Source organism: Priestia sp. FSL W8-0524 (assembly GCF_038005965.1).
Taxonomy (GTDB): Bacteria; Bacillota; Bacilli; order Bacillales; family Bacillaceae_H; genus Priestia; species Priestia zanthoxyli.
The window spans coordinates 2,076,169-2,191,511 of record NZ_JBBOUG010000001.1; the positions used below are offsets into that span (position 1 = coordinate 2,076,169).

The 115,343-nt window shown below is 37.4% G+C and carries 121 protein-coding genes, 1 tRNA gene, 1 riboswitch and 2 other annotated features (2 of these 125 only partly in view); of the genes, 74 read left to right on the plus strand and 48 right to left on the minus strand.

From position 1 onward, the window contains the following. From NST66_RS10405 to NST66_RS10510, 22 genes are all read left to right on the plus strand, one after another. A protein-coding gene (locus tag NST66_RS10405; RefSeq protein WP_274863891.1) for a 3-oxoacid CoA-transferase subunit B crosses the window boundary here: on the plus strand, positions 1 to 83 show its end. Its footprint begins 580 nt before the window's first position; only the last 83 of its 663 coding nucleotides appear in the window; its start codon lies beyond the left edge, outside the window; it ends in the stop codon at positions 81 to 83. Beyond that, positions 83 to 1,264, plus strand: a complete 1,182-nt coding sequence (locus NST66_RS10410) for a thiolase family protein (protein WP_049164550.1) — start codon at positions 83 to 85, stop codon at positions 1,262 to 1,264. Before NST66_RS10405 ends, NST66_RS10410 begins: the two co-directional genes overlap by 1 nt. After that, on the plus strand, positions 1,252 to 2,637 hold the full coding sequence (locus tag NST66_RS10415; protein ID WP_033578986.1) for an aminotransferase family protein: 1,386 nt from the start codon (positions 1,252 to 1,254) through the stop codon (positions 2,635 to 2,637). Before NST66_RS10410 ends, NST66_RS10415 begins: the two co-directional genes overlap by 13 nt. Further along, positions 2,621 to 3,916: an aminotransferase class III-fold pyridoxal phosphate-dependent enzyme gene (locus NST66_RS10420; protein ID WP_034266166.1), complete on the plus strand. Its 1,296-nt coding sequence runs from the start codon at positions 2,621 to 2,623 to the stop codon at positions 3,914 to 3,916. The genes NST66_RS10415 and NST66_RS10420 overlap by 17 nt, the downstream gene beginning before the upstream one ends. 28 nt (positions 3,917 to 3,944) lie before the next feature. Then, positions 3,945 to 5,402, plus strand: coding sequence for an aldehyde dehydrogenase family protein (locus tag NST66_RS10425; RefSeq protein ID WP_154991337.1), 1,458 nt, complete (start codon positions 3,945 to 3,947; stop codon positions 5,400 to 5,402). 29 nt (positions 5,403 to 5,431) lie between these two features. Beyond that, positions 5,432 to 6,952 carry a M81 family metallopeptidase gene (locus NST66_RS10430; protein ID WP_099331002.1) on the plus strand — a complete coding sequence of 507 codons (1,521 nt, stop codon included), beginning with the start codon at positions 5,432 to 5,434 and terminating at the stop codon, positions 6,950 to 6,952. Beyond that, the gene (locus NST66_RS10435; RefSeq protein WP_049164561.1) at positions 6,940 to 7,419 is read left to right on the plus strand and encodes a GNAT family N-acetyltransferase; all 480 of its coding nucleotides are present in this window, start codon (positions 6,940 to 6,942) and stop codon (positions 7,417 to 7,419) included. Before NST66_RS10430 ends, NST66_RS10435 begins: the two co-directional genes overlap by 13 nt. Positions 7,420 to 7,461: 42 nt before the next feature. Continuing rightward, complete coding sequence (gene ablA / locus NST66_RS10440) at positions 7,462 to 8,871, plus strand: lysine 2,3-aminomutase (protein WP_028408513.1); 1,410 nt, start codon at positions 7,462 to 7,464, stop codon at positions 8,869 to 8,871. A gap of 2 nt (positions 8,872 to 8,873) precedes the next feature. Continuing rightward, positions 8,874 to 9,152, plus strand: coding sequence for a YokU family protein (locus NST66_RS10445; RefSeq protein WP_049164565.1), 279 nt, complete (start codon positions 8,874 to 8,876; stop codon positions 9,150 to 9,152). Positions 9,153 to 9,253: 101 nt separating this feature from the next. Further along, positions 9,254 to 10,735: an amino acid permease gene (locus tag NST66_RS10450; protein WP_165636056.1), complete on the plus strand. Its 1,482-nt coding sequence runs from the start codon at positions 9,254 to 9,256 to the stop codon at positions 10,733 to 10,735. A gap of 239 nt (positions 10,736 to 10,974) precedes the next feature. Further along, positions 10,975 to 11,721 carry an MBL fold metallo-hydrolase gene (locus tag NST66_RS10455; RefSeq protein WP_034266182.1) on the plus strand — a complete coding sequence of 249 codons (747 nt, stop codon included), beginning with the start codon at positions 10,975 to 10,977 and terminating at the stop codon, positions 11,719 to 11,721. A 30-nt stretch (positions 11,722 to 11,751) separates the two neighbouring features. Then, positions 11,752 to 12,009, plus strand: a complete 258-nt coding sequence (locus tag NST66_RS10460) for a SunI/YnzG family protein (protein ID WP_033578994.1) — start codon at positions 11,752 to 11,754, stop codon at positions 12,007 to 12,009. Positions 12,010 to 12,048: 39 nt separating this feature from the next. After that, a complete protein-coding gene (locus NST66_RS10465) occupies positions 12,049 to 12,510 on the plus strand; it encodes a GNAT family N-acetyltransferase (RefSeq protein ID WP_049164576.1) in 462 nt (153 codons plus the stop codon). A gap of 190 nt (positions 12,511 to 12,700) precedes the next feature. After that, positions 12,701 to 13,873: an iron-containing alcohol dehydrogenase gene (locus NST66_RS10470; protein WP_049164578.1), complete on the plus strand. Its 1,173-nt coding sequence runs from the start codon at positions 12,701 to 12,703 to the stop codon at positions 13,871 to 13,873. A 178-nt stretch (positions 13,874 to 14,051) separates the two neighbouring features. Then, entirely contained in the window at positions 14,052 to 15,257 is a 1,206-nt protein-coding gene (locus tag NST66_RS10475) for an MFS transporter (RefSeq protein WP_049164582.1), read from the plus strand. 247 nt (positions 15,258 to 15,504) lie between these two features. Then, positions 15,505 to 16,248 (plus strand): helix-turn-helix domain-containing protein, encoded by a 744-nt coding sequence (locus NST66_RS10480; protein ID WP_157876215.1) that lies wholly within the window; start codon positions 15,505 to 15,507, stop codon positions 16,246 to 16,248. A 129-nt stretch (positions 16,249 to 16,377) separates the two neighbouring features. Next, positions 16,378 to 16,962, plus strand: a complete 585-nt coding sequence (locus NST66_RS10485; protein WP_340843303.1) for an NAD(P)H-dependent oxidoreductase — start codon at positions 16,378 to 16,380, stop codon at positions 16,960 to 16,962. 312 nt (positions 16,963 to 17,274) lie between these two features. Beyond that, positions 17,275 to 18,537 (plus strand): ATP-grasp domain-containing protein, encoded by a 1,263-nt coding sequence (locus NST66_RS10490; protein ID WP_340843304.1) that lies wholly within the window; start codon positions 17,275 to 17,277, stop codon positions 18,535 to 18,537. A 15-nt stretch (positions 18,538 to 18,552) separates the two neighbouring features. Then, a complete protein-coding gene (locus NST66_RS10495) occupies positions 18,553 to 19,113 on the plus strand; it encodes a hypothetical protein (RefSeq protein WP_034266196.1) in 561 nt (186 codons plus the stop codon). Positions 19,114 to 19,145: 32 nt separating this feature from the next. Further along, entirely contained in the window at positions 19,146 to 20,084 is a 939-nt protein-coding gene (locus tag NST66_RS10500; RefSeq protein WP_034266198.1) for an EamA family transporter, read from the plus strand. Between the two features lie 28 nt (positions 20,085 to 20,112). Continuing rightward, positions 20,113 to 21,348, plus strand: coding sequence for a DUF6421 family protein (locus NST66_RS10505; protein ID WP_165636063.1), 1,236 nt, complete (start codon positions 20,113 to 20,115; stop codon positions 21,346 to 21,348). A gap of 15 nt (positions 21,349 to 21,363) precedes the next feature. Beyond that, positions 21,364 to 22,665, plus strand: coding sequence for a valine--pyruvate transaminase (locus NST66_RS10510; RefSeq protein WP_340843305.1), 1,302 nt, complete (start codon positions 21,364 to 21,366; stop codon positions 22,663 to 22,665). A gap of 162 nt (positions 22,666 to 22,827) precedes the next feature. Here the strand turns inward: NST66_RS10510 and NST66_RS10515 are convergent, their stop codons facing one another. Together NST66_RS10515 and rpsN are read right to left on the minus strand one after the other, a co-directional pair. After that, entirely contained in the window at positions 22,828 to 23,220 is a 393-nt protein-coding gene (locus tag NST66_RS10515; RefSeq protein ID WP_176344054.1) for a (2Fe-2S) ferredoxin domain-containing protein, read from the minus strand. A 91-nt stretch (positions 23,221 to 23,311) separates the two neighbouring features. After that, positions 23,312 to 23,581 carry a 30S ribosomal protein S14 gene (rpsN, locus tag NST66_RS10520; protein ID WP_034266209.1) on the minus strand — a complete coding sequence of 90 codons (270 nt, stop codon included), beginning with the start codon at positions 23,579 to 23,581 and terminating at the stop codon, positions 23,312 to 23,314. Positions 23,582 to 23,847: 266 nt separating this feature from the next. Between rpsN and NST66_RS10525 the strand changes: the two genes are divergently transcribed. The 4 genes from NST66_RS10525 to thrS all read left to right on the plus strand — a co-directional run bounded on the left by NST66_RS10525 (position 23,848) and on the right by thrS (position 28,721). Next, on the plus strand, positions 23,848 to 24,306 hold the full coding sequence (locus tag NST66_RS10525) for a cell wall hydrolase (RefSeq protein WP_049164594.1): 459 nt from the start codon (positions 23,848 to 23,850) through the stop codon (positions 24,304 to 24,306). 142 nt (positions 24,307 to 24,448) lie between these two features. Next, positions 24,449 to 24,649, plus strand: coding sequence for a hypothetical protein (locus NST66_RS10530; RefSeq protein ID WP_034266212.1), 201 nt, complete (start codon positions 24,449 to 24,451; stop codon positions 24,647 to 24,649). 164 nt (positions 24,650 to 24,813) lie between these two features. Beyond that, complete coding sequence (locus tag NST66_RS10535) at positions 24,814 to 26,556, plus strand: sulfatase-like hydrolase/transferase (protein WP_340843306.1); 1,743 nt, start codon at positions 24,814 to 24,816, stop codon at positions 26,554 to 26,556. 399 nt (positions 26,557 to 26,955) lie between these two features. Next, positions 26,956 to 27,182, plus strand: a binding site (T-box leader). Between the two features lie 39 nt (positions 27,183 to 27,221). After that, positions 27,222 to 27,450, plus strand: a binding site (T-box leader). 53 nt (positions 27,451 to 27,503) lie between these two features. Continuing rightward, a complete protein-coding gene (gene thrS, locus NST66_RS10540; RefSeq protein WP_049164600.1) occupies positions 27,504 to 28,721 on the plus strand; it encodes a threonine--tRNA ligase in 1,218 nt (405 codons plus the stop codon). A 171-nt stretch (positions 28,722 to 28,892) separates the two neighbouring features. Here the strand turns inward: thrS and NST66_RS10545 are convergent, their stop codons facing one another. After that, positions 28,893 to 29,096: a hypothetical protein gene (locus tag NST66_RS10545; RefSeq protein ID WP_235918749.1), complete on the minus strand. Its 204-nt coding sequence runs from the start codon at positions 29,094 to 29,096 to the stop codon at positions 28,893 to 28,895. Between the two features lie 389 nt (positions 29,097 to 29,485). Between NST66_RS10545 and NST66_RS10550 the strand changes: the two genes are divergently transcribed. Continuing rightward, on the plus strand, positions 29,486 to 30,886 hold the full coding sequence (locus tag NST66_RS10550; protein ID WP_154988771.1) for an amino acid permease: 1,401 nt from the start codon (positions 29,486 to 29,488) through the stop codon (positions 30,884 to 30,886). 67 nt (positions 30,887 to 30,953) lie between these two features. Here the strand turns inward: NST66_RS10550 and NST66_RS10555 are convergent, their stop codons facing one another. Further along, on the minus strand, positions 30,954 to 32,162 hold the full coding sequence (locus tag NST66_RS10555) for an MFS transporter (protein WP_049164609.1): 1,209 nt from the start codon (positions 32,160 to 32,162) through the stop codon (positions 30,954 to 30,956). Positions 32,163 to 32,409: 247 nt separating this feature from the next. Here NST66_RS10555 and NST66_RS10560 point away from each other — a divergent pair, with 247 nt between their 5' ends. The 8 genes from NST66_RS10560 (at position 32,410) to NST66_RS10595 (ending at position 40,076) form a co-directional block, all read left to right on the plus strand. Further along, complete coding sequence (locus tag NST66_RS10560; protein WP_033579007.1) at positions 32,410 to 32,871, plus strand: MarR family winged helix-turn-helix transcriptional regulator; 462 nt, start codon at positions 32,410 to 32,412, stop codon at positions 32,869 to 32,871. Next, the gene (locus tag NST66_RS10565) at positions 32,868 to 35,534 is read left to right on the plus strand and encodes an MMPL family transporter (protein WP_328171984.1); all 2,667 of its coding nucleotides are present in this window, start codon (positions 32,868 to 32,870) and stop codon (positions 35,532 to 35,534) included. The genes NST66_RS10560 and NST66_RS10565 overlap by 4 nt, the downstream gene beginning before the upstream one ends. 236 nt (positions 35,535 to 35,770) lie before the next feature. Continuing rightward, entirely contained in the window at positions 35,771 to 35,935 is a 165-nt protein-coding gene (locus NST66_RS10570) for a hypothetical protein (RefSeq protein ID WP_186807034.1), read from the plus strand. 200 nt (positions 35,936 to 36,135) lie between these two features. Next, positions 36,136 to 37,155 carry an STAS domain-containing protein gene (locus tag NST66_RS10575; RefSeq protein WP_034266230.1) on the plus strand — a complete coding sequence of 340 codons (1,020 nt, stop codon included), beginning with the start codon at positions 36,136 to 36,138 and terminating at the stop codon, positions 37,153 to 37,155. 188 nt (positions 37,156 to 37,343) lie between these two features. Then, positions 37,344 to 37,772, plus strand: a complete 429-nt coding sequence (locus NST66_RS10580; RefSeq protein ID WP_028413312.1) for an SRPBCC family protein — start codon at positions 37,344 to 37,346, stop codon at positions 37,770 to 37,772. Further along, positions 37,773 to 38,108: an ArsR/SmtB family transcription factor gene (locus NST66_RS10585; protein ID WP_034266233.1), complete on the plus strand. Its 336-nt coding sequence runs from the start codon at positions 37,773 to 37,775 to the stop codon at positions 38,106 to 38,108. Positions 38,109 to 38,292: 184 nt separating this feature from the next. Beyond that, the gene (locus tag NST66_RS10590) at positions 38,293 to 39,081 is read left to right on the plus strand and encodes an MBL fold metallo-hydrolase (RefSeq protein ID WP_340843307.1); all 789 of its coding nucleotides are present in this window, start codon (positions 38,293 to 38,295) and stop codon (positions 39,079 to 39,081) included. Between the two features lie 125 nt (positions 39,082 to 39,206). Beyond that, positions 39,207 to 40,076, plus strand: a complete 870-nt coding sequence (locus NST66_RS10595; protein WP_340843308.1) for a GNAT family N-acetyltransferase — start codon at positions 39,207 to 39,209, stop codon at positions 40,074 to 40,076. 165 nt (positions 40,077 to 40,241) lie between these two features. On the opposite strand, the gene NST66_RS10600 is transcribed toward NST66_RS10595, so the two are convergent. After that, a complete protein-coding gene (locus NST66_RS10600) occupies positions 40,242 to 41,045 on the minus strand; it encodes an alpha/beta fold hydrolase (protein WP_230683506.1) in 804 nt (267 codons plus the stop codon). A 334-nt stretch (positions 41,046 to 41,379) separates the two neighbouring features. Here NST66_RS10600 and trhO point away from each other — a divergent pair, with 334 nt between their 5' ends. The 6 genes from trhO (at position 41,380) to NST66_RS10630 (ending at position 47,147) form a co-directional block, all read left to right on the plus strand. After that, positions 41,380 to 42,348, plus strand: a complete 969-nt coding sequence (trhO, locus tag NST66_RS10605) for an oxygen-dependent tRNA uridine(34) hydroxylase TrhO (RefSeq protein WP_155008111.1) — start codon at positions 41,380 to 41,382, stop codon at positions 42,346 to 42,348. A 202-nt stretch (positions 42,349 to 42,550) separates the two neighbouring features. Beyond that, complete coding sequence (locus NST66_RS10610; protein ID WP_033579014.1) at positions 42,551 to 43,408, plus strand: SMP-30/gluconolactonase/LRE family protein; 858 nt, start codon at positions 42,551 to 42,553, stop codon at positions 43,406 to 43,408. 221 nt (positions 43,409 to 43,629) lie between these two features. Continuing rightward, positions 43,630 to 43,992, plus strand: a complete 363-nt coding sequence (locus NST66_RS10615) for a group I truncated hemoglobin (RefSeq protein ID WP_025751868.1) — start codon at positions 43,630 to 43,632, stop codon at positions 43,990 to 43,992. 142 nt (positions 43,993 to 44,134) lie between these two features. Then, complete coding sequence (hpaB, locus tag NST66_RS10620) at positions 44,135 to 45,571, plus strand: 4-hydroxyphenylacetate 3-monooxygenase, oxygenase component (RefSeq protein WP_155008110.1); 1,437 nt, start codon at positions 44,135 to 44,137, stop codon at positions 45,569 to 45,571. 148 nt (positions 45,572 to 45,719) lie between these two features. Next, positions 45,720 to 46,526, plus strand: a complete 807-nt coding sequence (locus NST66_RS10625; protein WP_155008109.1) for a DUF817 domain-containing protein — start codon at positions 45,720 to 45,722, stop codon at positions 46,524 to 46,526. A 60-nt stretch (positions 46,527 to 46,586) separates the two neighbouring features. Beyond that, entirely contained in the window at positions 46,587 to 47,147 is a 561-nt protein-coding gene (locus tag NST66_RS10630; protein WP_154988757.1) for a tubby C-terminal domain-like protein, read from the plus strand. Positions 47,148 to 47,177: 30 nt separating this feature from the next. Here NST66_RS10630 and htpG read toward each other — a convergent pair whose 3' ends face one another. After that, complete coding sequence (htpG, locus tag NST66_RS10635; protein WP_155008108.1) at positions 47,178 to 49,055, minus strand: molecular chaperone HtpG; 1,878 nt, start codon at positions 49,053 to 49,055, stop codon at positions 47,178 to 47,180. Positions 49,056 to 49,265: 210 nt separating this feature from the next. Then, positions 49,266 to 49,344, plus strand: a riboswitch (ZMP/ZTP riboswitch). A 168-nt stretch (positions 49,345 to 49,512) separates the two neighbouring features. Between htpG and NST66_RS10640 the strand changes: the two genes are divergently transcribed. From NST66_RS10640 to NST66_RS10655, 4 genes are all read left to right on the plus strand, one after another. Further along, entirely contained in the window at positions 49,513 to 50,712 is a 1,200-nt protein-coding gene (locus NST66_RS10640; RefSeq protein WP_013057119.1) for a phosphoglycerate dehydrogenase, read from the plus strand. A 124-nt stretch (positions 50,713 to 50,836) separates the two neighbouring features. Then, positions 50,837 to 51,298 carry a hypothetical protein gene (locus NST66_RS10645; protein WP_311264524.1) on the plus strand — a complete coding sequence of 154 codons (462 nt, stop codon included), beginning with the start codon at positions 50,837 to 50,839 and terminating at the stop codon, positions 51,296 to 51,298. A gap of 256 nt (positions 51,299 to 51,554) precedes the next feature. Next, a complete protein-coding gene (locus NST66_RS10650; protein ID WP_014460037.1) occupies positions 51,555 to 52,097 on the plus strand; it encodes a DUF6143 family protein in 543 nt (180 codons plus the stop codon). Positions 52,098 to 52,612: 515 nt separating this feature from the next. Further along, on the plus strand, positions 52,613 to 52,762 hold the full coding sequence (locus NST66_RS10655; protein ID WP_014460035.1) for a hypothetical protein: 150 nt from the start codon (positions 52,613 to 52,615) through the stop codon (positions 52,760 to 52,762). Between the two features lie 109 nt (positions 52,763 to 52,871). Here NST66_RS10655 and NST66_RS10660 read toward each other — a convergent pair. Together NST66_RS10660 and NST66_RS10665 are read right to left on the minus strand one after the other, a co-directional pair. Continuing rightward, a tRNA-Ala gene (locus NST66_RS10660) sits at positions 52,872 to 52,943 on the minus strand. Positions 52,944 to 53,049: 106 nt separating this feature from the next. Further along, positions 53,050 to 53,598 carry an HD domain-containing protein gene (locus tag NST66_RS10665; protein WP_098626497.1) on the minus strand — a complete coding sequence of 183 codons (549 nt, stop codon included), beginning with the start codon at positions 53,596 to 53,598 and terminating at the stop codon, positions 53,050 to 53,052. A gap of 239 nt (positions 53,599 to 53,837) precedes the next feature. On the opposite strand from NST66_RS10665, the gene NST66_RS10670 reads away from it, so the two are divergent. Together NST66_RS10670 and NST66_RS10675 are read left to right on the plus strand one after the other, a co-directional pair. Next, on the plus strand, positions 53,838 to 55,139 hold the full coding sequence (locus tag NST66_RS10670) for a GH25 family lysozyme (RefSeq protein WP_155008106.1): 1,302 nt from the start codon (positions 53,838 to 53,840) through the stop codon (positions 55,137 to 55,139). Positions 55,140 to 55,320: 181 nt separating this feature from the next. Further along, positions 55,321 to 55,551 carry a hypothetical protein gene (locus NST66_RS10675; protein ID WP_016764194.1) on the plus strand — a complete coding sequence of 77 codons (231 nt, stop codon included), beginning with the start codon at positions 55,321 to 55,323 and terminating at the stop codon, positions 55,549 to 55,551. A 141-nt stretch (positions 55,552 to 55,692) separates the two neighbouring features. Here NST66_RS10675 and NST66_RS10680 read toward each other — a convergent pair whose 3' ends face one another. Then, positions 55,693 to 56,589, minus strand: coding sequence for a DMT family transporter (locus NST66_RS10680; RefSeq protein WP_063247974.1), 897 nt, complete (start codon positions 56,587 to 56,589; stop codon positions 55,693 to 55,695). Positions 56,590 to 56,725: 136 nt separating this feature from the next. Between NST66_RS10680 and pdxR the strand changes: the two genes are divergently transcribed. From pdxR to NST66_RS10705, 5 genes are all read left to right on the plus strand, one after another. Continuing rightward, on the plus strand, positions 56,726 to 58,159 hold the full coding sequence (pdxR, locus tag NST66_RS10685) for a MocR-like pyridoxine biosynthesis transcription factor PdxR (RefSeq protein ID WP_047750930.1): 1,434 nt from the start codon (positions 56,726 to 56,728) through the stop codon (positions 58,157 to 58,159). Between the two features lie 513 nt (positions 58,160 to 58,672). After that, the gene (locus NST66_RS10690; RefSeq protein ID WP_034266280.1) at positions 58,673 to 59,305 is read left to right on the plus strand and encodes a hypothetical protein; all 633 of its coding nucleotides are present in this window, start codon (positions 58,673 to 58,675) and stop codon (positions 59,303 to 59,305) included. Between the two features lie 137 nt (positions 59,306 to 59,442). Next, positions 59,443 to 60,288: a DUF2971 domain-containing protein gene (locus tag NST66_RS10695; RefSeq protein ID WP_154988750.1), complete on the plus strand. Its 846-nt coding sequence runs from the start codon at positions 59,443 to 59,445 to the stop codon at positions 60,286 to 60,288. Positions 60,289 to 60,433: 145 nt separating this feature from the next. Next, positions 60,434 to 61,633, plus strand: a complete 1,200-nt coding sequence (locus NST66_RS10700) for a phospholipase D-like domain-containing protein (protein ID WP_028413294.1) — start codon at positions 60,434 to 60,436, stop codon at positions 61,631 to 61,633. Positions 61,634 to 61,991: 358 nt separating this feature from the next. After that, on the plus strand, positions 61,992 to 63,926 hold the full coding sequence (locus NST66_RS10705; protein ID WP_154988748.1) for an alkyl/aryl-sulfatase: 1,935 nt from the start codon (positions 61,992 to 61,994) through the stop codon (positions 63,924 to 63,926). Positions 63,927 to 63,935: 9 nt separating this feature from the next. Here NST66_RS10705 and NST66_RS10710 read toward each other — a convergent pair whose 3' ends face one another. Continuing rightward, a complete protein-coding gene (locus tag NST66_RS10710) occupies positions 63,936 to 64,091 on the minus strand; it encodes a hypothetical protein (RefSeq protein ID WP_162871471.1) in 156 nt (51 codons plus the stop codon). 201 nt (positions 64,092 to 64,292) lie between these two features. Between NST66_RS10710 and NST66_RS10715 the strand changes: the two genes are divergently transcribed. Continuing rightward, positions 64,293 to 65,585 (plus strand): Glu/Leu/Phe/Val family dehydrogenase, encoded by a 1,293-nt coding sequence (locus NST66_RS10715; RefSeq protein ID WP_154988746.1) that lies wholly within the window; start codon positions 64,293 to 64,295, stop codon positions 65,583 to 65,585. Between the two features lie 237 nt (positions 65,586 to 65,822). Continuing rightward, a complete protein-coding gene (locus NST66_RS10720) occupies positions 65,823 to 66,383 on the plus strand; it encodes a nitroreductase family protein (protein WP_328141787.1) in 561 nt (186 codons plus the stop codon). 299 nt (positions 66,384 to 66,682) lie between these two features. On the opposite strand, the gene NST66_RS10725 is transcribed toward NST66_RS10720, so the two are convergent. The 3 genes from NST66_RS10725 to NST66_RS10735 form a co-directional block, all read right to left on the minus strand. Next, positions 66,683 to 67,168 (minus strand): hypothetical protein, encoded by a 486-nt coding sequence (locus NST66_RS10725; protein WP_063247971.1) that lies wholly within the window; start codon positions 67,166 to 67,168, stop codon positions 66,683 to 66,685. Between the two features lie 21 nt (positions 67,169 to 67,189). After that, the gene (locus NST66_RS10730; protein WP_328141788.1) at positions 67,190 to 67,603 is read right to left on the minus strand and encodes a thiol-disulfide oxidoreductase DCC family protein; all 414 of its coding nucleotides are present in this window, start codon (positions 67,601 to 67,603) and stop codon (positions 67,190 to 67,192) included. A 236-nt stretch (positions 67,604 to 67,839) separates the two neighbouring features. After that, complete coding sequence (locus NST66_RS10735; protein WP_340843309.1) at positions 67,840 to 68,340, minus strand: hypothetical protein; 501 nt, start codon at positions 68,338 to 68,340, stop codon at positions 67,840 to 67,842. Between the two features lie 123 nt (positions 68,341 to 68,463). On the opposite strand from NST66_RS10735, the gene NST66_RS10740 reads away from it, so the two are divergent. The 13 genes from NST66_RS10740 (at position 68,464) to NST66_RS10800 (ending at position 76,314) form a co-directional block, all read left to right on the plus strand. After that, positions 68,464 to 69,282, plus strand: coding sequence for a hypothetical protein (locus NST66_RS10740; protein ID WP_154972927.1), 819 nt, complete (start codon positions 68,464 to 68,466; stop codon positions 69,280 to 69,282). Positions 69,283 to 69,492: 210 nt separating this feature from the next. Continuing rightward, complete coding sequence (locus tag NST66_RS10745) at positions 69,493 to 69,906, plus strand: hypothetical protein (protein ID WP_033579036.1); 414 nt, start codon at positions 69,493 to 69,495, stop codon at positions 69,904 to 69,906. 345 nt (positions 69,907 to 70,251) lie between these two features. Next, complete coding sequence (locus NST66_RS10750) at positions 70,252 to 70,461, plus strand: hypothetical protein (RefSeq protein ID WP_251440335.1); 210 nt, start codon at positions 70,252 to 70,254, stop codon at positions 70,459 to 70,461. A gap of 95 nt (positions 70,462 to 70,556) precedes the next feature. Continuing rightward, positions 70,557 to 70,886 carry a hypothetical protein gene (locus tag NST66_RS10755; RefSeq protein ID WP_033579039.1) on the plus strand — a complete coding sequence of 110 codons (330 nt, stop codon included), beginning with the start codon at positions 70,557 to 70,559 and terminating at the stop codon, positions 70,884 to 70,886. A gap of 128 nt (positions 70,887 to 71,014) precedes the next feature. Further along, the gene (locus tag NST66_RS10760; RefSeq protein ID WP_153252675.1) at positions 71,015 to 71,830 is read left to right on the plus strand and encodes a protein-glutamine gamma-glutamyltransferase; all 816 of its coding nucleotides are present in this window, start codon (positions 71,015 to 71,017) and stop codon (positions 71,828 to 71,830) included. A 431-nt stretch (positions 71,831 to 72,261) separates the two neighbouring features. Beyond that, a complete protein-coding gene (locus NST66_RS10765; RefSeq protein WP_033579041.1) occupies positions 72,262 to 72,735 on the plus strand; it encodes a DinB family protein in 474 nt (157 codons plus the stop codon). A gap of 133 nt (positions 72,736 to 72,868) precedes the next feature. Further along, on the plus strand, positions 72,869 to 73,084 hold the full coding sequence (locus NST66_RS10770) for a DUF378 domain-containing protein (protein WP_013057146.1): 216 nt from the start codon (positions 72,869 to 72,871) through the stop codon (positions 73,082 to 73,084). A gap of 133 nt (positions 73,085 to 73,217) precedes the next feature. After that, positions 73,218 to 73,403: a hypothetical protein gene (locus NST66_RS10775; protein WP_340843310.1), complete on the plus strand. Its 186-nt coding sequence runs from the start codon at positions 73,218 to 73,220 to the stop codon at positions 73,401 to 73,403. A gap of 15 nt (positions 73,404 to 73,418) precedes the next feature. Continuing rightward, positions 73,419 to 73,697 (plus strand): hypothetical protein, encoded by a 279-nt coding sequence (locus tag NST66_RS10780; protein WP_221817427.1) that lies wholly within the window; start codon positions 73,419 to 73,421, stop codon positions 73,695 to 73,697. A gap of 100 nt (positions 73,698 to 73,797) precedes the next feature. After that, on the plus strand, positions 73,798 to 74,601 hold the full coding sequence (locus tag NST66_RS10785; RefSeq protein WP_340843311.1) for a cobalamin-binding protein: 804 nt from the start codon (positions 73,798 to 73,800) through the stop codon (positions 74,599 to 74,601). Between the two features lie 18 nt (positions 74,602 to 74,619). Then, positions 74,620 to 75,045 carry a 3-hydroxyacyl-ACP dehydratase FabZ gene (fabZ, locus tag NST66_RS10790; protein WP_033579045.1) on the plus strand — a complete coding sequence of 142 codons (426 nt, stop codon included), beginning with the start codon at positions 74,620 to 74,622 and terminating at the stop codon, positions 75,043 to 75,045. A gap of 196 nt (positions 75,046 to 75,241) precedes the next feature. After that, positions 75,242 to 75,517 (plus strand): hypothetical protein, encoded by a 276-nt coding sequence (locus NST66_RS10795; RefSeq protein ID WP_014459988.1) that lies wholly within the window; start codon positions 75,242 to 75,244, stop codon positions 75,515 to 75,517. 176 nt (positions 75,518 to 75,693) lie between these two features. Further along, a complete protein-coding gene (locus tag NST66_RS10800; protein ID WP_033579046.1) occupies positions 75,694 to 76,314 on the plus strand; it encodes an NUDIX hydrolase in 621 nt (206 codons plus the stop codon). 34 nt (positions 76,315 to 76,348) lie between these two features. Here NST66_RS10800 and NST66_RS10805 read toward each other — a convergent pair whose 3' ends face one another. Next, a complete protein-coding gene (locus NST66_RS10805; RefSeq protein WP_028413280.1) occupies positions 76,349 to 76,993 on the minus strand; it encodes an SDR family oxidoreductase in 645 nt (214 codons plus the stop codon). A 411-nt stretch (positions 76,994 to 77,404) separates the two neighbouring features. Between NST66_RS10805 and NST66_RS10810 the strand changes: the two genes are divergently transcribed. After that, positions 77,405 to 78,916, plus strand: coding sequence for a class I adenylate-forming enzyme family protein (locus NST66_RS10810; protein WP_048020810.1), 1,512 nt, complete (start codon positions 77,405 to 77,407; stop codon positions 78,914 to 78,916). A gap of 34 nt (positions 78,917 to 78,950) precedes the next feature. On the opposite strand, the gene NST66_RS10815 is transcribed toward NST66_RS10810, so the two are convergent. After that, positions 78,951 to 79,409, minus strand: a complete 459-nt coding sequence (locus tag NST66_RS10815; RefSeq protein WP_013057155.1) for a MarR family winged helix-turn-helix transcriptional regulator — start codon at positions 79,407 to 79,409, stop codon at positions 78,951 to 78,953. A gap of 400 nt (positions 79,410 to 79,809) precedes the next feature. Here NST66_RS10815 and NST66_RS10820 point away from each other — a divergent pair, with 400 nt between their 5' ends. Next, entirely contained in the window at positions 79,810 to 80,772 is a 963-nt protein-coding gene (locus NST66_RS10820) for a VanW family protein (RefSeq protein WP_033579048.1), read from the plus strand. A gap of 43 nt (positions 80,773 to 80,815) precedes the next feature. Here the strand turns inward: NST66_RS10820 and mbcS are convergent, their stop codons facing one another. The 6 genes from mbcS to NST66_RS10850 form a co-directional block, all read right to left on the minus strand. Beyond that, positions 80,816 to 82,396 carry an acyl-CoA synthetase MbcS gene (mbcS, locus tag NST66_RS10825; RefSeq protein WP_034327751.1) on the minus strand — a complete coding sequence of 527 codons (1,581 nt, stop codon included), beginning with the start codon at positions 82,394 to 82,396 and terminating at the stop codon, positions 80,816 to 80,818. A gap of 156 nt (positions 82,397 to 82,552) precedes the next feature. Next, positions 82,553 to 83,251, minus strand: a complete 699-nt coding sequence (locus tag NST66_RS10830) for a hypothetical protein (RefSeq protein ID WP_014459981.1) — start codon at positions 83,249 to 83,251, stop codon at positions 82,553 to 82,555. A 1,671-nt stretch (positions 83,252 to 84,922) separates the two neighbouring features. Beyond that, positions 84,923 to 85,666: a hypothetical protein gene (locus NST66_RS10835; protein ID WP_034266315.1), complete on the minus strand. Its 744-nt coding sequence runs from the start codon at positions 85,664 to 85,666 to the stop codon at positions 84,923 to 84,925. 172 nt (positions 85,667 to 85,838) lie between these two features. Then, on the minus strand, positions 85,839 to 86,333 hold the full coding sequence (locus tag NST66_RS10840; RefSeq protein ID WP_340843312.1) for a cupin domain-containing protein: 495 nt from the start codon (positions 86,331 to 86,333) through the stop codon (positions 85,839 to 85,841). 67 nt (positions 86,334 to 86,400) lie between these two features. Continuing rightward, positions 86,401 to 87,408, minus strand: coding sequence for a hypothetical protein (locus tag NST66_RS10845; protein WP_328180144.1), 1,008 nt, complete (start codon positions 87,406 to 87,408; stop codon positions 86,401 to 86,403). 214 nt (positions 87,409 to 87,622) lie between these two features. Further along, on the minus strand, positions 87,623 to 89,026 hold the full coding sequence (locus NST66_RS10850; protein WP_049164657.1) for a glutamate decarboxylase: 1,404 nt from the start codon (positions 89,024 to 89,026) through the stop codon (positions 87,623 to 87,625). 224 nt (positions 89,027 to 89,250) lie between these two features. On the opposite strand from NST66_RS10850, the gene NST66_RS10855 reads away from it, so the two are divergent. After that, on the plus strand, positions 89,251 to 89,772 hold the full coding sequence (locus NST66_RS10855; protein ID WP_034266323.1) for a hypothetical protein: 522 nt from the start codon (positions 89,251 to 89,253) through the stop codon (positions 89,770 to 89,772). Between the two features lie 58 nt (positions 89,773 to 89,830). Here NST66_RS10855 and NST66_RS10860 read toward each other — a convergent pair whose 3' ends face one another. The 11 genes from NST66_RS10860 to NST66_RS10910 form a co-directional block, all read right to left on the minus strand. Beyond that, positions 89,831 to 90,142 carry a hypothetical protein gene (locus NST66_RS10860; protein WP_047750914.1) on the minus strand — a complete coding sequence of 104 codons (312 nt, stop codon included), beginning with the start codon at positions 90,140 to 90,142 and terminating at the stop codon, positions 89,831 to 89,833. A gap of 111 nt (positions 90,143 to 90,253) precedes the next feature. Further along, a complete protein-coding gene (locus NST66_RS10865) occupies positions 90,254 to 92,215 on the minus strand; it encodes a translation factor GTPase family protein (RefSeq protein ID WP_328153491.1) in 1,962 nt (653 codons plus the stop codon). Positions 92,216 to 92,331: 116 nt separating this feature from the next. Beyond that, the gene (locus NST66_RS10870) at positions 92,332 to 92,523 is read right to left on the minus strand and encodes a hypothetical protein (RefSeq protein WP_033579057.1); all 192 of its coding nucleotides are present in this window, start codon (positions 92,521 to 92,523) and stop codon (positions 92,332 to 92,334) included. A 295-nt stretch (positions 92,524 to 92,818) separates the two neighbouring features. Next, positions 92,819 to 93,613, minus strand: a complete 795-nt coding sequence (locus NST66_RS10875; protein ID WP_328153490.1) for a formate/nitrite transporter family protein — start codon at positions 93,611 to 93,613, stop codon at positions 92,819 to 92,821. A 191-nt stretch (positions 93,614 to 93,804) separates the two neighbouring features. Beyond that, complete coding sequence (locus NST66_RS10880; RefSeq protein ID WP_034266345.1) at positions 93,805 to 94,149, minus strand: DUF2294 domain-containing protein; 345 nt, start codon at positions 94,147 to 94,149, stop codon at positions 93,805 to 93,807. A 396-nt stretch (positions 94,150 to 94,545) separates the two neighbouring features. Next, on the minus strand, positions 94,546 to 94,737 hold the full coding sequence (locus NST66_RS10885) for a hypothetical protein (RefSeq protein ID WP_033579060.1): 192 nt from the start codon (positions 94,735 to 94,737) through the stop codon (positions 94,546 to 94,548). 118 nt (positions 94,738 to 94,855) lie between these two features. Then, entirely contained in the window at positions 94,856 to 95,047 is a 192-nt protein-coding gene (locus NST66_RS10890) for a hypothetical protein (protein ID WP_028413263.1), read from the minus strand. 101 nt (positions 95,048 to 95,148) lie between these two features. Beyond that, positions 95,149 to 95,712 carry an MFS transporter gene (locus tag NST66_RS10895; protein WP_033579062.1) on the minus strand — a complete coding sequence of 188 codons (564 nt, stop codon included), beginning with the start codon at positions 95,710 to 95,712 and terminating at the stop codon, positions 95,149 to 95,151. After that, positions 95,709 to 97,145 carry an FAD-binding oxidoreductase gene (locus NST66_RS10900; protein WP_340843313.1) on the minus strand — a complete coding sequence of 479 codons (1,437 nt, stop codon included), beginning with the start codon at positions 97,143 to 97,145 and terminating at the stop codon, positions 95,709 to 95,711. The genes NST66_RS10895 and NST66_RS10900 overlap by 4 nt, the downstream gene beginning before the upstream one ends. A gap of 197 nt (positions 97,146 to 97,342) precedes the next feature. Continuing rightward, positions 97,343 to 97,480, minus strand: a complete 138-nt coding sequence (locus NST66_RS10905; protein WP_014459963.1) for a hypothetical protein — start codon at positions 97,478 to 97,480, stop codon at positions 97,343 to 97,345. A 79-nt stretch (positions 97,481 to 97,559) separates the two neighbouring features. Continuing rightward, positions 97,560 to 99,542: a methyl-accepting chemotaxis protein gene (locus tag NST66_RS10910; protein WP_340843314.1), complete on the minus strand. Its 1,983-nt coding sequence runs from the start codon at positions 99,540 to 99,542 to the stop codon at positions 97,560 to 97,562. 149 nt (positions 99,543 to 99,691) lie between these two features. Between NST66_RS10910 and NST66_RS10915 the strand changes: the two genes are divergently transcribed. Next, positions 99,692 to 99,916, plus strand: a complete 225-nt coding sequence (locus NST66_RS10915; protein WP_014459961.1) for a hypothetical protein — start codon at positions 99,692 to 99,694, stop codon at positions 99,914 to 99,916. A 35-nt stretch (positions 99,917 to 99,951) separates the two neighbouring features. Here NST66_RS10915 and NST66_RS10920 read toward each other — a convergent pair whose 3' ends face one another. Then, positions 99,952 to 100,452, minus strand: a complete 501-nt coding sequence (locus NST66_RS10920; protein WP_340843315.1) for a metallophosphoesterase family protein — start codon at positions 100,450 to 100,452, stop codon at positions 99,952 to 99,954. 156 nt (positions 100,453 to 100,608) lie between these two features. Between NST66_RS10920 and NST66_RS10925 the strand changes: the two genes are divergently transcribed. Both NST66_RS10925 and NST66_RS10930 read left to right on the plus strand, forming a co-directional pair. Continuing rightward, positions 100,609 to 100,908, plus strand: a complete 300-nt coding sequence (locus NST66_RS10925; RefSeq protein ID WP_049164677.1) for a hypothetical protein — start codon at positions 100,609 to 100,611, stop codon at positions 100,906 to 100,908. A 147-nt stretch (positions 100,909 to 101,055) separates the two neighbouring features. Then, a complete protein-coding gene (locus NST66_RS10930; RefSeq protein WP_033579066.1) occupies positions 101,056 to 102,165 on the plus strand; it encodes a metallophosphoesterase in 1,110 nt (369 codons plus the stop codon). A 20-nt stretch (positions 102,166 to 102,185) separates the two neighbouring features. On the opposite strand, the gene mug is transcribed toward NST66_RS10930, so the two are convergent. From mug to pxpA, 11 genes are all read right to left on the minus strand, one after another. Continuing rightward, positions 102,186 to 102,698 carry a G/U mismatch-specific DNA glycosylase gene (gene mug, locus NST66_RS10935; protein ID WP_049164679.1) on the minus strand — a complete coding sequence of 171 codons (513 nt, stop codon included), beginning with the start codon at positions 102,696 to 102,698 and terminating at the stop codon, positions 102,186 to 102,188. A 68-nt stretch (positions 102,699 to 102,766) separates the two neighbouring features. Further along, entirely contained in the window at positions 102,767 to 104,104 is a 1,338-nt protein-coding gene (locus tag NST66_RS10940; protein WP_049164682.1) for a coiled-coil domain-containing protein, read from the minus strand. 586 nt (positions 104,105 to 104,690) lie between these two features. Beyond that, on the minus strand, positions 104,691 to 105,500 hold the full coding sequence (locus tag NST66_RS10945; protein ID WP_340843316.1) for a uroporphyrinogen-III synthase: 810 nt from the start codon (positions 105,498 to 105,500) through the stop codon (positions 104,691 to 104,693). Between the two features lie 27 nt (positions 105,501 to 105,527). Beyond that, entirely contained in the window at positions 105,528 to 106,292 is a 765-nt protein-coding gene (locus tag NST66_RS10950) for an IclR family transcriptional regulator (protein ID WP_033579070.1), read from the minus strand. A 131-nt stretch (positions 106,293 to 106,423) separates the two neighbouring features. After that, positions 106,424 to 107,788 (minus strand): acetyl-CoA carboxylase biotin carboxylase subunit, encoded by a 1,365-nt coding sequence (accC, locus tag NST66_RS10955; protein ID WP_049164688.1) that lies wholly within the window; start codon positions 107,786 to 107,788, stop codon positions 106,424 to 106,426. A gap of 28 nt (positions 107,789 to 107,816) precedes the next feature. Continuing rightward, a complete protein-coding gene (gene accB / locus NST66_RS10960; protein ID WP_034266373.1) occupies positions 107,817 to 108,278 on the minus strand; it encodes an acetyl-CoA carboxylase biotin carboxyl carrier protein in 462 nt (153 codons plus the stop codon). 22 nt (positions 108,279 to 108,300) lie between these two features. Then, entirely contained in the window at positions 108,301 to 109,296 is a 996-nt protein-coding gene (locus NST66_RS10965) for a 5-oxoprolinase subunit C family protein (protein WP_034266376.1), read from the minus strand. Continuing rightward, positions 109,293 to 110,048: a 5-oxoprolinase subunit PxpB gene (pxpB, locus tag NST66_RS10970; protein ID WP_033579074.1), complete on the minus strand. Its 756-nt coding sequence runs from the start codon at positions 110,046 to 110,048 to the stop codon at positions 109,293 to 109,295. Before pxpB ends, NST66_RS10965 begins: the two co-directional genes overlap by 4 nt. Positions 110,049 to 110,065: 17 nt before the next feature. Then, the gene (locus NST66_RS10975; protein ID WP_049164694.1) at positions 110,066 to 110,857 is read right to left on the minus strand and encodes a putative hydro-lyase; all 792 of its coding nucleotides are present in this window, start codon (positions 110,855 to 110,857) and stop codon (positions 110,066 to 110,068) included. A 52-nt stretch (positions 110,858 to 110,909) separates the two neighbouring features. After that, positions 110,910 to 112,073, minus strand: coding sequence for an NRAMP family divalent metal transporter (locus tag NST66_RS10980; RefSeq protein ID WP_165573460.1), 1,164 nt, complete (start codon positions 112,071 to 112,073; stop codon positions 110,910 to 110,912). A 99-nt stretch (positions 112,074 to 112,172) separates the two neighbouring features. After that, complete coding sequence (pxpA, locus tag NST66_RS10985) at positions 112,173 to 112,934, minus strand: 5-oxoprolinase subunit PxpA (protein ID WP_028413248.1); 762 nt, start codon at positions 112,932 to 112,934, stop codon at positions 112,173 to 112,175. A gap of 426 nt (positions 112,935 to 113,360) precedes the next feature. Between pxpA and NST66_RS10990 the strand changes: the two genes are divergently transcribed. After that, positions 113,361 to 113,669, plus strand: coding sequence for an alpha-amylase family glycosyl hydrolase (locus tag NST66_RS10990; RefSeq protein WP_445326387.1), 309 nt, complete (start codon positions 113,361 to 113,363; stop codon positions 113,667 to 113,669). 135 nt (positions 113,670 to 113,804) lie between these two features. On the opposite strand, the gene NST66_RS10995 is transcribed toward NST66_RS10990, so the two are convergent. The 4 genes in view from NST66_RS10995 to NST66_RS11010 are tightly spaced (at most 12 nt apart) and all read right to left on the minus strand, a layout consistent with a single transcriptional unit that may run on beyond the window. Then, on the minus strand, positions 113,805 to 114,158 hold the full coding sequence (locus NST66_RS10995) for a hypothetical protein (RefSeq protein ID WP_340843317.1): 354 nt from the start codon (positions 114,156 to 114,158) through the stop codon (positions 113,805 to 113,807). A 12-nt stretch (positions 114,159 to 114,170) separates the two neighbouring features. Further along, positions 114,171 to 114,596: a hypothetical protein gene (locus NST66_RS11000; protein WP_275037477.1), complete on the minus strand. Its 426-nt coding sequence runs from the start codon at positions 114,594 to 114,596 to the stop codon at positions 114,171 to 114,173. Between the two features lie 12 nt (positions 114,597 to 114,608). After that, complete coding sequence (locus NST66_RS11005) at positions 114,609 to 115,199, minus strand: replication-relaxation family protein (protein ID WP_340843318.1); 591 nt, start codon at positions 115,197 to 115,199, stop codon at positions 114,609 to 114,611. Beyond that, on the minus strand, positions 115,126 to 115,343 hold the final stretch of the coding sequence (locus tag NST66_RS11010; protein WP_275037479.1) for an FtsK/SpoIIIE domain-containing protein. Its footprint extends 1,150 nt past the window's final position; the window shows 218 of its 1,368 coding nt (coding positions 1,151-1,368); the start codon falls outside the window, past its right edge; the stop codon is at positions 115,126 to 115,128. The genes NST66_RS11005 and NST66_RS11010 overlap by 74 nt, the downstream gene beginning before the upstream one ends.

Sequence of the window (115,343 nt, forward strand, 5' to 3'; positions counted from 1 at the left end):
CTTTAGAGGAAGTAAAACAAAAAACAGAGGCTTCTTTTCATGTTTCTACATTGTTTAGCAAAGACAATGAGGTGACGGCATAATGGCAGTGATTGTAAATGCATTTCGAACTCCTATTGGAAAGTTTGGCGGTTCGCTTGCAGATACGCTTCCAGAAGAACTAGTCTCTCTTGTGATGAAAAACAATTTGTCTTCAGCCGGATATACATCAGAGATTGTTGATGAAATTATTGTCGGACAAACGAAACAAAGCGCTCATGCTCCTAATATAGCGAGAGTAGCCGGGCTTAAAGCTCAATTCTCTGAACGTATTCCTGCTTATACCGTGCACCGCCAGTGCGGCTCAGGCATGCAGGCTGTGATGAATGGCGCTATGTCCATTTTATCAGGTCAAGCCGAAACGGTATTAGCTGGAGGAGTGGAAAGCATGTCTCAAGCACCGCACTATACGGTAGGCACTCGTTTTGGTTTTCACGTTGGTGATTTAACACTCTATGACTCTAACACAGAAAGTCAGCCAAAATCACAGCCTGAAACGCTATACGGAACGTTTACAATGGGACAGACGGCGGAGTGGCTTGCTGAAAAGTATAGCATTAGCCGTACGGAGCAGGACGAGTTTGCTTTTTATAGTCAGGAAAAAGCTAGGCGTGCTATAGAACTTGATTTGTTCGAAGAAGAAATTATACCGGTTCCTGTAAAAGAAGGAATGAGGCATTTTGCAACAGATGAATTTCCTCGTCTTACTAGCAAAGAAAAGCTTGGTACGCTTAAGCCCGTTTTTCAAAGAAATGGAACGGTGACAGCCGGAAATTCATCCGGAAGAAACGATGGCGCTTCGATGCTGCTGATGATGTCGGAAGAAAAAGCTGAGCACCTCGGATTAACACCTATGGCAAAGGTTGTGTCGTTTGCCGCAGCCGGCGTCTCTCCAAAGGAAATGGGAATTGGCCCCGTTTCTGCTTCGCAAATTGCTTTAACTAAAGCCGGTTTAAGCTTAAATGATATGGACTTAATTGAACTAAACGAAGCATTTGCCGCCCAAAGTATTGCTTGCTTAAGAGAATGGGACATCACATCAGAGAAAGTGAATGTAAACGGAGGAGCAATTGCGCTTGGACATCCTTTAGGCTGCTCCGGGGCAAGAATCATCACAACTCTGTGTCATGAGCTCCACAAGCAAAAAAGACGATACGGCCTTGCTACTATTTGCGTTGCAGGAGGATTAGGAATGGCGATGGTGGTGGAAAGATGGACGAAATAAAAAGAGATTATGTTTTTCATAGAGATTTAACAAAAAAGTACCCTATGATTACGCACGGTCAAGGAAGCTACTTAATAGATGAACAAGGAAAAAAGTATTTAGACGGCTGCTCCGGGGCCGTAGCGGCAAACTTAGGGCACGGCATTGTAAAAATAGCCGAGGCGATGGCTGATCAGGCTAAAAAAGCGGCGTTTGTTCATACATTACGTTTTGAAACAGATGTTTTGCATAAACTTGCAGGAAAAATCGGTAAAATGGCTCCACTCCATTTAAACAAAGTCTATTTTACATCAGGAGGATCAGAAGCCAATGAAAGTGCATTAAAATTAGCAAGGCAATATCACAGAGATGCCGGAAAGACGCAAAAACACATCGTAATCGGAAGGTGGCAGTCCTATCACGGAAATACGATAGGGGCACTATCAGCTGGAGGAGATGTAAAAAGACGATATCCTTACACACCTAATCTTTTACATTTTGCGCACGTTTATTCTCCTTATTGTCATCGCTGTCCGTATAATCGCAATCAAGAAGACTGCGTGGCAAATCAAAACTGGAGCTGCATCACCGATATTGAACGCACCATTTTAGAGCTTGGTCCAGAAAATATTTCAGCTTTTATCGCAGAGCCGATTGTAGGAAGTCAGCAAGGAGCTGTCGTGCCTCCGCTTGACTATTTCAAAAAAGTACGTGAGCTTTGCAGCCGCTATGACATTCTTTTGATTGTTGATGAAGTGATGACAGGCTTTGGGAGAACAGGAACTGATTTTGCAGTGGAACAATTCGGAATCGAACCGGATATTTTAACGTTTGGTAAAGGAGTTTCAGCAGGATACGCTCCTTTAGGAGGAATGGTTGTTCATGACCGTCTGATTCAAGGACTGTTAGAAAATAGCGGCGGAAAATTCCTTCACGGCTATACGTACAGTGGACATCCTGTTTCGATAGCGGCAGGACTTGCTGCTTTGGACATGTATGAAGAAGTAAATATCCTTCAAAATGTAGAAACTCAAGGTGCGTATTTAATGGAATGTTTAGTAGCGCTGCAGCGCAAGCATCCGTATATTTCAGATATTCGCGGCCGCGGACTTTTAATTGGATTAGAACTAATGAAAGACGCCAATCAACAGATATTTTTCGAGCCAGGCGAAGCAGCCAGCGAAAAGCTCAATGAAATTTGTATGGAGCTTGGAGGCGTATTTTATCCAGGGTCCGGATCTGTAGATGGACATAAAGGAGAACATATCATTATTAGTCCTCCTTTAAATATAACGAAATCAGAAGTTGATGAAGTAGTGAGATTGCTAGATCATGCGTTTTCTATTTTTCATCAGCACATAAGAAAGGATGAGTCATATGAAAGTGCAAAATAAAACAGAAGAGCTTCAAATCAAAGGCAAAAAACATTTATCACCCGTGATGACAAGAGTAACAGAGCTTGTTATTGAAAAAGCGCACGGTGCGAAATTTTGGACAGCTGATGGCACGGAATACATTGATTTTGTATCAGGAGTAGCTGTCAATGCAGTAGGTCATACACATGAAAAGATGGTAGAAGCGATTAAAAAACAAGCAGATCAGCTGCTTCACCTCGGTTTAAATTACGGATACTATGAAACAGCTGTGAATTTGGCGGAAAAACTTGCGCAAATTACGCCAGGAAACTTAGATACGGTTTTCTTTTCAAACTCAGGCGCAGAAGCTATTGATGGAGCGCTTAAGTTAGCAAAAGCGGCCACTGGCAGACCAGCGATTATTGCTTTCGAAGGTTCTTTTCATGGCCGTACATTAGGAGCTACAGCTATTACGGCTTCAAGCTCCAAGTACCGAAGCTACTACGAGCCGATTTTGGGAGAAGTGTATCACGCGCCTTATCCGTATCCAAGTCAGCTTCCTAATATTGACGAGGAAGAAGCGGAAGCATATTGCTTAAATCAACTGCAAAAGCTGTTTGAACTGCGAGTGGATCCTTCACGCGTAGCGGCGATTGTTATTGAGCCAGTCATGGGCGAAGGAGGCTATTACCCTGCTCCTTCTAGCTTTTTACGCGCACTGAGAGACATAGCGAATGATTATGGCATTCTGCTTATCTTTGATGAAGTGCAAACGGGATTCGGGCGCACTGGAAAAATGTTTGCCGCAGAACATGCTGGAGTCACACCAGATATTTTAGTTTTAGCAAAAGCTCTTTCCGGTGGTATGCCACTAGGAGCGATTGTAGCAAGCCGAGAACTGCATGAGAAATGGCCAACAGCCGGACATGGTTCTACTTTTGGTGGAAATCCAGTATCGTGCGCAGCTGCTTTAGCTAACATTTCAATCATTGAAGAAGAAAAGCTTGTAGAGCGCAGTGAAAAAGTAGGTGCCGATATTGTGAAACGTCTTCAGCATTCTATCGGACATTTACCGGCTATTAAAGAGGTTAGAGGAATTGGCATGATGATTGGCATTGAATTTCATGTTGAAACAGCAGCTGCTTATGTTCCTGCCATTAAATCAAAAGCGCTGGAAAGAAGACTGCTTATCATGAACTGTGGAGTCAAAGGGCAAACCATTCGCTTAATGCTGCCGCTGAATATTGATAAAGACGTGCTGAATCAAGGGCTGTCTTTATTAGAAGAAGTCATCACAGAAGCAGTTTCAATTAACTAGCTTTTTAAATGAAAAGGAGGGTAACGATATGAGTCAAACTAAAACCGAACTGTTGCAAGGAGATTTATATATTAACGGCGAGTGGGTAAGTGAAGAGGAGCAAACCTATTTTAAAAGTATAAACCCTGCAACACAAGAGCTCGTCGGAATGTGCGCAGCCGCTACGGCTAGTCAAGTCGATGCTGCCGTAAACGCGGCTAGTAAAGCCTACAGCCACTGGAAAAATATATCTATTCCTGAACGTGCAGCATTTTTAACAAAAGCAGCTGGGCTTTTTGAAAACAGAAAAGAAGAGCTAGCCCAAGTAATGACAAAAGAGATGGGAAAACCGCTATCAGAATCCATAGGGGAAGTTGGTGTCGTCATTGCAACAGCTCAGTATATGGCGGGAGAAGGAAGACGTTTGTTTGGCGAAATAGTGCCCGCTGGCTTTCCTGACCGAGATATAAAAATGGTTCGCGAACCGCTTGGAGTTGTGGCATGTATTACACCTTGGAACTTTCCTGTTTCTCTCGCTTCTTATAAAATGTTTGCCGCTTTAATTGCTGGCAATACCGTTGTCTGGAAGCCGGCTTCAGAAGTGGCGCTCTCAGCGAAGATTTTTATGGAAGTATTGCACGCTGCGGGGCTTCCAAAAGGAACGATTAACTTGCTTACAGGATCGGGCAGAATTGTTGGACAAAAGCTTGCTACGCACTCTGAAGTGAAAATCATCTCATTTACAGGTTCTACGGAAGTTGGTCAGCAATTAGCAGAAATGAGCAGCAAAACCTTAAAGCGTATTTCTTTAGAGCTAGGAGGAAAAAACGCGGTTATCGTATTAAAAGATGCCAATCTGGATAAAGCAGCAGAGGGAATCGTTAAATCAGCATTCACGACAACGGGTCAGCGTTGTACCGCAGCTAGCAGAGTCATCGTGGAGCGTTCAGTAAAAGAAGAGCTGTTGAAAAAAGTAATAGCTCTTACAGAAGAAATGAAGATTGGAAATGGTCTTGATGAAGGGGTTGCAATAGGACCGCTTGTTAATGAACAGCAGTGCCGTTTAGTAGAAGATTACGTACAAAAAGCGGTAGAAGAAGGCGGGAATATTGCGCTCGGAGGTCGTGCTTTATCAGAGTTAGGAACTTGTTATTACATGCCTACAATCATCGATAACGTCCATTCAAATCACACAATTGCTCAAGAAGAGATTTTTGGTCCCGTGCTTGCTTTTATTGAAGTAGATGGCTACGAAGAAGCAATGAGCGTCAATAATGGAACGGTGTACGGACTTTCCACTTCTATTTATACAAGCAGCTTGCACTATGCCAGCCGAGCTGCCAAAGACGCTGTTAGCGGATTAGTCTATATCAATAACGGAACATCTAATGCTGAAATGGGGGTAGCATTCGGTGGAATGAAAATGTCTGGCAACGGCCACAGGGAAGTTTCTCATCATGCATTTGATGTGATGACAGAATGGAAGTCTGTCTACACCAACTATTAATCTCGCACCTTAGCGAAAAGGAGGAGCACATGTCTTCATATCGCATTGGCATTGCCTTTTTTTATCATGAATCTCACAGCTTTAGTCCATTAAAAACAGAAATAGAACAGTTTGTACAAGAAGGATATTTTGTTGGAACGGAAATATATAAAGCATACTCAGGAACCAAAACAGAAGTAGGGGGATTTTTGGATGTATTAAAGCAAGAGAAGCAAGTAGAAATCGTTCCCCTTGTTTGTGCAGCTGCAATTCCGTCTGGGGTTGTATCTTCGGCAGCTTATTACACAATTGAAAAGCAAATGCTGCATATGCTTACTCACGCCGGCCCGCTAGATGGCTTATTAATCGCCTTGCACGGCGCAATGGTAGCAGAGCATCTTTTCGATCCGGAAGCTCATTTGTTAGGTCAAATAAGAAGCTGTATAGGAAGCGACGTTCCCATTGCTACTACGCTCGATATGCACGCAAATATCAGTGAATATATGCTTACGTACACGCCGCTACATTTCGGTTTTAAAACATATCCTCACGTTGATATGTATGAACAAGGAGTGAACGCAGCGCGAGCGCTTTTAACACAGGTAAAAGAAAGCGCTATCTATTATGCGTCTTTAAAAAAACTGCCCATGCTTTTGCCGTCGATTAATATGCGAACAGCAGAAGGACCTATGAAAAAAATGATTGATCTTGCTAAGCAAGCCGAGCAAGAAGAAGACGTATACAATGTTTCCGTTTTTGGAGGCTTTCCGTATTCTGATATTCCAATTGCGGGAGCAAGCGTGCTCGTAACAGCTTTGAATCCGGAAACAGCAGAAAAAACAGCAAATAGACTAGCTTCTCAATTTTGGAGTATAAAAGAGGAATTTATGGTAGATTTGCCTACCGTTGAAGAAGGTCTGCAAACAGCGTTAAAACGATCAAACGAACAGCCAATTGTGCTCGCTGATATAGCGGACAATCCTTTAAGCTGCGGAAGCGGTGATACAACAGAGCTTTTAGAATACATGCTGAAGCTAAATATGCCGGGGACACTGTTTGGAGGTCTTTATGACCCTGAATCTATTAAACAATGCTTGCAAGCAGGAGTTGGAAGCTACGTCTCTCTTTCCTTAGGAGGAAAAGTTTCTCCTGAGTTTGGAAAGCCCGTTGAAGTTGAAGCAAAGGTCATTGGCTTATCAGAAGGTGAGTTTTACAATTCGGGACCGTTTAATCAGCATTTAAAAGTAAATGTAAAAGGCGCAGCTCATATTCGAGTAGGAGAATTGGATATTTTGTTGATTGGAAGGCCGATATCAGCAAACGATCCTGAACTTTTTCGCCATATCGGTATCGAGCCAGCAAGGAAAAAAATCATTGGTTTAAAAGCTAAAAATCATTTCAGAGCCGCTTTTGAACCGCTTGTAGGGTCTATCATCTATGTGGATGCTCCAGGCGTAGCGTCAAATCGCTTAACGACCTTTAATTATCAGCACCTTCCAAGTCCAATATGGCCGCTGCAAGATGCAAAATATGAAAGTGAAAAAAGGAGGAAAGAAAAATGGATGCATTAAAAGAGCAGTATTATATCGAAGTCCCAGAGTCGTTAAGTCCCGCGCAGCAAAAAATGATGATTGAACTTGAAAAAGATGCGTTTCCGGGCATGGGAGCCGTTGATGAACAGACGCTTGTACCTTTAGCGCGCTACGGAAAGCTCATTCAATATTTCCAGGAAAATGACGCAAGGCCAATTGCCATTTGCGAGCTGCTTAGAGATTACAAAGATGTCACAAAAGCTTATATCTTTGGGTTCTACGTCCGCTCTGATAAACAAGGAAGCGGAGTTGGACAGCTGTTCTTAGAAGAAATATTTTCTATTCTACAAAAAGATAGTTTTGAAAGTGTTTGTTTGACTGTGAATGTAAAAAATGAAGGCGCTGTTAAGCTGTATAAAAAAATGGGCTTTACGATTAAAGAAACGCGAGCAGGAGAGTTTGGCGAAGGAGAAGACCGCTATTACATGGTGCGGTCAATTTCTTAGTAGAACATCTATTCAAAAAATAAACTTTGGAGGGAATATAAAATGAAAAATACATTATATAAAGCAAGCAGACACTGGAAAGAAATCGAGCTTTGGAAAGATGTAACGGACGAGCAGTGGAACGACTGGGTATGGCAGCTGACAAACACGATTAAAACATTGGAAGATTTAAAGAAAGTGATCAATTTAACACCTCAAGAAGAAGAAGGCGTTAAAATTGCAACCAAAACGATTCCGTTAAACATCACTCCTTATTACGCATGGTTAATGGATGAGAACGATCCGAAATGTCCAATCAGAATGCAGTCCGTTCCTATTTCAGAAGAACTGCATAAGACAAGGTATGATTTAGAAGATCCGCTTCATGAAGATGAAGATTCACCGGTTCCTGGCTTAACGCACCGCTATCCAGACCGCGTGCTGTTTTTAGTTACAAATCAGTGCTCTATGTACTGCCGCTACTGTACAAGAAGACGTTTTTCAGGACAAATTGGCATGGGCGTTCCAAAAAAACAGCTGGATACAGCTATTAATTACATTGCTGCCAACCCTCAAATCCGTGATGTATTAATTTCCGGAGGAGACGGCCTATTAATCAATGACAATATTTTAGAATATATTTTGAAAAATTTGCGCGATATTCCGCACGTAGAAATTATTCGTATCGGTACAAGAGCGCCGGTCGTGTTCCCTCAGCGCATTACAGAAAATCTGTGCAACATCTTAAAGAAATATCATCCGGTTTGGCTAAATACGCACTTTAACACATCAATTGAAATTACAGAAGAATCAAAGCGTGCATGTGAAATGCTTTCCAACGCAGGAGTTCCAGTTGGAAACCAAGCGGTTATTTTAGCTGGAATTAACGACAGCGTGCCAATCATGAAGCAGCTTATGCATGATTTAGTAAAAATTCGCGTGAGACCTTACTACATTTATCAATGTGATTTATCAGAAGGAATCGGCCATTTCCGTGCGCCAATCAGCAAAGGGCTAGAAATTATGGAAGGACTTCGCGGCCATACGTCCGGCTATGCAGTTCCTACGTTTATCGTGGATGCTCCTGGAGGAGGCGGTAAAATTCCGCTGCAGCCAAACTACATTATTTCTCAAAGCTCCAATAAAGTTGTGCTTCGAAACTTTGAAGGTGTTATTACGTCTTATCCGGAGCCGCAAAATTACCAAAGTGGCAGCGCAGAAGAATTTTATAAAAAAGTATATCCTGAAGTGTTTGAAAAATTTGAAAGCAACGGTGTTCTTTCGATTATTGATGATACAAAGTTCAACTTAACGCCAGAAGGTCTAAACCGTCTTGACCGCCGGAAAACGTATGATCAAAATCCAGAGCATAGCTCTTTAAAAGACAAGCGTGAAAAGCGCGATCAATTAAAAGAGAAAAAATTTGAAACGCAAATGAAAAAATACGAAACAGCGGGAGCGAAGGAGGAATAATATTGAAGTGCCAATGGTGCGAATCATATGAAGCCAAGGAGACGGATGCAACGGTTTATTGGGAGCTTCCTGACGGTACAAAAGCTATAGAAATTAAAGAGACGCCTTCCATTACATGTTCAGAATGTGGAATTACGTATCAAACAGACGAAACAGTTGGACAGATTGAAGATCAACTGTTTTTAATCAACACCTCTGCCTTAGAAAAAAGTGTAACGTACGAACAGCTTATGAGCCTGCCTCGTCTATTAAAACGAAACTACTTTGATTTTTCAAAGTGAGCAATAAAGGATCCATCTCCTACTTTTTATAGGAGATGGATATTCTTATACGCTTTACGTTAAACATGTTCGCATAGTTCTTTTATGAAGGTGGGATAAGTATGGAAGCAGTCGATATAAATCGTAATGAAGAAGAAAAAAAACAGGACGATAAGCATGTAAAACGCCATTTAAAAGCTCGTCATATGACCATGATTGCCATTGGAGGTTCAATAGGAACTGGCTTATTTCTAGCCACGGGATCTTCCATCCAAACTGCTGGACCGGGAGGAGCGCTGATTGCTTACGGGGCTATTGGAATTATGGTTTATTTTCTCATGACTAGCCTTGGAGAAATGGCCACGTTTATGCCGGTATCAGGTTCTTTTTCAACATACGCCAGTCACTATGTAGACCCAGCTCTCGGGTTTGCGCTCGGCTGGAACTACTGGTTTAACTGGGCTGTTACGCTCGCTGTAGAAATAGCTGCTTCTGCTATTATCATGAAGTTTTGGTTCCCTGATGTGCCAAGTATTATCTGGAGCGCTTTGTTTTTAGGCTTAATTTTTTTACTTAATTTCCTATCTGTAAAAAGCTATGGAGAATCTGAATATTGGTTTGCTCTCGTAAAAGTAGTAACCATCATTGTATTTATCGGAGTGGGCCTTCTGACGATCTTTGGCATCTTCGGCGGTGAATATATCGGCTTTAAAAACTTTACATTAGAAGAAGCGCCGGTCAACGGCGGATTTCTGTCCGTACTAAGCATTTTCTTTATCGCGGGATTTTCTTTTCAAGGTACAGAGCTAGTCGGTATTGCGGCAGGGGAAAGTGAAAACCCTCAAAAAAATATACCAAAAGCCATTCGCCAAGTCTTTTGGCGCATCCTTCTATTTTATATTGCAGCCATTGCTGTAATCGGGCTTATCATTCCTTACACCAGTCCATCTCTTCTAGGAGGAGATGTGGATAACATTGCGGTTAGTCCATTTACGCTTGTTTTTGAGAAAGCAGGAATTGCTGCAGCTGCTTCGGTGATGAATGCTGTTATTCTTACATCCGTTTTATCAGCCGGAACATCTGGTTTATATGCTTCTACGCGAATGTTATGGTCAATGGCCAATGAAGGGCAAGCGCCTAAAGCGCTTCGGAAAATTAATCGTCGAGGAATTCCAGTAAATGCGCTTGTTTTAACCACTATTATTGGCGGTCTTGCCTTTTTAACATCCGTTTTTGGTGATCAAATGTATATGTGGCTTTTAAACGCTTCAGGTATGAGCGGATTTATTGCGTGGATTGGTATTGCCGTCAGCCACTATCGTTTCCGAAAAGCATATGTTGCTTCAGGACAGAATCTAAATGATCTAGCTTATAAAGCAAAATGGTTCCCTCTAGGTCCTGTTCTTGCATTTGGAATGTGCCTCATTGTTATTTTAGGACAAAACTATCAAGCGGTACTTTCCGACAAAATTGATTGGTACGGCTTAACGGTCTCCTACATTGGCCTGCCTCTCTTTTTAGCGACGTGGTGGGGATATAAAATAGCAAAGAAAACCAAGGTTGTACCTTTGCATGAGTGCATTCAAAAAGAGGATAAGAAATAAAAAAGCCATAGTGGCTAACGACAAAGAAAAAAGGTGAACCCCGGACAGTGGGGTTCACCTTTTCATTTATAAAAATCGATTATTTTACACTCTGTTATACAAATATCATATCATAAAAAGTGATTTTTTTCCAGTCTGGTTTTTATTTTGTTTATTGATAAAATTCAAGAATAGCACTGCATGCTAAGCAATTGTGGAGGTTGGAAATCTTTGTACTTTAATAAGAAAAGGGGTTCGTAATGAGAATTTCTGCAGGTGTTGAGATGCTACAGTTGACTGCCAGAGCTTTTGACCAAGATATAATATTAAATCCTACGTTAGTTTGGAATAACGATGAAGCTATTCTAATTGATACAGGAATGCCTGGGCAAACCGATCAACTGAAAGAGATCTTGGGTGAATTGAATATATCTATTGAACAGCTAAAAGTAATTCTTCTAACGCATCAAGATCTAGATCATATAGGGTGTGCGACTGATATACGAAAAAAATCAAATGAAAATATCATCGTATATGCTCATGAATTTGATAAGCCGTATATTGAAGGGAAACTTCCGCTTATTAAAACGAATGCTAGTCAAATGAGTAAAGAAGAACTATCAGCTATACCTGATGAAATAAAATATTTATATAAAACCCCTCCAAAAGTTGACGTGGATATAGTATTAAAAGGAAGTCAACTGCTTCCATACTGCGGAGGCATTGAAGTTATTTTTACTCCCGGACATACGCCTGGGCACGTTAGTTTTTATTTAAGAAAATCAAAAACGCTGGTTGCCGGAGATGCTCTAGTATTGGCAAATGGACAGCTAATGGAACCTGTTAAACAAACGACCTTAAATATGGACCAAGCAGTTCAATCACTTGAAAAGTTTTTAAACTATGAGATCGAGCATGTTATTTGTTATCACGGAGGCTATTTTCAAGGCTGTCCGAAAGAAGCGATTTTAAGGATAAAAGAACACGTTGCAGAGAGACAAAGTTAAGATAAATAGAAGCCAAAGGGGATGGACAAAATGTTTACACCAACTATCAGTGTCCGAAAAATAAATGATAATCTCATTATAAAATGGCAGCTTGCACACTTTACGATTCCGTTAGAAGACATTCTTGAAGTAACGGAAGATGACACGTACGGAGGCAAAGAAGCAAACGCCATTCGAATTGGCCCTCCGTACGGAACAACTGACCGAATTTTTATTAAAACGACCAATAAAAACTATCTGTTATTTACCTCAAACGCACCGGCTATATTAAACGAAATAAATTCATAACGACCACTACTAAATATGAGATATATAGGAGAGAAAAAATTGAAGATTAGCCGTACTTTCGATGCTGATACAATTGCCAAGCTTAATCAGTCTGTTCATCAACTGCATGTAGAATTATCCCCCGAGCGCTTTCAAACATATGATTTTCAGAAGATACATGAATTTTTTAAGAAAGTTATGGAAAACGATAGGTTTATCTTTCTTTTAGCAGAAGATGAAGGACAGCATGTAGGATTCGCTTGGGTTGAAATAAAGCAGTATTCAGAAACAGTGTTTAAAAAAGCTTACAAGTCAATTTATGTTCATCAAATAAGTATCGCAGAACTCCACAAAAACAAAGGGTTTGGTTCAAGTTTGATGAAAGAAATTTATAGCATTGCCTGTACTCAAGACATAAATACAATTGAGTTGGATTACTGGAGTGACAATACGGTTGCGGAGAGTTTTTACGAAAAAGAAGGCTTTGTTACGTATAGAAAAATGGTTTATAAAGAGCTTTAAAGAGAGCATTTACTTGCTCTCTTTTTTATGTCTAGGAAGCCATTTTCTTCATTTTAATCACTCAATAAAACAAAGTACGCGATTTGAGAACTTAACTCTTGAAAAATTTTTGTTTTACATTTATACTTACATTCTTGTTCGCGTAATGCGACGACTTACTTTATATTCAACTAGGAGGTATACAGATAGTATGGAAAATTTCATTTATCATAATCCCACAAAATTAATCTTCGGAAAAGACCAGCTTCAAGCATTATCAGAAGAACTCCCGAAATACGGAAAAAATATTTTGCTTGTATATGGTGGAGGAAGCATTAAGAAAAACGGTTTATACAATCAAGTTCTTGCGCTGTTAAAAGAGCTAAACGTAAACATACACGAGTTAGCGGGCGTAGAGCCAAACCCTCGATTATCTACGGTACGAAAAGGAATTGAAATTTGCCGAAATGAAAACATTGACTTCATGCTAGCAGTCGGCGGAGGAAGCGTTATTGACTGTACAAAAGCAATCGCTGCCGGAGCTGAGTATGAAGGAGACGTCTGGGATATTATTAACAAAAAAGTCACGGCTACAAAAGCACTGCCGTTTGGAACGGTATTAACATTGGCAGCAACAGGTTCTGAAATGAATCCTGATTCGGTTATTACGAATTGGGAAACAAATGAAAAATACGTTTGGGGAAGCGCCGTTACGCACCCTGTATTTTCTATACTAGATCCTGTGAACACGATGTCTGTTCCTAGAGATCAAACTATCTACGGCATGGTAGACATGATGAGCCACGTGTTCGAACAATATTTCCATAACGTGAAAAACACGCCTTTACAAGATCGTATGTGCTATTCCGTATTACAAACAGTAATTGAAACAGCACCGAAATTGCTAGAAGATCTGCAAAGCTACGAACACCGCGAAACGATTTTATATTCCGGAACGATCGCATTAAACGGAACACTTCAAATGGGCTACTTTGGCGATTGGGCTTCACATACAATTGAACACGCGGTATCAGCAGTATATGACATTCCTCATGCGGGCGGTTTAGCAATCCTATTCCCAAATTGGATGCGACACGTTGTAGATCAAGATGTCACTCGTATGAAACGCGTCATGACAAGCATGTTTGATATTGAAACTGCAGGTAAAAGTGACAAAGAAATTGCGTTAGAAGGAATCGATAAGCTAAGCGCTTTTTGGTCAAGCCTTGGTGCACCTTCTCGCTTAGCAGATTACGATATCGGAGAAGAGCGACTAGACGAAATTGCTGGAATTGCTGCTCGTGAAATGGAGCACGGAGGTTTCGGTAACTTTAAGAAACTGAATAAAGATGATATTTTAGCTATTTTAAAAGCATCACTATAAGGTGAATAGCAAAAAGAAGGAGACATAGATCTCCTTCTTTTTGTTTTATCTTATAAATGATTGGAACTTAAGTAGCGTATGGAGAAATTTTTTTCTAGGATTTCGGTTAATAATCTAAGAAAAACCTTTATAATTGAGTACAGAAAGAACGCTTTAGAGGATATAAGGGAGTGGGAAGATGAAAAAATTTGCGCTAGCTTCATATGCGCTTTATTTGTTGGGCGGATTAGTCATTACAGCCGTAGGATCCGTCTTACCGCAATTGTTAACACATTACCATGTGTCTTATACAGTTGGCGGGCAGCTTGTATTAGTAGGTTCTTTAGGATTTTTGATAGGAGTTCCGCTATCTTCTTTTCTATTAGGACGCTTCAGCGAAATGAATTTACTTACAATTTCCGCATTAATGATAGCACTATCACAAATAGGTATGCTTTTATTGCCTCCATTTGAGTGGATTATCGTATTCAATTTCTTAAATGGTATTGGTGTAGCGGCCTTGGAAGTAGTTGTAGCTACTTTAATGATGGAAGTATTTATCGGTAGAAGAGCTATTGTTATGAGTTATTTAGAAGTATCATTTGGCCTGGGTGCGCTGTTGATGCCGTTAATAGCTAGCTTATTGATTTCACAGAACAGCTGGAGGTATTCATTTTTTATAACCAGTATACTAGCTTTACTAATGGTTGTAGTCTGTAAAATGATTCCTTTTAAAAAAGAGACTGTTTCAACTTCAGAAAGCGGTGCTTCAGACGCCAACTCAGAACCTGCGCCTGTGCTTGCTAAAAATCAAAGATGGAAAATACTCGCTCTTTTTAGTGTAATGATTTTTATGTACGCCGGAGTGGAAAGCAGCATGAATAATTTTCTTTCGTCTATTTTTATCGTGTATCTAGATGTAATTCCATCACAGGCTACTTTAAGCATAAGCGTTTTTTGGATGGCTATGCTAATAGGACGAGTAGCTACTGGATGGGTTATTCGAATCGTTACATACGAACGCTATCTTTTTGGCAGCATTGGAGGAACAATTGTGAGTTTAGTGCTGTTTATCTTGTTAAAAGAAGCAGTAGCAGGCTATATTTTATTAGCGTTTTTAGGGCTTGCAATGTCAGGTATCTATTCGATAACGATGGTATATGCTAACCATACGTTTACCGGATCTGCTCGTATTGTCACCAGTTTAATTACTGGTTTTTCAGGGCTTGGAGGTGCTGTTTTCCCTGCGCTTATTGGCTTTACTATGGACGCAAGCGGCATTACCTCAGCGCTTTGGTACATAACAGCTTTTGCATGTTTATATCTTCTAGCGCTCTGTATCATTTTTTTCGTTCAGCGGGGTGCAAAACAGAAATCTAATAACCATTTACAGGCTATGAAATAAAGAGTTCGTCATAAAAGAAGTGAATCTATGGTTCACTTCTTTTTCTTTTTATTCTCTCTTTCGTTATAGTAATCAAAAAGGGTTCACATAAATTCAAACTAAAAAGTAAAAGATGGATATCTCTATAAAAAAGGAGCGCTATATGAAAGAAGTGAAGTTTAACTCAAATGACGTTTTGAGTCAAAAACAAGAAAATATTCAAATTATAAAAGCAGCAAACGTGCAGCCTTAACAAGCACGTGAAACGTTGGATAAACATTTGCTTCTTCTTCACCGTACCGCTAAGCCTGTTGCGATTCAAGAAACAGTAGCAGACAGCTTTCATGGAGGAGTAGCGTTTAAAAATGATATTAACTTTATTCCTGCGGGAGCTGACAGCACTTGCGAGTGGAAAGAACCGTTATCTTTTTTACGTGTTGAGTTAAATCCTCAAATCGTTAAAGAAATAGCTGATAAAGAAAGCTTATCTTCTAGCCTTGATCTAAGCTATTACCTTAGAAATCAAGATCATAAAATGCAGCAGCTTCTTTTGTGGCTTAATGAAGAGGTCGAACATGGGAATCCTCAAGGAAAACTTTACATTGACTCAGTTACAAATTTAATTATTTATCACATTTTAAAACAGCATAACGATAGTCAATCCAATTTTCTTAGTAAGACGCCGGGACTTGAGCATTTAAAAATAGCGATGGAATACATGCAAGATCACTATGCTGAATCTATTACATTAGATGAGTTAACTCGTTTATCTAATTTAAGTTCCTCTCATTTCATTAACAGCTTTAAACAAACGCTAGGCGTAACGCCCCATCAATACTTGCTTAAGATTCGAATTGAAAGAGCAAAAGAAAAATTACAAAGCTCCAGTTTGCCGCTTAGTGAAATTGCTTATGAATTAGGCTTTACAGATCAAAGCCACTTCTCAAAGCATTTTAAAAAAATAACGGGAATGTCCCCGCTTAAGTGGAAACAAAATTTTATACAAAAATAACCGAATTTTGTACAAGAAAACGACTTAAATATCTCCTAAAATAAACGTGTAAAGGAATTTAAGAGGAGATGTTTAAGTGAAAATCATCTCCGTACTATAAAAATTATACACAGTATAGGAGAGATCATAATGAAAGTATTAGTAAATATATTTCACCCTAATTTAGCAGAATCTAACGTTAATAAAGCGTGGATGAAGCGATTAGAGAAGGAAGATGTCACAGTTAATAATATCTATGAGCGCTATCCGAATTGGGAAATTGATGTAGAAAAAGAGCAAGAGCTTTTATTAAAGCATGACCGCATCGTTTTTCAATTTCCTTTTTACTGGTATAGTACGCCTCCGCTAATGAAGAAATGGTTGGACGATGTATTAACTTTCGGCTGGGCATACGGCACGAATGGCACCAAACTGCATGGAAAAGAATTTGTATTGGCAATTTCAGTAGGAGGTCCGCAAAAGTCATATAGAGCAGGAGGTTATAACAACTATACGATTAGTGAGTTAACAAAACCACTGCAACAAACGGCTAACTTAACGGGCATGAAGTTTCTTACTCACTTTGTTCAATACAATTCGGTTGTTGCTACGGAAAAAGAAATCAGTGAAAGTGCGGAAGGCTTAGTTCAGCATATAACAGATCCTGGATTAAACCCGGACGTCGCTTTAAAAAGAATACTAAATGAGATGGCTGAAAAAGATGTAACTTTATAAATGGTTACTATCTATTTTAATAAAAAACATAAAAAAGAAAGGTTGAATCTATGTCAACCTTTCTTTTTTTTATAAAAATTCTCATTAATTTTTTTCTAACAATATCTTTATAATCAAATAGCAAAATTCCTGCTTTTAATTTCGCCTTAGTACTAACCCTATAAACCATTCTTTTCTTTACCTTTTACCAATATATTAAATATTCTATATATTCCTAATATTATATAAAATTAAATTGACAAATATATGAAGCGGTCATTAGAATTTAGTCATCGAACAGTGAAGAGCTGTTTAAAAGTAGGGGGGAAGTACATGCCGTTACAAAATAAGCATCTAGCAGTTGTGTTACAAAATACATATTTACCGTTTATTTTTGAAGAAGCAGAAGCTCTCGGAATTAAAATGACGTTTTTTTATAACCAAGAAGAAGTAGAACCTAAGCATCTTAAAAACGTACAAAATTTCATACCCATTGATTTATTTCACACCTCAGGCAAAGCTCTTGAGATTATTAAATCAGAGCATCATAAAAATCCTTTTGACGGCATTATGACATTATATGAGCCTGCGTTAGAGTTTGTAGCTCAGCTGACAGAAGATTTAAACTTACCGGGCTTATCACCGTTTGTGATTAGTAACTGTCGCAATAAACAGAAAATGAGAGAGGTTTTAAAAGATAATGATCTTAACACTCCGTATTTTAAAGAGGTTGAAAATACGGAGGAATTAAAGAATCTTTCACTGCCTTATCCTGTCGTAGTAAAACCTTCTAACGGATTTTCCAGTCAAGGTGTATCACGAGCGAATAATAAAAAGGAATTGATTGACAGCATAGAAAAAGTGAGATGCGTAAATGAAGAAGACCTAAGTAAATTTACAAAAAATAAAACGGGCATGGTAATTGAACAATTTATAGACGGACCAGAGTTTGCTATTGAGACGTTTTCTGTAGAAGGAGAGATTTGTGTACTCTCTATAGGCTACAAAGGAAATTCCAAAGGGCCTTTTTTTGAAGAAGGTGTTTATATAGCTCCAGCTCCCCTAGAAGAAAACGTTTTGGAATCTATTTCGCAAGAAGCAGCTAGGGCAGCAACCGCTTTAGGGATTGAGAATGGCCCCGCCCATATTGAATTACGCTTGGACCCAGCAGGAAAACCTTATGTGATTGAAATAGGAGCGCGCATTGGAGGGTCTGGGATTTCTCATTATATCGTAAAAGAAAGTACAGGTATTAACTATATGGAGCTAGTTTTTCACTATGTATTAGGATTAAAACCTCCTGTATTAAAAAAGGAAAGAAAACGAAAGAAAGTGGTGGGCAACTACATTATCCCTGTGCAAGGCCATGGGATTTTTAAAGAAATTCGAGGCTTAGAAGACGTGCGTAGAGACACTGAAGTAAAAAGGGTTATTCAATTTATAACTGAGGGGACAGACATTTTACCATATCCGCACTTTTCAGGTTACCCTGGATTTATTTTAACCACTCATGACTCTTATTCCGACTGTGAACAGTATTACAGCTATTTGGATAACAAAGTAAAAATCGTTTATCAAAATAAAGTAAACGCATAGGGGGTATCAAAAGCTATGATAGTTGCAGAGTCGTCTAGTAAGAAAAATCAGCAGCTTCAAAAGATTAGTATTATCCATACCTTAGGGCCTGAAGGAACAAATTGTGAAAAAGCAGGCTATCTGTGGTTTGAACGCCAAAGCATACAAGGTCAGGTCTTTTTGCATCAAACGTTGGAAGAAGCTTTAGTTCATGTGAAAGAAACAGAGAGTTCTGCTCTTCTAGGCTGCGCGGTATATCCTTACTTACATGATATTGTGTTCAAAAATTTAACTAGTTTAGAGCTAGTAGATAGCTTTATTATGCCAACATATAGCATGGTTCTTGCCTCAAAAGAAGAGGTGATAACAAACAATAACCTATTAATCGCTTCACATCCTGCCCCTGTTGATTTAGCTCATTCCATCAGTCCCAATGTTCAGTTAGTAAATAGTAATGCTCAAGCGGCGATTGATTGCTTAGAAGGAAAGGTAGACGCATGTATTACAACAAGTAAAGCCGCTAACGAGCAGGGGTTAACAGTTGTAAAAGATTTTGGAGAAGTGCCGATGTGTTTTACACTTCACGGAAGAAAATAGGCTCAACTTAAAAAAAGAAATAAGGTGAAACAGTGATTTCTAAATTAACCCGTATTCATGTACATCTTTTGTTTTGTCTATTAGCCGTCATTGGAGGAACCACATGGGCTTTTCAAAAGACGGGATTAAAAGATAGCTTGCCTCTATGGTCAGCAGGTATGAGGTTTTTAATTGCTAGTTTAATAATTACCCTCTACCTCTTATTCACAAAAAAAATGTCCGTTTCAAAAGAAGTAGTAATCATTTCAGCATTAAACGGAATTTTGTACTTTGCTCTACCGTTTGGTTCTGTTTATTGGGCATCCGTCTATTTGCCAAGCGGGCTTGTTTCCGTTTTAGCTGCCAGCATTTCAGTATTTGCTCTTTTATTTAACCGCTTATTTAAAGGAACACCGGCTACAAAAGGACAAAAGATAGGTGTAGTCATGTGCTTAATTGGTATGAGCGTTGTATTTGGAAATCAGCTGTTTATACAGGGAAATGTTATCCAAATAGTAGCCATGATCGTCATTTTAATGGCTATGCTAGGTTCTGCTTTTATAACTGTTCAAGTTCAATCTCGCATAAAATCCTTGCCTATTATGACCTTTAATTCTTTTTCGATGCTAAGTGGAGGCGCTTGTTTACTGATTGTTAGTTTATTTATAGAGAATGGAAACCGCACTTTCTCTGGGGTTAGTCTTATCTCATTATTATACTTGGCTATTATAGGATCGGTCTTAGGGTTTTCTATTAATATTTATTTATTAAAAAAATGGCATATATCAAAAGCAACGGCGCATCTATTTATTTCACCGGTTATTGCCTTATATGTAGGATTTGTCTTTTTAGGTGAAACATTAAACAAACAGGTCTATATAGGTACAGCGTTTGTAATAGCGGGGGTTGTATTTATTAACTTAAAAAAGCAAATAGAGAAAAATACACATAACTCTACTCTTAAATCATCTAAAGATATTTCTGCTAAGTAGCTGTTCTAAAAAAAGGAGGGTTTTAATCATGTTAACAAAAAATCACACTCAAAGTTTAGTGGAGTTATTAAACGGTAAAATAGTACCTGCTCTATATGAGATAAGAAAATATCAGGGCCCAAATGGAGAGGTCAAAAGAAATTACGAAAAAGCTAGAGAGCTCTTATTAAAAGTAGTTGCTGAAACTGAAACAATATATAACTCTTTAAATTTACCTGAAGTGTGGCATGCATTAAAAAATGACGTATGTGATTGGATTGAAAGAGGACTCGATCAGTCTCCTTACTTTGATCAAACGTTAATTGCCTATAGCCCGCCTACAAACAGGGAAGCGACGTTCTTTTTAGGACCGATTGTAACGCCTAATGGCCCTACAAAAAGAGGATTTTATTTAGAAGCCTTTATCGCTGTTCGCGATGAACCTGAAATCATGAAATCCATCGAAGCAGACCTTCCTCATCCTAAAAATGGATGTGAATCTTTAAAGCTGTTGGCTGGTACTCAAGGATTTATGGAAGGAAAGTGTATTGTATTTTTCCCTGAGAATGTAAAAACAAAAGAAAAGGTAACAAGTCAAAACTTCGCGATATTTTTCTTTAATAAATTTCACAGCATATACAATGAGGATACATTAAAAAGAGCGTCTTCTATCTTTCCTGATTTTAACTTTAAATCTCATACTATGAATAGAGAAGACACTTATCAGGCAAGGGTAATCTGGGGATATCTGCATGATTATTACCATCACTGCGGAAATAAACCTTTTGACCAACATATACAGGCGAAAATGAATTTTTTTGCAGGCATACTAGAAGAAGTTAAAGTAGATTGCCAGACGGTGCTGACTCTTCATAAAAGAAAATATCCTTTTTGGGAAGAGATAACGGAATTTGTTCTCTTTGAACGCCTTTTAAGGTATCCTAGTCAGCATAATGCACCTCGAAACTTTGATTCTGGAACAGGTTTTTTTCTTTTTAGCTGGCTAGTTACAAATGGGCGTTCAATTTCCCGAAAAGAAGACCATGCTTATTTAGATTTAGACATGTGTTTGAAGGAACTAGACCTTTTAGTAAAAGAAATTGAACAACTTGAAACAATTCAAAGTGACTCTGGCTATAAAGAAAAAGCTGAACATTATGTTCGAAAATACTTATTACCTAGTGAGAACGATGATAAATTTATTATCCCGGACAATTACTTTATTAATCAGCAAAATAAAAAGATTGAAGTTCCATACTTACTATTCGATGACCATAATCTTTAAGGAGAAGGTGCACTAGTGACTGCTTTGCATTTGAGTAAAATAGGAAACAAAATGACTAATAAAGTAGGCGTTCGCGCGATTATGCATGACATCCAAGAAGTGCTCAATTCCGATCTCAATCAATATGTGAATTTAAGTGCTGGCAACCCCGCCATCCTCCCTCAAGTTTATGAAATGTGGGAAGAAGCTTTAAGAGATATTGTGAACGACAAACAATTAAAAAATTTGATTAGCCAATATGGTTCTAGCTACGGTACGCATGAATTAATTGATTGCATAAGAGAATACTTCTTTACGAATTATCGTATTAAACTGGACAGAGAACAAGTCTTGATCACGTCGGGAAGTCAAAATCTCTTTTTTTTAGCTTTAAATTCGTTTTGCGGTACAAGTAAAGAAGGAAGAGTAAAAAAAGCATTAATACCTATGCTGCCAGATTACGCTGGGTATAGTGGAGTCGCACTCGAGGAAGGTGTAATAGAAGGAATTCCTCCTATCCTTTCAAAGCTTGATCATCATACGTTTCGTTATGAATTTAACAAACAGGCATTCAAAGATAAAATAGCACAGGACCCAGATATCGGAGCTGTCGTATTATCAAGACCTAATAATCCAAGCGGCAACATCCTTTCCGAAGAAGCCGTACAGTTTATATCCAAAGTATGCAAGGACTATCACATTCCATTGCTAATTGATTCAGCGTACGCACCTCCTTTTCCGGCTATGAACTTTGTTGAAATGAATCCAATTATACATGGCAACATCATTCACTGCATGAGTCTTTCTAAAGCCGGCTTGCCTGGAGAGAGAATAGGGATTGCTATAGGGAAAAGTGACTTTATAAAAGTAATGGAAGCTTTTCAATCAAATATTTTGATTCACTCTTCTAGGCTAGGTCAACGAATGGTAGCTAACACCTTGAAGAGCGGGAAGTTAGCTGGAATTTCAGCTAACTATATAAGAACTCATTATAAACAAAAACATGACTATTTAAAAAATCTTTTAACTACACGTATGCCGGATGATATTCCTTGGTATTTGCATAAAGCAGAAGGTTCGTTATTTGGTTGGCTTTGGTTAGAAGGTTTGCCTTTTAGTGATAACGATCTATACAATAAATTAAAAGCAGAAAACTTGATTGTAGTACCAGGCGGATCATTCTTTCACGGTAGCCGATCTTCTTCTCACAATCAGGAGTGCATTCGTATAAGTCTTACTGCTACAGATGAGGAGTTAAAGAAAGGAATTGATATTCTTTCCTCAGTAGTTAAGAAAATATACAGTTCAGATCTTATATGTGAAACAGAAAAAATCTAATTTCTTAAAGGTTTAGAGGTAAAAAAGCCGTCCCGGTTGCTAGGGGCGGCTTTTTTGTTTAGATTAAGCAATAGACACATTAGAGAAAACAAACAGACATTTTTAATGATGTTTCTCTTTTAGTTGGTTACCTTTATAAGACCATGGTTTCACTGTTGTGAATTAAAGTTTTTTAGATACTTTGATGACCATTTCTTTTTGTTTTGAGATACCTTTAACAGTACCTTCTGTTCGCTGGAAACCTTCTCCGCAAAAGGTATGACTTGTTTTTTGGACAAAAAGTTGATCTGTCTTTAAAGAGTTAATAAGCTCTTGTGCATCATCAGGTTTCATATCTTTATACCAAATACCGTCTGGGTAGGAAATGACGACGCATTTATCATGGCATCTTCCGTTACATCGAGTACGAGTGGTGTGTATGTATTCGTCCAGTTCTTGATTAGCTATCTCGCTTCGAATCGCTTGTGTAACTTCTTCGGCACCAGCTCGATTGCAGCTGCTTCCATTGCAAATGAGAACGTGATGTTTCGTTTTATCTAAGTTCCATGTAGCCATGTTAATCTCTCCTATTAAAAGTAACGATTACGATTTATAACGTATACTAATTCCTTTTTTAGCAAAGAGGGCTTTTTACCTCATTAGAATTTTACCAGCTTGATTTTTTCACTCCAGGAAGCTGTCCCTTGTGAGCGAGTTCTCTAAATGCAATTCGCGAAAGCTTAAATTTACGTAAATATCCACGAGGTCTTCCCGTTACTTCACAGCGATTATGCAAGCGAGTAGAAGAAGAGTCTCTAGGAAGCTTTCGTAGTTCATTATAATTTCCTTCTTCCTTTAACTGTTTTCTTAACTTAGCATATTTTTCGACAAGTGCTTGTCGTTGCTTTTCTTTTGCTATTTTTGATTTTTTAGCCAAATAATCAATCCTTTATTAAATATTAAAGTCCTTCTTTCAAATCGTAATCATTACTATTTATATTGTTATATCATAAATGACTAAAGAATGAAATGCAACCCATATTTAATGAGTAAAGTTATATTTTTATATGCTGAAAAATAGTTAAAAAAATACGAGAATATACAATTTCTTTTGGAACTGGATAATTTTTTGCAATGAAAGACTCCTATATTTCTGCTAGCATATGAACCACGTCAAGAAATAGCAAGGAGGCTTTTATTTTTATGATGAAAAAACTAGTAATTGCTATCGCAATGCTTATCCCGAGTTTTGGTGCAGGTTACTCAGCATTTGCTGCAGCACCCGCTCATGAACAGCACATTCAAGTAAATAAAAATGATAAAGAACTATTAGCTCGTCTTGTATCAGCTGAAGCCAAAGGAGAGCCGTACGCAGGCAAAGTAGCCGTGGCAACAGTTGTATTAAATAGAGTCGATAGCAGCAAATTCCCTGACACTGTAAAAGGCGTTATTTATCAAAAAGGTCAGTACAGCCCAGTCAGCAACGGTCAAATTAATAAACCTGCAGACAAAGGTTCTAAAAAAGCTGTAGAAGAAGCAATTAACTTCCAAGGTCAAGGAAAAGGTTCATTATTCTTCTTTAATCCTGATAAAACAGGAGATCAATGGCTGCGCCAAAAACAAGAAACAATTAAAATAGGGAATCATGTATTTGCAAAATAATAAAAAAGCTAATGGCTAGCTACGTGCTGTCATTAGCTTTTTTAGTTATGTACATAGCATAAACAGTAGAACAACCTTCGAAATTAGAATTTTATGGTAAAATAAAAGAAGTCATTCGTAATTAAAAATATGAGGTGATAACTTGAAAGAGAATATGATGTTTGCTTGGATAGCTTCATGGTTAGCTCTTGTTGGTCAGCTCATTTTTTTTATGGGAGTAGCGCTTGTTACAGGGGATTGGCGCTACATGATGTGGAGTTTTATGATAAGCATAATTGTAGGTATACCTAGTATAATGGGTACTTATAAACGAAATCAGCAGCTAAAAGCATACAAAAAATAAGGAATATCGTATTGAAACGCGTTATGAAAGACTTAGAGAAATCCTCTAAGTCTTTTTTTGTTTGGGTATAAAAAGACATGAACCGTACTCCGTTCTTCTAAAAAAAGTACTTTTTACATAGTTTATCAATACAGAACATTTGATAAACACGCGGAGGAGTAAACATGAAGGAGCAGCCTAATTTTTTGTTGATTATGGTGGACGAAGAACGATTTCCACCCGTATATGAAAGTAAAGAAGTAAAAAAGTGGCGAAAAAAACATTTAAAAGCACATGAATTTTTAAAACAGCATGGAATGGGGTTTACTCGTCACTACGTCGGTTCTACAGCCTGTTCACCGAGTCGAGCTACATTGTTTACAGGGCAGTACCCTTCCTTGCACGGAGTGACCCAAACGCAAGGTATCGCAAAGAAGTCACAAGATCCTGATATGTTTTGGCTGCAGCCTAATACCGTCCCAACGATGGGAGATTATTTTAAGCAGGCTGGGTATCAAACCTTTTATAAAGGAAAATGGCATATTTCTGATGAGAACATCTTAATTCCAGGAACACATAACGTTTTTTCTAGCTACCAGATGCAAACAGGAATACCGGATCCAGAAAAAGAGCGCCTCTATCAACGGGCTAATAAGCTTGAAAAGTTTGGTTTTTCAGGGTGGATTGGTCCAGAGCCGGAAGGGAGAAACCCGCACAATTCTGGTTCATCTGCGGCCATTGGAGTGAGTGGACGAGACGAAATATATGCAGAGGAAATCATAGAGCTTATTCAACGATTAGAATATCAAAAGACTGCGCAGCCTTGGCTCATAGTAGCTTCGTTTGTGAACCCGCATGACATTGCGCTGTTCGGAGCAATCACCAAACACCTTGCTATGTTTCAGTTTTCTATTGATGAGACAATTCCGAACATCGAGCCGCCACCTACTATTAGAGAATCTTTACAAACGAAGCCTAGCGCTCAAAGCAGCTATAAATACATCTACCCAAAAGCGCTGCAGCCGACGCCAAATTCTAGTTTCTACCGGCGCTTATATTATCAGCTTCAAAAAAATGTTGATAAACAAATTTTGAAAGTCCTTCGGACTATAGAACAATCTTCGTTCTATGACAATACCATTATTATTTTCACGTCGGATCACGGTGATTTGCTTGGGGCTCACGGAGGACTACATCAAAAATGGTACAACATGTATGAAGAGTCGATTCACGTGCCGCTTCTCATTCATAACAAGCATTTGTTTCCTAGTTATCAACGTACAGACTTGCTGACTAGTCATGTTGACTTGATCCCGACAATGCTTAGCTTGGCTAATATCGATGTTTCCGCTGTTCAAAAGCAATTGCAAAAAAGTCATACGGAAGTACATCCATTTGTTGGGCGAGACCTCTCAGGAACGTTGCGAGGAGAAACATCGCTCCATCAAGAAAAAGCACCGATTTTCTTTATGACGGATGATGACCCCACAAAAGGACTTCACCAAACAAATTTTTTAGGAGAAAGCTATCCGTCAGTCGTTCAGCCTAATCACATTCAAGCGGTCATTGTGGAGTTTCAATCAGCCGCAGGAAAGGAAATCTGGAAATACGCTCGATACCATGATAATCCGCAATTTCGGTCAGCACCTAACGAAAAAGATGAAGTCATCCACCGAGAGCAATATGAAAGTTACCCGGTAGATCTTACTAACCTTAAAGAAACATCGGTTCCGGATCAAATTGAAATGTACAATTTGACCAAGGATCCGTTAGAAACAGTAAATTTGGCTTACCCGTATTTTTCAACAAATGAAACAAGGAAAATTCAGCGGCAGCTTGATGTTATTCTTAAAGAACAACTCAGGAAAAAACGGATTTTTCCGCAAAGTGGAAGCATGTACCAGGGGCTTCCGTCTAAAGATAGATAAAAAATAGTTTCGACGAGTTCAAGCCTAATATTGGTGTAAGTAGAAAAAGGTATATTTAATATTTTAGTATATAAATAAAAAAACTGATGATACTCGTGCTATGTTACTTATTCTGATTTGAGCAGTACTGGATTTTAATTCGTTAATAATACTTAGATAAAGCAAATAAGTGCTTGTAATATCTTTCTTTTTTGCCTTTATTTTTACAAAATAAAGGTAAAAACAAAATAAAATGCAGGTGTTAATATTATAATAAAAAACTTTTTAAGCCCATATATTCCTAAGTAACTTTTCGGGAATTTAAGCATAAATTAATTCTATAATATTAAAAAATAAAAATTATTTCTTGACTTCTGTAAAATTTATACACTATAATCACTTTTAACAACTAACAAACATTATTTGGCAATGAAAAGGACATGAATTAGGTGCCGTTTTCTTCGCAGAGAATAGGGTCAGCGGCTGGGAGCCCTTAAGAAATCATCTAATTTACCACCTTAGAGCTATTGCAGGGAATGTGCATAACTGAAACTGCAATCGGTAAAACCGTTATCTTTTTTGAGCGTAAAATGCATACAGGTATTTTACGGAATTAGGGTGGTACCACGACCGCATTCGTCCCTTCACTAGGGATGAGTGCGGTTTTTTATGTAGAAAAAATGAATATACAAGCATTGAAAAGGACATGAATCATTTTTGGATTTTCTTTACAGAGAGTAGGGTCACTGGCTGAGAACCCTTAGAAAACGAAATGAATTTACCACCTTGGAGCTGCGGCGGGGAATGTGTATACACTGAAACTGCAACCGGTAAAACCGTTATCTTTTTAAGCGTAAAATGCATACAGGTATTTTACGGAATTAGGGTGGTACCACGGCCGCATTCGTCCCTTTACTAGGGATGAGTGCGGTTTTTTTGTTGAATAAAAACATATTGGAGGAATGAACATGTCAAAACAAATGGAAGCAGAAAAACGAAATCATCAAAAATTAGGTCAAGAACTGGAGCTGTTTATGTCGATGGAAGAAGCTCCTGGTATGCCGTTTTTCTTACCTAACGGAATGATTGTTCGAAATGAGTTAGAAAACTACTGGAAACAAAAGCATTACAAAGCAGGCTATCAAGAGATAAAAACTCCCATCATGATGAAACAGGAGCTATGGGAACAATCAGGGCATTGGGAACACTATCATGAAAATATGTATTTTTCAAATGTTGACAAACAAAACTATGCGATTAAACCGATGAATTGTCCGGGAGCCATTTTATTGTTTAACAGCAAGCGAAGAAGCTATCGAGAACTTCCGATTCGATACGCAGAACTTGGATTGGTTCACCGTCACGAGCTTTCGGGCTCTTTAAACGGACTGCTAAGAGTCCGGTCATTCACACAGGACGATGCGCATTTATTCGTAGAACTTAATCAGATTGAAGCTGAGATTAGCCGCATTCTAGCGTTTATCCATGACTTTTATTCACATTTTGGCTTTGATTACAAAGTGGAACTATCCACACGTCCTGAAAAATTTATGGGAGATATTGAAACATGGAATCAAGCGGAAAAGTCGCTTCAATCTGTGCTAAATGAAAAAGGATTAGACTACCAGGTGAATGAAGGAGACGGGGCTTTTTACGGGCCGAAAATCGATTTTCATATTTTAGACTCCTTAGGCCGCAGCTGGCAGTGCGGAACAGTTCAGCTTGATTTCTTAATGCCAGAGAAGTTTGACTGTATGTATATTGGAGAAGACAATAAACCGCATCGTCCTGTAATGATTCACCGCGCTATATACGGTTCCGTTGAACGTTTTATGGCCATCTTGATTGAACATTATGAAGGTCAATTTCCTCTTTGGTTAGCTCCAGTTCAATTTAAGCTTTTGCCTATTGCACCGCCGCATGTGGAATATGCGTACAAGGTGAAACACGAGCTGGAGTCACAAGGGTATCGTGTTGAAGTGGATGATCGTATTGAAAAAATAGGTCTGAAAATTAGAGAAGCCGAAATGCTCAAAGTTCCTTATATGGCCGTAATAGGAGATAAAGAAGTAGAAAATAAATCGCTTGCTATTCGAAAGCACGGGAAGAAAAACATTGGAACAGTAAGTGTTGAAGAGGCAGCTGTACACTTGAATAAAGAAATGGATTCAAACAGAGTTTATTGAGGCCATTTACCTTGCTAAATAGAAAAATCCGATTTTTTAAGTCGGATAGTGATTCCCTTCATCTTGTCTTACACCAAAATGAAGGGAATATTGAACTAGAAGGGTATAAGATATTATATATCGGCAGTATAACTTTTGCCTTAGACAAACGCCGGTATTTTGTGAAAAAAATTATCTTATCCCATTCGAATCGTTTGCATTTGATGGAGCTGAATCTCCATTTGACAATTTGTTCATAGGTTGCTGACCTCGCTTCTTTTTAGAAGGAGAATAAAAAAGAAATTTAAACATAAAGTACACTCCTAATGCTAGTAAAATACAGCCAATAAGTAAGTTAAGCATCTCTCTCCGCCCTTCATACGCTTCAGTTTTCATCATTATAACACCCGTTAAGGTAAAACATTCATCGTTCTGTAAATAATCCCTATGTCAGGAATTTATATTTGAAGATAGGTAGCGAAAAAAACTATCTGGAAATAAATCGATTTATTTTTTAGAATATTAATTTTATTCAAACTTATTATACATAATCACAACGATGATTTCTTTATTTAGTTGATAAAGCCAAAATAGAGAGAGATTAAGAAATCGCTTACAAAATCTCTTGAAATATATATAATGATATTAGTATACTAATAGACAAGTTAGTAATTATTTCTATATAATTACTTCTGTATCTGAAGTAAAAACGCGTAGTCAAATAGGAAAAGACGTCATTTTTAAGTTTTTTAATGGATGAGTGGCAACAGAGAGGAGAGAGTGCAATGGGAAAACTATTTAAAAAGAAGTCAATCGAGCAATTATTAGAACAAAGTCAAAACAAATCTCTAGTCAAAACATTAGGGGCATTCGATTTGACTCTTCTTGGTATTGGAGCTGTAATAGGAACGGGGGTTTTAGTGTTAACAGGCTTAGTAGCTGCTAACGATGCGGGGCCAGCCGTTATTTTTTCTTTTATACTGGCTTCTATTGTATGCGGTTTTGCAGCGCTGTGCTATGCGGAATTTGCTTCAACTATACCTGTATCTGGGAGCGTTTACACCTATACATATGCAACCATCGGCGAAGTGGTAGCACACTTAATGGGATGGACATTGCTTTCCGTCTATTTATTAACGATGTCAGCAGTAGCAAATGGATGGTCTTCTTATTTTAATAATTTTTTAGAAGGCTTTGGTTTTTCACTCCCAAAAGAATTGATTACGATCCCTGCAAATGGAGGCCTGGTGAACCTTCCTGCTATTTGTATTACCCTTCTTATTACATGGCTGCTTTCAAGGGGAACTAAAGAAAGTAAAAAAGTGAATAATTTTATGGTACTTGTTAAATTATTTATTATCCTTCTCTTTATTATTGTAGGGGCTTTTTATGTGAAGCCGTCTAATTGGACTCCTTTTATGCCTTATGGAATTGAAGGGGTTGTGACAGGGGGAGCGGCCGTATTTTTTGCTTTCTTAGGTTTTGATGCTTTATCTACATCAGCAGAAGAAGTAAAGAACCCGCAGCGCAATTTGCCAATTGGAATTATTAGTTCACTCGTGATCTGCACGATTATTTATGTAGCGGTATGCCTTGTTATGACAGGGGTTGTTTCTTACAAGGAACTGAATGTTCCAGAAGCAATGGCCTATGTTCTTCATTCAGTAGGACAAAATGCAGTGGCAGGAGTTATTGCTGCAGGAGCTGTCATTGGAATTATGGCTGTTATTTTCGCCTACATTTATGCAGCAACACGAATTTTATTCTCAATGAGCCGCGACGGCTTGCTACCAAAAGCATTTGCTAAAACAAATGAGAAAACGGGAGTTCCGACTCTCTCCACTTGGCTAGTAGGAATTATCGGAGCGTTAATTTCAGGATTTATCGATTTAAAAGAACTTGCGAATTTAGCAAATATCGGAGCCCTTTTAACTTTCGGTATGGTGGGCGTCAGCATTATCATCTTACGCAAAACGCACCCAACTTTAAAACGTGGATTTACAATGCCGTTTGTCCCGGTTTTACCAATTTTATCTGTATTGTCTTGTTTATTTTTAATGATTAATCTTCCTAAAACAACATGGCTATATTTTAGCATATGGATTGTGCTTGGTATATTTGTGTATATAGGTTATTCTCGTAAACACAGTCGATTAACAAGTGAAGAAATGAAAAAAGCGAGTTAGAAGCAAAAAAAAGAGCCTTTCATCCAAGAAAGGCTCTTTTTTTGCTTTTTGTTCAGTTGTTAGACAGTTAGGACGATTGTTCACTATGTTTTTTGCGTGTTTCCACAATAAACAGACAAGTGCTAATAACAAAAGCCGTTCCTACAAAAATGGCGCCAACCCAAGGAAGTGAAGTAAGTCCCATATGGTTAATAATTACGCCTCCGAAAAAGGCGCCAAAAGCATTTCCTAAGTTAGCAAATGAGTGATTCGAAGTAGAAGCTAAAGCAGGTGCTTCCTGTGCTAAGTTCATAATTTTCACTTGAATACCAGGCATTACAGCAAATGCTGCTGCTCCCCAGAAAAACAGCGTGATAATCGCTGCTGCTGGGCTTTTGACAGTAAACGTAAAAATAGTCAGCACAATACAAAGAAAAGCAAAGATACCTACAACCGAAGGCATTAACTTCCAATCTGCAAGCTTTCCTCCAACAACATTTCCAAGCGTAACGCCGCATCCGTACAATACAAGTATCCACGTAACGCTGTGTTCACTTACTCCCGTAACGTCTTCAAGAAGCGGTGTAATGTACGTAAATACAGTAAATAAGCTACCGCACCCTATTGCACTTAAAAGAAGCATCACAAGAAGTTTTGGTTGGCTAAAAGCAGCAAACTGCTGTTTTAGACCCGTTAATTTTTCTTGGCCAAGCTTTGGGATAAACAGAATAATACCGATAAATGCAATGATTCCCATAATGGTAATAGCCCCAAACGAAGCTCTCCAACCTAAGTGTTGGCCAATAAATGTTCCTACAGGAACGCCGATGATATTTGCAATGGTTAAACCTGCCATCATCGTTGCAACAGCACTTGCTCGCTTATGCGGTTGTACGAGCCGTGAAGCAATAACAGCGCCTACTCCAAAGAAAGTACCGTGACATAACGCCGTAACTAAACGAGCTCCCATCAAAATTCCATAGTTAGGTGCAATAATAGCAATCGCATTTCCGAGAATAAATAAAAGCATGAGTAAACAAAGCAGAAGCTTTTGAGGAAGTCGATGAGTGAAAATGGTTAAAATTGGCGCGCCAATCGCTACTCCTAAAGCATAGCTCGTAATTAGCTGACCAGCAGTCGAAATGCTAACATGAAGGTCTTCTGCAACGTTAGGCAGTATCCCCATAATAACGAATTCCGTCATTCCAATAGCAAAAGCTCCAAGAGTCAACGAGATAAGAGCAATTGGAAAGGAATCTTTCTTACTGACCTGCTCATTAGTATGCGTTGTATTCATGTGTGATCACCCTTTCTGTGTATAAAATTTATATCTCCTTGAAAAGAAGTCAATTACTAATAATACTTAAGTGATTGAGCTTTGACAACCAAAAAAGCTGATGTAAGCGGTATCTTTTGGGATTCCGTTTATCTTTATCATATATGAAGACAGTCAGACATAAATTTATTGACAGAATAAAGTTTAGTCCTATAAACTATTTTTAAAGTTGAATAGTTTATACCTATAAACTAAAGGAGGGAAAGAAGTGACGAAAAGCAAGCTATATCAAGCTGTAGAACTTTTTGAAGAAGTGCTGTTTGTAGGAACAGAAGTCATTCACAGAGAGCTGAGCCATAACCTCTTCGAACATGTCTCAAGGCAGCAGTTTGATTTGTTAAATAGTTTAATGATTAAAGGTCCATCTTCACCTGGCAGTCTCGCTGTCTTGCAAGGTGTTCATAAAAGTGCCATTTCGAATCGAATTAAAAAACTGCTCGAAAAAGGGCTTGTGGAGTGGGACACTAATGAACTAGAGAGCGATAAACGTTCTAAGCTTATTAAGATTACGGCTGAAGGAGAAAAGGTAATACATGACGGAAATGCCGCGTGTTTTAGTATCATTGAGAATTTGTTTGATGATGTAGAAGAAGAAAAAATAGATACATTTATTGAAATTCTTACAATGGCAAAAGAAAAGTTAACTATAAAAGGGGAAAGCAAAAAATGAAATTTATTGTGAAATTTAAATGGGTGATTGCGGCCTTTATTTTAGCTTTAACGGTCATATTGATGCTAACGGCACCCAATTTAACAAAGCTCGCAAGTGAAAAAGGACAGTCTCAGCTTCCTGATGATGCCGTTTCATCTAGGGCCAGCCAAATTCTCAAAAATGCCGGGGAAGACAGTAACACCATCAGCATGGTGATCAAGCTAGATAACGCATTAGATAAAGATAGTGAGAAACAAATACAGAAAATCATTGATAAGACAGAGAAAATTAAAGGTGTAAAAGATGTTACAACGCCTTTAACAGATGATCAAGATGTTCGTAACCAATTAATGTCTAAAGATAAAAAAACCGTTTTAGTTCCGGTTACTGTCAGTGGATCGGATGAAAAAGTTGAAAAAATAGCGAATCAGATTTATGACAGCGTGCCAAAAGACGTTACGGCATATGTAACAGGTGCATCTCTTATTAATCAGGATTTTGCACACAGTTCAGAAGAAGGGTTAAAGAAAACCGAGTTTATTACTATCTTCTTGATTTTAGGTTTGCTTCTACTCGTTTTCCGTTCAGTCGTGACGCCGTTTATTCCTATTTTAATTGTGGGAATCACATACTTAATCAGTCAATCGTTACTAGGTATTTTAGTTAAAAATGTCGATTTTCCAATCTCAACGTTCACGCAAACGTTCTTAGTAGCTATTTTGTTTGGAATAGGTACGGATTACTGCATTCTTTTACTTAACCGTTTCCGTGAAGAATTGGCTAACGGACATGATAAAGTAGAAGCCACGATCACGGCTTACCGTACAGCAGGAAGAACGTTATTCATCAGCGGAATTGCCGTATTTATTGGTTTTGCAGCCATCGGATTTGCCAAGTTTGCTATTTTCCAATCGGCCGTTGGCGTAGCAGTGGGAGTTGGTGTGCTGCTAGTGATTTTATTTACCTTGCTGCCACTTTTTATGGTTACGCTTGGAGAAAAATTATTTTGGCCGTCTAAAAAAGTGGCTTCTCATAGCGATAATAAGCTGTGGGGGTTTTTAGGAAGAAAGGCAGTAGCGCGACCGTTCGTATTTTTAGTCATTACAGCGATTATTACCGTGCCTTTTATTGTAACGTATGACTCAAAAGTATCGTTTGATTCTACTGCTGAAATAAGCAGTGATTATAAATCTATAAAAGGACTAAATGCTATCAGTGACGCACTGGGAGAAGGAAAAGCATTTCCTGTCAATGTTATTATTAAAGGAGATAAAGAGTTAACAAAGGCGGATGTTATTCCGTATTTAGGAAATATAAGCAAAGCAATTGAAAAAGTGGATCACGTGGATTCTGTTATGACGATCACACAGCCTACCGGAGAAAAGATTGATGATTTATATGTTAATTCACAGCTGGGCTCTGTATCAGACGGAATCAAAGATGCTGTTAAAGGAATCGGAGATGTACAAAAAGGATTAAGTGGTATTGAAAAAGGGCTAAATCAAATAGCTGACCAAACGGGTTCTGCTTCTAAAGAACCTGGCGGGTCACTTGCACCTGCCGCAGACGGATTAGCTCAAGTTAATCAACAGCTGCAGCTTGTCAGCACTCAGCTCTCTACAACAGGAAATGTGCAGCAAGCGGTTCCTCAGCTTGCAGCACTCAGCAAACAGCTTACTACCATTCAAACCGGTCTTCAACAAGCAAATGAGAATCTTTCAGCTCAGCAAGGCCAAGTCGGAACCCTATCAGACAGTATCAATCAATTAGCAGAAGGTGTTGACAGTGCAAATGATGGGCTAACGAAAATCTCAGATGGCTTAACAAAAGCAACAGGTATGCTTGATAACATGAGTGACAGCTCAACAGTGAGAGATACGGGTATTTATCTTCCAACAGAAGTGATGAAAGATAAAGGGTTTAAACAATCCATCGACAACTATTCTTTTGCAGATGGAAAAGGAGTTAAGCTCAGCGTAGTGCTCGATCAAAATCCATATTCTGAAGAAGCCATTTCAACCGTAAAAAATATTGAAAAAGCGGTGGCAAGCGAAGTCGTTGATACGCCGTTTGAGCATACAGAAATTGTGTATGGAGGGGTATCGAGCTCAAATGCGGATTTAAAAGATTTATCTACAACGGATCTTTCACGCACAATGGTTATTATGATGATTGGATTGTTTATTGTTTTGACCATTTTATTCCGTTCAATGATCATGCCTGTATACATGATTGCTTCACTGTTGCTTACGTATTATACAGCAATGGGAATCTCAGAGCTTCTATTCGTGGATATAATGGGGAATGACGGAATCAGCTGGGCCGTGCCATTCTTTAGTTTTGTTATTTTAGTTGCTCTTGGAATTGACTATTCTATTTTCTTGTTAGACCGTTTTAACGAAGAAGTGAAAAGCGGCGTAGCAGAAGGCATGGTTACGTCTATGAGTAAGATGGGGTCGGTTATTATTACTGCCGCTATTATCCTAGCCGGAACGTTTGGGGCTATGATGCCATCAGGTGTATTAACGCTTGTTCATGTAGCAACAGTTGTTATCATCGGTCTTTTACTTTATGGTCTTGTTATTCTTCCGCTTCTTATGCCAGCGATTGTCGTGACGCTTGGAGAAGGAAACTGGTGGCCGTTTCTTCGAAAAAAAGAAAAATACAAAGTAGAAGAATAACTTATATATGCTGGATTTTATCACCAATCAGATATAACGTTAAGCATTAGATAGAGTAAAAATGAAGGATAGATGAGCGTCATGAGACTGCTTTATCTATCCTTTTTTTGTGCTATTAGAAAACTTGAGCATGATTAAAAGTAAACTTAAGCAGGCGCTGTGATAAATATACCGGGTCGAATAAAAGGCTTCCTACTAGGAAAACCTATAGTCAAAAACATGCGGAGGTCTTTTTAATGAAATTTGTAAATCTTTTAGCTAATCAGCGAGAAAAACGACGCGAACAAATGCGTGAAGCAGGCACATGTCCAGACTGCTTAGGAAAACGTTTTTACCATGTTGGGCTTTATTTTGTGCACGTTTATGAATGTCCGAGCTGTCAGGGGAATGAGGAAAACTAAATAATTCAGCCGAAAAGCTTCTTCATAAAATAGAAGCTTTTTTTATTTCACCACTATTACAAGCTCAGTAGGTTGAAAAGAATTGTTCCTTTAGAGCTAATAATGATAAGATTAAAAAAAGCAGCATCCAAGGTAATTCATACTCACTTTTACGTAAAAACCACTATAGTAGAGAGACTATATAAAAAGGAGATTCCGGCATGGGTGAAAAAAAGAATATTGATATAGGTGGTCTTAGTTTTGCTTGGGATTTAGAAAAAGGAAAATTTAGCTTTGAAGGAGAAGATGCGATTCTTTTTTGGATTTCTTCGGCGATGAAAACATTGTTTGACACAATCGAAGAAATATCTGGAGAAGAGGCAGCTTCGGTAGTACTGGAAACTACTGGTTTTCGACAAGGATTAGTAGTAGGAGAGTACTTTCAAAACATGAAGGGCGTAACGGTTTTTGAAGCGGCTGAGTTAATTACAAATACATACGCTTCGGCTGGATGGGGAAAAACTACTATAAAATATTTAGATCCTGAAAGTAAAACTCTATCTGCTGAATTAAAAGACAGTTGGGAACATAAAATTAACGTGGCCCAAAAGAAAACAAAGGGAGGAAATTTTCTTCCGGCCCATTACGCAGGGATTTTCACAGGACTATTCGGAACAAACATTTGGTACAAGGTGATTCAACATCAAATAGAAGGGCATGAATGCACCACAGTAGAATACTTCCCTTCCAACATTGATATCACTCAAAATATTCATCAATTAGCGAGAAGAAAAGAAGCGCAGAAAATAGAACATTTGCAAAACATTGTAGCAGAAAAAACGGCAGAGTTAAAAGATCTTATTAAAAAGCTTTCTTCTCCTATTATTCCGGTTTTGGAAGGCATAGTCGTCGTTCCTTTGATTGGCAAGTACGACGAGGATCGAACGGAAGATTTGATTGTCAATACATTAAATAACCTCCCAAAACATCAGGCTAATTATCTTGTGCTGGATTTAACCGGATTGGATAAAGAACTTACTGAATATACGGCAAGTCTTATTGAAAAATTAGGTGCAGCAGCGTCCCTGATTGGTACGAAAACAATTTTAGTAGGAATTTCTGCTGACTTAGGCTTAGTTATATCAAAGACTCATATTGATTTATCAAAATATGATTGTTTTCAAACATTGCAGCACGGTATTCACTATGCATTGGCACAAAGCGGACGAAGCATCGTTTAAAAGATATATTTGAAATATAACAAAATGCACTCATTCAACATTATAACAAATTTCTTTATCAAAGAACGGAGATGTATTGAAGGATTTCATTTTTCGAAAGAAGAATTGACATGAAACCAAAAGGTGTTATATTATTTTTATATAACACCTTTTGGTATTATTTTTGGAAAAGGAGAATGAAGACAACGATGAATGATAAAAGTGTAGTAGAAGATGTAAAACAGACGATAATATTTAACGCTCCGATTCAAAAAGTTTGGGATAAAGTAGCAACCGCAGAAGGGCTCCAACAATGGTTCATGCCTAATGATTTTCAGCCTCTGGTAGGATATGAATTTCATTTGCAATCGCCTTTTGGACCATCTCCGTGTAAAGTATTAGAAATAGATGCACCAAACTATCTTTCTTTCTCTTGGGATACGGATGGATGGGTCGTTTCGTTTACCTTAAAAGAAATGGGTAATCAAACTGAATTTACGCTTATTCATAGCGGCTGGAAAGAAGCTGAAACACTTCTTGAAAAAGCAAACGAAAAGAGTTCAGTGGTACGAGATAGAATGAGCTACGGGTGGACTAGTCTCGTGAATGAAAAACTTCGAAAGGTTGTTGAAAACTAAATGACTTCATCAGCTGCCAAGCATGATATCTTTCAAGCCATTGCTGATCCTACTCGAAGAAAAGTACTTGAGCTGCTTTCTGAAAAAGAATTGCCTATTTCAGAAATAACGTCCCATTTTTCAATAAGCCGTACCGCTGTTGTCAAGCATCTTCATATACTTTCAGAAGCAGACCTAGTCCATGGACAAAAAAAAGGCAGAGAAAAAGTGTATCATCTTCAGCCAGAGCCTTTGAAAGAGATAAAAGATTGGCTTTCTTACTACGAACAATTTTGGACAAACAAATTATCTATTCTTCAGCATATTGTTGAAAGAGACGAAGAAAGAAAGCAATAGAAAAAGCATAAAAACGTTTTTTATAAGGAATATAGCAAAGCCAGTCGTTAAAAAGACTGGCTGTTTTACATAAAAGCTGGTTTTATTCTAGAAGGACAAATAAAAGAAAGATGCAGAACACCATAGGGCATTTCTTAAAATAAAAAGATAGACCTTTAGAAGAAAAAAAGGGGGAAACAGAGCAATGAACAAGCTTTTATTTTATGGGACGAGCGATGCTCAAGGAGTGCCTCGATTATTATGTGACTGTAAAGTATGCGCGCAAAAAGATCCATTAAATCAGCGCACAAGACCTAGTGCACAGTTCACACTGGACGGTAATGTGTGTTTGATTGATGTATCACCTGATTTTAAACATCAATTTCATTTATACAATAACAAAAAAATCCCTTCTACCGTGTTTATTACTCATCCTCACAATGATCATGTTGCTGGTTTAGGGGATTTAGCCGACTTATGCTACTGGAATAATGTAAGTACAGAAGTCGTAGGAGCCCCTGAAGTCATCAGCGAGTTAACTGAAAGATTTCCTTATCTCGCAAAAAGAAAAGGGCTTACCTTTAATGGCACGTTAAAGTGGGAAAGCGGAGAAACGGCCATTACGTTTCATAAAGTGAATCACGGATTTAACGGTTATTCCTACGGCATTGTAGTTCATCAAAAACAAGGCGAACGCTGGGCGTATGTATCCGATTCTTTTAATGTGACAAATGAACAGTGGAAGCCTTTTTACCACTTAGATTTACTGATATTCGGTACATCTTTCTGGAAAGAATATCTTCAAAAAGAAAAAAGATCCGTATATGATGTGACAGAGGCAATGGAGATTAAAGCGAAGCTACAGGCAAAAAACATGGTGTTTACTCATTTATCACACGATATTGATATCCCAAAGCACGGTGAAATGCTTTTAGATAAAAACGTAAGCTTTGCCTATGACGGACGCGAGATTTCATTACCTTATTTGTGTTGAGATTAATTAATATCATATAGAATAATAATTTCAAACTAGGAAGGTAAAAGGGGTTAATAAGCAGGGATAGCTTGAAGTAGGAACGAACACGACACTAAATTGGAGTTAAAGAAGGGGATAGTGTTATGGATGCTATTATAGAAAAACCAAATAACCTCGGTGAATTATCTCGATTTCTATCAGAAACAAATAGTCAGAAAACATCACATATTGGTTATTGTGGTGAAAAAGAAGAAGAAATCTACCAGACATTAAAAGAAGATTTTATTAGTGACGAGGGTGATATTAAATTTTTAATCGCTAGAAATAGGACAGGAGAAATTTTAGCGGCTATTGGATTTGATATCGAAGAAACGGTAGCAGAAGTGTGGGGACCTTTTAATAAAACATCTTCTATTTATTTGCAATCTCAATTATGGAAACAGTTAGTTAATGAAAATCCTTTGATTCAAAAATTTCATTTTTTTATCAATGAAGAAAATGAGCTACAACAAGTATTTATGAATGAAATAAAAGCAAAAAAGACTGGTGAACACTTGATCTTAGAAATTAAAGAACAAAATTTTGATAAAGTTATTGAAATGAAAAGCGAGCCATTTAAACATAGTGATTTTCAAGCATTTGAAATGCTGCATAACGCAATGTTTCAAAATACTTATTATGATGGAAAAACAATTATTGAGAGACTTAACGATAGAAATATGTTAAAGATACTTAAAAATATGTCTAATGAGTTGCAAGGCTATGCGTACTTTGAAGTCGATACCGAAATGCGAGAGGCTTCATTGGAGTATATTGGTGTTTCAAAGAATGCTCAGAGTCAAGGTCTAGGAACGAGGTTGTTAAAGGAAGTTTTAACAGAGATGTTTTCATTTCCACAAATTAATGAAATTAAACTAACCGTTGATAGAGCAAATAGTCAAGCAAATCGAGTATATATGAAAGTTGGTTTTGAACCAAAAGATATTCTTATAAGTTATCGCTTCAAACTGTAAAAGAGTTAAGTTCAATGAGGGCGGAGAACATTAAGTGTAAAAGCGCTCGGATTTTTTTCGAGCGCTTTTACTTACCATTTATATTGCTGATTTGTAGTTCTAACTTATGCTTCTTTCTACCAACCGAATCCGTTAGAAACAAGGCAATTCTTTTTTTGTTGTAAATTAGATACGCTCGATAAAATCACTCACAACTTTGTTAAACCGATCGCTTTCTTCGAGAAAAGGGCAGTGGCAGCTGTTCTCAAAAACTTCAAGTACAGAACCTGAAACCAGCTTTTGAATATGCCTTCCAGCCGCTACAGGAATGAGTTTTTCTTCTTTTCCAAAGCACAGTAAAGTAGGAATTGTAATAAACGGGAGGAATTCTCGATAGTCCACAATGGATTGATCAAACAAAATAGCACTAGCTATCGACTCGGGCATTTTCGTTACTTCTTTCATAATCCAATGTTTATCTTTTTCAGTTAATTCATCCTTAAACATAAGCGGAATAAAACTTTCTAATGTACTTGTTCGATCAAGCTGAATACCTTGCATAAGCGAAATAAGGGCAGGTAAATCAAATGCACCGATTGGAAAGTCTGACCATTTAAAGTCTGAAGCCATTTCATCTACAATAATATTCCCTTTTACATTTTCTTCACCAAATTGTTTCAAATATTCCCACACAACAAAAGCACCCATCGACCAGCCTACTAATATGACGTCTTTTAATCGATTATTATTTATAAACTCATGCACATCGCGAGCATAAGTGGAAATTGTGTGACCATATGGAGTATGACTTGAATTTCCATGTCCTCTTAAATCCAAAAGAATAGTTTGATACTGTTTCGAAAAAAAAGAAAGCTGGTTGTGAAAAAAACGACTGCTCATCCAAACTCCGTGAATGAAAATAATAGGTGTTCCTTCCCCTTGTTGTTCATAGTATAAAGTTGCACCGTCTTTTAATGTATAAAAAGGCATCATTTCCGCCTCCAATCTCAAAGGTTCATATCTCATCATGTATGCGCAGAAAAGCTCAGGTAGAACGTATCTCCGCAAGAAAATGTTCATAAAAAAACAAATCCTAGAAGTGTTCGCCTTGATATGTTATACTATTACAGGCTTAAATACTGTATGTTTTTGAAACAATCATTCACTGTAATACTTTTTAGATAGAAGCATCCTCATAAAAAGGATGTTGTTTTTGTCGTAATGTACCTTTAAGTAATGAATTGTTACCATCAATTCGGTTCACAATAACCGACCTACATGCATTATATCTTGCAAATATAAACAGATAGGTGGAAGAAGCAACATGACTGAAAGAAAACCATATCAAGTACTACTATATTATTTGTACACTCCAATTGAAAATCCTGAAGAGTTCACAGCTCAGCACTTGGCATTTTGTAAAGAGCTTGAACTAAAAGGACGCATTTTAATTGCGGCTGAAGGGATCAATGGAACAGTATCAGGAACAGTTGAACAAACAGATAAATACATGGAAACGATGAAAAATGATCCTCGTTTTGAAGGTATTGTATTTAAAATAGACGAAGCAGATGAACATGCGTTCAAAAAAATGCACGTGCGTCACCGCAAAGAATTAGTAACTCTTCGATTAGAAGAAGATGTGAATCCTCTTCGCGTAACGGGTAATTACTTAAGCCCAAAAGAATTTTATCAAGCGATGCAAGATGAAAATACGGTCGTAATCGATGCACGAAACGATTATGAATACGATCTAGGCCACTTCCGAGGAGCTGTTCGTCCGGATATTCAAAACTTCCGTGAGCTTCCTGAATGGATTCGCGACAACAAAGATCAGTTTGAAGATAAAAAAATCTTAACGTACTGCACAGGCGGTATTCGCTGTGAAAAATTCTCTGGATGGCTTCTTGAAGAAGGTTTTGAAGATGTAAGCCAGCTTCACGGAGGTATTGTAACATACGGAAAAGATCCAGAAGTACAAGGTGAACTATGGGATGGTCAGTGCTATGTATTTGATGAGCGCATCAGCGTACCAGTTAACCAAAAAGAGCATGTGATTGTCGGGAAGGATCACTTTACCGGCGAGCCTTGCGAACGTTATGTTAACTGCTCAAACCCAGAATGCAATAAGAAAATCTTAGCTTCTGAAGAAAACGAACACAAATATTTACGCGCTTGTTCACATGAATGCCGAGTAAGTCCCCGTAACCGCTATGTAAAAGAACATGGTTTAACAGAAGAAGAATTTACAGTACGTGTTAAAGAGTTAGAAAACGAACACGTAACTTTATAATAAAAAAACAGCACGCTATATACAGCGTGCTGTTTTTTTATGAAAAGATTCTCTTGTAACCTAGTGTTTAGAGAAGGTTATGCAACGGGTATTTATAAAAAGGAAACATATTCCTGTTTTTTTGTTTTGCATACTTAAAGGAATATTTTTTAGAAAGCGATTAAAAAACGGTTGTACATAAAAACAACAAAGGAGCTTGAAAATGGAAGCGAAAATTGAAAAAAAGTACGATGGACGTTTACTGGAAGGACCTCTATGGGATGAAGAAAATCAAAGATTAGTGCTAGTAGACATTTTAGATAAAAAACTTCTTACGTACGATCCAAAAACGACAACATTAGAAGATATGGATCTTCCTTCAGTTGTTACAAGCGTTTCTACAACCAATCATTCAAAATTGGTCGTCTCCACTCGTAATCAGCTGCTTTTAGTGGATAAAAACAAAAAGAATCATGAAGAGTATATCCGTTTAGATACTCTTGAAAAAAACATGCGTTTTAATGACGGGAAATGTGATCCATATAATCGCTTTTGGATTGGCACGATGAGTGAAGAAGATGAAGAAGGAAAAGCCCAGCTGTACGTAGTAGATGAAAAAGGTGTAATTAAGAGTGCTAAAGAAGGATTAAGCGTGTCAAACGGGCTAGCTTGGAATCGAACAGGAGACAAATTCTTTCTGGTTGATTCCCCGAAAAATAAAATTATGTCTTATTCATTTTCTAAAGAAACAACAAGGCTCGAAGATGAAAAAGTGGTGATTGACCTTTCAGATATAGACGGGTTTCCTGATGGAATGACAATTGATGAGCACGACCGACTGTGGGTAGCGCTTTGGGGAGGTTCGAAAGTTATTTGTGTAGATCCAGAGAAAGGAGAAATTATAGAATCTATTCATCTTCCTGTTTCCAATGTAACCTGCTGTACATTTGGAGGAGACGATTTACAAACTTTATTTATCACCACAGCTAAGGAAGAAGAAAAATACGAAGAAGCTGCCGGCTCTCTTTTTTCATGCCGAGTAGGAGTAAAAGGCGTACCGGCTTATACTTACGTATATTAGACCAGCACTTATCAAAATGTAATGATTCAGACCAGTAACGATAGATATTAAATGCAGTTTCTACAACTCCTTTGCACTGCGTTCATTCCCTTTACATTTTATTCATTATGAGGAAGAGGAATAAAACATGACGATAACGAATTCCCATAAAGAAGCCTTTCAAAGAATATGAATACTTGTATTGGGTAATAATGGTTAAAGGTACAAAAGGAGGAATTGTTTTGGAACAAACATTGTATGAAAAAGTGGGCGGACAAGAAGCGATTGAAAAAGTAGTAGACTATTTTTATTCTGAGCTTGTTTTAAAAGACGAAACAGTTAGTCATTTTTTCGAGCACACGGATATGGATAAACAACGTCGACATCAAGCCAAGTTTATAAGCTTTGCCTTAGGTGGACCGAATCAATATTCAGGAAAGTCGATGGCCAAAGCGCATGCAAATATGAATATTCAGCCCGAACATTTTAATGCAATTGCTAAGCATCTTCACGATGCACTTGCGCACTTTAATGTTGAAGAGCCTGATATTGACCAAGCATTAAGCAAAGTTGAATCCCTAAGAAATGATATTCAATATAAATAAATCATAAAAAAAAGAAGGTTATTGTGACCTTCTTTTTTTTATGCGCAAAGCTGTGATGTATGAAGGAAACATGGAAAAGACATCGTAATATGATAAAAATGCAATAGGTGAAAATATTTATTGAAAGTCTGGGAGTGGGAGTATGTCAGCAATTAATGGGAAGCAATACGTAGAGAGAATCAATCAATTAAAAGCAAATGTATGGGTTGATGGCAAGCTCGTAACAGGCAATATATCAGAACATCCGGCTTTTAAAGGAGCCATTAATAGTCAAGCTAAACTTTATGATCTTCAGCATGATAAAAAAATTAAAGATATCATGACATACCAATCTCCGGATTCCGAGGATTTTTTTGGTACATCTTATTTACAGCCTACAACAAAAGAAGAGTTAAAAAAGAGACGAGAGATGACTCAGCAGTGGGCTCGCTTAACTCACGGTATGATGGGGAGAAGTCCAGATTATATGAATACTGTATTGATGGCTTTTGCATCCTCTGCAGAACTCCTGAGAGGAGAAGAAAATTGCTTTCCTGAAAACATCATTTCTTATTATGAATATGTGAGAGAGCACGATTTATCGCTCACTCATACATTCATCGATCCTCAAGTCAATCGAATCCAATTTTATTACGAGCAAAACGATGAACCGATAGCAGCAAAAATAGTTGATAAAAGCAATGAGGGAATCGTTATCCAAGGTGCGAAACTGCTTGCTACACAGGGTGGCATGACGGATGAGCTGCTCGTACTGTCTTCAGCAGGCATTCAAGGAAAAGAAAAAGGGTTTGCTTTTTCAATTCCAAGTAATACAGAAGGAGTTAAATTTATTTGTAGAGAATCGTTTGCAGGAACAGATTCAACGTTTGATTATCCATTAAGTTCTAGATTTGAAGAAATGGATACCATTGTTGTCTTTGAACGTGTATTAGTACCGTGGGACCGCGTGTTTTTTTATGAAAATGTAGATGTATCCAATGCATTCCTTGGCTCTAGTTCCTTCTCGGCTTTTGCTCTGCATCAAGTAACTTCAAGGAGAATTGTCAAAACAGAGTTTGTATTAGGGATTGTACAATCTCTGATTGAAACCATTAACATTGCGGACTATCCGCATGTGCGAGAAAAAGCAACGGAGCTTATTATTGCGCTAGAAACGATGAAAGCTCTCGTAATGAAAGCAGAAGAAGAAGCGGAGATTGATCCATGGGGATACATGCGTCCGAATGAAACTACACTTCGTATTGCCGCAAATATATTTTCAAAAACATATCCTACCTTTACAGAGATTATTCAGCTTTTAGGTGCAAGCGGACTAATGGCAATACCAACCGAAAATACGTGCCGCTCATTGGTTAAAGAAGATATTACACGTTATTTGCAAGCTAAATCGAGAGAGGCAGAAGATCGAATTAAGCTTTTTCGGCTAGCATGGGACTTAACTATGAGTCCGTTTGGCACAAGGGAAACACTGTATGAACGTTTTTTCTTTGGGGAGCCTGTACAGTTAACCAGTTATCTGTACTTATCTTACGATAAAGAGCGCTATGTACAGAGAATAACCGATTTTTTGAAAAGTTAACGGAGAAAACGAATCTCCGCTGGATATGATAGTTTAGTTGCAAAAACAGCGGAGATGCTTATTGAATAAATTTGAAAAATCTGCAATAATTTTCAGGGAATCATTTCCGTGAACACACTAAAGAATACTATAAAGATAGGATGTTACAATGAAGCAATTAATCTATTTTGGTTTAGAACAAGCAAAATCCTGCGTTTTTCCTGTTATTATTTTTCTGACATTGGCTATGACAAAAATAATTGAAGTACCGTTTATTTCTAGATATGACCTTATTTTATTAGCCTGTCTAGGAACTCAAGTTTTAATGGTGATGTTTAAACGGGAAACGCTTGATGAAGTAAAAGTCATTGCAGTATTTCATTTAATTGGACTAACGTTAGAACTCTATAAAGTTCATATGGGCTCATGGAGCTATCCAGAAAAAGCTTTCACTAAAGTCTGGGGAGTTCCCCTGTACAGCGGATTTATGTATGCTAGTGTAGCCAGCTACATGTGCCAAGTGTGGAGAAGGCTTGAATTAAAGCTTACGAATTGGCCTTCTACGTGGATTGTCATTATACTAAGTATGGCTATTTACCTTAATTTTTTCACGCATCATTTTATTTACGACTTCCGCTGGTTTTTAAAACTTTTTACTTTACTTATTTTTTATCGAACTTTTGTATATTTTACGGTTAACAAACGTACATATCGCATGCCTTTAGTATTGTCTTTTGTACTGATTGGCTTTTTCATTTGGATCGCTGAAAATATCGCAACATTTTTCGGAGCATGGCAGTATCCAGATCAACAGCAGCAGTGGACAATGGTTCATATAAGTAAAATTAGCTCTTGGCTTCTTCTTGTGATTGTTAGTTTCTTGATTGTTGCTTTACTAAAGCATTTAAAAGAAAATCAAAGCCAATTTAAACAAAGTAAGAAATCAAAAGAAACAAACGAACTATATGAAAGATAGAAACATAACTATGTACATGCTGTTAATATAATATAAGGTACAGAATCTTTGGAGGCCTATATGCAAGAATATATTTTTTATCTTCCCTATTTTAAATCAGCGGGAAAGACCGTAGCAGTTACAAATGAAAATGGAGAAAATGTCGGACAGCTTAAGAGAGTGCATAAAAACATGTGGACTAAAAGTATTGATTTTTTAACTCGTGATGGACTTCCAGTGTTAGATTCTATTTCTTGGTTTCCTATCTTTTCCTGCGGCTTAAAGGTACATGTACAAGTTCAATGGGAAGGAAGAACGGTGTTTATTGATCACGTGAAAAAACACCGGTGGGTGATAAAAGAAAATGGAAAAACAGTGGGGGATCTATTAGGTAAGGGAATAATTAAAAACGAAGGAGCACAAGAAATTAGATGGGGAAATAACGTCTACATGTTAAGTAGTCATGAAGCTGTAGAGGAAGCATGTATTTTTAATCAAAAAAGAGAAAAAGTCGCGGAGTTTAAATCAGACCTTTTTCATTTTAAACAAGGAAAACACTCAATAAGAGTAACAGAAGAACTGCCCGTACCCATTTTTATCGCTTCTTACTATATAACTACTTTTATTATGCCATACATATAATCAGGCGCAGAATGATTCTGCGCCTGATTTTTATATCATAATTTTACAAATATCATTTGTGAATTCAACGGGATCACTAATAGATAAGCCTTCAATTAAAAGAGCTTGGTTATATAATAAATTTGTATAAAGGTCTAATTTCTCTTTGTCATTTTCAAATGCATCTTTTAAAGAAGCGAATACATCATGATTTACGTTAATTTCTAACACTTTTTCTGCTTTTACATGCTGATTGTCAGGCATAGCACTTAAAATTTTCTCCATTTCAATCGTTACTTCACCATCAGCTGATAAGCAAACGGGGTGTGTTTTTAAACGTTTAGACGCGCGCACATCTCCTACTTTTCCCGCCAAAGCTTTTTTCATATAGTCAAATAGCTCTTTATTTTCTTTTTCCTCAGACTCATTGAGCTGTTCTTCTTCTGCTTCAATCCCTAAGTCACTGCTCGAAACAGATTTAAATTCTTTTTCTTCGTACGTCATTAACATTTTAATCGCAAATTCATCGATATCTTCTGTAAAATACAGAATTTCGTATCCTTTATCTGCAACCAATTCTGCTTGAGGAAGCTTTTCAATTCGGTCGTATGATTCGCCTGATGCATAATAGATATACTTTTGATCCTCAGGCATGCGCGATACATACTCGTTTAGTGTTACGAGCTTTTTCTCTGTAGAAGAATAGAATAAAAGCAGGTCTTTTAATACATCTTTGTTGCTGCCAAAGTCACTGTAAACGCCGTATTTTAGCTGGCGGCCAAATGATTCATAAAACTTCTCGTACTTTTCACGTTCGTTTTTAAGCAAGCTTTTTAATTCGTTTTTGATTTTCTTGCCGATGTTTTTGGCAATCAGCTGAAGCTGGCGGTCTTGCTGCAAAATTTCACGTGAAATATTAAGAGATAAATCTTCAGAATCTACCATACCTTTTACAAAGCTAAAGTAGTCTGGAAGAAGATCTGCACATTTATTCATAATTAAGACTCCGTTTGAATACAGTTCAAGCCCTTTTTCAAATTCTTTTGAGTAGTAATCAAACGGACTATTTTCTGGAATAAATAAAATAGCATTGTAGCGAATCGTTCCATCCACATTAATATGAAGGTGAGTGAGCGGTTTATCAAATCCGTAGCGCTTTTCTGAATAAAACTGCTCATAGTCTTCTGAAGTCAATTCATTTTTATTTTTCTTCCAGATCGGTACCATACTGTTGATAACTTGTTCTTCTGTACAATCTTCTAGCTCGTTATCAGAACCTTCTTTAGGCCGTTTTTCCGTTATGTCCATTTTAATCGGGTAGCGGATAAAGTCTGAATACTTTTTAATGATCTCTTTTAAACGATACTCTTCTAGATACTCATCATACGTTTCATCTTCTGTATTTTCTTTAATTTTCAAAATGATTTGAGTCCCAACCGTTTCTTTGTCGCAAGGTTCGATTGTATAACCATCAGCACCAGTAGATTCCCATTTATAGGCTTCATCGCTGCCTAACGCTTTACTAATCACCGTTACGACATCTGCCACCATAAACGCTGCGTAAAACCCAACGCCGAATTGGCCGATAATCGTGTGCCCATCCTTTGTTTCATTTTCGTTTTTAAATGCAAGAGAACCGCTTCTCGCAATCGTGCCCAAGCTGCTTTCAAGCTCTTCTTGCGTCATGCCAATTCCAGTATCTGTAATGGTTAAGGTACGGTTAGTTTTATCGGGTGTTACTTTTATGTAATAGCTTTCTTTGTTAAAACGCAAGGAGTCATCTGTTAAAGCTTTGTAATAAATTTTATCGATTGCATCGCTTGAATTTGATAGAAGTTCTCTCAAAAATACTTCTTTTTGAGAATAGATGGAATTAATCATCATCTCTAATAATCGCTTTGATTCGGCTTTAAATTCTTTTTTTGACATAAGAAGTTCTCCTTTCCAAATAGGGCTTACAAAATAATTAGCACTTGAATAGATAGAGTGCTAATCACTCTTTTTATTTAACATGTATTAGGGTATTTGTCAATATATTAGGAGATTCACCAAAGAGATTAAAAATTAGACTGAAAAAAGCAAACTTTTAAAAAAAGGTTGAACGTTCTGAAAGAGTTTGCTAGAATATACTTAATTTCAAAGACTATATGTGACTGGCGAAACGCGGATAACCGTGAGGAAGCATATAGTGACGTAGCCGTTCGCCTGGGCAGAGGTAAGGGATTAATACATATCTCTTACCTCTTTCTGTTTAGGGGGAGAGGATATAGAAGTTATCAGACATGTAGGCTAAAAAACCAGACTTTTAAAAAAATTAAAAATGAAGTTCCTTTATCCAAAGGTAAAAACATGTAAAACTACGATGATAATCAGAGGAGAGTACAAAATGAGCACATTAACATTAGAAAAAGTACAAACAATCAAAACATTAAACAACATTGCACAAAAAGGTCTAAATGTTTTTAATCAAGAAGGTTATCAAATTGACAACGACAGCGAAAATCCAGATGCGATTGTCGTGCGTAGCTTTAACATGCACAGCATGGCATTTGACCAAAATTTAAAAGCTATTGCACGAGCTGGAGCAGGGGTTAACAATATACCGGTGGACGCTTGCACGGAGCAAGGTATCGTTGTATTTAATACGCCAGGAGCTAATGCAAACGCAGTAAAAGAAATGGTTTTAACTACAATTATGGCTTCTTCTCGTAACTTATTTGCTGGAGTTGAATGGACAAAAGGATTAGACGGCCAAGGTGATCAAATTCCTAAGTTAGTTGAAGCAGGTAAAAAACAGTTTGTTGGAAAAGAAATCAAAGGTAAAACATTAGGCGTTATTGGTTTAGGTGCAATTGGTGCTCTTGTAGCAAACGACGCGCTTGATTTAGATATGGACGTAATTGGTTTTGATCCATTCATTTCTGTTAATACAGCTTGGAATTTGTCTCGCAACGTACAGCGTGCAATGTCTCTAGAAGAACTATTTGCAGCATCTGACTATATTACGGTTCACGTTCCATTAACGGACGATACAAAAGGTGTTTTCAATAAAGAGACGTTTAGCATCATGAAACCAGATGTTCATATTTTGAACTTCTCACGCGGTGAGCTTGTAAACGAAGAAGATATGAAAGCTGCTCTTGAAAGTGGAAAAGTTGGTCGATATATTACAGATTTTCCAAATCAAAATGTCTTGAACATGAAAAATGTTGTGCCAATTCCTCATTTAGGGGCATCAACTCAAGAATCAGAAGAAAACTGTGCGGTAATGGCAGCACGTCAAGTGAAAAATTTCTTAGAAACAGGAAACGTTAAAAATTCAGTGAACTTCCCGAATGCATCTCTTCCTTACACTGGGAAAAAACGCGTAGCTGCTTTCCATCACAACGTACCGAATATGGTAGGACAACTTACGCAAGTATTCTCAAACTACAATTTAAACATCGCAGATATGGTGAACAGAAGCCGCGGTGAATATGCGTATACAATGATCGATATTGACAATCAAGTAAGTGACGAGATTGTGCCTGAGCTAGAAGAAAAAATTGGTCAAATTGAAGGAATTATTACAAGTCGCATTATCTAATTTGGTTATCATCCTATTTTAGTGTTTCAGCCCTAACTTTTCTAAGTTAGGGCTGTTTTTACATGGTACTTATCTTCATATCATTTCCTTCATTCCCATAGCATATAGAAATACCTTTAAAGAGGTGAACGTTTTGTCAGGAGAAATGATAGGGATTTTGATAGGATCACTCATCGCGCTGGCAGGAACTTTCATTACGTCTGTCGTAACTATAGCGGTGTCGAAAGAGCAATACAAGAAAGAGCTTCGCAAAGCATTTATCCAAAAGAAAGTTGATGCCTATACCCATGTGTGTCAGGTTATTTTAGCTATAAAAAATGATTTACTGACAATAACCGTTTCTTCAGCCGGCTTAAACTGGACGGCTCAATCTATTAACAAACTAGCAGATGTATGTATTACGGAAGGACTGTGGATCGATGAAGAAGACAGCAAAAAGCTGGAGGTTCTGCAAAAGCAGCTTTCAAAGTTTGTATTGGATGAAATAGAACTGTCTAGACATGATATCCTCACAACCTGTTATGAAATTATTGAGTATTGTGAAAAAAAGGTAAGGATTCTTCATTTTATGACTACAAAAGAATAGGTGATTACTACTTTAAGAAGGGATAGTAGACGGATTAAATAAACATTGGACGATAAAGTAACGAAACAATCCTTTATACACCAGGTATAGACAAGAGTACTAGGAAGAAAAGAAAAAAGTGAAATTTCATTTTGGAAAAGTGATAGAAAAAGGTAGGCACAAGAGGGTGTCTATCTTTTTTTCGTTTATATATACACTTGTCCAAGCGTTTATCGAAAAACTTCATAAAATATAGTACAAAAAAGGGGGTGATTGTATGTCAAGTTATGAGTCGAACAAACCGTATATTAAAGCGGTTAATATACCTAATCCTTTATATCAATCGTTAAAAGGAGACTATTTTGTTGGACAAACTGAGCCTATTCGTTTTGGTGGAAACAGAAACGCTTGGGGCGGATTAGTGAACCCTTCCGGCTCCGGAGTAGATTTATTTGTGAATGCTTTTACTATCACTAACTATTCAAACGAACCTTTTACTGCTGAAATTTGGTTTAATTCTATCCCCCCTGGAAAAGGAACAACTTCAGATAATGTGAGTCCAGCAAATACTACAATACGTTCAAAGCCAAAAGGGAAAATTAAATTTGCAGAAATGGTAAAAGGCGTTCCTGCTAAAGGGGTAAACGTATTTAACCGTGTTGTTCCGCCGAAAAGTACATTAGTAAGCGATGAAGACGGCAAATTTATCTTTCCAAACAACGGTTCATACGTTATTTTCTTAGTTTCTCCAGGAAATAAAGAAATCGAAGCTGAAATTGCCTATGGATGGTTTGAAAAAAAGCGTAAGAAGGACTGTTAACTGAATAACTTTTAACGATGGTACAAAAAAGAACTTTGCAGCAGCATGCAAAGTTCTTTTTTATAGTTTGCATTTTTTCTTTCGATTATGGATAGAACCAAAGAGAAGTAAACACGCTTAACATCTCACGTTAATATCTAACTTCAAATTATCTTAAGCTTCAATTCATACTGGCTTCATATAAATTAATCATACTGAATGTATGAATAATTTATATGAGGTGGAGCAATGTTAAACAAGTTTTTTAAACTATTTACACAAAAAAACGAGATATCTAAAAATCAAGAAATAGAATTACACGAAGAGAACGATTTTGATGAAGTTTGTGATGAGTATTTTATTATAGATGAGTATTAAAAAAACTATAAAGCGCTGCAAAACTTAAAGGATTGATTAAGTATATCCGTGTATCGAGTAAAGGTATACTTTTATGGACCATTAATGTGTATAAATTGCTTTTTAAATGAAACATTGTGTAAAAAATGGGCATCCTAAAAGCAAAAGGAGGGGATAGAATGGACAAAGAAACAAAAGATGAAACAAGTGAAGGGCTGAATCAGCTTTTTGAAATTATTAATGCAAAAGGCGACGAGGGCGAACTTAGAGAAATTGTAAGTAGAAGCAATGAAAAGAACAATTATAAAAATCATGAGGATCAATCATAAAAAAAGAAAATAAAAAACCTCTTCATGGAAATCATGAAGAGGTCAAATGAAACAGTATTGCGACCATTCCATCGTGCAGAGTTTTAAACCCTTGATACAACTGATTTTATGGAACTGATGGGATTCGAACCCACGACCCCTTGTCTGCCAGACAAGTATTCTCCCACTGAACTACAGTCCCGATTATGTAGAGTCTTTATCGTTTATTGACTCTACTATATTTTAATACGTATATGGCACGTTCGCAATAGTTATTTTCAGTGTTTTCTAATTTCTTTATATGAATATTAACTTCTAAAAAAATCATTTACTTCTTGTTCGTACGTATAAAAGAAGCTTGGAATCTGACTTGATTCTAATCCTTTTACAGCGTATTTACTGATGGATTCGTAGTACCATTTCTGCTTTTCGAATCCTCTTTTAAAGCTATTCCAAATCGTATCTCCGTGCTGATTGTAGCTTTCTTTTAAAGACCATAAATTATCTAATTTATCTGCTACAATTAAGGCTTTCACTTCAAGAGAAGCTGTTTTAACGGTTTGAATTGTATGCTGTTTACGTTCTTCCCAGCTTTTTGATTTGTCTTCTGTATGAGCTGCAACAATCTCCGCTACTTCTAAGCCAAATCTTTGTACAATTTCTTCAAGTGTTACACTTGTATCTTCTACAGCATCATGCAGATAAGCTGCTGCTATTACTTCTTCACTAAAACCTGCTTTTTCTAAGATATTACCTACGTTAATAGGATGAACAATATAAGGTATATCAGACAATTTGCGCATTTGACCGCTATGAGCGTCTTCTGCATATCTACGTGCTTCCTTTATTATAGACATCATATTCCTCCACTTTTTATACAATATTTTTATATTTAGTATAAACGACTATGGCTCTTATAACTTTATTAAATTAAATAAATTCCTTTATTTTAATAAGATAACCCTCAAAAAAGGTCCTAGTAGCTCAAATCACTCCTTATCAGACAGCTTACTACAAAGCCTAATATCTATTTAATAGGCCTGTATCAGTTGCCATTTTCTTTTTTATTCATAGTTTGTATGAAGGAGTGATAGCAATGCAAAACCGTAATAATCAAAATATTAAGGTCATTGATGTTTCTCATCACAACGGAACAATTGATTGGACAAAAGTGGCGTCGGATGGGGTAAAAGGCGCGTATATTAAATTAACAGAAGGTACAACCTTCTTAGATAAAAAATCATATGATAATTATATAGGAGCAAAAAATGCAGGTCTACGTGTAGGCTTTTATCACTTTGCTCATGCTGATAATGATCCTATTGCAGAAGTTAATTTCTTTTTAAATAAATTAGGCAGCATGAAGGTTGATTTGCCTCATTGCTTAGATTTGGAAGAAAATAAAGGGAAAACAAAAGCGCAGGTCACAGCCTTTGCAGTTAGATGGATGGAATATATTGAAAGGAAAACAAGCATTACGCCTATTCTTTACACCGGGTATAGTTTTATTAAATCCAATTTTACAAGCGCCGTGGCAAGATATCCGCTATGGATAGCTCGTTACAGTGGAAGTAACCGTTCCAAGGGATTTACTAATCCAGGTGATACGGCCATTTGGGATAGATGGTCTATGTTTCAATATACAGATCAAGGTAAAGTAAACGGGATTAAAGGCAATGTTGATATCAATGAAATGGATCTGGATTTCTTTAATAGTATTAACACAGGCGTGACGGTGGTGAAAAATAATCAGTCATCAGCACAATTGCAGCAAGGTGATAGCGGACTAGCTGTAAAAGAACTGCAGCAAAACTTAACTAAATTAGGATTTGAGCTTTCCCAGCAAGGAACCGATGGCCAATACGGAAATGAAACCGTTGCAGCTGTTAAAGCTTTTCAAGAAAAGTATGGATTAACGTCAACTGGAAAAGCTGATGAGAAAACATTAGCTAAAATGATAGAATTGCTTAAGGGTGTAAGCAATTCTATAGAAGAATCATTACCAAAGGTTACTTCACTCGGAGATAAATATTCTTTTCAAGTAAAAGCGAAGAAGGATATTGGAGTCTACAAGTATGCGAATGTAACAGAGAATTTCAGAACTATAAAAAAAGGCACGGTATTTAGCGTATATGGCTATACGAGTGCAGCATGGGCTGTTCCAGGCGGATTCGTGCAAATGAAAGACGTAGAACCTATCCCAGTTACAATTAAAACAGGCGGATTGAGTAAAGACATGGAAACAGAGTTTCGTGCTTTCTTAAAAAATGAAGGAATTGACAGTGAATTAAACATACATGCAATAGGTAATCCGTCAGCTGAACTCACAGCAGCTGGACTGGATTTTGTAAAAGTTAAGCAATTTTTAGATAAAAAAGGCTGGTACTACAAGCAATAAACCCCCGCTCTGAAGAGTAGGGGTTTATTTTGAGATTTTATAAAAAAAGAAGAGCAGACATCAATTAAGTAATTAAAATATGTTCTAAATAACAAATTAGGTGATAACAAAAAAGTTTTTATGTATAGTCGACCTCTAACAGTCATATTTTTAGTCAATGGCTCATGGAGGGTGAATGAATATGAAAAATACGCAGATTCGAATTGAAACACTATCCTATCACTATGAAAGCATTATGGTGAATGATGAAGTAGAGCGTGCGATAAAAAGTATTGAAGTGACGTATCGAGCATATAAACATAACCACGTTTTAAACGGACACGTAGTACTTTCAGGAGAAGAGATTTACGATCTTCAGCAGCTGACTCACGCAGTGGCTGGGAAAATAAAAGCAGAATTAGAAACTACATAAAAAAGCGCCTTTCTTTAATGTTTGAAATTTAAAGAAAGGCGCTTTTTTATATTAATTATTAATTAAACTGCAAAAAGAAGAAATTAAAGTATGTTCTAAATAAAATATATAGATAAAAAACATAGCATCTAAGAGAATTCCCTAAGCCCTACGCATTACCTTTGCATTGTGAACTTTCTCTCTTTTACTATGTGTAAGCAACACGCCGCATAACGTAATGATGCTTCCAACAATGGAAGCTGCACTCGGGATATCTTTTAAAAGCAGCCACGCTAAGAAAAAGGACAGCGCAGGAGTTAAGTAAAGAGAGATGGCAGCCTCAGCAGAACCTATACGCGATGTCAGATAAGCGAGTACCATATAGGGAATAACGGTTGGAAATAATCCTAAATATATCACGCTTATTGCTGATCTGACAGAGATATGTGCAAGTTCTGTTTCTAAACCAGGTAAAAAAACAAGCATAGAAATTGTAGCCCCCCAAATACTGTACGTCACAAAAGAAAGGAAACCATATTTTTTTAATAAATTTTTTTGACATACTATATAGACGCTTTCTGCAAGGGCAGCTAGCAGAACCAGTAAGATTCCATTAACTGAGTGTACAAAATTCTCTTTGCTGAAGGTTAAAAGTACAATACCCGCAAAGCTTACTGCAGATCCAATCCATTTTCTTTTTCCGAACTCCTCCTGAAAAAGAAAAATAGCTAAAAGCGAAGAAAAAATAGGAGTAGTCGAGATCAGTAAACTCGCAATACCCGCACTTACCGTTTTTTCTCCAATGTTTAAGGCCGTGTGATAGACGGCAAAACCTAAAAAACCGAGAGCTAAAAGAAGTGGAATATCTTTTATGTCAGGCAAGGGCATGCGTGTGGCTATTGCAATAACTAACAGCACTACAGAAGCAATACTTAACCGAACAAAAGCGAGGTGCTGAGGAGAAAACGATTCCAGCCCTATTTGAATAACTGGAAATGCTGAAGCCCATAAGCTAATCATCAGTATATGTAAGAACACCAGACTAAACGTTAATTTCATACCTATTCATCTCCATTTTTCATTTTGAATCCAACCAGTATCTATTGTGGTTCCCATGTTAATAAACATTTGATAAAATGTCTTCAACCAGTTTAAAAGCAATTAACCCAACCACTTTAAAAACAGGAGTACGTGTATGAATCAAGAGAACAGTTCGAGTTATCCAAAATACAAGCAAATCATTGATTTTATGAAAGAGAAAATTGCGCGTGGAGAATGGCCGATTGGAAGTAAAATTCCTAGTCAGCGAAAGCTTGCTGCTATGTTTGATGTTAACCGAAGTACGGTCATCACCGCATTAGAGGAATTAACAGCGGACGGTTTAATTGAAGGTAAGATGGGAAAGGGAACCATCGTTATAAATAATACGTGGACACTTTTGGCTACAACTCCGCCCGATTGGGATGTTCATGTGAAATCAGGCATGCATCATCCGAGTCAAGCAATGGTACAAGATATTAATGAATCCGAATTTAACTCAAACCTTATTCAATTAAGCAAAGGAGAGCTTTCACCTGACATATTTCCTAAAAACAAAATGAAATACGCCGTAGAAAAAGTAGCAGAAAATATGGAGGTTCTAGGATACGAAGAACCAAAGGGGTATTTTCCTTTACGAAAAGAATTAAGTGCATATATGAAAACAATAGGGATTGAATCTTCTCCAGATTCTATTTTAATTGTTTCCGGCGCTCTTCAAGCTCTTCAGCTTATTTCAATTGGACTGCTGCAAAGAAACTCTTCGGTTTTGCTCGAAAAACCTTCTTATCTATATTCCTTACATGTATTTCAATCAGCCGGAATGAAACTCAAAGGCCTTGCTATGGATGAGGAAGGAATAAAAGTAACAGCTATAAAACGCGCCGACCCTCAAGAAGGGCAAGCTATTTTATATACAAATCCATGTTTCCATAACCCAACGGGAACATTAATGTCACAAAATAGGCGTTACGATTTGTTGAAAGAATGTGAGGAACATCAGCTTCCTATTATTGAAGATGATTTATACCGCGAATTATGGCTAGATAAACAGCCTCCGCTGCCATTAAAAGCTTTAGATAAAAATGGACACGTGTTATATGTTAGCAGTCTTTCTAAAACACTAAGCCCGGGATTACGGATCGGATGGATAGTCGGCCCAGAACCAGTCATTGAGCGTTTGGCGGATATTAAAATGCAAACAGATTATGGATCTAGCTCATTATCTCAAAGAGTAGCAGCAGAATGGTTTAAAAATGGCTTATATCAACAGCATATGGAAACTGTACGAACGGAATTGCGAACAAGAAGAAAAGTGATGCTGAATGCTTTGGAAACATACGCAGGAGATATAGCAACATGGACGAATCCTGAAGGAGGCTTTTTTATATGGGTGCATATTCAACCTTCTATTTCAATGAAATCTTTATACTCTCGTGCTTTAAAAAGAGGGATATTGCTTAACTCTGGAAGTATTTATGCACAAGAAACCGGCAGTTATCTTCGGCTTTCTTACGCCTATGCCTCTTTACCAGATATCGATAGAAGCATTGAAATTCTTGCTGAACTGATTCGGGAATTGCAAGTATAGTAAAAAAAGGAATAGTGGATTACCCACTATTCCTTTTTATTTGTATCAAACTATTCTTCTTATAAAAAACATCAAGTAACAACTGACTATATATTACCATCTATAAATACGTGTTATTTTTTATGGAAAAAATAAGTTAATAAAACTTTTAATTGACTTTCTGTACGTTTTACATGTAAATCGTGAATGGTTTTAACTACGTAATCATTATCAAACATTTCCAACACCTCAATTATTGTTAAGTTTCCTGTTTGTTATAGTTTATGAAATCAGCAGACGCATATCATCGGCCATCAGCTGTAACTTTACGGTTTATCTTTTACAACTAAAGGCTGAAACGTACGCTCATGATTGAACGCACGAATAACAGGATATGCAAAAAAATGAAAAGTGTGCACGTTTTGTTTTAAAAAAGCTATATCTTTAAAAAAAGAAAATTGTCACACACATTTATGAATATGTATCTATTAAGTAAGAAGACTTTTTTAGTTGGTGGGATTGAAGGTGAAAAAGATGGATGAATTATTTAAAGATCTTGATCTGTACAGAACGCAAGAAGAAATGAAGCAGTATTTTGAACATACGCAGCAAATGATTCATCAAAACAAAGAGTATATAAAATTAGCCAGACTTAAAAAAGGGCGTTTCAAAAAGTTTTTTGAAGAGTTTTATCCGCTTTATTGCTTCAGCCAATCTTCTTATTGTCCGAGGAATTCAAAATTGAAGCTTATTATTGGAAGTCAAGGATACGACGGATTAATTATTCAGCCGGATGGTACTGAAAAACGAATTGAAATTACTTCTTACAAAGATGGGAAACTGGAATTTGAAGATGCACAGAGGGTCAATTCAGGAAATTTTGCTCTACCCCGTATCCAGACGGAAGGTTCTGTGGAAGAGTATATAGAAAAAGTGCTAGAGAACATTCAAAAAAAGAGCAAAAAAGATTACAGTGGCGCATCCATTTTATTTGTTGTACACACGTTTCATTATTTTGAAGCCTATGGAAAAAGTTCAGCTGCCTTTATTCGTACCTTAAAAAAAGAAATGAAGAATACGGATTTTCGAGCGGATGAAATTTATTTATTGGAATTAAATCAGCCAGAAAGTGAAAGTGTTAAGCAAAACATTCATTTCATTAAATAAGAAGACACGCTGTAGATGTTGAGGTGTGTCTTCTTTTCTGATAATAGTAGAACTTAATGTAGGTGGATAATTTTGAAAATTACAACAATTAAGTGCTATAATTCAAGTATGAATATGCATTCAGAGGAGGAAAACCAATGGATTTAGCTTATAGAGAGAAAGCGTACGAATATGCCAAAAGATTCGAATCTAGCTATGACGATTATGATGAACGCTATAAGGTGCACAATAATCCGACGGTATGGCGATTTATGCCGCTGTCTGATTTTCAAGATTTACTAGAAACCAATGCGCTTTTTTTCGCAAAACCTGATGCATTTTCAGACCCCCTTGAAGGATGCTCTTCGATGTGGAACATAGAAGAGTTAAGAAAAAAAGGCGAACGTCATAACCGTACCTCTAGAACCTATATAAGAAAAATCCATGAATTTTCTGCTGTTTCATCCTGGCATATCAATAATTACGAAGCTGCTGGAATGTGGGACCTATATTTAAAGGGGAATGATGGCGTAGCTATTAAAACCACCTATGAAAACTTATTGTGCAGTATTAAAGATTTACGCTATAAAATCTTCTCTGGAAAAGTGCAGTACATAGACTTCCAAAAAGAAATGATCAGTCACTCTGTATATGACACGTTATTTTACAAGCGCAAATCCTATCAGCATGAAAATGAATTGAGGCTTGTTATTGTAGCAAGTCGTATACACGCTTGGAAGCTGCAAAAGCTATTCGAAATTCAAGGTATTTCCGCAAATCAATGGCAAAAACGAATGGATATCCTCGAAAAAAGATCGTATGAGTTTTCTCACGAGCATGGCAACCTCCTTACATGTAATTTACATCAGCTTATCAACGATATTTACGTATCGCCAAGAAGCGCTCAAAGCTGTGTAGATGAGGTAAAAGCTCTTACTAAGAAACACGGTCTCGCTTATAAAAAGGTTATTCAGTCTGACTTGTATAAGGACTATATTTACTAAATGCTAGCGAAGTACACAAAGGCTTAATCAAAACATGATTAAGCTTTTCGTGTTACACGTTTTATATTTCCATACATTTCCTCATATAAAATAAAACAAACCTCCAAAGCCTATATATACATATTAGACAAATCAGGAGTACAGTATGGTTAAAAAAATGCTGTTTATTTTAGTATGCGGGCTTTGTTTGTGTTTGTTTTTTCAATGGGACGTAAAAAAAGGCTATAACGCTTATGTTCGTGTACATCCGCTTATCGAAACGCCTGTTTACCAAGGCAAGATAGCGCTGTATACACAAGGAAGTAGTTTATATCCTACTTTATTTGAGGATATTAAAAAAGCAAAAAAGTACGTGTACATTCAATTTTTTATTATTCGAGCGGACAACATCAGCATGAAGCTATTTGAGCTATTGAAAGAGAAAGCAGCTGAAGGGGTAAAGATTAAACTTTCTGTAGATCGTTTTGGAGGAAACGATCTCTCCCGAACACTCATAGATGATCTTAAGAAAAATGGAGTTGAGTTTACCTTTAGTCGAAAAGCAAGCAGGCAGCACTTTTTTTATAGCATTAATCATCGAAATCATCGAAAGTTTGTCGTAGTAGATGGCCAAGAAGCCTATCTCGGAGGTTTTAATATAGGAGAAGAATACTTAGGGAAGCATAAAAAATTGGGCTATTGGCGTGATTACCACTTGCGAATTAAAGGAGAAGGTATTTTTGAAATTGAAAAGCAATTTTTGAAAGATTGGGAAGAAGACACGGGACAACATATATCTGCTCAGCGAGTTCCTATCGCTCGCTCTCATGGAGCAAACTATCAGCTATTGTTTTCAACTGGAGAAGAACTTGAGCAAAAGATGATTGATCTAATCAACCGTGCCAAAGTAAAGCTTACCATTGCTACCCCTTATTTTATTCCAAGTGAACATTTAATGAATGCACTTATTTCAGCAAAAGAAAAAGGCGTTTTAATCGATATTATACTTCCGGACAATACTGATGCGTGGTTCACTAAACCGCCTAGTTACCCTAAAACAGAGCAACTATTAAACAAAGGTATTCGAATTTTCTTATATAAAAAGGGGTTTTTTCACGGAAAAGTAATGGTCATCGATCATACGATTGCCAATATTAGCACAGCCAACTGGGATCCCCGAAGTTTTTATTTAAATGATGAAGCGAGCTGTCTTATTTATGATCGCGAGATGATTGCACACATAGAACGAGAAATTAATGAAGATAAAACAAACAGCCGCAGATTAACCAAAACAGTAATAGATGAAATCCCTAAATGGGAACGTTCTCTTAAAAAAACACCGGAATGGATTTATTATTATTTTTGAAAAAATACCCAAATCAAGTTTTAATTATTTTTCCCCGGGTATATATTCTATGTAAGGCCAATACAGGAAAGGAGAGACTGTACACATGCATTGTTTTACAGCGACTTCAAGAAACGTATTGAGCACCTTAGAAGGAAGATTTGCTTTAATTACAAAAGGAACATTGGTAAACAATCGTTATACTAAGTGCTAGGCTGTCTAATTCAGACAGAATACTCGACTATTCTATTCAAACATAACATTCAGTATAAAAAAGAAGATGCGTGCTAAGCGCATCTTCTTTTTTGTTGACTCTATTTTCTCTCTCTTTTGTACTTCGTCTTATTTTTACGCATAAAATAATAAAAAGGAGGGGGTTATGCTGTTTGATTATGAACGGGAGTTAACGATTGACCGAAAAGATGCTACTCAAAAGACTGCAGTCACTAATGCTGAGACTTATAAAAAAATAGACTGGGAACAAGTGAAATCAGAACAAAATCTTGCGGATGACCAAGCCCTTGTACGCGTACCTTTTCCGCTGATTTTCAAAAAAAATCAGCTGTATCCTGTATGGGATTTAAGAAAGTACGCTTTTTTATTTGAACAATCTACACCTGCTACTGTCCACCCTAAACTGTGGGAACAAGGAAAATTAAATGTACAAGCCGGTTTATATCAAGTAACTGAAAACATCTTTCAAGTAAGAGGCTTTGATATGGCTAATATTACATTTGTTAAAGGGAAAACGGGGTGGATTGTTATTGATTGCTTAACATCCAAAGAAACGGCAGAAAAAGCGCTTGAACTAGTAAACCAGCAGTGCGGTAAGCGTCCTGTTAGAGCTGTTATCTTCTCTCATTCGCATATAGATCATTACGGCGGAGTTCTAGGGATATTACCTGACTCAACACAAAATAAAACTAGTAAAGTTTATGCTCCTGCTGGATTTATGGATGCGGTTATTGATGAAAACGTCACGGCGGCAACAGCAATGACACGAAGAAGTCAATACATGTACGGTATTCGACTGCGACGCGATGAAAAAGGCCTAATTGACAACGGCATCGGAAAAGAAATTTCATTTGGAACAATCACGCTTATTAAAGGAATAGAAGAAATTCATCCTTCCGAACATCATTCTTATGTAAGTAAGAAAATTGACGGCGCCTCATTTCAGTTTCAGCTTACGCCAGGGACGGAGGCGCCTGCTGAAATGAACATCTATATTCCTAGTGAAAAGGCTCTTTGTATTGCAGAAAACTGTACGGCCACTCAGCACAACCTCTATACCCTTAGAGGAGCAAAAGTAAGAGACGCAGCAGCGTGGGCAAGGTACTTGCAGCAAGCAATCGATTTATTTGGCCAAGAACTAACAACTGTATTTGGGGTACATAATTGGCCAAGGTTCGGAAACGAGTCGTGTATTACCTATATCGAAAATCAACGAGATGTTTATCAATATATTCATGACCAAACATTAAGGCTGGTGAATCAAGGTTATACCATCGACCACGTCGGCCGAATGATGAAGCTACCGGAAACCCTATCTCACGAGTGGTATACAAACGGCTTTTATGGAACGGTTAACCATAACGCAAAAGCGGTTTATCAGCGCTATATGGGCTGGTATAACAGCAATCCTGTAGATTTAAATAAACTGTTTCCTGAAGAGTCAGCTAAGAAATATGTAGAGTATATGGGCGGAGCGGACAACATTGTCCAAAAAGCACAGCGCTGTTTTCAACAAGGCGACTATCAATGGGTAGCTGAAGTGACCAAACAAGTTATTTACGCTGATCCTCACCATGTGAAGGCAAAACTTTTATGCGCAGACGCGCTTGAACAATTAGGGTATATAGCTGAATCTGGTCCTTGGCGAAATGAATATTTAACAGGAGCCAAAGAACTTCGTTTAGGTAATATACCGCTGCCAGTCAACATTATTACAAAAGAAGTATGGGATACACTTCCTTTGAAAAATATTTTAGAACTATTTAGCATTCGCGTAGATGGATTAAAGGCGGGCGCATGTAACTATCGTATATTGTTTGTGATACCCGATCGTAATGAAGTAGCTCTCACAGAACTTAAGCATGGAATCTTTAGGTATCTTGGAGATACGCGAAAGAAAGCTGAGGTGACGGTAACGATGTGGCAAGATACCTTATACCGGCTAACAACTACAAATGATCACTCTTATAGCTCGGTCATATTTGTTCAAGGAGATAAATCAAAATGGGATTTCTTTTTGTCTTGTCAGGATTCTATTGATCCAAACTTTAATATTGTGACACCTGTTTCTAAAAAATAGAGTACCTGATTACAACTCAGAAAGCACATCGTTGACTTTTTGTTCAAAACAGCTGTCGCATGTGAAGATTTCTTTTTCTTGAAAAGATGTTAGCCTTTCTCCACAGATGGAACAGCATTCTATATAGTGATTGTTTCGCTCTTGTTCTTTTCTTTCATGTAACATAGCACTTTCCTCCTTCTTTTCAGTATAAATAGTTTGTCTTATTTCTTTAAGTATATACTAATATCAGCCTATGCAGGGAATATAAGGCGTGCTAATGCAGATTATTTATAAAATAAAAGCGTTGTAAAACCGCTGAAATTGGCACAGGAATTGCATATTAAATCATTGAGAAATTTCAATGATTAATATGGGGTGAACAGAATGTCCATTACAAAAACAGCTAGTGAATTAAAAAAAGAACAGCAGCAAGAACAGGAATCACTTAATTTATTTTTATCTACTCAAACCGTTATTCAAGAAGCGCTTCAAAAACTAGGGTATGGTGAAGAAATGTATCATTTGTTGAAAGAACCGCTGCGCATGATGACGGTTCGTATTCCAGTTAAAATGGATAACGGATCGGTAAAAGTATTTACAGGCTACCGCTCTCAGCATAATGATGCTGTCGGGCCTACTAAAGGAGGCGTACGCTTTCATCCTGAAGTAAATGAAGAAGAAGTGAAGGCATTATCCATTTGGATGAGTTTAAAATGCGGGATTGTCGACCTTCCGTACGGCGGAGGTAAAGGCGGAATTGTATGTGACCCAAGAAACATGTCGTTTGGTGAACTAGAGCGACTCAGCCGCGGCTATGTAAGAGCCATCAGTCAAATAGTTGGGCCTACTAAAGATATTCCTGCACCGGATGTCTATACAAATTCTCAAATCATGGCGTGGATGATGGACGAATATAGCCGACTGCGTGAGTTCGATTCTCCTGGTTTTATTACCGGAAAACCTATCGTACTCGGAGGATCTCAAGGACGCGAAACTGCAACGGCTAAAGGAGTAACCATTTGTATAGAAGAAGCTGTTAAAAAGAAAAACCTTAACTTGCAAGAAGCACGGATTATTATTCAAGGCTTCGGAAATGCCGGCAGTTTTCTTGCTAAGTTCATGCATGACGCAGGAGCAAAAGTAATTGGCATTTCAGACGCGTACGGAGCTCTTTATGATCCGCTTGGTCTTGATATTGATTACCTGCTTGATCGACGCGACAGTTTTGGTACCGTAACGAATTTATTTACCAATGTGATGACAAACGAAGAACTATTAGAAAAAGAATGTGATATTTTAGTACCCGCAGCCATTTCGAATCAAATTACGGTTCGTAACGCTCATCGCATTAAAGCTTCTATTGTAGTCGAAGCAGCGAACGGACCGACTACACTTGAGGCTACGCGCATTTTAGACGAAAAAGGCGTGCTTTTAGTGCCAGATATTTTAGCGAGTGCTGGAGGCGTAACGGTTTCATACTTCGAATGGGTGCAAAATAATCAAGGCTACTACTGGTCTGAAGAGGAAGTAGCTTACAAATTACGCAAGGTAATGGTGGATTCATTTGAAACGATCTATCAAATCGCTCAAGAAAATGGCGTAGACATGAGACTTGCTGCTTACATGGCAGGAATCAAAAAATCAGCTGAAGCTTCTCGCTTCCGCGGCTGGGTATAAGATAAAAAACGATTTGGACTACATGTTCCAAATCGTTTTTTATTTACCAGAACTGCCAAATAATTAAAAGAAAACCTGCTAAAAAAACAAACATGCATAAAAAATTGGCATATTTATTTATCGCAACCCGAATAATGGCAAAACAATTGACAGTGAGAATGATTTTCAATTATTCTATATATAAGATATATACATACCTATACTAATAAATTGAATGTAGAAAAGGAGACAGAAAGCATGAGCGTATTAGATATTATTAAGGCCAGAAGAACGATTGGGGCTATGCAAGACAAAGACGTATCAGAAGATGCTATCAACCTTATGTTAGAAGCAGGCACTTGGGCTCCTAACCATAAAAAGACAGAGCCTTGGAAATTCCGAGTGTTTACAGGGGATTCACGCGTTCGTTTAGGAGACGAAATGGAACGTATTATGAAGCAAAAAACTGCTCACTTAAGTGAAGAAGAAGCGTTGAAAAAAACAACAAAAGCAAAAAAAGGACCGCTTCGCGCTCCTGTCATTATTGCTGTAGCAGTAAGTCCTTCAGGAAAAGTGCCTGAAATTGAAGAAATCTCTGCCGTAGCGGCAAGCATACAAAATATGCTATTAGTAGCGGAAGAACAAGGTTTGGCTACAATTTGGAGAACGGGTGATATTGTCTATCAGTCAGAACTGAATGACTTTTTATCTCTAGAAGACGGCGATAAGCTCCTAGGCTTAATTTACGTCGGACATCCTAATAAAGAAGTTTCATCAAAACGTATTCCGTATCAAGATAAAACAATTTGGTATCGTTAAAAGGTTATTTCTGTGTTTCTATAAATAAAAGGCAGCAGCTCATAAGTTGAGCTGCTGCCTTTTTTATTGTTTTTGAAAGTGGCATAAAGAAATTTAATGCCAACATGCAGCGGCATCAATTTGCACTTTTATGGGTTTACCTGCAGCAGTTCTTTTTAGTATCTTATCGCGAACTTCCCTGGTTTCCGTAAATACTAGTCAGAACAAAAAAGGAGTTGTCTGTGTTCAGTCTTCTTTGCGAAGACCAAAATAATAAGTACACGCCAAACCGAAGATAATGGGCGGCAAAAGAAAGACGATCATTTAACGGTCACCTTCCTTTCGGATGATTGAACGTCTACTTTCTGCGTTGGGGTAGCAGTGTTGACAAAGAAGATGCCTTTTAACTTTGAGTATTCCATCAATACTAATAGCAAACTCATCGCAAGAAGCGGAACACACACCACTTTGGCAGGAATGTTGAAACAATAGTTAAGGACGGTGATGTTGGCAATAATGGGGAGAAAAATAATGTTCCCTAGTGTCGCGGTACGCGGTATCACCAATAACAACGCAGCTAATAATTCGCCAGTGGCAATAAAATAGTTGTAGAAATCAGAATACCCAAAGAAATACCACGCCAGTTTCATCGCAGAATCTTTTGTTGAATCAAACACGAAATCGCCTGTTATAAATTGTCCTGGGTAGATTTTGGCCATTCCATAAATAAGAAACGTAATAGCCATGGTCCACCTTAGGGTCGCAAGGATACTTAAACGAAATTTCTCTTTTGTTGATAAACGCATTGTTTTCCTCCATTTGTATGCTTAGTCCAAAAATCGCATTTTGGCTTCAGGGGTTGGCAACATACATGACGTTTGTTTTCCAAACCACTTATACCGATTACATGCAATGAAACGATAGAACAGGTTTCGAATGAACGCGGGAACCACTTGGAAACACGCCATTAGTTGAATGGGTCCTCGAAGCTGGCGGACAATATGTAGGATAGCCGTAGACTCTGTGTAAAGATTCCCGTTCATAAGAAGAATGACCGAGTGAAGTGGTGGGTGCTCATAGTTATGCTTACGCAGCAAGGTTCCCGCAGTATCAGATTGAAGCGACACAAAACGAAATAGAGCACGTGAATCTCGTTTGATAACAAACTGTACCCATCCGTTGCAAAGATTGCAAACACCATCAAATAGAATAATAGGATGGTGTGATGGATTTGGCGGCATGACGTTCCTATCCTTCCTTTTTTATGAATATTTACTAAAATAAGTATAATTGTTTACGTGTGGGACTACAAGACGTAAGGGTAAAAGTGGAAATGTTTTATGTGAGTTCAAGTGAATTTAAGCAAGAAAACAGAGTCAAATACAACACTGTTTTTGTTTGAATTTGAATGTAGCAGCTTATCTCATAAACTTCTACTTTTCTGTGTTTCTTATAAATAACTAAAAACAATTGCTGCTTAATTTCTTGGAACAGGGGAGAGGGAATAATAAATATCATATTCTTTATCAATATGAGGGACTGCTTCAGTATCGGTACGGGTTTCAATTGCCATATTTGATTTTGTTGGGGTACCGGCATAAAAATCGTACTTTACACCTTTTGGAGTCGTTATTTCACTAGTGATATCTGTATTTCCCTTTGATTGTTTAATAATAGCTGGATTCCCATTAAAATACCAACGGATTTTTTGATCCTTTTGAGTTAATGTAGCTGTTCCTATACCTACATTCGATTTTTCTTTAATTGTATAGATAACAATCTTTTCGTTATCTACATATTTGCTTTCACCGATAATATCTTGTATTCCTGTAGACTCTTTTTTTGCATTTTCAAAGGCTTCATCTTCAGTAGAATAGAATTCCACGTCTTTTTTACTGTTTACGTTCGTTGCTGAACAAGCCGTTAGTATACTGGCTGACAGTAGAGATGCGAGTAATGCAGAATATAACTTTTTCATACAAACCCCCGTTTTATTAATTCCTTTAATTTTAATCTTAATATAAATAGTTAAAATAATCCATTTATGTGATATAGTTGTTCAGTATGTAAAAGTTAAACAACAAAGAAATGGAGTTTCACAATGAAGAATTCAAGGAAGATAGCAGCAGGAGCAGCTGTTCTAACTGTTGCTTTTAGTTTAATGGGATGTACCTCAAAAGAATCAATTAGCAAAAATACAAAACAAGAAGAAGCCCAAAAAGAAATAAAAATAGAGTTAACGTTTCTCCAAAATGAATGTGATCGTCTTATTAATAAAGATGAGGACATAGAAAAAACGTTTCAAAGTTATAAAAATGATTTTAATTTGTTATCTACGTCCGTTAACAGTACTGCAAAGGTTAATAAAATGAATAATGACGAGTTAGAAATAAGTATCAATAACCTTGAAAAAGATGTTGATAAACTAAATGGAGAAGAGGCTTTAAAAGCTTATACGAAATACACTTCCCCTAAAACAATATATAAAGTGACAATGATGAAAAATATGCATTCGGTTATCGAGGCCACCAGAGGTTGGGATGACGGCAAGGATCTAGGTATATCATTCTTCTACGACCACCTCCATTCTTCTCAAGAAGATATTAATAGAGATATAAAACCTACAGTTAATGACATAACAAACGGACCAGTATACAAACTGCATATAATAAAAGATGAATTACAAAAGCATCGAGATGCTTTTAGTAAGGAACAGCTTGAAGAATTAGAAACCGCAATGAAAGGTTTTGATTATTCCTTGGATACTCAATTAAAAACCATCAGATCATATAAAAACATTGTTAACAATCCGTACACAAGTAATAATTATGACTATGAAGAAGAAGAAAAATATAACGGAGCCCGCACGTACCTTACTGATTTTGAATCGGATTTAGGTGTTGCTAAGCCTGAGTATTAAAAACGCATCCTTCCTATAAAGTTTTGGGAGTTTGAGGGGATTAACAAAAAGTGCTTGGATATTTAAATATCCAAGCACTTTTTGTATGAATTATTTTAACTAGAAAGATTAATTAGGTGGCAGATACCTAAAATTTACAAAAAAGTGTAATTATTATAAAATTTAGTTAGGTGTACGTTAAACAGAAGTAATTTCTATAGGGGGGATAGTATGAGTTTAAAAGAGAGAGCAACTAAAGAGTTTAAAGAAAGGGTAGATAGCGACGAAGAAATTAGAGAATCTATTTTAACTTACTATGAATGTGAAAGTGGATTTTCGGGACTTGTAGGTGTACCAAATGGAAATTCTGTACCTATTCGAGGTGTTTTAGCTTATACAGAAAAAAGCCTACTTTTTTACGGAGAAGTTTTCTCTAAGCTGCCTATTGTATTACATATCCCATTTAATAAAATCAGGGAAATAAAAACAGGAAAGCAAATCCTTACAATTTTCAAATCAACTTTTACGATGGTTGTTGTTCATGATGATCAAGAAGTTTTCTCTACACGGGGAAACAAGGAGGACTTTTCTAGGTTGGAGTCGTTTTTTGAAAATGTGAATGAAGAAGTATTTCTTGCTAAATAGGTAGTACCAAGATAAGCCTAGACTTAAAAATTAGGCTTATCTTGGTATGGCGTTCGCTAATAACGTACTTTTAAGAAAGGATTTGGTTGTGTATATAGAAAATACGTTAGACGTTAGGATGCTATTTCAGTTCAGAGAGAGGTGGTAAGTATGCGTAAAAGAGATAAAGGGTTTTGGATAGCTTACCTTGTGTTTGCAATTATTATGCTATTAATCTACAAATATATACCGGCTGAAAACGGGTTTCTCGTTATCGTTTTATTTCCTCTAATTTATTGGTTCATCTACGAATTTATATTAAGACCTAAGAAAAGAAGAAGCAATGGTTAAGGAGGGGCGATTTGCTTGTTTTGGAATTATCTTAACATGTCAACAGGACTTATAATAGCTTTAGCAAACATTTTTAATTCTGCATTCCAAGGAAGTATGCGTTGGATTATGGTTGGGTGTGGTTTGTTAATTTTTATATACAATTTAATAGTAACTTTTGATCAAAAACAAAGTGAAGCGGCTAATCAAAATACTGTAGGAATTGTATCTAGAAAAGGGCGTTAATTGTTTTAGGCAGTTCAAAGTACTTAAATTTACTTTTTTTATAAGTGACGCAACGAAAATTCTGGAGTGAAAATCTTATAAGAAAGAGGGAAGTAATGGACGTTCAAAAGGTAGCAAATTTATTTTTGATTTTTGTCTTAATGTCAGCAGGCATTTCATTGGTAATTGGCTTTGTTGTTGCTGTGAGAAGTACAAACTATAAGAAGGGATATGTAAGTACTTTTATATCCAGTGTTGTCTTTTTAATAATTATTGTGAGCTGGTATGATAAAGCATCTTCAAACGTTTTTATGGGGACAATACCTTGGATTTTAAATGTTATTGCCGTCATTATTGTGTTACCACTGTACGTGTTAGTTGCTCGCTTTATATTTAAAAAGGTGACAAAAGGACAAAAAGGAACAAATGAAAAAATTAGCGGTTAACTTACTTTTTTTATCGTTTTTCCTAATCTTCACGATTTTAAATAAATGAAGATACACAAAATAATTTTTTATCAATATCCTGTTAGAGAAGGTGATTGATATCATTTTCTGTAAAGGAGAGAACGTCTATGATTAAAGTTAATCAACAAATTGTGAAAATAAGCGATTTAAATAATAGTTCGTTAACAAAAGAAAAAGCAGACATTTTAAAACAAATGGATGCCTATAGGGAAGTGTATGAGTATGCTACATTTGACCAGCTTGATTTTGATGTATCTGTTAAATTACAAATTATTGAATCGTCTGTGTTGCTGCGCAAAAGCGGCGCTAGGTTTGCTACATTCGCCCGTTCTAGGTGCAACGAAAAGTATTGGAAACGAACCGATAACGGAGGGTTTCAGCTACTACCTACCGTTTCTCCTCATCAGGCCATCGATGATATTTTTTACAACGGACACGAATACGCGTTTGAGTGCGCGACGGCTGTTATCATCATCTTTTACAAAGCTGTATTAAATAATATTGGAAAAGCAAACTTTAACAGGCTTTTTGCTGATCTTTACTTACACGATTGGCAATACGATGAAGATCTTGAGCTTCATGGTTATAAAGGATCTGACTACTTGCCCGGAGACTGTGCGTATTTTAAAAACCCTGATTATAACCCTGATACTCCCCAGTGGAAAGGTGAAAACACCATTGTATTAGATGAAACTCTATATTTTGGTCATGGAATTGGAATTACGACGCGGGAAAGAATTATTGAAGTGTTAAATTTAAAGAGAAAAGACAACGCAAAGCAATCAGCTTACCTGTCAGATGAAATTGTCAGACTTCACACCGCTCACCTCAGTTATTTTGCAGTTAGATACGAACCTGTTGTTTGGTATGACAGAAACAGCGCTATTATTTCCACTATTGGATCGATTACGTATGTAGCTTGAATGATCAAAGTTTTGATACTTTGGTCTTTTTTTGTAAAAAGGAAAGAATTACATGAAGGTAAATTTGAGAATTCAAAAGGATTTTATGTATAAAAGAAGAATCCATTTAATACGCAGGTCTTAAAACTAAAAGGAAAGGAGGAGATTACTATTAAAAATCGTGATAAAAGACGCAAGAGAAAACGCGGCGCATTAAAAGATTATCTGAAAAATAAGCTTGGTCAGCTAAAACCGAAGCCAAACAAAGGACCTGTCTCAAATTTAAAGTCTTCTGCTTAAAAAATCCCCCTAGTTTTTATATAGGGGGATTTTCTTTTGAATTTTCTTTTATTTTAAGGTTTAAATGTTATGAGTGGCATTTAAGGGGTAATTTGTGCACAATAGACATTGAATAGTTTATCTAATACGACAACGTAAGGAGAGATTAGACGATGGAAAACATGATTTTAAAACATATGGACGTTGTAAGAGGAATTACGATTAGTATCCTTGAAAAAACAACAGAAGAGGCAGCGGACATCACACCAAAAGGGTTCAATAACAATATTCGCTGGAATCTTGGACACATTGCCTTTATTCAAGAAAAGCTTGTGTTTGGCTTAGCTGGTGAACCGATGCAAACGCCAGAGAGTTATGAAAGCTTTTTTGGTGCCGGAACAAAACCTGCTGATTGGAACGAGGCTGCTCCATCTCTTGAAGAAATTGCGAATGTGTTGAAAGACCAAGCACGCCGTATTAAAGAGTTCATGCCGGGGCAGTTTGATAAGCAGTTAATCACACCTTTTACAAATAAAGCGGGTATCAACTTTACAACAGTTGGCGAAACGTTTTTATTCAGTTTCTATCACGAAGCGATGCATGTAGAAACGATTAAGCAAATTGGGAAAGCAGCAGCTGCACAATAAGGAAATAAAAAAGAATAAATCACATATTCTTTATAACTATTTTACATAGCGCCTATGCATATACTGATCTATACAGCGCATAAGATGTAACATGAGCTGCTTTTCCTAATGCAGTTCGCAAGGAGGTGACAACGTGAAATTTCTTTCAGGTTTAACGACTCTTCTTGTGATTTTAGGCGGTTTAAATTGGTTAGCTGTAGCATTAGGCGTGAATGTAGTAGAAGAGCTATTTGGCTCTTGGGATTGGTTAGTAACAACGATTTATTGGTTAGTTGGCCTGTCTGCTCTTTATCAAATTTTTGATAAGTTCTTCGGAACGGGAGCAAGTGTCAAAAGCAAAGCGCTATAATAAATATTATTTTTTATTATCTCTTTAGGGGGTTTGAATGTATATTCAAACCCCCTTTTTCATGGATAAAAGACGTGACATCTTTACAAAATACGGTAAAATAAGGTAATGACCAAAAAGTAGGAGGGATGAGATGGAGCTTTGGGGTGTAGTACCTATCTTAGTGTTTGGAGTTCTTTATATAGGAATCATTGCTGGTATGATAGCTGTTATTGTTATAGTGTTAAAGCGAATGAAAGAGAGAAATCAATATTTACATGAAATACGGGATGAACTGAGAAATCAAAACAAGATAACTATAGCAGAAAATAAAGAATAGAAGAGGGTTTAATAGATGAATAAAAGTGTACTTCCTATCTTTTTTATCGTAAATCTTTTTTTTATTTACTGTTTATTATTTAATCAAGGATACATCTTTCAGCTAAAGAATCTACCTTACATATGGGCTATTTATTTACTTATTGGCACCCTTTTAGCTTTTTATTATATGCTGCGATACAAACAAAAAAGAGCCGGACAGGTGCTGCTTTCAATCGGTATTTTAACTACAAGCATTAGTTCACTTGGTTGTTTGGGTTTCTTTTATTTCTTTTATCGTGCGATGGGTGGATAAGAAAGAGCACTAAAAGCAGAGACTTCAGTGAAAGTCTCTGCTTTTTATATGGAAATCTATTGTATAATAGAAAAAAAGAAATGGATGCAGGAGGAAAAATATGCGAATTGTTTCGCTTTGTCCAAGCAATACAGAACTAATAGCGTATTTAAAATGTGAGCATTTGCTCGTAGCAATTGATGATTATTCCGATTGGCCGCAGTCTATTCAGAGTCTTCCGCGTTTAGGTCCCGATTTATCTATTAATATGGATGCGGTGGAAGAAGCCAAGCCAGATTTAGTCCTAGCTTCACTAAGCGTTCCTGGAATGGAGCGAAATATTGAAGAACTTAAAAAACGAAAGATACCTTACGTCGTATATAATCCTAATTCGCTAGAAGATATCCGTCAAAATCTACAGGATTTAGGCCAGCGATTAAATATTGAAACAAAAGCAGCTGAACTGTTAGAGCGGTATGATCAGTTTCTTTCTACATATAAAGGAATGGCACGTCAAATCGAAAAAACCACTGTATACTGGGAATGGTGGCCAAAACCCGTTTTTACTCCTGGAAAAGCAAACTGGCTGACCGAAATTAGCGCGTTAGCGGGAGGAGAAAATATATTTGCTGATCACAAAGAAGCAAATGTACAGAGTGATTGGGAAGAAGTGCTCAAACGAAATCCACATCACGTGTGTTTGGCTTGGGTAGGCGTACAGACAAACAAAGTAAATCCAACGATTTTACACAAGAGACCGAACTGGTCTGACATGCCGGCCATAAAAGAACATCGTGTATATTTACTAGAAGAATGGCTGTATTGTCGTCCTTCACCCCGATTGCTGTTAGGGTTAAAAAAACTCGCGCCGCTTCTTCATCCAGATACGTTTCCTGCATTTGACGGTAAGGACCCTTTATTATAAGAAAAAGGAGCGATACATATGAAAGATATTGAACAAATAAAACATACCCTTCAACACCGCTATCCTTTTTTACTTGTTGATCGCATCTTAGAGCAAGAAGAAGGAAAGCTTGCTGTAGGAATCAAACAAGTAACAGCAAATGAACCTTTTTTTCAAGGTCACTTCCCGGACTACATGGTAATGCCTGGTGTACTTATTGTGGAGGCTCTTGCTCAGCTCGGCGGATTTGCCATGGCTACGGATGACCACCAAAAAGGAAGACTTGCTTTTTTAGCAGGAATAGATGAATGTCGCTTTAAGCGTCAAGTAAGGCCAGGAGATACACTACGCTTAGAATTTGAGATCCTTAAGCAGCGCGGAAAGATTGTAAAAGGAAAAGGAAAAGCATTTGTAGGCAGCGAATTAGCTTGTGAAGCGGTCATTACCTTCGCTCTTGATGTATAATACAAACGCCTTTGTGAAAAAAGCAGCTGATGTTAGCAAGATGAAAACGACCAATGTAAAAAAGGAAATAATTCAGGATAAAGCGTAGCGAGAAAACCGCCTTATGTCGTAAAAGCGGTTTTTTATGAATACCTTTTTACCTTTTGATAAAAGAAGAAACGGGGTATAGAAGAAAAAAGGGAGAGGGGAGAATGCAGTGAGAACATTAACGGAAGTTGTTGTATTACTCACACTATTGGGTACGTATATAGGCATCTCACTACTTGTCTACAAACGGAAAAGAACGAATCCGTTTTTCTACAGCATTTACTTTTATTTAGCTACCAGCGTCATTTTGATTTGCTTGGTTATCTTTTGGCTTCAGCTTCGTTTTGGACTCACTGATAAGCAAGTAGGAGGATTGCTTATCAGTGTGGTGGCATTCTTTTTACTTATTTATGGTTTGTTAAAAACAAGACAAAAAGACAGGTAGCCGGTGCTATCTGTTTTTATTTATATTTATGTTATATATTTTTATCAATTGTAGTGTCAATTCAATACATCTCTTCATATAATAAAGATAACAGCTTTCTTTTGCAGGTTAGTTGACATCGCAGCTTATAACTCGCTATTCTTTTGATAATTCATTTTGTGAAAGGAAGTGGACGTATGGATGCATCCCGCATTATAGCTAAGTTAGAAAACCGGATGCCGACAATCCTTGGGATGGAGCAGTTCTCCCGCTTTGGCATTCTTGTTCCGCTTATTGAAAAACAAGGGGAACTACAAGTCTTATTTGAAGTAAGAGCGCTCGATTTACGTAGACAGCCCGGAGAAATTTGTTTTCCAGGAGGGCGTGTTGAAAAGACGGATGCAGATGAAAAAGAAACGGCTATCCGTGAAACCTCTGAAGAGTTAGGGATTACACCCCAATCTATTCAGCACGTACAAGCTTTAGATTATATTGTTTCTCAATTCGGAACAATCATTTATCCTTATGTAGGTTTCATTGATGAGTCGCTTGAACTTCGACCGAATCCTTCGGAAGTAGCAGAAGTATTTACCGTGCCTCTTTCTTTTTTTCAGCGTACCGAACCTGATATACACAATATTAATTTCAGAGTAGAACCCGAACATAATTTTCCTTATGACGCGATTATTGGTGGTGAAAATTATAATTGGCAAACAAGAGAGATGGAAGAACATTTTTATTACTATGAAGATCGAGTCATATGGGGACTGACAGCAAAAGTAATTTATCATTTAATACATGTATTAAATGATAAATAAAAAGCAGCGAATACGCATTCGCTGCTTTTTTATATTAAATAGACTGAATAGCTTCTGTGATAGGTGTATCACCTGAAACTAAATCAAAAGAACGTCCGAATGTATGATCTTCACTTAACGTTTCTACTACCACACGCGCGACATCTTCACGAGGAATGGATCCGCGCTCTTTGTTCTCACCGGCATCTACACGTCCTGTTCCTGGTTCGTTTAACAATCCGCCTGGACGAACAATTGTATATGTTAATCCGCTTGCTTCTAAGATTTTATCTGCATAATGTTTGGCTACATAGTAAGGAATTAGTGAAGTATTCCAGTTTTCACGGTGATGTGCTTGAAGGGCGCTTACCATCACAAATCGTTTAATTCCTAAATCTTCTGCAGCTTCCATCGCTTTTACTGCTCCATCTAAATCAATTAAAAGTGTCTTATCATGACCTGTGCTGCCGCCTGATCCTGCGCTAAAGATAACGGCGTCACAGCCTTTCATCACTTCCTTAATTTCATGCACAGTGCCTTCTAAGCTTGCAAAAGCCGTTTCTACACCTCTTGCTTCAAGCTCTTTTGCTTGTTCTTCTTTACGAACCATCGCACGTACAGTGTGCACATCACTTTCATTCAAAATGTTTACAATATGTTTGCCTACTTGACCATTCGCACCAATTACAAGAACTTTCATGTCTAAATTTGCTCCTTTCAAATCCAAATACTTATATATTATTGTTTCATATTCACCGTTTTCATTCAATGAATGAGCTCAAAATCCGGTGAATAAGGGGAAAGTAAGAAAATATATTAAAAAAATGAAAAACAAGAAATAAAAACTAATTTACAAACAAAAAAAGGAAAAAAATAGTTCATTAAACCCAGTGTCTGAACTGTTTAAATTTTGTAAATTTTTCTCAAACCCTTGGTAATACAACACTTCTTAAAAACAGTATCTCTTTTAACATTTCCCGATACAACCTATATAAACACATTTTGATAATTTTAAACTTTTACTTCGGAAAAATTTTTTGTTATTATGTTTTAGTCATTAAAATATTCACGAACGAAATATTTAGTCCGAGCGGACAAAGGAGAGGATAAAATGAACACATTACAATACTTAGTCGCAGAACGTGCAGAGATTTCTCCTCAACATGAAGCACTAGTTGAACATAATGAACGTTATACATTTAATGAATTTCATGAAAAAGTAAATCAATTGTCTCATTACTTCTTAGAGAAAGGAATTCAAAAAGGAGATCGTATTGGTATTTTAGCTCATACAAGCATTGCTTACCCAGTTGTTACAATGGGGATTTTACAAGTGGGAGCAGTCGTTGTTCCATTAAGTAAGAGCATGACACCTTATGAGCTTGATAGCATTATTACAAGCGGACAGTTAAAAGCGATTATCCACCACAATGAATTTACGTCTGTATTAGAAAAAGCGGAACAAACGGCTGGACTTAGCTTTACGTTAAAAATTGAGGATGCAAAAGAATTTACAACTCAATTCTCAGCGTATAACACAAACACACCAGAAGCACTTCCTGAAGTACTTCCTGAAGATTTAGCATTAATGATGTTTACATCAGGTACAACAGGTAAATCAAAAGGATGTATGATTGCACACGGATCGGTAAGTGCCTTTTTAAACTCTGGCGGACAGGAAGAACGTGCAAATATTGATAAAAGCATGCGCTATTTATTTGTTCATCCATTCTTCCACATGAGTTCGATGAGCATTTTATTTATGTGCATTAACACAGGAAACACAATGGTATGTTCTGAAGAAACAGATCCAGCTAAAGTAATTGAGGTAATCGAAAAAGAAAACATTAAAATGCTGTTTGCACTACCACCAGCATTAAAATACATCGTAGAAGAGCTTGAAAAAGGAGATCACTATGATTTCCCTCTAAAACTTGCTGTGTCAGGCGGAACAAAAGTATCAGAGTCTTTAATCGAACAATATGACCGTAACGGAATGATTTTAGCTCAAGGATACGGAAGCACAGAAGCTTGGATTATCAGTTCATGGCATCCTCAAATGGGATGGAAGAAAGTAAGCTCAGCTGGGAAACCGGCTCCACATGTGGAAGTTAAAATTGTAGACCCAGAAACACGTCAAGAAGTTCCAACTGGAGAAAAAGGTGAAGTGCTTGTACGAAGCCCTTATCTATTTAAAGGCTACTGGCAAAACGAAGAAGCAACAAATGCTGTCTTACAAGATGGCTGGTTAGCGATGGGCGATGCAGGTCGATTAGATGAAGACGGATTTCTTTATATTGAAGGACGCTATAAAGATGTAATTGTATATGGAGGAGACAACATCTACCCAGATCAAGTAGAAGAAGTTGTTCTAGCAGCAGACGGTGTGTTAGAAGCGACAGTTGTCGGCATGCCTGATGATGTGTACGGCGAAGTTCCATATGCATTTGTTGTTAAACAAGAAGCATCTGCTTTAACTGAAGAAGACGTAGTGAATTTCTGTAAAGAACGACTAGCACCATATAAAGTGCCAACTGTTGTATTTGTTTCATCACTTCCTAAAAACAGTGTAGGAAAAGTGTTGAAAAACGAAGTGAAAAAACAAGCCTTAGCACACGCATAATAAAAAAGCGGCCTTATAGCCGCTTTTTTTATATTTATTGCTGTAATTTTTGAGATATTTTTTTCATAATGTGAAAGTATTGATCTCTTTCTTCTTCTGATAAGTGTGAAAGTAAATCTGACCAAAAATCGACACGAGTAGCTTGCAATATTTCGACAACTTTTTCGCCTTTTTCCGTCAACTCTACCCACACGCTTCGGCGGTTTTGCTTTTTATATATACGATTCACAAGCTCATCATCTTCTAATTGATTTAATACAATGGTGATAGCACCGGGTGAGAGCCCAAGTACTTTTGTGATATCGCTAACAATACAGCTTTTTTTATCGTGAATCGTCTTTAAGATTGCCTCTTTTGTTGAAGTTAAATGGTAGGGAAGCAAATCATATTTCTCACCGATTACGGTGTTTTTATATTTTAAAAGAGCTTCTTTTACATGATCTATACTTTCTAGCTGATGACTAATCTCTTCTTTGCTATAACGTTCAGTCAAGCGTAAATCCTCCTCATAAAACAAATTCCATTTTTACCATTATACCATGTATAATGCCCATAGAAAAATGAACAACACCGCGAAAATTGTCAGAAAAATTTTAAAATAATTACCATAATTCGTTAAAAAATCCTTGTTTTCGTGCTATTATATATAAGAATAGTAATAACAGGAAACGCATACAACATTTGTTTTCTATTGAGTTCATAAGAAAAAATGGGGTCTATGAACATCATTCCGCTTTACCTCATGTGTTGAATAAAGAAAAAAATATAAAAAATGGTGATTATTCACTTTGGCAGATCGTCTTTTATAAGATGTTTGTATAAAATGAATGTATACATATTTTTATAGAAAAAACATATTGAGGTAAAGCCGAGATATGGGGGGATTCAATTACATGAAGAAAGTCTTAGGGGCGCTCTTGCTTGGCGCGACAATTGTTAGTGCGTTTATTGCGTACGGCATGTATACAAATCATTCCGCAAAGCAAACAGCTGCGATAGAACAAAAACAAGCGGCTAAAAAACCAGAAAAAAAGGCTGAGAAAAAGAAAAAGCCAGTCCTTAAAGTCGAAGAACTGACGTATCAGTTAAAAGATTCCCGTACAGGAGAAGTAATGAAAGAATTCAAGCCGGTTCATTACAAGGATAAAGGTGTATATGATCAAGAAATTAAACAGTTAGCGTCTGAGCTGGCAAAAGGGATCGATACACCTATGCAAAACATAAAAATAGATGAAAATGGATCGTTGACTGGCGGATCCAAGCAAATCATCTTAAAAGAAGCAGAACTTGTTAAAAATCTGCAGAACTTAAATACGAAACAATTGGAGGTAAAGGTTCCGATATACGAAACCGCTCCAAATGTCACGGCAGCATCTGCTCAAGGGATCGCCGATGTATCATTAGCTTCGTATTCTACACGTTTTCGTCCAAGTGATACAAGCAGAAACAGAAATGTTCAGCTATCAGCAGAAGCAATTAATAACGTTGTGTTAGGACCAGGAGATTCATTTTCTTATAATCAAACAGTTGGGGAGCGCACAGCAGAAAGAGGCTATCAGCCTGCTCCTGAAATTATCAATAAACAGCTGGTGATGGGAATTGGCGGAGGTATTTGTCAAACATCTTCTACGTTATTTAATGCGATTGACGGCGCTGGTCTTCAAGTGACAGCTAGGTCTCACCATTCAAAACATGTAGGTTATGTACCTGCGGGAAGAGATGCGACCGTATCGTGGGGAGGACCTGATTTTAAGTTCACAAACAACAAAGATTATCCTGTCATCATTAAAGCATATGCAAACGTAAATACAGGTGTTTTAACGGTAGATGTTCGTACTTCACAGCGTGCTATCTAATAAAAAAAGACGTATCCTAACAGATACGTCTTTTTTTCATTTATTATGCTTTTTGTTGCTCGCGTTCACGAAGTTCCACACGTCGAATTTTACCTGAATTAGTTTTTGGTAATTCATCAATAAATTCAATTACGCGAGGATACTTGTAAGGTGCAGTAAGAGTTTTTACGTGATTTTGCAGCTCTTTAATAAACCCTGCATCTGTTGTTTTTGCATGATCGACAAGAACCACATACGCTTTTACAACATGGCCGCGATCAGCATCTGGGCTAGCTATAACGGCACATTCTTTCACCGCTGGATGCTTAATTAATGCATCTTCAACTTCAAATGGCCCAATTGTATAGCCGGAACTGATAATGATATCATCTCCGCGTCCTTGGAACCAGTAATAGTTATCTTCATCTTTAGAAGCGCGGTCGCCTGTTAAATAGTAGTTTCCTTTATACGTTTTCTCAGTGCGCTCCATGTCTTTATAGTAGTGCTTGAAAAGAGAAGGGAGGTCTCTACGAACGGCAATGTCTCCAACTTCTCCAGGCTTACAAGGCTCGCCGTCTTCATTAATGATTTCTACAAACCCTTCAAGCATCGGTTTACCCATTGAACCAATCTTCGTTTTTACACCTTTTAAGGTACCAATCAAAAGGGTATTTTCCGTTTGGCCGTATCCATCACGTACTTGGATATTAAAATATTTTTTAAACACATTAATTACTTCTTCATTTAGCGGTTCTCCGGCAGATACAGCGCTATGAAGGTGAGACAGGTCAAAACGTTCAAGCTCATCAATTTTAGCCATAAAGCGATACTCTGTTGGCGTGCAGCACAGTACGTTTACTTGTTCATCCTGTAAAATTTCTAAAAACTTTTTAGGTTCAAAACGTCCGTTATAAATAATGCCTGTTGCACCTTGTCCAAGTACAGATAAAAACGGAGTCCAAATCCATTTTTGCCAACCAGGACCTGCTGTTGCCCAGACCGTATCGCCTTTTTTAATATCTAACCATTCAGCAGCAGCGATACGAAGGTGAGCATAAGCCCATCCATGAGTATGAACAACGCCTTTTGGCTGTCCTGTTGTACCAGATGTATAAGGAAGGAATGCCGTATCATCCTTAGTTGTGTTAGCTGCTTGGAACTGTTCTGATGCATCCGCTGTAAGTGACTCTAAGCGCGTCCACGACGTAACATCAGCACCAAATGTAATTTTATGTTGTAGAGAAGTAGGGAAGTTTTCAATCTTATCGATCTCATTGCAGAAAGGATGGTAAGAAATAATCGCTTTTGCTTCAGCGTGATGTAAACGATATTGGATATCTTTTGCGCGTAATAGTTCTGAAGAAGGAATTACAATAATACCTGCTTTTAAGCATGCTAAGTAAATAGCATACGATTCAATAAGGCGAGGTGCGATAACCAACACGTGATCGCCTTTTGTTAATCCTAGCTCCGTTAGCCCGTTTGCCACCTTATTTGCTTTTGCTAACAGCTGGTTATATGTAATTTCCTCACGCACACCGTCAGCGTCCTGCCACTTTAGCGCAAGTTGATCGGATGCATGTTTTTCAATTTCCTCTGTTAAGTTGTAATGTTCACTTGGAACTAAATCTTTTAGTTGAATCATAAAAACGACTCCTTATATTATAGATATCAATGATTTTTTATCATTACTATTATTATATTACTAACTATTAGTACTTGCTACTAATTTGTTTTGGGTTTTAGTAAAAAAGCAAAAAAAGACCCGCTTGTCTTATTACGACAGCGGGTATAACATATGTTATTTAAATAAGCTCCATTTTGTATGAATAGGTACTAGCTCTTCTTCAGACTCGTCCTCTTCGTATAAACCACGTTCTTTTAAGTATTCCACAAAATATAAGTCTGCTTCCTTACGTTCATCATAAGGCTTAATCGATAAAACAAACCCTACTTTATGCTGATCTTCATTTTCCACGCCTGAGAGATACGCTTTTACATTATGCTGCAAGAATAGCTCTTTAGCGGGAATAATTAAGTCCTTGACGAACTTCGACAGTAATTCTAACTCAAAGTCGAAGGTGAACTTAGCAATTTTTTCTAGATCTGCAAATACCACGCCGATAAAACTCGTATTATGTATTTCGTAGTCTTTCGTTTTTTCATCCCATTCAATATGTCCGATTTCCTTTAAGTAATTAATAAAATACCCAATGCCTTCATCGCGGCCAAAAGGTTGTTTAGAAAGAACCAAACCGATCTTTTTGTACTTAGGCAGATACACGCATGAGATAGCGGCTTCAACTTTATGCTGTTGAAATAAGTGCGTTGCCCCTTGAAGCAAAGCATCTAAGACATGATGGGTAATTTTCATTTGTTTACGAGGAAAGTGATATTCGTTGCGTGCTAATTCATCTGTATCAGCAAACGTTGCTCCAATAAAGCCTGTGTTGGATAGGGTAGGAGGGAGCTTCTTTCTTTTTCTTTTTCGTACCGTCATTCAAAAACACTCCTTGTGATCATCAATACGATAAAAAATAAAACGAACATATGTTCTTATCTAATGATACAAAAAATGTGTCGAAAAGTAAAGAGGAGTTAACGGAGAATTTGAAATTTTATAATAAAAGTAGCTAATGATCTTAAAACGTAGCGGTCATTAAAAGATGGAAAAGAAGAGGGGGAGCAAAAAAAATAAAAGGCTGCAGATGAAAAGCATCCACAGCCTTTTATATATTCATTAACGAGCTTCTGTTAAAGCTACCATATCTTCATCATCTAAATCGATATCTACGTGACAATCCATTGTATGAATTGTTTTATCTTCATGATTTCCATAATAAATTGTAATGTTCATGAGTATCGCTCCTTTAAAACTGGATAATGACATCCAATTTATACCGTCATCTATTTGTTTAATATTATACCCGATGAAAAAGGAAACTACAACTAAAATCACTAAAAAGCTGATAGGAAAGGGGTTTATAGTGATTTTAACAAGGAATTAGGTAGAATAAAAATACTTATAATTGTATTTTATTACAGAAAATACGAGGTTTTTACTTTTGTTTATGAATAAAAATCCATTTAATGCAAACATATGTACTAAATGAAAAATATACGTTCAGTAGCAAATAAATCCTTAAGATATTAATTACAAACAGATTTCATCGTTTTGCAAAAGGTTCATTGAGAATACGATGAGAAAAAATGAATGAGTGTAAAACTTAATTTCTATAAGTAAACTCATTCATTTTTCAAACTCTCTAAATATAATCTAAACATCAATCGAACTGATCAATCCTAAAAATAAACTGGTGAAATTCATATGTATTTCTATAAAATCATATCTGCAATTGTTCAATTAGAACAAATCTTGTTGCTAATTAGTTTAGTGAGTTAGATCATATAAATACGAACCCTATCTCATTTTTAAATTCTGTCTCACTATCATAAGTATACTTTTATAATGAGACAGAATTTGTGTTTTATCAATTGGTTCCTAGAATATATATTATGTAAACTAGAAAAAGAAATAAAATCATTGAGGTCTCCCTTGCTCTTAGATCCTTAGAATACCTATCATCTTTTACTTTTTCCTTAAAGTGTGTAAGTTCTCTTTCAAGTCAGCTAGTTTTTGCTTTTATAAGTTTAATTTGCTGGCTGTAAACAGAACTCTTAAAAATCGCCTAAATGACGAACTTTAAGTCAAATGAATTAAATTATGTACAAGCTATGGATTATATCTTAGAAGTGGTTAAAATGGCCGCTCACTTAATCGCAATTGCCTGAATACGCCAGTACGTATCATTTTATATGTAATTAAGTAATTTCCTTATGGTTTATCCTAGAACTTTACAATTTTGCATCACAAGTTTACAGTAGCTATGAATCAGTGTGATAGTAGTTGATTTAATGTAGAAGCGAAAAAAAAGGAAAAAGAACAACTTCTTCCCCTCCATCCGCTTGTCATACAAACTTTTCAAGTTACTAGTTTCAAGGCTTCACTCACTAAGGTATGTTTCCTAATCGTAGTCATGAATTTTATCAAATAGCCCAAATTTATTTCTTTTGTAAGTAAACAATGGTGATTCATTAAGAATACAAACTGATTGAACATTAAGTGAAAAATAGCACATGGTGTAACCAGAACACCATGTGCTATTTTTAATTATTTCGTTAATCCGCAAAAACCTGAATCATCCACTTCCTGCATACCATTATCTAGCGCGTACCGAACTTGTGAACACTTCCATAAAGTTCTACTAAATCCAGAAGGGTTTTCCTTCTTTTCCTCTGCCACTTTTTTCTGTGTTTCAGTAGGTAATTTTGGAATAAGATAAGCCGCTGCTTTTTCTTCTTCTACCATGACGGGTGTTACTTTAATGAATAACCCATCTTCGGCAATAGACTTTTCTTCATCTTCGGCACGATCACGTTCACTTTTTTCTTCCGCTTTTCTAGTTCGTTCTTGCTCCTCTTCTGCATGTTTCGCGATAGCTGCTGAATCTTCCCACAATGGTGCTTCTTCTTCAGAGGGAACAGTCTTGTCTTCTCCTTGTAGGGAGGATTCTGAAGAATAATGATCGCTCTTTGATTGTTCCTTTTCTACTGAATTACTTTTAGGGTGTTCTGTTGCGGACCCATGGGCATTACCTGCAGGAATGTTTCCTTCTTTTGATGAAGGTGTCTCTTGTTTATACGTTGGAGACTGCTCCGCTACATGAGTTGAATTAGTTTTATTGTTGGTTGTTTCTTCTTTTTTAACTTTCTCTCTCTCTGTTTGGTCCGATGACGTAATTTCTTTTTTTGCAGTATTTGATTGATTTTCTTGAGATGTTTGCGCACCTTCCCCACAGCCTGCCAAAAATCCTAGTGTTAAAAACGGAAGTGCCAGTAAGCGTTTCATCTTCATAACAAGTTCCTCACCTTCTTATTCATTGGATGATTGACTTCAATGCAGCGAACTACTTAAGTTCGTACCTACCTTTGTTTCGTTTGCTTTATAGGTTGGATCAGGTGTTTTTAGACTTCGCATCTATTTTTTATATAAAGGAAAATCAACTGAAATTCACTTGCATATAAGCTTATTCTAAGATGAATTTATAATTATATTTTTCCGCAACATTAACTAATTGTTGCATCTGCTCTGGAGTTGGACCTTGGAAATCTGGTAGCCCAGAATCTTTTGGAACTTGTAAGCCTAATTCTTTTACAATGCTGTCAAATTTAGCTGGTGATGCTGTGACAATCATTTCTCCACCGTCAATTCCGGCCTCAAATCGATGTGGAATTCCTTTAGGAGCAAAAACGTACTCGTTTTCATTTACCTCAAAGATTTCATCACCTACAAAAAATATAAATCTCCCTTTTTTTATATAAAAAGTTTCATCTTCATTTTCGTGGACATGCAAAGGAGGCCCCATTTTGGGAGGTTCTACAAGGTGAACAACTGAAAAGGCACCATTAGTATCTTCTCCTGAAGCTAATATCGTAATTGTCTCTTGCATAAAATGATACGTATTTTGGTCATTTGGAATTCCGTGTAAAGGTTTGATTACTATATTTTTTAACTCACTCATAAATTATCCCTCATTTGTAATTTAATTTTAAAGGTATTCATCTATCATCTAAAAACCTACTACAGTATTAGTAACCATCTACCGTAACATCAGTAATTGACCCATCACTAGGACTTACTTGATACCAACCTTGTGTAGCTGTATGTTCCTCTCCTGTATCTTCATTATCCACAACATTTTCATAAACATGGATAATATAGTTTCCTGAGTCGTCAAGGTGATCGTATTCTACAAGAAGAGGTGAATCTTCAGATATGCCTTGTTGGTCACGAACTAGCTGGATAGCTTGGTCTTGGGAAACTGTTTGTTCGGCTGGTTCCTCTTCCTCAAGGGTTTCTGTATCTTCTTCTTGCTCTGCTTCCGATTCTGTTTGCGCCTCATCTTCTAAAGAAGCATCAGCTTCTTCCTCATCCGCTTTTGCCTGAGCTTCCTCTTCCTCCTGCTGTTTCTTCTCTTCTTCTGCTAAACGTTCTTCTTCCGCTTTACGATCTGCTTCTGCCTGAGCTTCAGCTTCTGCATCAGCCTTGGCCTGCGCCTCTTCTTCTTTTTGTCGGTCTTCTTCTAGCTGCGCGTAGTAATCATCTAATTCTTTTTCCATTTGCTGCTGCTCAAGGTCTGATAATTGCTTTTGTTGTTCTTGTATTTGGTTTTGAAGCAAAGCAATTTGTTCTTCTGAAGCATTATCAACAAAATTGATGTTTTCTACATAATCACCACTGGCGTCAAAATTAACTTCCATCATACAAAAAACATTTTGCTCTTGATTAATCCCGTAGTAAATATACTGATTGTCACCTACTTGGATATACTGATAACCATTCATTACGTTTAATAAGTAATCGCGATCAGCTTCTTTAGAATTAACGGCTTTTTTAATGGTTGATGCTTTTGTTTGTAATGTATTTGGCGATGATTCTTTTACAGCCGTTTTGTTGCCGTTTTCTTTCGTATGAACCGCTGTTGATTTCTCTGCAGACTCTTCTTTTTGCGATACCGTTTCACTGGACTCATCACTACACCCTGCTAGCAATACGGCTAACAACGGAATACCAAAAGCAACTTTCAACATTTTCATAGACTATTATCCCCTTTTTTTATCTTTTTTTAGGTTTTATATAATTCTAAAGAACTATAAAACCTTAGGGGTTATTATACCAAAATTAAGAAAATATAAGAATATTTTCTTGTTTGATTTATGGTATTTTTTTAAAAAGATTATCTTTTTATGCATAAAAAAACACAAAGCCATGTACTTTTCATAACACGGCTTTGTGTGTTCGTAATCGATGTTAATGATGAAATCCATTGTCGTATTTCGTGTCTTTAAGAACAGGTCTATCCAATGAGTTAAGAAATTCAACGGCTTGTTTGAAATTAACCATAAATAAATGAGCAAGGTCTCTTGAAAATCCATTTCTAACAACAATGCGCATGATTGTGATTTCTTCCATGTCTGCTGGGAGTGGATAAGCAGGCACTTGCCATCCATACGTGCGCAATTGTCTAGACAGGTCATAAAGAGTCCAGTTTGGCGTGTATCCTTCTTTTAGTTTCCAAGCAAGAACCGGGATATCTGAACCATCGGCGATAATTTCGAATGCGTCCATTTCTCCAATTTCTTTGCTGAGAAACAGCGCGTTTTCTTGGGAGGTTTTTTGCACGGCATAATAGCCCTCTTTACCTAAACGTAAGAAATTGTAGTACTGTAAAAGGACTTGTGCTCCTGGTCTAGAGAAGTTAAGCGCAAATGTTGGCATGTTGCCCCCTAAATAAGAAACGCGGAAAATAAGATCTTCAGGCAAGTCCTCTTTTTCTCTCCAAATCACCCACCCTAAACCAGGGTAGACTAAACCGTACTTGTGTCCCGATACGTTAATGGACTTTACTCGCGGCAAGCGGAAATCCCAGATAAGGTCTGGTTGAAGAAACGGAGCGATAAAACCTCCAGAAGCAGCGTCTACGTGGATAGGAATATCTAACCCTGTTTTCTCCTGTAACTCATCCAATGCTTTTGCGATAGCAGCAATTGGTTCGTAAACTCCTGTATACGTCACTCCAAGAATCGGTACGACACCAATTGTATTTTCGTCAACCGTATTAATGACGCCTTCTGGATCTAAATAAGGATGATCTGCATTAATGTTCACATAACGAGGCTCTACGTCCCAATAGTTTGCGAACTTCTCCCACACCACTTGAACGGATGAACTAAATACAATGTTCGGCCGGTCTGTTGATAGCCCTTTACTTTTACGCAGTTTCTGCCACCGCCTTTTTAACGCCAGTCCACCAAGCATACAAGCTTCAGATGAACCTGTAGTAGAAACACCCATCGTTGTATCAGGATTAGGTGAATTCCACAAATCCGCTAAAATACGTACACATCTCTCTTCAATAGCCGCTGTCTGCGGATACTCGTCTTTATCAATCATATTTTTATCAAAAGACTCTCCATACAAACGCTTTGCATCAGGCTCCATCCACGTAGTAACAAAGGTAGCTAAATTTAAGCGGGCATTCCCGTCTAAAGCAATTTCATCATGAATGATTTGATAAGCTGTTTCGGGAAGCATACCTTGATCACCAATACGCAGCCTTGGAATTGTCACTTCTCCTTGTCGAGAAAAAAGCGGATTAACAGGAAATTCATCAGGTAAATTTTTTTGTTCACGATGCGGATGCCATTGAGGCATAAAGTATCATCTCCTTATGTATATCTAACAAATTGCTTTACGTTCCACCTGGTGTTGTAACAAGCAGGTCTCCTTTACACATTATGAGCTTTGAAACCTATTTTCATTCTTTTCATTATTCGCAGCACGTAAGGACGAACTTTATTTAATAATACCCATGAAAATAGTCTTATCAAACTCAAAAGGTGTAAGATATGGTAATATATTCTAAAGGAGGTTTTTAGATGGAGAAACAAGGAATTATTTTGCAAGACAAGTTTTTCGAATTAGGTGAATCTCCTATTTATAATGAATCACAAGACATTGTTGGAAATGTCGCATATAAGTTATCTATTGCTAATAAATTTGAGATTTTGAAAAACGAAGAGACCGTGTTTACAGGTAAATCTAAAATGTTTGCCCTTATGCCAAAGCTGATTATTTCAGATCACCACGGAAATGAAGTTGGAATGATTCAACGGAAATTCACTTTTTTTAAAAAGAAGTATCTTTATATTAGAAACGACGGCGATACATATGAAATTACGGGGAATATAACAGATCGTAAATTTGACGTTTTGCGTTCCGGCGTTCCTGTCATTCAAGTCCGCACACTTTCTTCGTTTCTGTCATTACGTCCACACACGTTTGCTTTAGAATTTCTCGAACCTGATCTTGATAAGTGGGAAGGAATTGCGGTTGTACAAGGTGTAAGGATGATGGTAAAAGACGAAAACAGCAGTACAGCTACTGCTCCGGCTCAATAGTGGTTATGTGATATCAAAAAACGAACAAACTTTATATTGAAGTTTGTTCGTTTTTTGATTAAGGACCGAATACTAACGTACCGATGACATGGTAGCCAATTGGTACAAGAAACAAGATGATATTTAAAATAATCGCCCATAGACAGAGCTTGTCTTTTTTTATAAAAAAACCAATAATTGCAGGAACAACCATGAGCGGAACTAAAAAGATAGGTGCGATAATAGGAAGGCCTTGAAGCTTTTCAGCCGCAACAAGTCCTGTAAAAAAGTTAAGGATCAATAAAGTATTAATAATGACATATAAAAGTGAAATTCCTCCAAGAACCCCACCTATTATCCCGCTTTTAGTTGTTTTAACAGTAGCATCCACGTTTCTATCACCTCATTTTTTAGAAATATAAGTAAACTATACTATAATGTGGTTTTTATTGTAAAGGTAAGGTATGGAGAAAAAGCACTGTAGCAATTGCTACAGTGCTTTTTATAAACAGTGCATTTTTTCTTCTGCTTCTTTCCAAGGAACCGTATATCCCTGTCCTTTGGCGCAAAAGACAGAGGATGAGCTGTATTCCGGATCTGCCTCTTTATTGTAGCGGATTCGTTCAATAACTTCTTCTTCATTATGACAACGTTCATACCCTCCGAATAATAGAGACATCGCTCCTTTTCCGTGCGTAAAAGATGCTAGCGTCGAACCGTAGTTCATAAAAGTAGCAACAGGAACTTTCCCTGTAATAATCGCTTTGTTTTCGGTTGTTACAGGAGAATCAAAGCGGCCGTGTGCGCTTTGAACATCAGCTAATACCCTCCCCATTTGATCAATATCCACTTTAATTTTAAAGTCATAATACGGTTCTAGCACAATACTTTTGGCTTTTTCTAACCCTTGTCGTAATGCTCGGTACGTTGCTTCTCTAAAATCTCCACCGCTTGTATGCTTGTTGTGAGCTCGTCCGATACACAACGTCACTTTTAAATCAGTAAGAGGCGACCCCGTTAGCAAACCGTGATGCGGCTTTTCAAATATATGCTGACGGACTAGATTTTGATACCCAACGGATAAATCATCGGCGTGACAAGCATTTTCAAAGGTAATTCCGCTGTTTCGTTCCGCTGCTTCTATTTTCAAGTGAACTTCTGCATAGTGTTTCAACGGTTCAAAATGCCCGTAGCCCATCACTGTATTTTCAATGGATTCTTTGTACAAAATTTCTGGTTCTTCAAACTGTACGTTTATATTAAAACGTTCTTTTATCAGTTTTTCAAGAACTTCAAGCTGAATGGCTCCCATCACATGAATATGAAGCTCTTGAGTCCTTTCTTCCCACGTCACATGTAAAGAAGGATCTTCGGCATCTAATAGTTGAAAAAGTTTAATTCCTTCTTTTGGATGAACAGAAGGCTCAAAAACAACTTTTGATTTTAACGTAGGCAAAAGTTCGTAGGAGCGGCTTTCTTTTAACGTTCCAAGACCGTCTCCAACGGATGCTGAAGTCAATCCTGTAACTGCAAAAAGTTCGCCGGCTGAACCTTCATTTACGTTTTTAAATGTGCTTCCGTTATAAGCACGAATTTGAGTGATTTTTTCTTCGTATAGCTCTCCGTTTTTTTCATAAGCCACTTCATCACGCACTTGCAGTGTCCCGCTTAGAGCTTTGATAAACGTGATGCGCATGCCGTTTTCATCGTGCCGAATTTTATATACACGCCCTGAAAATGCTTCTTCCTGCGAGTAGTGAGTTTCTGATAGCAAATCGAGCTTTTCTAAAAAACTTTCAATACCGATGTCTTGCAAAGCTGAGCCACAAGCACACGGGAAAATCTGATTGGCTTGAATAAGCTTTTGCATAGCCGCTTTCCAATAAGCTTGATCATTCTTGCCTTCCATAAATGCATCCAAAAGCTCTTCATCTTTTTCAGCTATAAATTCAATAAGTTCCTCACTTAACGAACCATCTATAAGATCTGATGTTATGTCAAAAACATCAGCGGTTAAGTTATGTTTAATATCGTTTATAACACGTTCAGGATCTGCTCCTACACGATCAATTTTATTGATGAAAAAGAATACGGGCACACGATGTTTTTGAAGCAGCTGCCAAACCGTTTCTGTATGGCCTTCAACTCCTTCTACTGCACTTAAGATAACAATCGCATAGTCCATCACTTGAATAGAACGTTCCATTTCAGGTGAAAAATCGACGTGGCCAGGCGTATCAATTAAATAATAAGTAGAACCGTTATATGAAAAAGTTCCTTGATCAGCAAATACCGTAATGCCCCGTTCTTTCTCAATCGTATGAGTATCAAGAAACGAGTCTTTGTGGTCAACTCTTCCTCGCTTTTTAATACTTTTTGTGTGGTAAAGAAGCTGCTCCGAAAACGTAGTCTTCCCTGCATCCACATGCGCTGCAATACCGATTGTTTTGTTGAATTGTTTCATTGTTAAATACCACCTTACTGCTGTATGTATAGCTGTTATTCTCTATTTTATAATAATCGTAAGAAAAAGTGGACGACAAAGGCCTAGAGCTGCTCACATCAAAAAAGAATGCGTGATTAAACATCGCATTCCCTTTTTGTACGGCGTTTAGTATCTTTTCTGCCTTTTGCTATAAAAATAGCTGCTATAAGGCACCCAATTCCAGCTAAGTGCATGATGTTATTACCTGTCGCCCCTAGACTGTTACTAGTCAAACCAACTAAAATACTACCAAGTATAATCAATAAAACAGCAAGCATGAACTTCATTTTTTCACTCTCCGTTAGCGTTAGTAAGTTATTAAATATGATTTGCATATGAATCATATAAAACAGTAAGTAGTACTAGATATTCAATTGCGAATGTATTAATCAACATCTAGTTAACCATAATATTATTATGAAAATAATAGTGTGGATTCAAACGCTCATGGTACCATATTCTAATCGATTTATATGTTATCATACATAAATTGTTAAAAGTACATTTTTTCACCTTTCACTATCAAAAAAGCAGCCTCTTTACTAAGAGACTGCTTTTTTAATGACAACTGATAAATCCTGATTAAGAAGCTTTTTTTAATCGTTCTTTTTGTTTCTGTTGATAAGAAGAAAAATAAATAAGGCCTACAAATACAGCTCCACCTATCATATTTCCAATAAAGGTAGGGATAATATTTGTCATAAAATCAATCCATGTAAAATGACCTGCAAAAATAGCGGCGGGAATAATAAACATATTGGCTACAACGTGCTGAAAGCCAATCGCAACAAATGCCATAATCGGAAACCAAATACCAAGAATTTTCCCCGTAACGTCGTCAGCGCCGTATGAAAGCCAAATAGCTAAACATACAAGCCAGTTGCAGCCCACGGCAGAAATAAGCGTTTTTAAAAATGAGTCGTCAATTTTAGCTTGAGCAATTGCTACCGTTTTATCTAAAAAAGGCCCCGTTTCTGTTAACCCGACAATATGTCCAAAGAAATACGCAATAAATACGGCACCTAAAAAGTTAGCAAGCGTGACCCAAAACCAGTTATGAAGCAAGTGACGAAGCGAAATTTTTCTTGCATACAGGGCAATGGAGACACACATCATATTCCCCGTAATGAGCTCTGCTCCGCCAAGTACTACCAGCATAAGACCTACAGGAAAGACGGCCCCTCCTAAAAGATTTGATAAACTTCCCCATTCAGCTGGTAAATTACCAATGACGCGCACATCTAGTAAAAAACCAAGCGCAATAAATGCGCCTCCTAGAAACCCAAGCATAAGAATAGAAGAAAGGGATAACTTTGTCTTTGAAACCCCCGCTTCTAAAGCGATGTTTAACATTTTATCCGGCTTGTGAAATGCCATAAAACTCCTCCTTAATTAAAAAAGGCAGCACTCAAAAACACCTTTTACACAAGGTTTTTGAATGCTGCCTAATAATCCTGCACTTTCTTTACAGTATATCAGTCATCATTATTTATAATAAAACTAAATAAAAAACAAGCAGATCCTACTTCTCTTTCATTTAATTAAATTATGTATTTTGCGTTGTTCTTCTACTGAATATTGGTTTCAAACACAAATACGGAAACGGCGATATCTTCTTCCACTTTGATATCGGAAAATAAATAGTTCAGCTTAGCTCCTAACAAGTCTTCAAGTCCTTCTGGAGGAGATGAAGCATAAAGGTTTTGAATAAGCTTCGTTCTTGCCATATGTACCGTCTCTTTACCTTCGGTTGTTCTCGCGATAAATTGTTCAGCTGACGTTAAGTTGCCGTACAAAGTTGAAATAGCCATGTTTTGAACGAATACAGTATGAATTCGTTCTGGACCTTTTCCAAAAAGTTTTTTGCGCAGCTTTCGGATAATATCATTAAAATCATGTATTTTTTTAGACACCGGTGTATGCCTCCGCTTATCTCGAGTATGTCTGTCCTGCTCATTCAAGTTTTCAACTAAGAATAAGTTACATTATACATGACGACGTTTACATTGTATACAATGTATCTGTTTTATTCTTATTAATCCAAACAATTGCAAAACTTTTACGGAATGAAAAAAAATCCTTCACTTATTAAAGTGAAGGATTACCTTTATATCTCTACTTAAAGGTTACAAATGAATTCTCAGTTATCAAAGAAATAACTAAGAACTTCGACAAGATAGCATGTCAAAATAGTCAAGTGGTATGTTTGTACCAGTACTTAATGCTATCACGTTAAAGTCATGGAATCCACTTAGTTTACTTTCATAATACTTTATTTAATTTAAATATTGTTTTTTGATAGGTAGCCCTTAATCTTCATCACGATCTGCTCTAAATTCATCATCAGATAATGAATTTAGTTGATGGCTAAGCTTTTCGTAGTTATCTTGTTTTTGATTTTGTTGTACATCATTAGATATAGGAGTTTTACTAGAAACAGTAGATTTTTTTCTAGTCTCTTCGCTTCCGCTAACTCCAAACCCAACATTGTTATCTGTCATCGGATTCACCTCTTTAACTGTTATTATGGAGAATTGCTCTAAAAAAATAACAGGAAACAAAAGGGACTCCGACTTAGCTAATAGCGGTCCAAGCTTCCTTATTTAACCTAAACCGTATTTAAATAAGAAAATGACCCGCTTTAACTCCATAGACAATACCGATAAAAAAACTTGCTATACCTAGTGTTTGACTTTTACATACATACTTTATAGTTAAGCCTGGAATCAGACCCCATATAATGATGAAAATAGCGAACGATACTATAATAGAAGACCATGCATCTTGCCCTGATATACTTATACCTTGCATAAACGTTTCTCCTTTCAGTACTTATATCGGGAGAACATAAATTTTTTATAGTATCTTACTGTACGAACTAAAAAATTCAGGTGACCTGTCCATATATGCTTTTACAGCGAATGGTGGCGTTCAAGCTCGATTGTTTTTGGTTTTTGCCATATTAATACCCCTGCCGCTACGTACATAAACGAAGTGATGTAAAAAAGGCTTCCGATTGTCAGAAAATCAATGATATACCCTGTTGCAATAACGGCCAAGGCTGCCCATATAGAGGTCCATAAATGATAGTGTCCTACTTGTTTTCCTGTGTGAGCACGATCTGTCTGCCTAGATAACGCTATTTTTTCTGCTGTTTTTTGAAGAGCTCCAAGCAGACCCATTATAATTTGAATGATATACACCTGTGTGATCGTTGTTAAAACGGGAATCACAATCATAACAACGGCCATCCCAAACGTATATAAAAGAAGCAAGCGCTTTTCTCCTACTCTGTCACTCCATGAACCGATCAACGGATGACTCAAAGCTGCGGTTAAAGCAAAAATTCCGTAAGCTAAGCCAAATTGTGAATAGCTATCGCCAAGATTTCGAAGCAATAAAAGGTAAAAAGGAAACACAATACTGCTTGCGGTAATCATCAGGCTTTGTGAATGTAAGAGTTGTTTGTACGTCATTTTCCATACTCCTTATAAAATAAATTAACGAACGTTTCGTTCCGGTCATATTTTCTTTTCAAATTAAAAAAGGCGGTTGTATGAGGGTAAGCCTCTTCTAACTGCTTCTTGCTTGGGTAGCCGTAGTAAGGCAAGTAATAGCTTCCCTGATGCTGCAGCGTCACATCCACCATTTTTCGGACAACTCTTTGTGTATCAGAGATGCCTTGATTGTCTCTTTTCTGGTTAATAAGTAAAACAAGAGCAAACATATCGTCTTTTGCATAAGACATGACGGCTTTATTATCCTTCTCTACATAGCGAACGGTAATGTTCAATAAATTTAATTCCTCAGTTGATAACACTTGACGTAAATCATCGATGTAAGAAGCAAATTCATCAACTGGAACAAAGTATTCTTGCAAAATTTCCGTCCGGCTAGCACTTTCGTATTCCATAAAATCACTTTCAGAACGCATAACATTATTTCTTGTTTCAAGCCGTCCATTTTGTTTTAAGAAATAAGCCTTTTGTGTTTCCCACAGCATATCTTTGCCCCAGTCGCTATACCGAGACAGCCCTAGCATAAATTTAGGAAGTGCCACTATTTTTTCTGTTTTGAGCGGTTCGTTTGCAGTAGAAGTATTTTGAGAAGATAAACGGTAGTTTGTGACGTACATATCTGTTAGCAATTGATTAGGAGAAACGGAAATACGCGCCATATGCATACGAACGTCAGGATTATGCTGTACGTAGTTTTTAAAATACGCTGTATACTGCCTATAATCTAAGCGAATAATTTCATCTTCGTACCATTCATCGTCCGTCAAACGAAGCGTCACATCTAAAATGACCCCAAATAACCCGTAGCCTCCGTTTACTAAAGAAAACAGCTCGGGGTGTTTCGTCCGGCTAATTTCGATAATAGATCCGTCCGCCTGCAGGAGACGCATAGATTTGACCGTATCCATTAAAGAACCGTATCGAATATCTCTGCCGTGTACGTTCACGCTAATAGAACCTCCAACGGTAAAAATATTTTGTGATTGCATAACTTTAAGAGCAAGACCGTCTTTATGTATATATTGCTGAATATCATTCCACGTTGTCCCGCTTTGAACCGTAATTTCTTTTTGACGGGGCTTGTAATCTATAATTTTATTGTACTGCTTCATATCAAGTAAAATAGCATTAGGATAGTATGTCTGCCCTCCTTGGCTGTGCTGCATGCCTGAAATCGCTATTTTTTCATGATGCTGTGAAGCGGTTTTTACCCAATTTTTCAGCTGTTTTTCAGTGGTTCCATGCTTTATTTCTTTGACTTTTGTAGGAAGAAGCTGCGCAACATCCTCCGTTACAGGACGGGTTTGCTGCTGTTTATAGATATGATATGAGGTATACGAACCTACTAGATAAAAAGATAAAAAAGATCCTAACAACAGGTTTTTCTTCATCGCAAACTGTAAGCTCCTTTCTTTATTTCTGTGAAATTATACCATACAAAAGGTGAAATAACACTAATATAGTGTATTTTTACACTGTATTATAGCTTATTTTGAGAAAGTATATGAAAAAAGCTTGTAATTTAATGTATGTTAACCTTATTGAAACAAAAAAAGAAAAGACCTAGGTCTTTTCTTTTTTTGTTTTTTTATTTTTCAGCTTCGTATGCAACTAAAGCTACTCTTTTTCCCAACGTTTGTTGAAACTGCTCTTCTAGTTGTTTAAGCTTCGCATGCATATCATCGTTAATTGAAGCTGGCTCAAAGGTCATTTTTGTTTGCTCCATCAGATACTTTCACCTCTTTCGTGTGTGTATGTTCTACTTTTTCCAATATAAAAGAGGTCTATGACGATTTGACGAAAGTTTACAAATTAAATTTACTGATGAGCGCTGTTAATTGTTCTGCCATTTGAGACAGAGATTGTGCGGAAACAGCAATTTCCTCCATTGAAGCCAGCTGCTCTTCAGTTGATGCAGCCACTTCTTCAGATGTAGCTGCATTTCCTTTAGCAAGGATTGCCATTTCACCTGCTGTACGAGCCACTTCTTCAACCGCTGCTGAAATTTGCTGAGCAGTCGCAGCCACTTCTTCTACTTGCGGAGTCGTTTCATTCATGCTGCTTAGAATCTGTTCGAACTTTTGAATAGCCGTTTGTGAAATTGTTCGTCCTTCTTCAACTTTGTTTGTAACTTGCTCCATTGTATGTACAGATTCCTGAGTATCTTGTTGAATAGCTTGAATAAGCTCAGAAATTTGAGACGCAGAAACTTGTGATTGTTCTGCCAGCTTTCTCACTTCCGCTGCTACAACAGAAAAACCTTTTCCATGTTCCCCAGCTCGTGCCGCTTCGATTGCAGCATTTAAGGCTAGTAAATTTGTTTGAGCAGCAATGCCGCTGATTACTTCTAAAATGGTTCCAACTTCTTTTGAACGTTGAAACAAAGTACGAATCGTTGTATTAGATAGCTCGACGGACTGAGAAATGGATTCCATTTGTTCGACCGTTTCTCTCACAGCTTTTCCACCTTCTACCGCTTCAGACGTTGTGTGATTTGATAGCTGAGAAACAGTTTCTGTACGCTTGGCAATCGTATAAACTCCTTGTACAATCTCATCTAAAGAAGCTGCATTTTGGTCAATAACAGCCGTTTGTTTTTCCGCACTAGAAGCCACTTCTTGTATCGCAACCGATACTTGTTCAGTCGCAGCGCTCGTTTGCTGTGAACTGGCCGTTAGCTCTTCTGAAGAAGCAGCCACTTGTTCTGCACTCATTTCAACATTTTGAATTAATGTACGAAGGTTGTTTTGCATCTGACTAAAAGCATACCCTAACTCACCGATTTCATCCTTTGAATTGACGGTAATCGCTGTTGTCAAATCTCCTTCACTAACGCTTAGAGCCTGATTCTTAAGCTGTTTGAGCGGTTTAATAATCGATTGTAACACCACAAAAATGGTAAGACTCCCGATTATCAGACAAACTACAATAATAAATAGTGTTTTGTAAAAAATAGGATGTGCTGCTTCACTCACTTCTGATGAATACATAGTGCCTGCAACTTTCCAGTTCGTTGTTTTATTTGTCGTAAAGACCATCTTTTTTTCATCACCGTTAAAGGTATATTCAAAGAATCCGGATCTCTTTGCATAAAGCTTGTCAAAAAGAGAATCTGTTGCTTTTGTACCTGCTTTTTCCGTAGGGTGAACAATATATTTTCTTTCTCCATCTAAAAGAAATGGATATCCTTTTTCTCCGATTTTCACTTTGCTGACAGCTTTATTGATGCGGCTTATATCTAAATTTAAAGCAATAACCCCTGTGCCATCCGCCGTTGTTTTTGCTACAGTAATAACGGTTTGACCTGTAGAGGCTGAGGGATAAGGTTCAGTGACAACTGTTTTCCCTTTGTTCTGCATGGCTAGCTTGTACCAATCTCGTTCTCTGGGATCATAGCCTGCTTGTGTCACTTTTTTAGGCGCTTGAATAAACTTCCCCTGCTGATTTCCTGTAAAAATGCTGACGGCTTCTGGATGAAGCGAAGCATATAAGTTAAAATCTTTGCTTAAAGTAGCCATATCTTTTTCATTGTAGCGCTCGTTGTTTACCACTGATGCAAAAAACTCTACATCATGAATTTTGGGTCCAATGGTATCGTCAATCACTGAATTAATGGACTGTACATTTTGCTGTGCTGTGTTAATAATTTGGTTTTCAATTTCATGTTTCGCTGTTATGTAAGCTGATACACCTATCGTAACAGATGGCACTAATAAGATCGCTGCAAATGCTAGCACCAGCTTTGTCTTAAAGTTATTAAGGGACCTTTTTTTTCTTACTCTCTCCATGCTATGTAGCCTCTCTCTCTGTAGTTAAAAGTGATCGTGCACTTCCTTTCTATCGGCAAGACTTCATATTCCTTTAGTCATCGAGTGTATACATAATTAACAATGGGAGTGAAAAGATAAGAGTACGATAAAAAAAGTAGGTGATTTTAATGGAAGAAAGTAAAAACAGCAAGTCTTTTTCAATGTTTGAAACAGAAAAGGTTCAGCGCGGAGAAGAAAAAGATATTTTTAATATCTATAAAGAAGGAGTAAAAATTGCGGAAGTAAGAGGAACGGATCCTCAAACTCAGCAGGTTATTCCGATGCATGACTTGAACGACTATGAAGAAAATAAGCTTCACGAATATATCGCTCATTTAGACCACACAACGTAAACGTAAAAGTGCTAAAACAAGAGTCCCCTCTTGTTTTAGTCTTTAGAATCATAAAAAACATGTTCAAAGTGCAGCGTGTCTTTTTGTATGTACAGCAGTCCAAACGAAAATTGCTTTTGACGCCGCTTGTCAGTAGCGGAACCTGGATTAAACAATGTAATATCACCAATTTGTTTATGAACAGGAATATGAGAATGACCAAAAATTACTGCATCGACTTGTTGATGTTCAAATGCCAAAAGTGCACGTTTTTCAGTCGTTTTTCCTTTGCCATGACCGTGGACTACGCCAATCGTAACATCATCAAACGGAAGAAGTAATGAAGTTGGAAGTACTTGCTGAAGCTCTTCACTGTCCACATTTCCAATCACGCCGTGTAAAGGAGCAAAAACGCGCAGTTCATTGTAGACATCTATCGTTTGAAAATCTCCGGTATGAATAATCGCATCAGCTGTTTTCAGTTCGGCTAGGAGTCTCTTTGGAAAATGTTTCGCTCTTTTGGGGATATGAGTGTCACCTAAAATAACGATCTTCATTTATGATACGCTCCTTTTTCATTCAATATGGTGTAGTGTAGCGTATTATGTTGTAATGAAGCAACTCTATACGGAGCGTCAGGCAAAAAATTTCTCTTTTTCGTTTAAGTTTGCGAAAATACTTTACATACTAAGTTACAGAATGGAGTTTTCGAAATGGAAGTAAAAATTAATCGAAACGCAGCAAAAGTATTAAAAAATGCCTTGGCTAGCCCAGAAGGTCAAGGAAAAATGATCCGTGTATATGTAACTATCGACCACGGTGATCATGCGCATTATGATTGGAAATTCGATACGCCGACTGAACATGATGAAATCGTAAAAACAGATAAAGATATCGATATCGTTTTAGATAAACGCGAGAAATTTTTAGAAGGCGTATGGATTCAATATTTCCACGTTCCAGAGCCTGAATTTGTGATTAGCAGCCTTCACCACGCGCAGCACCATCATTAATACAAAAAACACACCTTGTTTTATAGGTGTGTTTTTTCGTTTGTGAAACAGGCAAAAATTTTATTGATGAAAGAAGAGATAAAATTTTGTTGAAGCAATAAAAATGAGCTATAGTGGAATTACGGATGAAAGAAAAGAGGTTAGCGTATGAAAGTAAGTGTGTTAGTAAGGTCTATTTTAGTTGTTATTTTATATAATTTATTCGTTCTGTACATCGGATGGAACGCTTGGGTGTGGCTTCACACAATGTTTGAAGTGGAAAACAAATGGATTCTTACGGTGATCGTTGTGTTTTTTGCTTATTCCTTTATCATCAGTCGCGCGTTTCAACAAGTGAGCATGTTTAAAATTGTAGGATCGTATTGGTTAGGATTTATTCAATATTCAGTTCTTTTGCTTCCTATAAGTAATCTAGCCGTATATATTCTCACTTTTCTAGGCGCTTCGCTTTCTACAGCTATCGATTCAATCGGACTTTTCATGATTGCTGCTTTTTTATTCATTTTTGCTTACGGTACGTATAATGCTTACAGTCCTGTAGTAAGAAAATATACAATTTCGCTTCCTAAAAAGACGAATCGGAAAAACCTTCGCATTGCCGTAGCATCTGATATGCACTTTGGCACATTGTCCGGCAAAAAACATTTACAGCGGCTAATCACTCATGTACAAAAGATACAGCCAGATCTTATTTTACTTCCTGGAGATATTATTGACGATGACCCCCACGTATTTTTTAAAAAAGAAATGGATTATATGATGAAGCAGCTCAAAGCTCCTTTAGGCACATATGGAATCTTGGGAAACCATGAGTATTACGGCGGGAAGATCCCTCAGTTTGTGGAAAGAATGAAAGAAATGAACATTCCTATTTTAATGGATGAAGTGTTAAACATAGGCGATAGCTTGTACTTAATTGGAAGAAAAGATAAGACGGATAAAAATCGAGACAGCTTTTTCGATTTAGCGAGTGAAACGGATCGTTCTCTTCCGGTCATTGCGATGGATCATCAGCCGCTTTCTTTAAAAGAAGCGGAACAAGCAGGCGTAGATTTACTTCTATGCGGTCATACTCACAGAGGACAAATGGCACCTAATCATTTGATCACAAAGCGGTTATTTGAAATTGATTGGGGCTACAAACAAACAAATCAGCTGCATACCATTGTCTCTTCAGGATTTGGCTTTTGGGGTCCTCCTCTTCGAATCGGAAGCCGGTCAGAAATTATTCAAATTGATATTTCATTTACAAAATAGAGAAAGCCTTAGGGCTTTCTCTATTTTAATGTACGCAGCAACTTCGGAAGTTCTGCGTAAATAGCCACTACTTCATCTATTTTCATCCGAACGAGCCCGCTTGAAGACGGGGCAACAAAATCCATTATTCCTGATACCATCGATTCTTCTTGTTTGCCCCACTTTACTTGCTTGCGTCCACTGTACTGCTGATAGACACCTTTTCCAACAAAACAAACGATTTTAGGCGTGTATGTAGCGATTTTTTTCTTTAGGATTTCTCTGCCTTCTGCATATTCTTCTTTTGTAATCTCATCAGCTGCCTTTGTAGCACGCTCCACAATATTTGTTAAACCGTATCCTAGCTGTAACAGCGAGTGATCTTCCTCGGGATGGTATTTACGATCTGTTAAACCTGCTTTATGAAGAATCGTCCAGAAACGATTGGTTGGATTAGCAAAATGATGACCCGTTTCACCGGAACGGATGCTTGGGTTAAAACCGACAAATAAAATATCTAAGTTGGGCTGTATATGATCAAAAATAGAGTTCATAGTCATACGCTCCTTACAATGTAAAAAGAAAACATCCAAATTGGATGTTTTCTTTTTACTATACCCTATTAAATACGAACTACGCGTCCGTTGAATTTTTGTTTCCAGTAGCCGCTGCTCATGTTTGCAATTGCAACACCTGTTGAGCTTTGAGCACCGATGAACTTGCCGCCGCCTACATAAATACCAACGTGTCCGTCTTTTTTATATGTATCGAAGAAAACAAGATCTCCAGGCTGCATTTGACTAGAAGACACTTGCGTTCCAGCATGCTTTAACGTTTCTGTACTTACAGATCCAAGAGGCCCAAGGTTAACACCAACTTGAGAATATGCCCAGTGTACAAATGACGAGCAGTCAAATAAACCGTGGTTAATATCAGACTGGCTGCGTCCTCCGCCAAATACGTAAGCAGAGTTTCCAATCCAGCGGTTTCCTACCGTTACAACATTGCTAGCTTTTGGAGCCGGAGCGCTTGTAGGTGCAACATCATTGCTGCTTGCTTTTGGTGCTGCTTTAGGAGAAGGCGAATCAGCTTTTTCAGCTGGTTCCGCCGTTGCTTTTTGAGCTTGTTCGGCTGCTTTCTTAGCTGCCTCTTTAGCTGCCTGTTCAGCTGCTTTTCTTGCTGCTTCTTCCGCCGCTTTTTGATCTTTAATATTTTGTTCAAGCGTAGACTGTTCATTCGCAAGAGAGCTGTCTTTTGATTGTAGAGAAGCTTTTAGTTCTTCATTTTTTGCTTCTTTATCTTTTAGTTCTTTTGCCAACGCATCTTTTTGTTTCTTTTGAGCTGCTAGCTGGACAGTCATTTCATCCAGTTCTGCCTTCATATCTTCTAAGCTAGCAAGCTTAGATTTAACATCTGCTTGTTTTGTTTTTAGTTCGTCTTGCATATTTTTAGTTTCTTTTAAAATACCGCGGTCTGCATCTACAATAGTCGAAACAGCTAGCGCGCGGTCTACAAAATCACCAAAACTTGAAGAACCGAGTAAAACTTGTAAATACTCTACGTTACCGCCGCTTTCTTGCATGGAACGTGCACGATCTTTTAAAATATCATTTCGCTTTTTAAGTTTTTCTTGAAGCAGCTTAATTTCTTTTTCAAGCTGGTCTACTTGTTTAGACGTTTCTTTAATATCCGCTTCTGTTTTTTGGGCTTTTTGATTATTTTCTTCTTCTGCTAATGTTAATCGCTCAAGCTGTGCTTTCATTTGATCTTGTTCTGCTTGAAGGCGTGTTAATTCATCAGAAGCTGCTTTGATGTTAGATTGCACATCTTGGCGTTGATTTTGAATTTGAGATTTTTGTGATTCCATATCCTGAATGGTAGAGGCATACGCTGGAGTTGATAAAACTCCTCCTAGGCCTAATAAAACCGTTGTGTTAAGTAAAAGCATTTTCTTTTTCAATATGAATTCCTCCGCTTTCTCGCTCTGTTAAACTAGTAATTTCTAATTATGTATCAATATGTATAAAAGTCTGACAATTTATGTAAAGTTCACTGTATTTGTCGATAAATAGCTAAATATGCTAATGAAAATCTACGAAAATTATACCACGATAAACGTTCAAAAAAAGAATAACAATATTACAATTGTATTTCAGTAATGTAACATTTAACGCTTGTGTATACATTCACTTCTTGCCTGCAAAAATATACCTTTATTTCCCCATGCCAGTGAAAGATCTATCAAGCTTCAAACAGCAGTGCTTTTAGCGTTATAAAGTAGATAATTATTATTGTTTAAGCTGTTTAGATTTAAGATATTTCTAAAAGAAACGTAACAACTCTTTAACATATTCGTCTATTTTTACCCTTTATCTACCATTTTTACAATATTTGAAAATGATTTTCTGGAATAACAATGGATTTATTTCTATTCGATGTTTGAAGAAGTTCAAAAAGAGGACAATAGGCAATTTTCAAACAATATTCGACAACGCTTGGATGAAGCCATACAAAAAACCTTCTCGCCATGAGGCGAGAAGGTTTTTTTAATCACGCTGCTGATAATAGTGTTCTAAAGCTACAATTGCGCTTCCCATTCTTTCTTGGTCAGGAATAACAATACGATCTACTCCTTCTTCTTTTAAAGCAGCAGCGGTTACTTTCCCAACGACCACAGCTACTACAGAGCTTTCAAAGAGTTCTCGAATGTGATCAGCTTGTCCGTGTTCTCTTGCAAACGAAAATAAAAAGCGGGCCTGCGGAGCGCTTGTGAAATTAACAGCATCGACTTTCCCGCTTGTTAATTCGTTTATAAGCTGTTCCATGACTTCTGCTTTTGGAGGAATATGCTGATACGGTAAAATCTCTTTGAATTGGGCTTTTTGATTCGAAAGAAAATCAATCAATTTTGGTGCAGGATCTCCGTGAAGCTGAAGCGCTACATGCTTTCCTTCAAAAGAAAACGAATGAAGCGCTCTGACTAGGCCCGCTGTACTTCCATCATCATCTCGAACGGTTGGAGTAACACCGAGCTTTTTTAACATATTTACGGTTTTATACCCGCGTGCAGCAATATTAGCTGCTTGTAAAGAAGAAAGGAATTCATCAGCTAGTCCTAGCTTATCTGCTGTTTTATATAAAATTTCCGTCCCGACGCCTGTCGTAAAAATAAACCAATCATAATTTCCTTTTACCAGTTCTTTAATATCTGCTTCTAAGTGTGTGTCATCTAAAAAGATGGTTCCTTGTGCAGGTCGCACAAGCGGGGTCCCGCCAAGGTTTTCAACAATTTTGCTGATTTCTTCTACTTTACGCTGACCTACGAGTGCGACTGTTTTACCTTCTAATCGTTTCAATGGTTTACCTCCATTTTTCTATGTATGCTACTTTAATGAACCTTGATAACCGAGTTTTTCAGAAATTAGGCTCGCCGCTTCTGTTACTTTTTGAATAATGAACGGCAGTCTGTCTCCTTGAAATCTCGCTTCAATTCCCGCTACGCTAATGCCTGCAACCACTTCATTTTGATGATTTACAATCGGCGCGCTCACGGATGTTGTAAAGTTTTCTAATTCAGAGGTGCTAATGGTATACCCTTTTTCTTTTGCTTCTTTTAATACATTTCTTAGTTTCTTTTGATCTGTAATGGTTCCAATACCTATTGGAGTTAGCTCCGTTTGAGTAATATATGCCTCTTGTTCTTTTTCGGGTAAATGCGCCAAAATAATGCGTGAACAAGCTCCTGCATAAAGAGGTGAACGCCTTCCAATTGATGTATAGAGACGCACGGGATGAAGCGTATCTACTTTTTCAATATACATGGCTTGATCCCCATCTCGTACAATTAGATTAACCGCTTCTTCTACTTCGTCTCGGAGCGTTTCCATTACGGGCTTTGCGATATTTCTAATATCTAAGCGATTAGCCACTAGCTGACCAAATTGCAAGAATAAAAGTCCTAGCGAATAGTATCCTTGCGCGTCTTTTGTTAAAAATCCCATCTCTTCAAGCGAACCAACCATTCGATGCAAAGAAGTTTTCGGAACGCCTGAATATTCCATCATTTCTGTGAAGGTCAGCTTAGGGTGGTTGATAAAAAGCGTGAGAATCTGCATGGATTTAACGACTGTTTTATTGTTAGCTTGCATAAAACCTTCTCCCTTATTTGTGCGAATACATGTATTTGATAGAAGTATAGCTTACTAGCTAATCATATGTTCTTTTTATTATACATGAAGAAAAAAAGGAAAGCACTCCCTTATAAGAGCACTTTCCTTTCTTACACCGTTTCTAGTTCTTTAATTGAAATAGGGTTACTTTCTAGAAATTTGGTTGTAAAATCCCCTTCTTTAAAAGAAGGATGATTCAGTAATTCTAAATGAAAAGGAATAGTTGTGTGAATACCTATAATGATAAATTCTTCGAGCGCACGTTTCATTCGTTGAATCGCTTCATTTCGGTCTTTCCCTGTTACAATTAATTTCGCCACCATTGAATCATAAAATGGAGAAATTTCATAGCCTGGGTAAACCGCGCTGTCTACACGAACGCCGTAGCCGCCAGGAGGTAAATACATCTCGACTTTTCCAGGAGAAGGCATAAAGTTTTTAGCCGGATTTTCTGCGTTGATTCGACATTCAATTGCCCATCCCTTTAACTGAACATCCCGCTGAGCAAATGATAGCGGGTAGCCTGCTGCTACTGAAATTTGTTCTTTAATTAAGTCGATATTTGTTACAAGTTCTGTAACAGGGTGTTCAACTTGAATCCGTGTGTTCATTTCCATAAAGTAAAAATGTCCGTGTTTATCTAACAGAAACTCCACCGTTCCCACACCTGTATAATCGACTGCTTTAGCTGCCGAGACTGCCGCCTTGCCCATTTTCGCACGAAGATTTTCATCTACTGCAGGAGACGGAGCTTCTTCTACTAATTTTTGATGACGTCGCTGAATTGAACAATCTCGTTCACCTAAATGAACTACATTACCTTCTTCATCAGCAACAATTTGAATTTCGATATGTTTCGGTTCTTCTAAATATTTTTCAAGGTATACTCCGCCGTTTCCAAAAGCTGTTTCTGCTTCGTGCTGAGCTTGACGAATCGCTTTTTCTAGCTCCTCTTCGCTATGAGCTAGCCGCATTCCTTTTCCGCCGCCGCCCGCTGTAGCTTTTACAATGATTGGATAGCCTATTTCTCTTGCTACTGGAATAGCGGTGCTGCTATCTTCAATCAGTCCTTCCGTGCCAGGTACAATAGGCACACCGGCTTGTTTCATTGTTTCTCTTGCTACAGCTTTTGCTCCCATTTTACGGATGGCTTCCGCTTTTGGACCAATAAAGGTAATATCATAGGATTCACACATCTCAGCAAAATCAGCATTTTCAGCTAAAAATCCGTAGCCGGGATGAACAGCGTCTGCCTTGGTTACTTGTGCTACGGTAAGCAAATTCCGAATATTTAAGTAGCTTTCTTTAGAAGATGTTTTACCAATACAAAATGACTCATCTGCTAGCTTTACGTGAAGTGCATCTTTGTCTGCTTCTGAATACACGGCCACGGTTGCAATTCCCATCTCTTTACAAGCTCGAATGATACGAACTGCAATCTCACCGCGGTTTGCGATTAACACTTTTTTGAACATAGTGGCTCCTCCTGACAATATGTATACTTTAATATGATTTTACGGTAAATAGAGGCTGTCCAAACTCAACAACATCTCCGTCTTTCACAAGAATTTCAAGCACTTCTCCTTCCATTCCTGCATCTACTTCGTTAAACAGCTTCATCGCTTCAATTACACATACAACATCTTTACGTTCAATAGTTTGTCCTACTTGAACAAACGGATCAGCGTCTGCTTCTGGCTTGGCGTAAAAGGTTCCAACCATTGGTGATAAGATTTGTTTTTCATTATTCTCTGCTGCGTTTACAGACATAGAATCTTGAGGCGTTTGCTCAGCAGCAGCGGCTTTTACTTCCTCTGTTTTTACTTCTGTAACAGCTGTGTCTTCTAAAGGAATTCCCGCTTTATCAATGACAACTTTTGTTCCTTCATGTTCAATATGGAGCTTTTGAATACCAGATTCATTCATTAATGAAACAACTTCTTGCAATTCACGTACGTTTATCATTTCTTGTCACTCCCGTTTTGTGTTATTTAGTTGAAGCAAGGTTAATAGCAATCTTCAATTCTTGAAGCATCTGTTCTTTTTCTAAATAGATTTTTTCTGCTTCATGAAGCGAAATGTGAGAAAAATAGATAGATTCTCCGGGCTTTACTTGAGCTAAAAGCGGTAAATCCGCTGTGATGACTTGAGCGATTTTAGGATATCCTCCTGTAGTTTGACGGTCTGCTAACAGGATAATGGGATTTCCATCTGGCGGGACTTGAACAGAACCTTGTGAGACGGCTTCAGACAATAGCTCTTTTTTTTCTTGAAGCTGAAGAGAAGGTCCATCCATTCGATAGCCCATTCGATCTGATTGATTTGATACTTTAAAGGGTTCTTGAGTAAAATGACTTTGGCTTTCAGCTGTAAATAAATCAAATTGACCCCCATTCATAACACGGACACTTGGTTTCTTTGTAAAATGGACAAATTCTTTATAATTTACGGACCATGAAGAAGTATATACTCCGTTTATCAGTTCATTGGAAAGAAAAGCAGGCTTTGAAGCAGCAGGAACAGATAGAGGTAAAACGTCGTCTGTTTGTAATGCTCTTCCTTTATAGCCACCAATTTCCCCCCTCAAATACGTGCTTTTACTATTTAACACTTCATTAATAGAAAATCCTCCAGCTACAGATAGATAGGAACGACAACCAGTTCTACAAGGCCCAAATGATAAAGTGCCTCCTTTTGGAATAAATAAAGGTTTCCACATCGGGACTGGCTTTCCGTTGACCGAAGGAGTTAAATCTCCACCTGTGATCGCTACTAAACAATCACTTTCTATTTCAAGGGTAGGCCCCATTAGCGTAACTTCAAGTCCCGCTTCTTTTTCATCGTTACCAACTAGTAAATTAGCAATTCGAAGAGAATAAGAATCCATTGCACCGCTTACAATTACACCGTGCTGCTGAAATCCTTTTCTTCCCAAATCTTGAATGCTTGTTAATAACCCGGCTTTACTAACTCTTATACTCATTTTTCTCCCTCCTTTGCCTGTAGTTCTTGATACTCTTCTTTAGAGATAGGCTCAAATTTTACAATATCTCCAGCCTGCAGCAAACTTGGAGGATTTTGCTCCGGCAAAAACAGTTTAATCGGCGTTTGACCAATTAGCTGCCATCCTCCGGGAGTGGAAATAGGATACACTCCTGTTTGCATTCCTGCAATACCAACCGAACCTGCAGGAATAGAGGTGCGAGGAGACGAGCGGCGAGGCGTAGCAATTTTTTCAGATAGTCCTCCGAGAAACGGAAATCCAGGAGCAAATCCAATCATGTACGCTAAGTACTCGCCTTCAGAATGAATACTTATTACCTCTTCAGGTGTTAAGTTATGGTGACGAGCGACATATTCAAGATCAGGTCCATACTCTCCTCCGTAGCAAACTGGAATGGAAACCGTACGATGGTCTAACTCTTTTTCTGTCTGTTCGTTCTCTAATTTGCTTTGAAGGATAGAAGACACTACTTCAAAAGGAGACACAAATTCTTTTTTCTCCTTCTTTTTCACGGCTGCTACCACTTCAAGAGGGTTATAAAAGATCGTAAGGTTCGTAAATGCCGGCACGCATTCAATAAACCCAGGGAAAGGATTTAATTCTATTGAATCTTTACACGTTTTGATTTGTTTATGAATATCGTACTGAATACTATCTCCAAACGTTATAACAAGCGCTGAGTCGCCAAGCGGAGAAATAACAGCTGGCGCTTTTGTTATGGTTTGATTCATATCTACACCTCTTTCTTTTATAAAACACCTAGTTTTTCATCTCGAATATCTGTAATAAACATATGTCCAGGAGCATGTGTAATCATAATAGAAGGTTTTGTTTCCATTGCTACAGCTTGAGGAGTTACGCCACAAGCCCAGAACACGGGAACTTCGCCTTCTTTGACGGAAACAGCATCGCCAAAATCCGGAGAGTGAAGGTCTTCAATACCTATTGCAGCGGGGTTTCCAATGTGAACAGGTCCTCCGTGCACAGCTGGAAAACGTGAAGTTACTTGCGCTGCCCGCACTACGTCTTGCTGAGGAATTGGGCGCATACTAACGACCGTCGAGCCGTGGAATATTCCCGCTTCAGCGCATGAAATATTTGTTTTATACATAGGAACATTACAGTTTTCTTCAATGTGACGAACAGGTATGCCGTTGTTTAAAAGTGCGTGTTCAAATGTAAAACTGCAGCCGATGAGAAAAGCTACCATATCTCCTGTCCAATAGTCTTTGATATCGGTTACTTCTTTTACCAGTTCCCCATTTTCATAGATTCGATACTTCGGAATGTCTGTACGAATATCTCCGGACGGAGCCGCAAACTTTGGAACAGGAGATCCAACGTCCGTTACATCTAAAAGAGGACAAGATTTAGGATTACGCTGACAGAACAATAGAAAGTCAAAGGCTTGTTTCTTTGGTAAAATAGCTAAATTAGCTTGAGCATAGCCGTTTGCCATGCCTGCCGTTGGGTGAATAAGCTGGTTGTTACGGATTTGCTGACGAAGTTCAGCTGGAGTTAGTTGTGAAAGGTTTGACATGTTTCTATCTCCCATCATTACCCGCACGCAACTTGCGTGCGGGCACATTGTTTTATTTAAATAATTGAGGAAGCTGATCCATTAACGTATAACCGCCCATTAAAGCCATTACAATAACGACAAGTACACCAGAAATGGTAAGCCATAAAGGATGCTTATACTCACCAACGATGCTTTTTTTATATGCAGCAACTAGTAATGTTCCAAGGGCGATCGGCAGAATTAATCCATTAATTGCTCCAACTAACAGAAGAACTTTTACAGGTTTTCCAATTAAGACAAACGACAGAGTTGAAATAATAATAAATCCAATAATAATCCAGTTTGAGTTTTTATTAAGTTTTTCACTAAACGTTTGAATAAACGAAACGGATGTATAAGCAGCTCCCACTACAGACGTAATAGCAGCAGACCACATGACAATACCAAAGATTTTATAACCGACGTTTCCTGCTGCGAGCTGAAACACGGATGCTGGAGGATTGGCCGGGTCAATTTGTAACCCTTTAGATACAACGCCAAGTACAGCTAAAAACAAAGCGATTCGCATAACGGAAGTGATAAGAATTCCTGTTACAGAACTTTTAGTTACTTGAGGTAAAGAATCGATGCCTTTTACCCCGGCATCTAAAAGACGATGTCCGCCTGCAAAGGTAATATAACCACCAACAGTACCTCCAACAAGCGTAACGATCGCAATGATGTCGATTTGATCAGGTTTAAAAGATTTCACTACAGCTTCTCCAACGGGAGGTGAAGTAGTAGCTGCTACATATAGCATTAGCCCAATCATGACAAAACCTGCAATTTGCGTGAAGCGATCCATTGCTTTTCCAGCTTCTTTTACAACGAAGATTAGCACGGCAATAACTGCACTAATTGCAGCTCCGGCTGTTGGAGAAATACCGGTAATCGCATTTAATCCAAGACCGGCACCGGCAATATTTCCAATATTAAATGCAAGTCCTCCAATTACAATTAAAATAGCGAGCACGTATCCTAGTCCGGGAAATACCATATTGGCGATTTCTTGTCCGCGTTTTTCAGAAACGGCAATAATCCTCCATACGTTGGTTTGAGCAAAGATATCAAGAATAATTGAAATTAAAATAACGAATCCAAAGCTTGCGGCTAAATTTTGTGTAAATACGGTAGTTTGAGTTAAAAAGCCTGGTCCAATAGCCGATGTGGCCATTAAAAAAGCGGCTCCAAGCATTAACGTCCAGTTTACTTTAGGTGCAGCCGAAAGCTTTTGCTGAGGTGTTGATTTTTTTATTGGCTCCAATATCATCTTCCTCCTGATTGTATGTAGTTTTTATTGTGAAATAGCCTTAACTACCACTTCTGATGCTTGTAAAGAACGGTTGACATGACGAGCAAATTCAAGTGCGTGAGCCCCGTCTCCGTGAATACAAATCGTGTCTGCCTGCAATTCTACATCCTTGCCTTGCTGAGATTTGACTTTCCCTTCTTTCACCATTGTAATAACTTGAGAAACAGCTTCGTTGTCATTTTCAATTAAAGCATTTGGTTCTGTACGAGGCGTAAGAGAACCGTCTAACTGATAGGTACGGTCTGCAAATACTTCGTTGGCCGTTTTCAAACCAATTCTGTTACCGGCTTGAATCAGCTCACTTCCAGATAATCCAAACAAAATCAGCTCAGGATTTACGTTGTAAACAGCTTTTGCTATTGCTTCAGACAACGCTTTATTTTTAGCAGCCATGTTATATAGTGCACCGTGAGGTTTTACATGCTGCATTGATAACCCTTCTGCTTGCAAAAAACCGTTTAATGCACCAATTTGATAGACTACGATATCGTAGGCTTCCTGAGGTGAAATATTGATGTTTCTGCGTCCAAAACCGATAAGGTCCTGTAGACCAGGATGAGCACCAATTTGCACTTTTTTTTCAGCGGCCAATTTTACCGTTTTTCTCATGACGCTTGGATCCCCTGCATGAAATCCACAGGCTACGTTCACAGACGTCACGTGTTCTAAAATGGCTTCATCATTGCCAATGCGATAAGCACCAAAGCTTTCCCCTAAATCACAGTTTAAATCTACTTTATTCAATTCGTTCTTCCCCCTTAAAAACTTCATTGTAAGCGTAATCATTTGCAGATAGTAAATAAAATCCAAGCTGAATTATCTGCATTAATACTTCAAGTTCCGTTTTTCGGAACTTCAGTACCGTTTTTCAGTTATATTTGGATTTTAGCACGAGATGATGAATTGAACAACAACATTGTCAGAATATTTGACATAGTCATTATTTTTATTTGGATAATACTCCCTTATTTTATTTGTATTTTCTATCTATAGCCTTAATATAATGCAGCTTCTTAATGCCATTGGACACAGTAAATAACTAGGTTGTCAGAATAATTACTAGTTCAAAATAATCAAAATGAAATTTTCATTGTAATCGTTTTCAAATAGGTGCTATATTTCAATTGTAGTCAATTTATGCAAACGATTGCAAAAAAAGGGGATGAAACGATGAAAGGGAAAAAATGGACAGCTTTAGCTCTAACACTGCCGCTGGCTGCTAGCTTATCAACAGGCGTTCACGCCGAAACCGTACATAAAGGTAAATCTCCAGCTGCAGATAAAAACGGTGTCTTTTATGAGGTGTATGTAAACTCTTTTTACGATGCAAATAAAGATGGACATGGTGATTTAAAAGGTCTTACACAAAAGCTGGACTATTTAAATGATGGCAATTCTCATACAAAGAATGATCTTCAAGTAAACGGGATTTGGATGATGCCTCAGCGAGATATCAGGGGTTTTCGGAAATGTTCATAAAAGCATTGGTAATCTATAAAAATCGTTAAATATGATTCTTTTCATGTTCATACCTTTTAGCAATCTTTTAGATAGTATGCGGTCAATTATGTGGTCAAGCGGTCAAATGTGGTCAATTTTTATTGACCACATTTTTTATACGATTAGCATCTGTATTATAGCTTTTGTTAACATTGGCAGCAACTGAATAAATACATAGGCTATACTTGTTTTTGTTAGCCAAGAGATACTTTTCTCTTTGAAGTTTACAATATACATTAACCCAGCCATCGTAATGATGACACTGGCAAGTGGATAAGACATCACGCATATAATATCCAAGAAAGGTTCAATTTTTTCATATGCTACATTTGCGCCTATCTCCTTTGTCTGGTCAACAGGATGTAGCGCCCAATCTAGCAACTCATTGAAAGAGGCTGTCGTTCCTAGTGTAGCCTCTTTATTTATGAATTCTGTAATTGTTCCTACGGTTTGAACTTTGCTCCACATGAGAATACCTCCTTAGAATCCTGCTGTTACAGATACAAGCAAACGCATAAGCATTGGTGATAACTGAACAATAATATAACCAATTGTTGCGCCTTGCATCATTTCTAACGCTTTAGGACGATTTCCAAGCAGCCAATAGATACCTGCTGCGCTAAAGGCTAAGAATGCAAGTGGATAAGATAAACCTTGAACTAGTTCAGTTAGCGGATTAAATGCATCAATGACTTTTCTGGAGACTTCTTCTTTAACAGAGGCTGAAGCTGTTGTGGCTGCAAATGACATGGAAGGTTGCATAGTGAAGAAAACAGGAAGCATAGTACCAAAAACAAATGGCATGCCTTCTTGCCCTGTAATAACTTCTGTGGATTCTTTAATTGGAGATGGATTTAAAAACTCTTTAATCGTACCAACCGTTTGAATTTTCTTAGATGTAAACATTTAAAATTCCCCCTATAGAAAGTCTGTAATAATAAAAACCTGCGCATCTAACCCTTCACACATCTTTAGAAGCTGTTTACGTCTGTACTCAGTGGTAGTCATCCAGATAAACATAGGCGGTGTTTCAAACACTCCTAATTGGGATAAAATACGGTATTTTTCTATCTTATTTTTGTTCACACTCATTTTTTGAGTATAGTCAACCTCAATAATGTGGTCACGACCATTATCCTCAAAGTTGGCATCACAAATAATTTTTGTGTACCCTTCTACTTCTAATGCCACTTCATTCTCCCACGTAGAAGGACATCCATAAGCAATGTATAAACTGTTTCTCATAAGATAGTGTCGTGCCTGGATGGTCTTTTTTCGGACCTTGTTACATTCCACACGCTCTCTGCCTTCTTTAGATAAATAATATACATTTTCTCCTTCCCTAAATGAATGTACATACTTATCAATACTCTTTAAAAATTTTTGAGCATTGCGATCTGAACCTAAGTTATGCAAGGTTTGAATTTGAGAACGACTAAGAAAGTCGAGTTTTTTTAAGGACAAGAGAACGCTGTCTATCCTTTGCTCCTTCTTCGCTACTTTTTGCATCTTCATTCTCCTTTCGTGGCTTGATAATGATATTAGGTGTAATGACTTCGTTAATTTGTTTGTCACTTAGAAAATAGCTTTGAACTTCTGTTGTTCCATCCGGAGTTCTCACAATGGCACGGCCTTTTAAAGTTATCTCTTCAG

What these genes read in the sequence shown, in the direction of transcription:
- NST66_RS10410 (WP_049164550.1), top strand. Translation starts at nt 83, where the DNA reads ATGGCAGTGATTGTAAATGCATTTCGAACTCCTATTGGAAAGTTTGGC.
- NST66_RS10415 (WP_033578986.1), top strand. Translation starts at nt 1,252, where the DNA reads ATGGACGAAATAAAAAGAGATTATGTTTTTCATAGAGATTTAACAAAA.
- NST66_RS10420 (WP_034266166.1), top strand. Translation starts at nt 2,621, where the DNA reads ATGAAAGTGCAAAATAAAACAGAAGAGCTTCAAATCAAAGGCAAAAAA.
- NST66_RS10425 (WP_154991337.1), top strand. Translation starts at nt 3,945, where the DNA reads ATGAGTCAAACTAAAACCGAACTGTTGCAAGGAGATTTATATATTAAC.
- NST66_RS10430 (WP_099331002.1), top strand. Translation starts at nt 5,432, where the DNA reads ATGTCTTCATATCGCATTGGCATTGCCTTTTTTTATCATGAATCTCAC.
- NST66_RS10435 (WP_049164561.1), top strand. Translation starts at nt 6,940, where the DNA reads ATGGATGCATTAAAAGAGCAGTATTATATCGAAGTCCCAGAGTCGTTA.
- ablA (WP_028408513.1), top strand. Translation starts at nt 7,462, where the DNA reads ATGAAAAATACATTATATAAAGCAAGCAGACACTGGAAAGAAATCGAG.
- NST66_RS10450 (WP_165636056.1), top strand. Translation starts at nt 9,254, where the DNA reads ATGGAAGCAGTCGATATAAATCGTAATGAAGAAGAAAAAAAACAGGAC.
- NST66_RS10455 (WP_034266182.1), top strand. Translation starts at nt 10,975, where the DNA reads ATGAGAATTTCTGCAGGTGTTGAGATGCTACAGTTGACTGCCAGAGCT.
- NST66_RS10460 (WP_033578994.1), top strand. Translation starts at nt 11,752, where the DNA reads ATGTTTACACCAACTATCAGTGTCCGAAAAATAAATGATAATCTCATT.
- NST66_RS10470 (WP_049164578.1), top strand. Translation starts at nt 12,701, where the DNA reads ATGGAAAATTTCATTTATCATAATCCCACAAAATTAATCTTCGGAAAA.
- NST66_RS10475 (WP_049164582.1), top strand. Translation starts at nt 14,052, where the DNA reads ATGAAAAAATTTGCGCTAGCTTCATATGCGCTTTATTTGTTGGGCGGA.
- NST66_RS10485 (WP_340843303.1), top strand. Translation starts at nt 16,378, where the DNA reads ATGAAAGTATTAGTAAATATATTTCACCCTAATTTAGCAGAATCTAAC.
- NST66_RS10490 (WP_340843304.1), top strand. Translation starts at nt 17,275, where the DNA reads ATGCCGTTACAAAATAAGCATCTAGCAGTTGTGTTACAAAATACATAT.
- NST66_RS10495 (WP_034266196.1), top strand. Translation starts at nt 18,553, where the DNA reads ATGATAGTTGCAGAGTCGTCTAGTAAGAAAAATCAGCAGCTTCAAAAG.
- NST66_RS10505 (WP_165636063.1), top strand. Translation starts at nt 20,113, where the DNA reads ATGTTAACAAAAAATCACACTCAAAGTTTAGTGGAGTTATTAAACGGT.
- NST66_RS10515 (WP_176344054.1), bottom strand. Translation starts at nt 23,220, where the DNA reads ATGGCTACATGGAACTTAGATAAAACGAAACATCACGTTCTCATTTGC.
- NST66_RS10525 (WP_049164594.1), top strand. Translation starts at nt 23,848, where the DNA reads ATGATGAAAAAACTAGTAATTGCTATCGCAATGCTTATCCCGAGTTTT.
- NST66_RS10535 (WP_340843306.1), top strand. Translation starts at nt 24,814, where the DNA reads ATGAAGGAGCAGCCTAATTTTTTGTTGATTATGGTGGACGAAGAACGA.
- thrS (WP_049164600.1), top strand. Translation starts at nt 27,504, where the DNA reads ATGTCAAAACAAATGGAAGCAGAAAAACGAAATCATCAAAAATTAGGT.
- NST66_RS10545 (WP_235918749.1), bottom strand. Translation starts at nt 29,096, where the DNA reads ATGAAAACTGAAGCGTATGAAGGGCGGAGAGAGATGCTTAACTTACTT.
- NST66_RS10550 (WP_154988771.1), top strand. Translation starts at nt 29,486, where the DNA reads ATGGGAAAACTATTTAAAAAGAAGTCAATCGAGCAATTATTAGAACAA.
- NST66_RS10555 (WP_049164609.1), bottom strand. Translation starts at nt 32,162, where the DNA reads ATGAATACAACGCATACTAATGAGCAGGTCAGTAAGAAAGATTCCTTT.
- NST66_RS10565 (WP_328171984.1), top strand. Translation starts at nt 32,868, where the DNA reads ATGAAATTTATTGTGAAATTTAAATGGGTGATTGCGGCCTTTATTTTA.
- NST66_RS10570 (WP_186807034.1), top strand. Translation starts at nt 35,771, where the DNA reads ATGAAATTTGTAAATCTTTTAGCTAATCAGCGAGAAAAACGACGCGAA.
- NST66_RS10575 (WP_034266230.1), top strand. Translation starts at nt 36,136, where the DNA reads ATGGGTGAAAAAAAGAATATTGATATAGGTGGTCTTAGTTTTGCTTGG.
- NST66_RS10580 (WP_028413312.1), top strand. Translation starts at nt 37,344, where the DNA reads ATGAATGATAAAAGTGTAGTAGAAGATGTAAAACAGACGATAATATTT.
- NST66_RS10585 (WP_034266233.1), top strand. Translation starts at nt 37,773, where the DNA reads ATGACTTCATCAGCTGCCAAGCATGATATCTTTCAAGCCATTGCTGAT.
- NST66_RS10590 (WP_340843307.1), top strand. Translation starts at nt 38,293, where the DNA reads ATGAACAAGCTTTTATTTTATGGGACGAGCGATGCTCAAGGAGTGCCT.
- NST66_RS10595 (WP_340843308.1), top strand. Translation starts at nt 39,207, where the DNA reads ATGGATGCTATTATAGAAAAACCAAATAACCTCGGTGAATTATCTCGA.
- NST66_RS10600 (WP_230683506.1), bottom strand. Translation starts at nt 41,045, where the DNA reads ATGCCTTTTTATACATTAAAAGACGGTGCAACTTTATACTATGAACAA.
- trhO (WP_155008111.1), top strand. Translation starts at nt 41,380, where the DNA reads ATGACTGAAAGAAAACCATATCAAGTACTACTATATTATTTGTACACT.
- NST66_RS10610 (WP_033579014.1), top strand. Translation starts at nt 42,551, where the DNA reads ATGGAAGCGAAAATTGAAAAAAAGTACGATGGACGTTTACTGGAAGGA.
- hpaB (WP_155008110.1), top strand. Translation starts at nt 44,135, where the DNA reads ATGTCAGCAATTAATGGGAAGCAATACGTAGAGAGAATCAATCAATTA.
- NST66_RS10625 (WP_155008109.1), top strand. Translation starts at nt 45,720, where the DNA reads ATGAAGCAATTAATCTATTTTGGTTTAGAACAAGCAAAATCCTGCGTT.
- NST66_RS10630 (WP_154988757.1), top strand. Translation starts at nt 46,587, where the DNA reads ATGCAAGAATATATTTTTTATCTTCCCTATTTTAAATCAGCGGGAAAG.
- htpG (WP_155008108.1), bottom strand. Translation starts at nt 49,055, where the DNA reads ATGTCAAAAAAAGAATTTAAAGCCGAATCAAAGCGATTATTAGAGATG.
- NST66_RS10640 (WP_013057119.1), top strand. Translation starts at nt 49,513, where the DNA reads ATGAGCACATTAACATTAGAAAAAGTACAAACAATCAAAACATTAAAC.
- NST66_RS10650 (WP_014460037.1), top strand. Translation starts at nt 51,555, where the DNA reads ATGTCAAGTTATGAGTCGAACAAACCGTATATTAAAGCGGTTAATATA.
- NST66_RS10655 (WP_014460035.1), top strand. Translation starts at nt 52,613, where the DNA reads ATGGACAAAGAAACAAAAGATGAAACAAGTGAAGGGCTGAATCAGCTT.
- NST66_RS10665 (WP_098626497.1), bottom strand. Translation starts at nt 53,598, where the DNA reads ATGTCTATAATAAAGGAAGCACGTAGATATGCAGAAGACGCTCATAGC.
- NST66_RS10670 (WP_155008106.1), top strand. Translation starts at nt 53,838, where the DNA reads ATGCAAAACCGTAATAATCAAAATATTAAGGTCATTGATGTTTCTCAT.
- NST66_RS10675 (WP_016764194.1), top strand. Translation starts at nt 55,321, where the DNA reads ATGAAAAATACGCAGATTCGAATTGAAACACTATCCTATCACTATGAA.
- NST66_RS10680 (WP_063247974.1), bottom strand. Translation starts at nt 56,589, where the DNA reads ATGAAATTAACGTTTAGTCTGGTGTTCTTACATATACTGATGATTAGC.
- pdxR (WP_047750930.1), top strand. Translation starts at nt 56,726, where the DNA reads ATGAATCAAGAGAACAGTTCGAGTTATCCAAAATACAAGCAAATCATT.
- NST66_RS10690 (WP_034266280.1), top strand. Translation starts at nt 58,673, where the DNA reads ATGGATGAATTATTTAAAGATCTTGATCTGTACAGAACGCAAGAAGAA.
- NST66_RS10695 (WP_154988750.1), top strand. Translation starts at nt 59,443, where the DNA reads ATGGATTTAGCTTATAGAGAGAAAGCGTACGAATATGCCAAAAGATTC.
- NST66_RS10700 (WP_028413294.1), top strand. Translation starts at nt 60,434, where the DNA reads ATGGTTAAAAAAATGCTGTTTATTTTAGTATGCGGGCTTTGTTTGTGT.
- NST66_RS10705 (WP_154988748.1), top strand. Translation starts at nt 61,992, where the DNA reads ATGCTGTTTGATTATGAACGGGAGTTAACGATTGACCGAAAAGATGCT.
- NST66_RS10710 (WP_162871471.1), bottom strand. Translation starts at nt 64,091, where the DNA reads ATGTTACATGAAAGAAAAGAACAAGAGCGAAACAATCACTATATAGAA.
- NST66_RS10715 (WP_154988746.1), top strand. Translation starts at nt 64,293, where the DNA reads ATGTCCATTACAAAAACAGCTAGTGAATTAAAAAAAGAACAGCAGCAA.
- NST66_RS10720 (WP_328141787.1), top strand. Translation starts at nt 65,823, where the DNA reads ATGAGCGTATTAGATATTATTAAGGCCAGAAGAACGATTGGGGCTATG.
- NST66_RS10725 (WP_063247971.1), bottom strand. Translation starts at nt 67,168, where the DNA reads ATGCGTTTATCAACAAAAGAGAAATTTCGTTTAAGTATCCTTGCGACC.
- NST66_RS10730 (WP_328141788.1), bottom strand. Translation starts at nt 67,603, where the DNA reads ATGCCGCCAAATCCATCACACCATCCTATTATTCTATTTGATGGTGTT.
- NST66_RS10735 (WP_340843309.1), bottom strand. Translation starts at nt 68,340, where the DNA reads ATGAAAAAGTTATATTCTGCATTACTCGCATCTCTACTGTCAGCCAGT.
- NST66_RS10740 (WP_154972927.1), top strand. Translation starts at nt 68,464, where the DNA reads ATGAAGAATTCAAGGAAGATAGCAGCAGGAGCAGCTGTTCTAACTGTT.
- NST66_RS10745 (WP_033579036.1), top strand. Translation starts at nt 69,493, where the DNA reads ATGAGTTTAAAAGAGAGAGCAACTAAAGAGTTTAAAGAAAGGGTAGAT.
- NST66_RS10755 (WP_033579039.1), top strand. Translation starts at nt 70,557, where the DNA reads ATGGACGTTCAAAAGGTAGCAAATTTATTTTTGATTTTTGTCTTAATG.
- NST66_RS10760 (WP_153252675.1), top strand. Translation starts at nt 71,015, where the DNA reads ATGATTAAAGTTAATCAACAAATTGTGAAAATAAGCGATTTAAATAAT.
- NST66_RS10765 (WP_033579041.1), top strand. Translation starts at nt 72,262, where the DNA reads ATGGAAAACATGATTTTAAAACATATGGACGTTGTAAGAGGAATTACG.
- NST66_RS10775 (WP_340843310.1), top strand. Translation starts at nt 73,218, where the DNA reads ATGGAGCTTTGGGGTGTAGTACCTATCTTAGTGTTTGGAGTTCTTTAT.
- NST66_RS10780 (WP_221817427.1), top strand. Translation starts at nt 73,419, where the DNA reads ATGAATAAAAGTGTACTTCCTATCTTTTTTATCGTAAATCTTTTTTTT.
- NST66_RS10785 (WP_340843311.1), top strand. Translation starts at nt 73,798, where the DNA reads ATGCGAATTGTTTCGCTTTGTCCAAGCAATACAGAACTAATAGCGTAT.
- fabZ (WP_033579045.1), top strand. Translation starts at nt 74,620, where the DNA reads ATGAAAGATATTGAACAAATAAAACATACCCTTCAACACCGCTATCCT.
- NST66_RS10800 (WP_033579046.1), top strand. Translation starts at nt 75,694, where the DNA reads ATGGATGCATCCCGCATTATAGCTAAGTTAGAAAACCGGATGCCGACA.
- NST66_RS10805 (WP_028413280.1), bottom strand. Translation starts at nt 76,993, where the DNA reads ATGAAAGTTCTTGTAATTGGTGCGAATGGTCAAGTAGGCAAACATATT.
- NST66_RS10810 (WP_048020810.1), top strand. Translation starts at nt 77,405, where the DNA reads ATGAACACATTACAATACTTAGTCGCAGAACGTGCAGAGATTTCTCCT.
- NST66_RS10820 (WP_033579048.1), top strand. Translation starts at nt 79,810, where the DNA reads ATGAAGAAAGTCTTAGGGGCGCTCTTGCTTGGCGCGACAATTGTTAGT.
- mbcS (WP_034327751.1), bottom strand. Translation starts at nt 82,396, where the DNA reads ATGATTCAACTAAAAGATTTAGTTCCAAGTGAACATTACAACTTAACA.
- NST66_RS10830 (WP_014459981.1), bottom strand. Translation starts at nt 83,251, where the DNA reads ATGACGGTACGAAAAAGAAAAAGAAAGAAGCTCCCTCCTACCCTATCC.
- NST66_RS10835 (WP_034266315.1), bottom strand. Translation starts at nt 85,666, where the DNA reads ATGAAGATGAAACGCTTACTGGCACTTCCGTTTTTAACACTAGGATTT.
- NST66_RS10840 (WP_340843312.1), bottom strand. Translation starts at nt 86,333, where the DNA reads ATGAGTGAGTTAAAAAATATAGTAATCAAACCTTTACACGGAATTCCA.
- NST66_RS10845 (WP_328180144.1), bottom strand. Translation starts at nt 87,408, where the DNA reads ATGAAAATGTTGAAAGTTGCTTTTGGTATTCCGTTGTTAGCCGTATTG.
- NST66_RS10850 (WP_049164657.1), bottom strand. Translation starts at nt 89,026, where the DNA reads ATGCCTCAATGGCATCCGCATCGTGAACAAAAAAATTTACCTGATGAA.
- NST66_RS10855 (WP_034266323.1), top strand. Translation starts at nt 89,251, where the DNA reads ATGGAGAAACAAGGAATTATTTTGCAAGACAAGTTTTTCGAATTAGGT.
- NST66_RS10865 (WP_328153491.1), bottom strand. Translation starts at nt 92,215, where the DNA reads ATGAAACAATTCAACAAAACAATCGGTATTGCAGCGCATGTGGATGCA.
- NST66_RS10870 (WP_033579057.1), bottom strand. Translation starts at nt 92,523, where the DNA reads ATGAAGTTCATGCTTGCTGTTTTATTGATTATACTTGGTAGTATTTTA.
- NST66_RS10875 (WP_328153490.1), bottom strand. Translation starts at nt 93,613, where the DNA reads ATGGCATTTCACAAGCCGGATAAAATGTTAAACATCGCTTTAGAAGCG.
- NST66_RS10885 (WP_033579060.1), bottom strand. Translation starts at nt 94,737, where the DNA reads ATGACAGATAACAATGTTGGGTTTGGAGTTAGCGGAAGCGAAGAGACT.
- NST66_RS10890 (WP_028413263.1), bottom strand. Translation starts at nt 95,047, where the DNA reads ATGCAAGGTATAAGTATATCAGGGCAAGATGCATGGTCTTCTATTATA.
- NST66_RS10895 (WP_033579062.1), bottom strand. Translation starts at nt 95,712, where the DNA reads ATGACGTACAAACAACTCTTACATTCACAAAGCCTGATGATTACCGCA.
- NST66_RS10900 (WP_340843313.1), bottom strand. Translation starts at nt 97,145, where the DNA reads ATGAAGAAAAACCTGTTGTTAGGATCTTTTTTATCTTTTTATCTAGTA.
- NST66_RS10905 (WP_014459963.1), bottom strand. Translation starts at nt 97,480, where the DNA reads ATGGAGCAAACAAAAATGACCTTTGAGCCAGCTTCAATTAACGATGAT.
- NST66_RS10910 (WP_340843314.1), bottom strand. Translation starts at nt 99,542, where the DNA reads ATGGAGAGAGTAAGAAAAAAAAGGTCCCTTAATAACTTTAAGACAAAG.
- NST66_RS10915 (WP_014459961.1), top strand. Translation starts at nt 99,692, where the DNA reads ATGGAAGAAAGTAAAAACAGCAAGTCTTTTTCAATGTTTGAAACAGAA.
- NST66_RS10920 (WP_340843315.1), bottom strand. Translation starts at nt 100,452, where the DNA reads ATGAAGATCGTTATTTTAGGTGACACTCATATCCCCAAAAGAGCGAAA.
- NST66_RS10925 (WP_049164677.1), top strand. Translation starts at nt 100,609, where the DNA reads ATGGAAGTAAAAATTAATCGAAACGCAGCAAAAGTATTAAAAAATGCC.
- NST66_RS10930 (WP_033579066.1), top strand. Translation starts at nt 101,056, where the DNA reads ATGAAAGTAAGTGTGTTAGTAAGGTCTATTTTAGTTGTTATTTTATAT.
- mug (WP_049164679.1), bottom strand. Translation starts at nt 102,698, where the DNA reads ATGAACTCTATTTTTGATCATATACAGCCCAACTTAGATATTTTATTT.
- NST66_RS10950 (WP_033579070.1), bottom strand. Translation starts at nt 106,292, where the DNA reads ATGCAAGCTAACAATAAAACAGTCGTTAAATCCATGCAGATTCTCACG.
- accC (WP_049164688.1), bottom strand. Translation starts at nt 107,788, where the DNA reads ATGTTCAAAAAAGTGTTAATCGCAAACCGCGGTGAGATTGCAGTTCGT.
- accB (WP_034266373.1), bottom strand. Translation starts at nt 108,278, where the DNA reads ATGATAAACGTACGTGAATTGCAAGAAGTTGTTTCATTAATGAATGAA.
- NST66_RS10965 (WP_034266376.1), bottom strand. Translation starts at nt 109,296, where the DNA reads ATGAGTATAAGAGTTAGTAAAGCCGGGTTATTAACAAGCATTCAAGAT.
- pxpB (WP_033579074.1), bottom strand. Translation starts at nt 110,048, where the DNA reads ATGAATCAAACCATAACAAAAGCGCCAGCTGTTATTTCTCCGCTTGGC.
- NST66_RS10975 (WP_049164694.1), bottom strand. Translation starts at nt 110,857, where the DNA reads ATGTCAAACCTTTCACAACTAACTCCAGCTGAACTTCGTCAGCAAATC.
- NST66_RS10980 (WP_165573460.1), bottom strand. Translation starts at nt 112,073, where the DNA reads ATGCTTGGAGCCGCTTTTTTAATGGCCACATCGGCTATTGGACCAGGC.
- NST66_RS10990 (WP_445326387.1), top strand. Translation starts at nt 113,361, where the DNA reads ATGAAAGGGAAAAAATGGACAGCTTTAGCTCTAACACTGCCGCTGGCT.
- NST66_RS10995 (WP_340843317.1), bottom strand. Translation starts at nt 114,158, where the DNA reads ATGTGGAGCAAAGTTCAAACCGTAGGAACAATTACAGAATTCATAAAT.
- NST66_RS11000 (WP_275037477.1), bottom strand. Translation starts at nt 114,596, where the DNA reads ATGTTTACATCTAAGAAAATTCAAACGGTTGGTACGATTAAAGAGTTT.
- NST66_RS11005 (WP_340843318.1), bottom strand. Translation starts at nt 115,199, where the DNA reads ATGCAAAAAGTAGCGAAGAAGGAGCAAAGGATAGACAGCGTTCTCTTG.